Raw genomic sequence first — 115,343 nt, 5'->3', positions numbered from 1 at the left:
ACGCGGTAGCGCCGTGGCGCGGTGCGGACACCCCGGCCGCCGAACTGGCCGCGTACGTGCTGTGGTCAGCCACCGTCGCCCCGGCAGGCTTCATCACCCGGCCAGCCGTCCTCATGTCCAAGCACTGGATGGACAAGGTGTGGAGCTGGGACCACTGCTTCAACGCGATCGCCCTGGCTGCCGGCGAGCCGGAGCTGGCCTGGCATCAGTTCCAACTGCCCTTCGACCACCAGGACGAGGCCGGTGCCCTACCCGACTCGGTCGCGCACTCCGAGGTCCTGCACAACTACGTCAAGCCCCCCATTCACGGGTGGGCCCTCCGGCACCTGCGCCGACGCCTTCCCCAGCCGCCGGACCGGACGGCGCTGGCGCAGACGTACGACCGGCTGGCCCGCTGGACCCGTTTCTGGCTCGACGCGCGCCGAGCGCCCGGCCACGATCTGCCTCATTACCAGCACGGCAACGACAGCGGCTGGGACAACGCGACCACCTTCGACGACGACCGGGTCCTCCAGACGGCCGACCTCGCCGCGTTCCTGGTCTCGCAGCTTCGCTGCCTGGCCGACCTCGCCAGCGAGCTGGGCGAGCCCGCCGACCAGTGGTCCCGGGAGGCCGACCGGATCTGCGGAGCCATGCTCCGGGACCTGTGGGACGGCGAACGCTTCACCGCTCGCAGCCCCCACACCGGGCAGCGGCGGGCAAGCCGAAGCCTGCTCGACCTGATGCCCGTCGCGCTCGGTGCCGACCTGCCCGCCCCGGTCGCCGCCGCACTGGCTCAAGGCGTCGCAACCCACCTGACCACGCACGGGCTGGCCACTGAGCCGACAGACTCGGCCCACTACGTGGCCGACGGCTACTGGCGTGGCCCGATCTGGGCACCCTCGACCGTCCTGGTCGAGGACGGCCTGCGGCGGGCCGGGCAGACCAGGATCGCCGACGACATCAGCCGCCGATTCCTCGCGCTGTGCGAGAAGTCCGGGTTCGCGGAGAACTTCGATGCCGAAACCGGCGCCGGGCTCAGGGACCGCGCGTACACCTGGACTGCCAGCAGCTACCTCATCCTCGCCGCCGCTCAGGAGGAACGGCGAGTCACGGGTGGGTAGACCGGCCTGGACGGCCGGGCCCGGGTCTCGTTCCGGGCCCTCGCCCGGGTCAGCGGGACCAGACCGGACCGGTGCTGGAGCGCAACGAGATGGGCGGGTTGTACAGCCGGTGGCGGGGCACGGCCCCGGGCTCGGCGATGACCTCCAGCAGCAATGACACCGCCTCGGCGCCCATGTCGACCATCGGAACATCCGCCGCGGTCAACGGCGGGCGGAAATCCTCCGCCCAGTGCTGGGCGGCGACGCCGGTGACGGAGAAGTCGCGTGGCACGGACAGCCCGGCGCCGGTCAGGGCACGCTGCATTCCGGGCAGCGCGGCCTCGTTGATGGTGGCCACCGCCGTGACGTCCGGATGTGTCGCGAGCAACTGTTCCACGCACGCCTCGCCGGAGGCCGTGTCGTCGCCGCAGCAGACCTCCACGCCCGTCAGGCCGCGCTCGGCCGCCGCCGCCCGGAAACCAGCCAGCGCTCGGTGGCTGGGGCCGTAGCCCGCGGCCACCAACTCTGCGGAACGGTTCACGAGAGCCACGTGCCGGTGCCCCAGATCGGCCAGGTGGTGGACGCACCGGGCGATCAGCCCGGCGTAGTCGATGTCGATCCAGCTCATGCCGTGCGGTTCGGCGGTCCGCCCGATGGTGACGAACGGCAGGCCGGCCTTGGTCAGCCGAGTCACCCGGTCGTCCTCCAACCGGATCTCCATCAGGACCACACCGTCCACCCGGCGCCCGGTGACGATCCGCTCGAACGATCGGTCATGGTCGCCACCGGATGGCGACAGCAGCACGTCGAGGTCATGGCGAGCGGCCGCCTCAACGACGCTGGCGACGAAGCCCAACTGCATGTCGGTCAACCGCTGGCTCGCCGGAGGAATCACCAGCCCGAGGGTGCGCGTGCGTCCCTCCTTGAGAGCACGGGCGCTGGCATTCGGTCGGTAGTCCAGCTCGTCGATGACCGCCTGGATCCGCTGCCGGGTCGCCTCCGACACGGTCCGCTTACCGCTCAGCACGTAGGACACGGTGCTGCGGGACACCCCCGCCCGGCGGGCGATCTCCCCGATGTTCATGCACCGCCCCCAAATCGATTCTTGCCCCGACAGGGGGACGCGCCATGCTCGTTCACGAGCATAACCGGCCGGAATCCCGTCTCTGGGTCAGCGACGACCCCGCGGCCGTCACTTCCGATCAGGAATCGAGAAGCGCTCCGAGTCTCGCCGGGCCTAGCCTTTCCCCAGGTAGCCGGCAGCACGCCGGGCCTTTGAACGGCGAAAAGGAGCCCCAGAATGTCCGCGAAGACCTCCACGACCGTGTCCGACGGCTTCAGTGCCGAGGAACGCGCCGCGATGAAGGAGCGCACCGCCGAACTGCGAGCCGAGGGCAAGAAGGGCGCCAAGAAGGCCGACGGGCTGCAGGCGCTCCTCGACCGGATCGCGCAGATGGAGCCGGACGATCGCGCGCTCGCCGAGCGCGTGCACGTGACGGTCACCGCCGCTGCCCCAGAGCTGCTGCCGAAGACCTGGTACGGGATGCCCGCCTACACGAACGCCGACGGCAAGATCGTCGTCTTCTTCCAGGACTCCGGCAAGTTCAACTACCGGTACTCGACCCTGGGCTTCCAGGACACGGCCAACCTCGACGACGGCGACCTGTGGCCCGTGGCGTACGCGCTGCAGAAGTGGAGCCCCGCCGTGGAGAAGAAGGTCGTCGAGTTGGTGAAGGCCGCGATTTCCTGACTGTTGCGTGGACCGACGCGGAATGGCTCTGGTGATTCACGCGTACCAGGGTCATGATCGACTTGTGTCGTTCTGGGAAGCCGTCTCGCGCTTCGGCGTACCGTCGCTCGTTTTCGTCGGCGCCGCGGTCGCCGCGTCCGTCGCCTTCTTCGGCTCGCCCGCCGACTTCTCCCGTCCGCACGGCTGGCAGTGGGCGTGGGTGGGGTTGTGGCTGATGATGAGCGCCGAGGCGGCATTCGGCACCGAGAGATCGTGGTTCGAGCGCGCCTGGAAGGGTGCCACCGCTCTGCTCGTGGCCGTGGCCTGCGCGGTTGCCGCCTGGCGCCACTACCGGTGGCGCAGGCTGGAACGGACGCGGCTGACGCCCGGATCGGCGGGGTGACGCCGGGCCCGGATCACGAGACGGCGCCGCCCTGCCGATCCGACACCCCAAAGCCTGTCGCCCGCAACGGCACTCGGCAGGGCAGCACGGATCGACCCTGAGGGCTACCGTGTGCCGCACCGTGACAGAGGGGTGGGCCGCGGTGGGTCTCCGGTTGCGGCGCGTCGCGATGATGCTGCTCGCCCAGCCCGATCGTGCGGCTCTGCAAGCTCCTGCCCCCGCCCTCATCGTCATGCTCCGCGGACCGTCAGGCGCTGCGGAAAGCACGGCGGTAGGCCTGAGGGCTGGTGCCCGTGACGAGTTTGAAGCGGTCCCGGAAGGCGGTGGTGGAGCCGAACCCGACCTGGGCCGCGACGCGGTCGATGGGATGAGCCGTGGCTTCCAGGAGGCGCTGCGCCTGGTGGACGCGCACGCGGTGCAGCCACTGCAGAGGGGTGGAGCCGATCTGGTCACGAAAGCGGCGGTTCAGGGTGCGGATGCTCATGCCGGCGTGACGAGCGATGTCGGTGAGGGTCAGCTCGCGGTGGGCGTTGTCACGCATCCACGCCACGAGGGGCTCCAGCGTGGTCCCGTCGGGGGTGGGCGGCTCGTGCGCGATGAACTGCGCCTGCCCGCCAGCGCGTTCCAACGGCATGACCGACAGTCGGGCCGCGTCCGCTGCCACCGTGGCGCCGTAGTCGCGTCGGATCATGTGCAGACACAGGTCGAGCCCGGCGGCGGCGCCGGCGGAGGTCAGAAGCTGGCCGTTGTCGACGTAGAGGACGTTCGGGTCGACCTGAATCTGTGGGTACTGGGCGGCGAGCTGATCGGTGGCGACCCAGTGCGTGGTGGCGCGCAGTCCGTCGAGGAGGCCGGCGGCGGCGAGGGTGAACGCGCCGACGCAGATCGAGGCGATGCGGGTGCCGTTGGCCGCGGCGGTCCGCAACGCGTCAAGAACCTCGGCGGGGGCCGCCGCGTCGGGGTCGGCGACACCCGGCACGATGATCGTGTCGGCGTCGTGGAGGATGTCCAGGCCCCACGGCACTGCGATGCTGAACGCGCCGGTGGTGACGGTTGGCGTCGCCGCACAGATCTGAACCCGGTAGCCGGCACGGCCGTCGAGCAGACGGGTGCGCTGGAACACCTCCATCGGCGTGGCGAGATCGAACGGGACGACGCTGTCGAGGGCGAGCACGGCCACGGTGTGCATCGCTGAAATCTAGCCAGCTATGCCTCTACGGTGACGGATGGCGTGGGTCTGTCCGCATCGGCCGTACGGCGGCGGGTGAGCCGGCGGTACACGTCGCTGATCGGCAGCCCGCCCGCGAAGCACCACAGGGCGATGACGGGATCGCAGATGGCGCAGCCAAACGACGAGTCGTGCACCGACGGAATGAGCGGGGTGCCGCGGCGGTGGTGCAGGACGTCCCAGGCGGTGTGCAGCAGCCATCCGATGCCGATGAAGGTGTAGGAGCTGAGCCCGGCGTAACCGACCACCACCAGCACGGCACAGAAGGCCAGCTCCCACAGACCAAATCCGCCGCCGCTGATGTAGGCGGCGCCAGCGCCCGTGACGATGAGCGCGTTCAGACGACGACGGTGCGGCTCGGGAACAAAGGAATTGAGCCCGACGTAGACCAGCCCAATGACGACTGGCATGACATAACGAAGCACGGTTTCAGCCCTGTCACCTCTGCGGAAGTGCGGTATCGAAAGGCAGCCTAGGCAGGCGTAACCTCGGGAGCGAGAGGCGAAAGTGCCGCACCCCAACGGATTCCGGCCACGGCAGGCGGAGTCAGGCGGTGGGCCGCAGGCGCTGCGCCCATTCCTCGAAGGTCGTGAGCGGGATACCGAGGGCCCGCGCGTACTCCGGGCGGGCGGGTTGCCCGGCGACGTGCATGAATTCATGGGAGGTGCCCGCCCACACCGGCATACCGGCGGCGACGGCCTCCTCCTCGGTCATGTCAGGCGCGGTGAGCTTGGTGCCCAGGGCACGCGAGAGGACTGCGGCGATGTCCGTCATCGTCAGGTAGTCGCTGGCCAGTTCCAGTTCGACTCCGTGGAACCGCCCCGGTGCGGCGATGGCCGCGGCGGCAGCGGTGCCGATGTCGTCGACCGCGACGAGGGAGATCCGGGTCTCGGGCTTCAGCACAGTGGCCAGGCCACCCTCGACGCCACGGGGAAACAGGTAGGCCATGGAGGGCAGGAAGTTCTCCATGAAGGTGCCCGGCTTGATGATCGTCCAGTTCGTGAAGCCGGCCTCGCGTACCCGGTTCTGGATGCCGGCCTTGGCAGTGTAGTAGGGCTCCAAGGACATCCAGCGACCTTCGGACCAGCCGGGAGTCTCGCTGTGCTGGCCCGCGCCGGAGACGGACGTGTGCACGTACTGGGGCACACCGGCGGCCAGCGCGGCTTCGATCAGGTTGACGGCGTGGGTCAACTCGCCGTCGAAGTCGATTGCATCGTCACTCATCGCGGGCATCTGCACCGAGAAGACGGCTCGGGCTCCTTCCGCTGCTCTACTCAGGGAGTCACGATCGTTCAGGTCGCCGGTGACCAGTTCGGCGCCGAGCGCCTCGACCGCCTTCGCCCGGTCGCTGCTGGGGTGGCGGACCAACGCCCGGACGGGGACGCCGGTCGCGAGCAGGGCCCGAGCGGTCGCACCGCCCTGCTTCCCGGTGGCGCCGGTGACCAGGACGGGTGCGGAATCGGTCGACATGAGCAGTCTCCTGTGGTGTGCGAGCACTAAACGGCGGGGTCCGCCGTTTTCCTTCAGCTAAGATACGGCGGACCCCGCCACTTAGCAAACTCCGAGGTGACGCCATGCCGGCCCTGCGTGCTGACGCCCAACGCAACTACGCTCGTCTGCTCACGGTCGCCGTGGCGGAGATCGCCGCGCACGGTGCGGACGCATCCCTGGAGCAGATCGCCCGCGCTGCGGGAGTGGGATCGGCAACCGCGCGCCGGCACTTTCCCAGCCGCCGCGCGTTGCTGGAGGCGGTCTTCCGGGAACGAGTCGAGACCCTGTGCGCTCTCGCCCGCGAGCTGACCGGCAGGGCCGACACCCGGGCCGCGCTTCTGGAGTGGCTGAGCGCCGTCACCACGTCCGCGTCGACGATCCGAGGACTGGCCGTCGCGCTGAACCGCGACCTGGCGGCCGACGCCGACGCCGCGCAGGGAAGCTGCGCCTCGGCGCAGCTCACCGAGGCAGGCGACCCCCTGGTGCGCCGCGCCGTGCAGGATGGCGCAGTGGCACCGGGCGTGGCCATCACCGACCTGCTCACGCTGGTCACCGGCATTGCCCTGGCAACGGAGCACCACCCGAACCCCGCTGCCGAAGCAGATCGACTGCTAGGCCTGACCGTGGCGGGGGTCAGTCCTCGACACGGTTGAGACAGCAGAACGCGCAGGCGGTTCGCATATATAGAATCCGTCTCACCTTCGGGCCGCCCCGGTCCGACTTCTCAGGAGGGTGCGCTGTGTCCGTACCCACCGTCACCGGCCCCCCGACGCTCTCCCCCGCCCGCGACGGCGAGCGGCTCGGCAGGCGGGCCTGGACCTCGCTGGTGCTGCTCGGCTTCGTCGGCCAACTGGCCTGGACGGTCGAGAACATGTACCTCAACGTGTTCGTCTACGACACCATCACCGACGACCCCACCGCCATCGCCACCATGGTCGCGGCGAGCGCGCTGGCCGCCACCGTGGCCACGCTGCTGATCGGTGCGGTCTCCGACCGGTCCGGTCGGCGCCGGGCCTTCATCGCCGTGGGCTACTTCGCGTGGGGTGTCACCACGGCGGCGTTCGGCCTTCTCACCGTGGATGGCGTGGCCGCACTGGCACCGGCGGCCGACGCGGTGTTGCTGGCCGTGGTCGCCGTGATCGCACTGGACTGCCTGATGTCGTTTCTCGGCTCCGGCGCCAACGACGCCGGGTTCCAGGCCTGGGTGACGGACGTGACCAGGCCGGCGAACCGGGGCCGGGTGGAGTCGGTGCTGGCCGTGATGCCGCTGCTGGCCATGCTCGCCGTCTTCGGCGGCTTCGACGGTCTCACCCGCGCCGGGCAGTGGCGGACGTTCTTCCTGATCATCGGTGTGATCATCGCCGCGGTCGGGGTGCTGGCCTGGTTCCTGGTACGCGACGAGCCCGTGCCCGTCCGTCGGGACGAGCGCCTGCTCCAATCGGTGCTGCACGGGCTGCGCCCAGCGGCCGTACGCACCAACCCTGGGCTGTACCTGGCGCTGTCCGCGTGGTCGATCTGGGGTGTGTCGACCCAGGTGTTCCTGCCGTATCTGATCATCTACGTGCAGCGCTACCTCGACATCGACGGCTATGCCCTCGTGCTCGGCGTCGTGCTGCTCGGCGCATCCCTGGTGAGCATCATCGTGGGCCGGTTCATCGACCGGGTGGGCCGGGTCAGCTTCCTCCTGCCCGCCGTCGGCGTGTACGCGGCCGGCCTGCTCGCGATGTACCTGGCCCGGGGCACGGGCCAGGCGATCGCCGCGGGGCTGCTCATGATGTCCGGGTTCATGCTGGTGCTGGCCCCGATCGGTGCGCTGGTACGGGACTTCTCACCGCCGGAGCGCGCCGGCCACGTGCAGGGCCTGCGCATGATCTTCGCGATCCTGGTGCCGATGGTCGTCGGGCCCTACCTCGGTGCGGCGGTCATCACCGGCGCCGGTGAGACCTACGCCGACCTGGGCGTCGTCAAACAGGTGCCGACGCCGAACATCTTCCTGGCCGCGCTGGCGGTGCTCGTCCTGATCCTCGTACCGGTGCTCGCGCTGCGCCGCCGGCGGTACGGCTCGGCGGCGCGGACATGACCCGGCCGCTGCTGACCCCGTGGGGCGAGGCGCTCGACCCCGACCGGCCGTTGCCGGAGTATCCACGCCCGCAGATGGTCCGCGACAGCTACCTCAACCTCAACGGCCGCTGGCAGTACGCGATCACCGACAGCGGCCGGCAACCGGACGGGTACGACGGCGAGATCATCGTGCCGTTCTCGCCGGAGACGCCGCTGTCGGGCGTCGGCCGGCAACTCCAACCAGGCCAGACCCTGTGGTACCAGCGGATGTTGCGGCTGCCCGACGGGTTCCGGCCCGACCCGTCGGCGCGGGTGCTGCTGCACTTCGGCGCCGTCGACCAGACCTGCGAGGTCTTCGTCAACGGCACGCTGGTGGGCGGGCACACCGGCGGCTACCTGCCGTTCCACTGCGACATCACCGAGGCGCTGCACGACGGCGACAACACCCTGGTCGTCGCCGTACGGGACGACACCGACACCGACCACCACTCGCGCGGCAAGCAGCGTCTCCGTCGGGGCGGGATCTGGTACAGCCCGCAGTCCGGGATCTGGCAGACCGTGTGGGTCGAGTGCGTGCCCGCCCTGCACGTACGGCGACTCACCCTGACCCCACTGCTCGACGAGGGTTGCGTCGACGTGACGGTCCACGCTGGGTCGAACGCGCCCGACGCGACGGTGACGATCCTGGCCGGCGACGACGTCGTGGGCGTGGCGCAGGCACCTGCCGGACGGCCGGTACGCGTTCCGATCCCCGAAGCGCGGCGGTGGAGCCCCGAGGACCCGTACCTCTACGGTGTGACCGTGGACCTGGGCGGCGACCGGGTCCGCAGCTACGTCGGTATGCGCTCGTTCGGCGTCGGCCCCGGCCCGGACGGCACACCACGGCTGCTGCTCAACGGCGCGCCGTACTTCCACGCCGGCATCCTCGACCAGGGTTACTGGTCCGACGGCTGGTACACGGCTCCCTCCGACGAGGCGATGGTCCACGACATCGCGACCATGAAGCGGCTCGGCTTCACCATGCTCCGCAAGCACATCAAGATCGAACCAGCGCGCTGGTACCACCACTGCGATCGCCTCGGCATGCTGGTCTGGCAGGACATGGTGAACGGCGGTGGTCGTTACCGGCCAGCGGTCGTCACCGCACCCGCGGTCAGCCCGCTCCGGCTCAACGACCGCCACCGGCGGTTGTTCGCCCGCGACGACGACGCCGGGCGTGAACAGTTCCGCGCCGAGTTGCACGACACCGTCGAGCACCTACGCAACGTCGTCAGCATCGCGGTGTGGGTGCCGTTCAACGAGGGCTGGGGCCAGTTCGACGCCGTCGCGATCGCCGCCGAACTCACCGCGCTGGATCCGACCCGCAGCGTCGACCACGCCAGCGGCTGGCACGACCAGGGCGGTGGCGACCTTCGCAGCCTGCACGTCTACTTCCGCCGCTTCCGCGTACCGCGGCGCCGCCGTGACCACCGCGTGCTGGTGTTGTCCGAGTACGGCGGCTACAGCCTCGCCGTCGGCGGGCACACCGCGACCGAACGCGAGTTCGGCTACCGCCGTTTCCGCGACGCGGCGTCGCTCGGCGCGGCTTTCCGCCGGCTGCACGCCGAGCAGATCGCCCCGGCGATCGCCAAGGGCTTGAGCGCCACCGTCTACACCCAACTGTCCGACGTCGAGGACGAGGTCAACGGTCTGCTCACCTACGACCGCCGGGTGCTCAAACTGCCGGCCGAACTGGTGGTCGAGGTGAACCGCCAGCTCCGTCTCTGACCGTGGCTACCAGCGGTTGCGCGCCTCCTCGGCCCAGCCGACGAGCCCGTCGAGACTCACCTTCGTCCCGTCGTCCGTCTTCGCCCACCCGGAGAAGTGCCCGAAACACTGGTGCGTCTCGTTCGCGACGACACCGAGGTTGTTGCGGGCCACCTTCTCGTGGAACGGCTGGAACTCGGCCTCGACCCGTTCCCCGCTGATCCGCCACGGGCGAAGCCAGTCCGACCGGTCGTAGGTCCAGCGCAACTCCTCGCCGATCTTGTGCAGCCGGCCGTCGACGAACAGGCCGTTCTCGGTGACCCCGGTGCCGTCGGTCCACTGACCGCCGAGCTGGATCGCTCGTCCCGGTGCCGCGCCGGCGGCCCAGTTCCACGTGATCGAGTACGGCCACCTGCCGCGACCGTGGTCCAGCACGGCGAACGCGTCCGGCCCACCGATCTCGTACGTCTGGCCGTGCAGCTCCAGCAAGCCGTGAACAGGGCGGCCGACGTCCTTGACCGTGTACTGGAATCGTGTGCGGCTCCAGGGCACGACCACGCCGAGCGACTCGTGCCCGGCCGGCAACGGCACCTCCACCTCCAGTCGTACTCCGGGGGCGGTCGCCGAGATGGCGGTGCCGTCGGGACGCTGAGCGATCCGGATCGCCAGGTCACGGCCCCGCGCCCGCGCCTCACCCACACCGCTGTGCGGCGACAGCACCGTCCCGCGCGCCAGCGGCACCACCACGTCGGTCTTCGTCTCGGCGCCGCTGTCCCGATCGAGTACGTAGACGCCGTGCACACCGGCGTAGTCGATCGACGAGGCGACCAGCCCGACGATGTGCTGTGGCGTGACGATGCCCCAGTACTCCCACCGTTTGGTCCGGCCCCAGCCGCGCAGGTTCGCGGTGTGCAGGGGGCGGCGGGTCCAGCCGACCGCCTCCGGGTTGAGTCGACCGTCCGGTTGGCACAGATCGACAGGTGAGGTCAATTCACGTTCGTGCGTCACGAGGTGCAGGATAGCGCCCGGCTGCGGGTGCGGCCCGCTGCGCACTCGCCAGAGTTCCACCACAGTTGACCGCGATCCCACAGCCGGCCGGCTGGCAGGTCCGCGACCTGGCCGGGTCCCAGACCTGTTCGCCAGTTGGCGTCCGGCTCGGCCTGCCGGCGCACCTTTCGGCTCATCTCGTTCTAAGTGAGCCGTAATCGAGGCTATCTGCGCCAAGTTGCTTGGTCAACGGCAAGTATTAGAACCGTTCTCGTCTCAATAACGGTACGCTGATCCCATGCGGCCACCTGATGCCCCCGTCCTGCCGAGCTACGGCACCACCGGCAACGAGCGGCTGGTCCTCGCCGCTCTGCGGGGCGGAGCCGTTCTCAGCCGCGCCGAGCTGAGCGCCACGACCGGCCTGCCGAAGACGACGGTGACCGGCATTGCCAATCGCCTCCTGCAACGGGGCATGGTGGTCGAACACACCGCCGACAGCGGACGGCAGCACCGGGGTCGCGGACGGCCCGCGAGTGGCCTCACGCTGGCGGACACCGGCGGCCTCGTCGCGGCCCTCTGCTTCAGCCACACCACGATCCGGGCCGCAGCGGTCGGCTGGGACGGCACGTTTGCCGCCTCCCGGACAAGCGACATCGGCAAAGATCGCGACCAGCAACGCGTGCTCGACCGAGGGCTCCGCCTGCTCGCAGAGGCGTTCGCCGAGACGGGGTCGACGCCAGAGCAGGCCGACCTTGCCGTCGTCGGCGTTCCGGCAGCCTTCGAGCAGGGGGTGGGGGCGGTGTTCGACCAGCTGCCCGACGCAGCCCGCACGGCCGTGCCCGAGCTGGCGAAGCTGTTCGGGTGGTTTCGGTCGGACCCGGTACCGATCGTCACCGAACGACTCGGCATCCCGACGACGGCGGAGAACTACGCCAACCTCGCAGCGCTGGGCGAGGCGACCGCTGGGGCGGGGCGCGGCATGGACGACATCATCTACATCAAGCTGGTCGAGGGGGTCGGCGCCGGGCTGATCCTCGGTGGTCGGCTGCACCGGGGTGCGCGCGGCCTGGCCGGGGAACTGGCACACGTGCAGGTGCTCCCCGACGGACGATCGTGCCTGTGCGGGAGTCGCGGTTGCCTCGCGGCCACCTATGGCGGCTTCGTGGAATCGATCGGCCGCTCGGCCTACCCGGAACCGTTGACCTTCGCCGACATGCGCGAGCTCGCCACGGCGGGCGACGTGGGCACCCGGCGCATCATGGCCGACCTCGGCCGGGGCTTCGGGCGCGCGCTCGCCGACGTCTGCGTCATGCTCAGCCCGGAAGCGATCATCGTGGACGGAATGCTCGGGGCCGCCGCGGAGCCGTTCCTCGCCGGCATGCGCGACGCGATCGACCGCCGCATGCCGAATGTCTTGGCCCAGAGCCTTCAGCTACTTCCCGGCGTGCTCGGTGAGCGGGCCGACATGCTCGGCGCGGTCGCGATTGCCCGGACGGGGCAGCTGCCCGCCGCAACCTCCACAAGGTAACGGCGAGGTTACGGCCGCAGCGTGTCCGCAACACTCACGTTCCCTCGTGTTGCGAAGTCCCCTGGTAGCGGATATGTTCTGCCCCACAACAAAGTCTTCCTCCGTCCTCGGCCGGTCGGGGGAAGCGCCAGCGTCGCGACCGTTCCACTCCGGCTCCTTGCCCGGTACTCGCCTGAACCGTCGCCTGGCCTCCTTCGCGGGCCGGTGCATTCGTTGATCCGAATGCACCTCCCGATCACCGTGGACTCCCCCCGTCCACGACCAACTGCGGCACCGGACCGGTGCGAGCCGGGGACCTCCCCTGCCGCAAAGATGGAGGTACGACCACCGATGAAAATCCGACCAACCGCTCGATGGGTCGCGGGAATGTCAGCGGCAACGGCTGTTGCTCTGGCCGTCACCGCAGGTCCACCCGCGATGGCCAACTTCGCCAGCGCCTCGCGCGGTGCCAGCAGCTACCCCGGCCAGTCCCCCGTCGTCCAGACCGACAAGGGTGCGGTCCGGGGCGAGGCCAAGAGCATGGTGACCTCTTTCAAGGGCATCCCCTTCGCCGCGCCGCCGACCGGCGACCTCCGCTGGAAGGCGCCGCAGCCGGCCGCCACGTGGAAGGGCACGAAGGACGCGACACAGTTCGGCGCCTCCTGCGTGCAGGGCACCGGATGGGACCCCGGATATGACAAGCCCACGCTGACGGAAGACTGCCTCTACCTCAACGTGTACCGACCCAGCACCGTCTCCAAGAAGAACCTTCCAGTCTTCTTCTGGATCCACGGCGGCGGCAACTTCGCCGGCGCCGGGCGCGACACCAACCCGGACAAGTTCGTGACGCGAGAGGACGCCGTCTACGTCACGATCAACTACCGGCTCGGCGCCATGGGCTACCTCGTGAATCCGGCCCTTGAGGCGGACAACCGCGACGGTTCGGCCGGCAACTTCGCGATCCTGGACCAGCAGGCCGCACTGCGCTGGGTCCAGAAGAACATCAAGGCCTTCGGCGGCAACCCCAACAACGTCACCGTCGCAGGGCAGTCCGCCGGCGCCGGCAACACGGCCGTGCAGCTCGCTTCGCCCTCGGCGCGAGGTCTCTTCGACCGCGCCATCCTCCAGAGCGGAGGCGGCAGCCCTCTGCGGATGTTGCCGGCGGCTCGCCAGAGCGGCGAGCAGTTCAGCGCCGAGCTCGGCTGCCCGACGGGCGCGGGCCAGGTCGACTGCCTTCGCTCGAAGAACCCCACCGAGATCCTCGCGGCACAGGCCAAGGTCCGTCAGTCGGGCGCTGTCGCCGGCACTCGCGTCGTGCCGACCGACCCGATCGACCTGATGAAGACCGGCAAGCTGACCGATCTGCCGGTCCTGGTCGGTGGCACGTCCGACGAGTCGCAGCAGAGTGTCTTCGCCGCCTACGACTATCTCGGCAAGCCGCTCACCACCGAGCAGCTCAACACCCTGATCTCCACCACGTACCCGGACGGTGTCGACCGGATCCGCGCCACCTACCCGGTGGCGAACTACAAGTCGCCCACCGTGACCTGGGGTGCGATCCAGAGCGACCAGCGTGCGTGCCGGGACCAGACGCTGCGCGAGCGGCTGGCGAAGGACACCAGGACCTACGCCTACGAGTTCGCCGAGAAGAACGGCCCGGCCTTCGTCTCGATCTGGCGCCTCAACACCGACTACCCCTTCGGTGCGACCCACGTCAACGACCTCGGCTACCTCTGGGACTACCTCGGCACCGCCCTGCCCTTCAGCAGCGAGCAGGTCGACCTGTCCAACCAGATGATCAGCTACTGGGGCAGCTTCGCCCGTGACGGCAAGCCGAACGCGCAGTTCGCGCCGACCTGGCCCCGGTACGTCCCGCAGGGTGACCTCCTGCAGTTCGCGGCCCCCAGCGCCCAGCGGGTCGCCGACGCCACGATCGGCAACTCGCACAACTGCTCCGTGTGGGACGCGGTCAGTCCCGCTGTCTGACGAATTCAACGAGGTCCGCGATGTGGTGTCTCGGCACCACATCGCGGATCCCGGAAGCGAGCGCAGCGGGCAAGTCGTAGCTGCGCAGACCCCTCGTAACGACCGAAAGGGAATGTTAGGTGAGAAGTTTCTCCAAGGGTCGCCTCGCCACGTGGGTTGCGGCCGTGGTTGCTCCCGTGCTGCTGCTCGGCGCAGGTGCCAGTGCCGTCGCCCAGGCCAACGGAAAGGGCGACCCACGCGGCGGTGACCCCGTCGTGCAGAGCCAGAGCGGGCTCGTCCGCGGCGTCGCGGCGGGCCAGTTCGACCAGTTCCTCGGGCTGCCGTACGCGGCGCCTCCCGTACGCGAGCTGCGGTTCGCCCCTCCGGCCGCGCCGGAGTCGTGGCGGGGAACCAGGGCGGCCGATCAGCAGGCCCCGGCATGCATCCAGTTCGAGCCGACCGGCATCCGCGAGGAGCAGGCCGTCAGCGAGGACTGCCTCTACCTGGACGTCTACCGGCCGAGCAAGGTCGCGAAGAAGGCCAAGCTGCCGGTCATGCTCTGGTTCCACGGCGGTGGCCACACCCAGGGCACCGGCGTCATCTACGGCGGCGGAACGATGGCCGCCAAGACTGACACGATCATCGTCTCGATCAACTATCGCCTCGGAGCCCTCGGCTTCCTCGCCCACCCCGCGCTCAGCGAGGTCACCGAAGGTGGGTCCGGCAACTACGGCCGGATGGACCAGCTCGCGTCGATGAAGTGGGTTCGGGACAACATCGCCAACTTCGGCGGTGACCGCAACAACGTGACGATCTACGGCCAGTCCGCCGGCGGCCAGGGCGTCTGCGACATGCTGGCCATGCCCGCGGCCAAGGGCCTGTTCCACAAGGCGATCGTGCAGAGCCAGCAGTGCCTGGCCACCCGCAACACGCTCGCGGTCGGCGAGCAGCGGGGTGTCGGATTCGCCGAGTCGGTGGGTTGCACCGATGCCGCCACCGTCGTGAACTGCCTGCGTGCGGCGTGGCCCGGGAAGCTCGTCGCCAACCAGGCGAACTACCTTGGCAACTCGAAGGTGGGCGGCTCGCTGCTGCCCAAGTCGTTCGCCGACGCGTTCGCCGACGGCACCTGGAACAAGGTGCCGGTGATGAGCGGCACCACGCGCTCCGAGAACCGGCTCACCGAGACCGCCCTCGCCGGGATCACCGCGCAGGGCTACGTCGACACGATCAAGCGCGAGTACGGCGTCAAGGCGGACCGCGTCCTGGAGCTGTACCCGCTGAGCAAGTTCAAGAGCCCGTGGGACGCCATCACGCAGGTGCACACCGACGCCGGTCGCGCGTGCCAGACCGAGCAGGCCGCTCGGGTGATCTCGACCAAGACCTCGCTCTACCGCTACGAGTTCAACGACCCGACCTCGCCGACCCTCTACGGGTTCCGCGTCCCGGGTGAGGACGTCTCCAACGGACACAGCGGCGAGCTGGCCTACCTGTTCGACTTCACCCTCGGCGAGCGGCCCCTCACCGCACAGCAGAAGAAGCTGTCGGACCAGATGATGCGGTACTGGGGCGCCTTCGCCCACAACGGCAACCCGAACTACCGGGGTGCCCCGTCGTGGCCGACCTACGGCGGCGACGAGAACGTGATGCAGTTGCGCACCGGCGGAGCGAGCCGAGTGATCAACACCTTCGCGGCGGAGCACAACTGCGGCCTCTGGCTCAGCTGACCTCGCACGGCACGTATCGATAACGGAACAGTGCGGGCCCGCCCCGAAAGGGCGGGCCCGTCCGCGTCCGAGCCCCGCCGGAACCTGCGGTGACTCGTACAGAAGGCTGAGGGTGGGTGTCGGGCTGCTCGTGGCGGAGGACCGGCCACGGCGTCGCTCAGTCGACGCCGAACTCCATCGCGGCGCGGTCGAGTGCCGCGTCGTCGGCGGAGGAGACGCCCCGGGACGCGATGGCTTCCGCGCCGCCCTCCGGCATCGCACCGATGAGCCCGGTCGAGGCCGCCTGGGCCGCGCCGACCATCCGTTGCGGGGTCGCGCCGCCGACCATGCCGAGGGTGGCGTACTGCTCCAGCTTGGCCCGCGAGTCCGCGATGTCCAGGTTGCGCATGGTGAGCTGGCCGATCCGGTCCGACGGCCCGAACGCCGAGTCCTCGGTACGCTCCATCGACAGCTTGTCCGGGTGATAGCTGAACGCCGGGCCGGTGGTGTCCAGGATCGAGTAGTCCTCGCCCCGGCGCAGCCGCACCGTCACCTCGCCGGTGACCGCGGTGCCGACCCAGCGCTGCAGTGACTCGCGCAGCATCAGCGCCTGCGGGTCCAGCCAGCGCCCCTCGTACATCAGCCGACCGAGCCGGCGGCCCTCGCTGTGGTAGTTCGCCAGGGTGTCCTCGTTGTGGATGGCGTTGACCAGCCGCTCGTACGCGGCGTGCAGCAGCGCCATGCCGGGTGCCTCGTAGATGCCCCGACTCTTGGCCTCGATGATCCGGTTCTCGATCTGATCCGACATGCCCAGGCCGTGCCGGCCGCCGATGGCGTTGGCCTCCAGCACCAGGTCGACGGGGCTGCCGAACTCCTTACCGTTGATCGTCACCGGGCGACCCTGGTCGAAGCCGATGGTGACGTCCTCGGTCGGAATCTCCACCGACGGGTCCCAGAACCGGACTCCCATGATCGGGTTGACCGTCTCGATGCCGGTGTCGAGGTGCTCAAGGGTCTTCGCCTCGTGCGTGGCGCCCCAGATATTGGCGTCGGTGGAGTACGCCTTCTCGGTGCTGTCCCGGTATGGCAGGCCGCGTTCGAGCAGCCACTCCGACATCTCCTTACGCCCACCCAGTTCGGTGACGAAGTCGGTGTCGAGCCACGGCTTGTAGATGCGCAGTTGCGGGTTGGCCAGCAGGCCGTACCGGTAGAACCGCTCGATGTCGTTGCCCTTGAAGGTCGAGCCGTCGCCCCAGATCTGGACGTCGTCGGAGATCATCGCCCGCACCAGCAGGGTTCCGGTCACGGCCCGACCCAGCGGGGTGGTGTTGAAGTACGCCCGCCCGCCCGAGCGGATGTGGAAGGCCCCGCAGGTCAACGCCGCCAGGCCCTCCTCGACCAGGGCGGCGCGGCAGTCGACCAGTCGGGCGACCTCGGCGCCGTAGCTGAGCGCGCGACCGGGCACCGAGGCGATGTCGGGCTCGTCGTACTGGCCGATGTCGGCGGTGTAGGCGCAGGGAACGGCGCCCTTGTCGCGCATCCACGCGACCGCGACCGAGGTGTCGAGGCCGCCGGAGAAGGCGATGCCGACACGTTCACCGATGGGCAGGGAGGTGAGAACCTTGGACACGAGGAAGAGTATGCACAATCCCGCATGGTCATGCATAGAGAAGTGGGCGACACCACGAGGATTTTTCCTCGGAACGTCACGGCTCGCCGTCGGCGGGCACCCCCGATCCGATCCCGCCGGCCGTAGGCTCACCGACATGACGACAGCGCAGGCCCACACCCTCGCCGTGACCGGCGTCGATCTGGTCTACGACGTCCGCGGTCCACTACCCCCGTCCGGCGGGCACCCCGCGCTGCTCATGATCGGCCAGCCGATGACGGCGGAGGGCTTCGAAGCGCTCGCCCCGCATTTCACGGACCGCACGGTCGTCACCTACGACCCTCGCGGCCTGGGCCGCAGCATCCGGACGGACGGCCGGGCCGACCACACGCCGCAGCGTCAGGCTGCCGACCTGCACCTGCTGATCGAGGCGCTCGGCGCCGGCCCGGTTGACGTGTTCGCCAGCAGCGGCGGTGCGGTGACCGCGCTCGAACTGGTCGCGACCCACCCCGACGACGTCGTCACACTGGTGGCACACGAGCCGCCGATCAACGCCGTGCTCCCCGACGCCACGGCCGCCGAGCGCGCCCAGGCCGCCTTCTATGAGGCTTACCAGGCGAAGGGCACCGGGGCAGGCATGGCCGCCTTCATCGCGATGACGTCCTGGCAGGGCGAGTTCACCGATGCCTACTTCGCCCAGCCCGCGCCCGACCCGGCGATGTTCGGTCTGTCGACCGACGACGACGGCAATCGCGACGATCCGCTGCTGTCGAAGAGCTCGTGGGCGATCACCGACTACCGCCCCGACGCGAGCGCGCTCACCGCGGCAACGACGCGGATCGTGATCGCGGTCGGCGAGGAGTCGGCGGGAACGTACACCGCGCGTACGACCCTGGGCACTGCTGCGTTGCTCGGCCAGGAGGCCGTGGTCTTCCCAAGCCACCACGGAGGCTTCCTCGGTGGTCAGTTCGGTTACGCGGGCAAGCCCGAGGAGTTCGCGGCAAGGCTGCGCGACGTGCTGGACGCCGGCTGACCGTCGCGGGCCCGCGCAGCGGACGGGGCTCGGCGCCACCGGCACCCTCTCGAGCACCCTGCCGCTCGCCGCTGGCGGCGGCGCCGCCCTGTTGGCGGCCGGCGCGGGAATCCTCGTGCTGAGGCGTCGCCGCAAGCGCGCCTGACCGACCCACCCGGCCCCGGACGCCCGCCCGCACGGCGGGCGACCGGGGCCGGCCGCACTGTGTTCACCAGGCTGTCCGGCGAACCGCCGGCCCTGCAGGTGCCGTGCGCCTAGGGTGGGAGCCGGGCGACCACCGTGGCTGAATCGCGCTACGGACGGCGCTGTACAAGGCTCTTTCCGTGCTAGCCGGAAGGCGTGCGATGTCCGGGGTCAATTCGCCTTGCCGCGTACGAATGGGCGGCGCCACGCTCGTTCGACCGGTGCCGACCCGGCCACCTTCACGCTCTGACGCGAGAGCGTCTTCGGCACCGACACAGGCGGCGGCAGCGGCGGCAGCGGACGACGCCGACTCTCGCTGAGATGGACTGGGCTGGATGGGCACTGTTCGGGTTGGTCGCCACTGTGTCACTCACCGCGGCGATGATCACCGCTCAGATGGCCGGGCTCACCCGTCTCGATCTTCCCTTGGTGCTCGGGACCATCGTCACCGAGGATCCCGACCGGGCGCGGGCCGTCGGGTTCTTCATCCACCTCACTGCCGGTCAGGGCTTCGCTCTCGGGTATGCGGCCGTGTTCGCCATGCTGCATCGCGCCAACTGGTGGATCGGGGGGTTGCTCGGTGCGCTCCACGTCGCGATAGCGCTGACCGTGCTCCTGCCCCTGCTGCCTGGTGTCCATCCGCGCATGGCGTCACATCGGGCCGGCCCGGCCAGCACCGCCGTGCTGGAGCCGCCCGGCCTGTTCGCCCTCAACTATGGCGTTCAGACACCGGCGGTCATGGCTGTCGTCCATGTCATCTACGGGGTGGTCCTCGGGCTGCTCCTACAGGCTCGGTGACCTGCACCGGCCGCGGTGAGCGTTCTTCGCTGGCGCGCGGCCGCAGCCGGCGCCGGCTGCCGCTCGTCGCTGGAGGTTCTCCATGACCGACGTCCCCATGGCTCATCAGCGGCCTGCGGCGCCGATCGGCGACTACGGGCTGCTGAGCGACACCCGCACCGCTGCCCTCGTCGCCAGTGACGGCGGGATTGACTGGCTCTGCGTACCCCGCTTCGACGGTGACCCCATGTTCGGCCGGCTGGTCGGTGGCCCGGCGGCGGGGACGTTCCGCGTCGGGCCGGCCCGGCCTGCGACAGTCGTCGAGCGGCGTTACCGGCAGCACACCGCCACGCTGGAGACGACCTGGACGGTGGACGGCTGTCGGCTCACCCTCACCGAGTCCATGGTGGCCGAGCTCGCCGGACGTCTGCTGCCCACGACGTTGCTCGTACGGCGTCTGTCGGCTGAGGGAGGCCCTGTCGACGCCGTGGTGGAGTTCGATCCCCGGCTCGGCGCCCAGCACCGCCGACCCCGGGTCCACCACCGCGACAGGGATCTCGTGTGCGAGTGGGGGGCCCTCGCGGTGTCGCTGGGCTGCGCACCTGGATTCACCGTCGAACCGGGTGCGCCCACCGCGATCACCGTCCAGCCGGGTGTTTCGGTGACGCTCGTGCTGGCCATCGCCCATCGCGAGCCATTGATCCATGTCGAGCCGGCAGCGGCCTGGGACCTTCTCGTCGCCGACGAAAACCGTTGGCGGGCCTGGGCCGCAGAGATCGACGCCGCACTGCCGTTCCGGGAGAGCGTCGTACGCAGTCTGCTGACCCTGCGGTTGTTGACCTACTCTCCCTCGCAGGCACCGGTGGCCGCACCGACGACCTCGTTGCCCGAGGATCCCGGCGGGGTGCGCAACTGGGATTACCGCTATGTCTGGCCACGAGACGCCAGCATCAATGTCAACGCGTTCCTCGGCGTAGGCAAACTGGAGGAGTCCAACGGATTCCTCGCGTGGTTGCTGCATGCCAGCCGGCTGCAGCGACCACGCCTGCCAGCGCTGCTCACCTTGGACGGCCGCCACGTACCGCGAGAGCGGGAGCTGCCCGGCTGGAGCGGCTACCTCGACAGCAGGCCGGTACGGGTTGGCAACGGCGCCGCCGAGCAGCACCAGCTCGACGGCTACGGCTGGGTGGTCGATGCCGCATGGGTGCTCGTACAGGCCGGGCACCGCTTGAACTCGGAGACGTGGCGGGCCGTGCGCGGCTTCGCCGATCTGGTCGCCCGGCGCTGGCCGGAGCCCGATGCCGGCATCTGGGAGGTGCGCGAGCCCGTCCAGCATGTGCATTCCAAACTCATGGGCTGGCTCGCCGTCGACCGCGCCCTGCGCATCGCCGCAACCCACCGGGTCTCCGAGCGGCAACGCCGCCGGTGGCAGGAGGTCCGGGAAGCCATCGCCACCGACGTGCGGGCCCGGGCCTTCGACCCGTCGCAGGCAAGCTACGTCCGCAGCTACGGCGCACCGGAACTGGACGCGGCTCTGCTCGTCCTGCCGTTGCTGGGCATGGACGACAGTGGGTCGGATCGCGTACGCGGCACCATCGATGCCATTCGCGACCGGCTTTCTGCCGGCGGCCCGCTTCTCTACCGCTACCCGCCAGGACGCGACGGCCTCCCCGGCTCCGAAGGCGCGTTCCTGCCCTGCTCATTCTGGCTCGTGCAGGCCCTCGCGCACACCGGACGACGCGCCGAGGCGGTCGAACTGTTCCGGGAACTGCTCGGACGCGCCAGCCCACTCGGCCTCTACGGCGAAGAGGTGGACCCCACAACCGGCGCTTTCCTCGGCAACTACCCGCAGACGCTGACCCACGCCGCGCTCATCCAGGCCGCACTCGCGATCCGAGACGCCGCGCCTGCTGATCAGGAGAGCGGACGATGACGACGCCGCCGACCCGCGGCGGAGATCCCGGACGAGTAGGTACTTCTGGACCATCGGCACCCGACCTCTGAGACGGATCTCCCAAGGGAGTACGCGGCTGGTCTCTAGGACGCTTGGCGGATGGGCATGTCAGCCAGCCAGACGGTGGCCAGGTCGCTGAGGGGGACGTCGAGGGCCTGGCTGAGGCAGACCACGGTGCCGAACGCCGGTGCGGGAAGGCGGCCCGCCTCGATCTTGCGCAGCGTCTCGGGAGAGATGCCGGCTGACAGGGCCACCTCGACGAGGCTACGGCCGGCCCGTGCGGCCCGGAGGGCGGTTCCAAGGCGCTGGCCCGCTGCGATCTGTTCGGTGGTGAGTGGTTGGCGAACCATGGCAGCAGGATAGCCCTCCGGAGCATCCCCGACCTGGCGTGGTATAAAAATAACGGTATAAAAATACCGCATCCGGAGAGGGAGACTGTCGTGATCGAGCTCAAGTCCGCCGAGGAGATCGGCCGGATGGCGGTGACCGGCCAGTTCGTCGGCGAACTACTCGCCGAGCTGAGCGGTGTGGCGGCAGTCGGCGTCAACCTGATGGATCTCGAACACCACGCCCGCCGCCGGATCAAGGAACGCGGTGCCGAATCCTGCTACTGGGACTACGCCCCTTCGTTCGGCCGCGGCCCGTTCCGCAACGTGCTGTGCCTGTCGGTCAACGACGCGGTGCTGCACGGCCTGCCGCACGACTATGTTCTGCGGGACGGTGACCTGCTCAGCATCGACATGGCGGCCGGCATCGACGGCTGGGTCGCCGACTCCGCGCTCTCCGTCATCGTCGGCACCCCCGACCCGGCCGACCTGAAGCTGATCGAGGCCACCGAGGTCGCACTGGAGGCCGGCATCACCGCCGCCAGGCCCGGCGGCCGGCTCGGCGACATCTCCGCCGCGATCGGCGAGGTCGCCCACTCCTACGGCTACGGCGTCAACGCCGAGTTCGGCGGCCACGGCATCGGCCGCACCATGCACGAGGCCCCGCACGTCTCCAACAACGGGCGCGCCCGCCGCGGCATGAAACTCGACCCCGGCCTCACCATCGCCATCGAGCCCTGGTTCTGCCGCTCTACCGACAAGATCAAGTTCGACAAGGACGGCTGGACGATCCGCTCGGCCGACGGCTCCCGCACCGCCCACTCCGAGCACACCATCGCCGTCACCGCATCCGGCCCCCAGGTTCTGACCCGCCGCCCCACTCACGGCGCCACCTCGGCCGATCCCACCAAAAAGCCCGCCACCGCACCCTGACCCGCTCCTATGCCGCGCGGGCCCGTGGCCGCGCGGCCCGGCCACAGCGGGGCTGTCGCAGCAGCTGACCGAGTGCGTCCTAACCGGCGCAACCTTGAAACGGCTCATGGAGCCGTCGCACGTCTGGTGCCTCGTCATGCTGGCTTGCACGGGTAATTAGGTGCTCCCTGGGGGCGGTGGTGGTGGCCGAGGTGGTTCGTGGTCGAGGGGTCGTACGACGCTTTCGAGCTGAATCGTTTGTGACATCGGGTGGCGTCTCAGCCGCGGTGGCGCCAGCCGACCACTGATCCGTTTACGACATCAGCTCGAAAGCGTCCCGCGGGCGGACCCTCCGCCGGTACCCGAGCGGATCCTGAGGTGACTCGTCAGAACGCGATGAGCACCTTGAGGGCCTCGCGGTCGTCCATGGCCCGGTAGCCCTCGGGCACGTCCTCGAGCGAGACGGTCCGGTCGAAGACCTTGCCGGGGTCGACGGTGCCGTCGAGGATGCCGGGCAGCAGCTCGCCGATGTAGGCGCGCACGGGGGCCGGGCCGCCGTTGAGGGTGATGTTGCGGCCGAACAGGCTGGCGAAGCCGACCGGCGCCTCCTCGTACTGAGGTACGCCGACGCGGCTGATGACACCTCCCGAGCGGACGATGCCGACGGCTTGGTCGTAGGCAGGCCGGTGCCCGACCGCTTCCAGGACCTTGGGCGCCCCACCGCCGGTCAGGTCGCGGACCTTCGCGATGCCTTCCTCACCGCGCTCGGCGACCACGTCGGTGGCACCGAACTCGCGGCCCAGATCCGTACGGACCTTGTGGCGTCCCATCAGGATGATGCGCTGGGCACCCAGCTGCTTGGCGGACAGCACGGCGAGCAGCCCGACCGCACCGTCACCGATGACCGCGACGGTGTCACCCTCGGCGACGTTCGCGCGCTTGGCGGCGTGGTAGCCGGTGCCATACACGTCGGCCAGGGTCAACAGCGAGGGCAGCAGTGCGGAGTCGGTGTCCACGGGCAGGGCCACGAGGGTGCCGTCGGCGAGCGGGACGCGGATCAGTTCCGCCTGGGCGGCGCTGAAGAATCCGACGTGTACGCAGGCGGTCTGGAGGCCGGCACGGCAGAACTCGCAGGTGTTGTCCTGGTAGGAGAAGGAGGCGACGACCAGGTCGCCGCGCTTGACGGTAGCGACGTCGGCCCCGATCTGTTCGACGACGCCGATGAACTCGTGCCCCATCTGCATCCCTTGCTCCCGCACGGGCAGGTCGTGGTACGGGTGCAGGTCACTGCCGCAGACACAGGCGCGCACGATGCGAACGATCGCATCTGTGGGTTGCTGGATGGTCGGGTCGGGCATGGACTCGACGCGGACGTCGCCGGCGCCGTACATCAGGGTGGCACGCATGTGTTGTTTCCTTCGGGTTGAAGCAAGGGGTTGATGTGCGGTTGTTGTTGAGGATGTCGCGGGCGGGGGTCAGTGCTGGTTCGCCGTCTGGTACTGCTCGTCGGTGACGGCTTCGAGCCACGTGGTGGGGTCCTCGCCGCCGGGCAGGGCCTCGAGCAGGGCCAGGTGGCTCATGAACGTGTCCGCTGCGGCGCCGTGCCAGTGCTCCTCGCCGGGCGGGCAGATGACCGTCTCGCCGGCGTGGATGCGCACCACGGATCCGTCGCGAATGCCGACCAAGCCGACACCCTCAGTGACGTGCAATGTCTGGCCCACGGCGTGGGAGTGCCAGTTCGAACGGGCGCCCGGAGTGAAACGGACCAGCGCCACGGTCATCCGCGACGGCTCCGTCCCGTTGTAGATCGGGGTCAGGTAGACGTCCCCGGTGAACCACGAAGCGGGCGTCTTCACGGTGGGGCTGACCGGCTTGAGTTCCATGTCGTGCTCCTCGGTCTCGGACATTGGGCCAGGTTGGGCGCATCATCGCTCGACCCAGCGGCAGCAGGCCGAGCAGCGGAAACGCTCGCCGTCGCGGCTCACGTCATCCATGAAACCTGCCCCAGGCCGCCCGTGGGAGGGGTTGTCGAAACAGGTAATGACAGAACCCCTCTGCCGTACGGCGGGGGCCGTAGCGTGGCGGACATGGAGAACCAGGACGACGTCCGCGAATTCCTGGCTTCCCGACGCGCCAGGATCACCCCCGAACAGGCCGGCCTGCCGTCCTTCGGCGGCACCCGCCGCGTCGCCGGGCTGCGCCGAGCCGAGGTCGCCATGCTCGCCGGAGTCAGCCCCGACTACTACACCCGGCTGGAGCGCGGCAACCTCTCGGGCGCCTCCGACAGCGTCCTGGACGCCATCGCCCGTGCCTTGCGGCTCGACGAAGCCGAACGCTCCCACCTGTACGACCTTGCCCGCACCGCCAACACCCCGCGCATTCGACGCCGGTCGGTCAAGCAGCAGATCCGGCCCGGCGTGCAGGGCCTGCTCGACGCCATGACGGAGGCCCCGGCCTTCGTCCGAAACGGCCGCCTCGACATCCTCGCCGCCAACCAGCTCGGCCGGGCCCTGTACGCACCGGCCTTCGACAGCCCGGACCGTCCGGTCAACCTGGCGCGGTTCTGCTTCCTCGACCGCCGCGCCGACGACCTCTACCCACACTGGGACGACGCGGCCAACACCACCGTCGCGCTGCTGCGCACCGAAGCCGGCCGGGACCCGTACGACAAAGCCCTCAGCGACCTGGTCGGCGAGCTCGCCACTCGCAGCGACGACTTCCGCACCCGGTGGGCGGCCCACAACGTGCGTCTGCACCACACCGGCGTCAAACACTTCCAGCACCCGGTTGCCGGCCGGCTCGACCTGGCATTCGAGGCCATGCCTCTCCCGGCCGACCCCGGACTGACCCTCACCGCCTACAGCGCGGCAGCCGGCACACCCTCCGGCGACGCGCTGCGTCTGCTGGCCAGCTGGGCCGCGACCAGCACACCGGTCGACACCTCAGCCGACCAGCGCTGAGCAGCACAGCGGGTCGTCGATCCAGTCCGGAACGACGAGTCAGCAGCCGATCCGACTGGACCCGATCGCGACGTCGTCGTACCAGAGGGTGTCGGCCCCGCCGCCGTAGCTTTCCCAGCCCAGCTTCAGGTCGGTGAGCTGCGGCCGCCAGGTGCGGTTGTACCACTGGCCGTCGATGTCGTGCGTCGGTACGCCGTCCGCGGTCAGCCCGGTGATGGCGGTGCCGTCCAGCCAGGTACGGAGCTGACCGGCCGACCCGTCCACCATGAACTCCACGCAGGCCCACCGATTGGTGGGTAGCGGCACGCTCTGCGCCACCCCGGCCGGGCTCTGCTCGGGCAGGGTCGCGTCGTCGGAGGCGCGGTTCCACTGCATGGTGCCGTTCTGGCCGCCCATCCGCAGGTCCTTGTTGCCGTCTGCGGCGTCGGTCATCGCCATCATCGTGGTGTGATCGGTGGGCTGGGCGGTGGTGTGCCGTACCCAGATCCGGCCGTACCGGACACTGCCCACGCTGCTGAGGTTCTTCGTGGACCTGATGAAGACGTGGTTGCAGTAACCGGCCGCGCCGTTGATCCGGACCGCTCGGCTGCCGCTGTGCGTGACGGCCGTGTCGATGGCGGCTGTGCCGGCGCCGGAACAGTCCGGGTTCACCACGGTCCAGTCGCCGGACGGCGTCGAGCCGGTCTGGTTCTCGAAGCCGTCGCAGAGCACCGCCCCGGCGCACCCGGTCGGCGGGGGCGTGGTGGGCGGCGCACTGGTCGGCGGCGCACTGGTCGGCGGGGGCATGGTGGGCGGGGGCGTGGTGGGCGGCGCACTGGTCGGCGGCGCGCTGGTCGGGGTCGGCCCGGTGCCGTTGCACGGTACGCCGTTCAGGCTGAACCCGGTCGGCGCGCCGCCGCTGGAGCCGAACGTGCCCTGCACGCCGAACTCGGTGGAGCCGCCGGCCGGGATGCTGCCGTTGTACGACATGTTGCGGGCGGTCACCGTCGATCCGGACTGGCTGACCGTGGCGTTCCAGCCGTTCGTGACGCGCTCGTCCGCGGCGTACGTCCAGGTGACGGTCCAACTGGAGACGGCGGTGTCGCCGGGGGCGACCTTGATGTTGGCGGTGAATCCGCCGGGCCACTGGTTGGGCGTGTAGTCGACCCGGCAGCCCTGGGCGGCGGCGGCCGAGCCGGTGAGCAGGACCGTTCCGGTCGCGGTCACGGCGGCGGCCAGCGCGGCGACGACTGCCAGGGTCGGGACGGGGCGGGCGCGGAGAATCGTCATGAGAGGTCCTTCTGCCATCGAGCTGGACGGAGGCGGCGCGGCGGCGCGCGTCCTGGACGGACGCGGCGCGACAACGCGCCCTGGGTGCGGCGCGGCGGCGCGCCACAGCTGGTCGGTGCGGACGACCGAAATGCCCGGCTCGGGGTGGACCTGTCAGTCGCCGACGGCCCGGTCGCCCGGACCCCGGCGGTGCCCAACCTCAATCTATTGACAAATTCCTATCTATTCAAGCGTCAGCGGTCCGGGTGAGATCAAGCCATTGCGAGCCGCCCGACCGGCTGAGCGTTATTTCGGTGGACCGGCCGGCCGCGACCGTGCCAGCCTGACCCGACGATGAACCCGACTTGACCGGGTTCCGCCGGGCTGGCGCCATGACGGGATCGAACCGACCGACGGGAGTACGGCAATGCGAGGACTCGAAACCTTCCCGCCCATCCGGACGCGAGCTTTCGAGGACCCGTCAGCCCATGAAGACCGTCAACCTTGGCATTCTCGCCCACGTCGACGCCGGTAAGACCAGCCTGACCGAACGCCTGCTGCACGCCACCGGCGTCATCGACGGGCTCGGCAGCGTCGACGCGGGCACCACCCAGACCGACACCGGCGAGATCGAGCGCCGCCGGGGCATCACCATCCGCAGCGCCGTCGCCGCGTTCCCGGTACGCGACTGCCAGGTCAACCTGCTCGACACCCCCGGGCACAGCGACTTCGTGGCCGAGGTCGAACGCGCGCTCGGGGTCCTGGACGCGGCAATCCTGGTGCTGTCGGCCGTCGAGGGGGTACAGCCGCACAGTCGGCGGATCATGCGGATCCTCCGGTCGCTCCGGCTACCCACGCTGATCTTCGTAAACAAGATCGACCGGGTGGGCGCCCGCGTCGACGAGCTGGTCGCGGACGTGCGCCGGCTACTCACCCCGGCTGTCGCCCCGCTGGGCACGGTCCGCGCGCCCGGCACCCCCGAGGCCGCCTTCCGGCTCCACGATCCGCGGTACGACCGGAGCGGCGCCTACCGGCTCGCCGAGGCCCTCGCCGAGCACGACGACGAGCTGCTGGCCGCCCTGGTGGACGACCTGCCGCCCGACCCGGACCGGATCGACGAGGCGCTCCGGGTGCAGACCGCGGCCGGACAGGTCCACCCGCTGCTGTTCGGCTCGGCGCTGTCCGGCGCCGGCGTACCGGAACTGCTGGACGCCATCGCAGCCTTGCTCCCGGTGTCGCCGTCGGCGGAGCCCGAGCCGCGGGCCCGGGTCTTCGCCATCGAACGCGACCTCGCCGGCGAGCGGGTGGCGTACCTGCGGTCGTATGGCGGGCAGCTCCGGGCGCGGCAGCGGGTCATCGCGTACCGCCGGGAGCCGGACGGCCGGATCACCGCGACCCGCGCCCGGATCACCCGGCTCGACGTGATCGGCGCGGGCACCGACCACGCCGACCCGACCGGGCGGGACCATGGGCCGGCCGCGCTGACCGCCGGGTACATCGCCCGGGTCGCCGGCCTGACCGGGGTACGCCTCGGCGACCAGCTCGGCAGCCCAGCCGGCCTCGACGGGCGGTCGTACTTTCCGGCGCCGACCCTGGAGGCGGTGGTTCGACCCCGCGACCCGGCCCGGACGCTGGCGCTGCACGCCGCGCTGCTGGACATCGCGGACGCCGACCCGTTCATCCGGACCCGGGTGCCCCCGGACGGCGGCACGAGTGTGCTGCTCTACGGCGAAGTGCAGCGCGAGGTGCTGGCCGCCACGCTGGCCGAGGCGTACGGGATCGAGGCGGAGTTCGGGCCGGGCCGGCTCATGCACGTCGAGCGGCCAACCGACACCGGCAGGGCGGTGGAGATCATCGGGCACGGCTTCTTCGGCACGGTCGGGTTCCGGGTCGAGCCCGGCTCCGGGGTGGACTACCGGCTGGAGGTGGAGCTCGGCTCGCTGCCGCTGTCGTTCCACAAGGCCATCGAGGAGGCCACCCGGGCTGCTCTCGACCAGGGTTGTTACGGCTGGCCGGTCACCGACATCCGGGTCACCCTCACCAACAGCGGCTACTGGTCGCCGATCACCACGGCCGGGCACTTCCGGGACCTGGCGCCGTACGTCCTCATGCAGGCGCTCGCCGAGGCCGGCACCAGGGTCTTCGAGCCGTGTCGCCGGTTCGAGGCGGAGGTACCCGCCGACCGGCTCGGCTCGGTCACGTCGTACCTGGGTCGGCTCGGCGCCCGGATCGACGGCACCGACGAAATCGCGGCCGGCTGGCGGATCAGCGGGGTGCTGCCGGCGCGGCTCGAGCCGGAGGCGCAGCGGCGGCTGCCGGACCTGTCCAGCGGGGAAGGGTTGTGGTCGTCGGTGCCCGGCGGCGACCGCCTGATCTCCGGTGACCCGCCGCGCCGGCCCCGCACCGACGGCAACCCGTTCGACCGGGTGGAGTACCTGCGCTTCCTCGGCCAGCCAAGGAACCGATCCTGAAACTTCGCTGGTGCGGGCACCGGCACCGCACCCGTTTCAACCCCTCTTCACCTGGCGGGAACGTCATCCAGGTGCAGCTGGTACCAGTGCTCGTTGGTGACCAGGTGCAGCACCGGCCCGCGGCCGACAGCCGTCACACGGGTCGGAAGCGGGCCGCCGTCGGGCAGGACGAGCCCGTACTCGTCGGCGACACGCAGCGCATCGCTGTCCAGTTCCCCGACGACGAGCCGGTCCTTGTTCGGCCCGTACCCGCCCAGCAATCCGATCCGGGTGCCGCTGACAGCCAGGGCTCTGGCTCCGTCGATCGAGTTGCGCCAACCGGTGACCTCGCCACCTCGGACCCGCACGATCGGGAAGTCGGTGTAGTAGCAGGTCCAGACCGCGTCGTCGGTGACGTTGAGGGCGTAGCAGTCACTGATCGCGCCCATGGTCCCGTCCACATGGGACGGGAACCGCCACACCGGCCGCAGCTCGGGTGAGAAGCGGATCAGGCCCCTGTCGCCGATCGGCGGCGGGGCGTTCCCGCCACCCCAGCCGTAGTTGCCGTACACGCCCTCATCGAAGTACCCCACCCACACCTCGCCCGAGGTCGTGGTCAAGACATGCTCGATGCCGTCGCCGAGAGTTGCCGAGACCTCGACGTGTCCGTCGCTGTCGTAGATGACCGCGTTGCGGTCCGGGCCGTCCGGACGCCACCGGCACCGCGCTCCGACCACCAGCAACCGTCCCTGCGGCAGGGGCTGCACCGATGGATAGGCCACCGTCATCCCCTGCAACGACGTGACGTGGACGCTGTCGCCGGCCTGCCTGCTTCCCCGCACCGTGACGGTACGGTCGGTGGTCGGGTCAGGGAATGTCGCCCCACCCGCTTGGGTGGTGACCGACCCCATCGCCGCGCCGTCGGCCGCGTTGGCCCAGAGCGCGAAAAGGTCGCCGGCCGGTCCGATCGACACCGACACCAACACGTCGTCGCGATAAGGCCGCACCAACGGCGAACCTGGCGCGAGCGTCCACGTCGGCCGCCCATGGGCAGTCTGTTTCACGCTGGGAACTATAAGGTAGCCGTGGTCTTTCCCAGGATGCTGGCGAGTGCGCCGTAGTCGACGTCCTGCCCTTCTGTGATGTCGACAGTCTTGCGTTCACCGTTGCCCATGGCCCGGAGGAATCCCTTGACCTCGGGGATGTCCGTCGCGTTGAAGACCATGAACGAGACCTTGGACTTGGCTACCGCGATGACTGCCGCGTAGTGGCCGTTCTTCAGGTAATGCGGCTTGCCGTACTGAAGCCGTTCCTCGACACCTGGGATGGTCTGGTCGACCATCGCACGTAGTTTTTCACATACGTCGATCTGCCACGGCTGCGTCTTGTTGATGTACTGGGTGACATCGTCGTTCACGGTCTCCTCCTTCATCGCTGTTCACTGGGAAGCGCGGGTCAGCCCGGTAGAGCCTGCTGCACGGGAGTCGGGACGGGCATCGGCGGCGACCACCCATTCCACCACTCATTGGACTACGCACTACTGATCCAGCGTCGAGCATGATGGGGCGATGGAGGTCACGCATCCCGCCGGAGCGTCGAAGCGAGAGCTCGAGGTACTCGTCATGCTCGGCGCGCGCCTGCCGAACGCCGACATCGCCGGCAGGCTGCACATCTCCGTGCGGACCGTGGAGAATCACGTCTCCTCGCTGCTGCGCAAGTACGGCGTCGCCGACCGGAGGGCGCTCGGCGACCTTGCCGTACAGATGCAGGCGGGGGCACCGGTGCCTGGCCGGCTGGCCGGCCTGCCATCGGCGCTCACCACTTTCGTCGGACGGAGCGCCGAGCGCGAGCACCTGCTGGAGACGCTGCGCGGCGCTCGACTCGTGACCGTGGTGGGGCCAGGCGGGATGGGGAAGACCCGGCTGGCGGCCCGGATCGCCGGGGCGGCGGGGCCCTCCTTTCCCGCCGGCGGCGCGTTCGTCGACCTCGTCCCGGCCCGCGGCGGGTACGTCGCACAGGCGGTGGCCACCGCGCTCGGCGTCAGCGAGCGCCCCCAGCAGTCGCTGGAGGACGCGGTGGTGGAGCGGCTCGGAGAGAGTCGATCGCTGCTGGTGCTGGACAACTGCGAGCATGTGATCGACGTGGTGGCGCCGTTCGCGGAGCGGGTGCTGGCCGCCTGTCCGCGTACCCACATCCTCGCCACCAGCAGGGAACGCCTCGGCGTACGAGGTGAGCGTGTCGTACCGCTGGGTCCGCTGCCGCTGGAGTCCGACGCCGAGCGACTCTTCATCGACCGCGCTACCGCCGCGGACCCCGGGTTCGGGGCGGATCCCGTGGTGGTCGCCAAGCTGTGCGCGCGACTGGACGGTATGCCGCTGGCCATCGAGTTGGCTGCGGCCCGCAGTGCCACCCTGGGCGAGAACGGGTTGTTGGCGGCGCTCGATGACCAGCTACGGCTGGTGGCCGGCGGTAGGGGTGTGGACGAGCGGCACCACTCGCTGCGTGCGGTCATCGACTGGAGCCACGACCTGCTCGATGACGAGGAACAGGCACTGTTCCGGCGGCTCGCCGTCTTCGCCGGGGCGTTCGACCTCACCGCCGTCGCCGGGGTGAGCCCTGCCGGGTGCACCCGCGGTGCGGTTGCGGACGTGCTTGGCAGGTTGGCGGACAAGAGCCTGGTCAGCGTGCACCGCCGGGGCGGAGCGGCCCGGTGGCGACTGCTGCAGACGGTACGCGCGTTCGCCAGCGAACAGCTGGACGTGTCGGGCGAGCGGCCGGAGATCCAGGACCGGCACCTGCGCTGGGCGGCGCACGTCGCCACCGAGTTGGAGACGAGGCTGGACGGCGACGGGTGGTACGAAGAGTTCGACGGCGTCGCCGACGATCTGAGAGCCGCCCTCGCCGTCGCCCCCGAAGGGCCGGGTGAGCTGCCGCACCGGCTGGCCCAGGCACTGGCACACCTCGCCTACGCGCGGCGGTTCCTGATGGAATCGCTCGGCCACTACCGGACCACCGCCGAACGGGCCCCCGCTCCGGGCGAGGCCGCGGCGAACCTCTACGCGGCCTCCGCCGTTTCCCATGCGATCGGCGACGACGGTCAGCGGCCCTTCGACCTGTTGCTGGCCGCCGCGCAGCGGGCCCGTGCGGCCGGGGATCGTGGGGCCACGGCCATCGCGCTGGCGCAGGCGGTCACCACCGCGCGGCGGCACCCGGCAGGGTTCGCCGCCGAGGTTCCGTACGAGCGCCTGCGTGACCTCCTCGACGAGGCGATATCGGCAGCCGACGGGTCGAGCGACGCCGTGGTGGTGGCCCGCCTCGCCGAGGCGGCGGCCTGGGCCGCGACCTCCAACAGGTACGAGGCCGACCCGGCGCTCGCCGAGGCCGCCGTGGCAGCCGCCCGGGCCACCGGCGATCCGGTGCTGATCAGCGCGGCTCTGGACGCGGTGGCCACCGCCGACATCGTGGCAGGGCGGGGCGCGGACGTTCGCCGGATCGTGGATGAACGGTTGACCCTGCTGCCCGCGATGTCCCGGCACGACCCGGGCGCCGCCCCGGAGATCGTCGACACGTACCGGATGGCCCACCTGGCCGCCCTCGGCGTCGGTGACCTGCCGGCCGCCCTGTCGATCGGCCAGCGGACAGTGGACGACGACCTCGCCGGCAGCTCCTACTACTCGGCCGCCCTCCTGATCACGCCGCTGGTGCTCAGCGGACGCTTCGACGAGGCGCTGCGGATGGCGGGCACCGCGTGGGAGGGTTGGCGGCGGGCCGGCCGTCCGCGCACCGGCACGATGTCGCCGCCGATGGCCGCGGTCGCCCTCGTCCACGGGCTGCGCGGCGACGACGAGGAGTGCACGCTGTGGCGTTCCCGCGCAATCGAGGTCATCGGGGAGCTACCCCCGTACTCCACGTTCGTGTCGATGGTCGACGCACGGCTCGCCGTGCACACCGGGCGGATCCAGGACGCCGCCGCGCTTGTCCGCCGGACGTTCGACGGCATCCGCAGTTGGTCTCCGCCCTACTCGCGGGCGGTGGGCGCCGAACTGGCCGTCGTCGCCGAACTCCCCGACGCACCGGACCTGCTATCGGCCGCCGAGCGGAACGAGAGCGCGTGGGCCGCCGCCTGCACCGCCCGCGCCCGAGGCCGCCTGTACGGCGACACCGCCGCCCTCACCGCCTCGGTGGCGGGATGGGAGCGCATCGGCGCCCGGTTCGAACGAGCCTGCACGCTCCTGCTGTTACCCGACCGTGCCGCCGAGGGCCGGCGAGACCTCGCGGCCCTCGGCGTCGGGATCTCGGCTCAGGGGCTTCGAACCCCTAACGACGTGGGGATCAATAGTGGCGTGTTGATGTGACCCGGTGCCCGGGCGTCGGAATGACGCCCGGGCACCGAATGACGTCAGAGTCGAGCCAGGATCTTGTTCACGGTGACGATCTCTGCCTGCTGGTCGTCGATGATCTGTTGGGCGAGGTTCTTGGCGTCGGTGTTGGCGCCGTTGGTGAGTTCGTCCTTGGCCATGGCGATGGCGCCCTGGTGGTGGGCGATCATCATGGTGAGGAACTGTTTGTCGAAGTCCCCGCCGATCGCGACGGTGAGCTTCGCCATGTCCGCCTCGGTCATCATGCCGGGCATACCGTGGCCCATCCCGGGCGTCGGGCTGCCGCTCATGCCGGGCATGCCGTGATCCATTCCTGGCATCCCGGCGGTGGGGGCGGGTGTGCCCCAGCCAGCCAGCCAGCGGGTCATGGTGGCGACCTCGGGGGCTTGCGCGGCCTTGATCTGGGCGGCCAGTTGCCTGACGTCGGTGTCGACGGCGCGGGTGGCGGCGAGGTCGGCCATCTGCACCGCCTGCTGGTGGTGCGGGATCATCATCTGGGCGAACATGACGTCCGCCGCGTTTCCGGCACCGGGGTTGGTCTGGCCTGTGCCGTGGGTGGGGCTGCTGGTGACGGTGTGCTCGGCGTCGGTGTTGTGGTTGCTGGAGGAGCCGCAGGCGCTCAGGGTGAACGCGGTGGTGATGCTGACGCCGGCCACGAAGGCACGGCGCAGGTAGATGCGAGTCATCGCAGGTACTGCCTCTCGGTAATGCTGGAGCTGCGGGACAGGAACGGGCATGCGGCAGGGCGACGACGTGTCGCCCTCTGCCGCGCGGCAGCTCCTATGTGCGCTGCACCGATACCGAGGCGAGGTGAAGTCCGATGAGGCGCGCTGGCGGCCCGCGGGACCAGGCGGCGCGGACTGTTGGCCGCAGGCCGGAACGGACAATCTTGGTCTCGGTCAGCAGAGCGAGGCCGAGCGCGATGGTGAGGGTGAACGCGCCGAGGATGGCCAGGCAGACCGCCCAGGAGGGCATGTGTCCGTCGTGGCTTGCCGGAGCGGTGATCGCCTGGGCGCAGCCGTCGCCCGCGCAGTCGTCGTGCTGGCCGGCTGGCGCGGGCATCGCCGCGGTGTGAGCGCCGGTGCCGGTGGTGGGCGGGGCCGGGTCGTGACCGAGGCTGTGCATCGCGGCCAACCCGACGAGGGTGCAGGCGAGCAGCACGAACCGGACCAGGGGGCCGGTTCGTGCTGCTCGCGCTGTCACAGCCTCCACGCTAGCCTGTCGCTCGGTCGTCGTTCAGATCTCGCCACCAGGACTGTTACTCGGCGGCCGGGCGCAGTCGTACCCGGCGCAGGAGTTGGGCGTTGAGCGCGACGACGATGGTGGACGCGGACATGAGCACCGCTCCGATCGCCGGACTGAGTGTGACGCCGGCCCAGGCGAGGACACCGGCTGCCAGAGGCAGGGCGATCACGTTGTAGCCGGCGGCCCAGGCCAGGTTCTGGATCATCTTGCGGTAGGAGGCCCGGGACAGTCGGATCACCGCGGTGACGGCGCGGGGGTCGGATGAGGCCAGGACCACTCCGGCGGACTCGATGGCGACGTCGGTGCCAGCGCCGATGGCGATACCGACGTCGGCGCGGGCCAGGGCGGGGGCGTCGTTGACGCCGTCGCCGACCATCGCCACCCGCAGGCCCCGCTTCTGAAGGGCGGCCACGGCCTCGTCCTTGTCGGCGGGCAGCACTTCGGCAAACACCTCGTCCTCCCCGGGGCGGAACCCGAGGTCGGCGGCGACGGCCTCGGCGACGGACCGGGCGTCCCCGGTGATCATCGCGATCTTGCGGATACCCTGTTGGCGCAATTCTGTGATGGCCTGCCGGGCCTCGGGACGCACCTGGTCCTCGAGTGCCAGGGCGCCGACGACGCTGGCCCGGTCGCCGTCGTGCAGGCGCAGCAGGTGCAGTACGGCGGCACCGCGCCGCACCCAGTCGTCCTGGTGTTGCCGCAGGGCCTCGGGAACGGTTGCCCGCAGTTCGCGTAGCAGGGCGGGTCCGCCGACGGCAAAGGTGGCGGCGTCGACGTCGGCGCGTACGCCCCGTCCGGTCAGCGATTGGAAGCCGGAGCCGCGGCGGGTAAGGCCGCGGTCGGCGGCCGCGGCGACGATGGCCCGGGCCAGCGGATGTTCGCTGTCGGCTTCCACGGCGGCGGCGATGGCCAGGACGTCGTCGTCGCTGGTGTCGGCGGTGGCGGCTACGCCGGTGAGGACGTGTTGCCCGCGCGTGAGGGTGCCGGTCTTGTCGAACAGCACCGCGTCGACGGTGCGCATCCGCTCCAGCGCGAGGCGGTCCTTGACCAGGATGCCGCCCTTCGCCGCGACCGCGGTGGACAGGGCGATAACCAGCGGGATGGCCAGGCCGAGAGCGTGGGGGCAGGCGATCACCAGGACGGTGACGGTTCGCACGACGGCCTGGTCGAGGTTGCCGATCAGCGTCCAGACCAGCATGGTCAGCACGGCGGTGGCAGTGGCGATGTAGAACAGCCACGCGGCGAACCGGTCGGCCAGAACCTGCGCCCGGCCGCTCGACTGCTGCGCCTGCGCCACGAGTCGCTGGATGCCGGCCAGGGCGGTGTCCGCGCCGACGGCGTCAACACGGACCCGGATCGCCGCGTCCGTGGCGATGGTGCCGGCGACGACCCGCCCACCCGAGGTGCGCGACACCGGCCGGGACTCGCCGGTGATCATGGACTCGTCCATCTCTGCGTCGCCGTCGATGATCGTGCCGTCGGCCGGCACCCGTGCGCCCGGGCGCACGAGGACAACGTCCCCGACCGTCAGGTCGGCCAGGCTCACCCGCTGCGGCTGGCCATGCGGGTCGAGGCGTTCGGCGTCGTCGGGCAGCAGCGCGGCCAGGGCCGACAGGGCGCCCTGTGCCTGCCCGATGGCCTTCATCTCCTGCCAGTGCCCCAGCAGCATGATGGTGACCAGGGCGGCCAGTTCCCACCAGAAGTCCAGGTCGAACGCGCCGGCCGCGGTGGCAAGCGACGCCGCGTACGCCACGGTGATCGCCATCGCGATCAGCAGCATCATCCCCGGCGCCCGGTCGAGGACCTCCCGTACCGCGCCCTGCAGGAACGGCCACCCTCCCCAGGCGAACACCACCGTGCCCAGCACCGGCCCGACCCAACCGATGCCGGGGAAGTCCAGCCGGTAGTCGAACCAGTCCATCACCATGTGACTGGTGGCCACGATCGGCACCGTCAGCACCAGGCTCAGCCAGAACCTGCGCCGGAACATCTCCGGGTCGTGCCCGGCGTGCTTGTCATGCCCACCCTGCCCGCCGTGTCCCTCGTGACCAGGGCTGGCAGGAGGGGCTGCTGTGTCGCGCTCCCCGTGTGGACGGCTGCCCGTCGGCACCATCGGCGTGCTGTCGTGTTCGTGCGACATCGTCATCGCCTCCCTGACCGATGACTATACCCCCCACGGGTATCGTGGTCCCGGCGCATCGCACCCTGGCGTTCACCTTCGTCGCCGGTATCGGGCCGGCCCGGACACTCGTTCGCGCCCGGTCATCAGCGACCGCGCGCGGACCGCCGAGTGATGCAGCCCGGGGCGAGGCCAATTTGCCTCACCCCTCGCCTCAGACCCTGGGCGAACCGGTTGCGCCCGGCGATCAGCGCGTCGGGTGGGACGGTCGAGGGGAACGCGAACCAATGAGTTGCCGGAGTAGTCCCTCAGGAGGATCGGATCCAGGTACCGGACCGGGACGCGATCGTAAAGGGTGATCTTGTGGTTGCGGTCGCAGAAAACGCAGGCGAGCAGGGGAAGGCCCGTGCGCTGAAGAATCCAGGACAGCACGATATGAGGACGCGTAGACATGATCCCTCTTAAGATCTGACGAAAGGCATGGGAATGAGCCGACGGCGACGTCGGCGACCGATGCGCGGCAAGGTGTCAGGTCTAAAGAGCAGGCGGCGTCACGCGGGGTGAAGTCCTCTCGTGAGCGGGTCGGAGAAGAACGATCCAGCTGCAAGGTAGGACGGGGCCGTTGGCGAGGCCACCGATTTTTGTCCTGGTGCGAGGACGGAGGTGCGGATTCGGCCGCTTCTTCCCCGGCTCATGTGCCAGGTCGCCAGCCAGCCACGTATGGCCCTGGTGTCGTTTGACGACAACCTGCTCGACCCCGCAACACCGTTGCAGCACAGTGACCTCGGACGCGTCGTCGGGGATCAACCCGTCTCGCGTAGGACCCAGGAGCTGGTGGGTAGTGTTTCGGTATGGCACAGCGACTCGTCAGCGTATGGCAACCGTTCTTCCTTGGTAGCGCGAGTCAGGGCGCGGCCATCGATGCCGCGACCGAGTTGGAGGAGCTCGGCTATTCACGGCTCTGGTTCTCGGGCGGTTTCGAGGAGAACGTCGCCCCACGCTTCCGGGAGATCCTGGACGGGACCAAGCGCATCGGGGTCGCGTCAGGGATTGTAAGCATCTGGCACTCGTCGCCCCCTGAGGTGGCGGCGTTTGCCCAGGACGCGGAGCAGGCCCATCCCGGCCGGTTCCTGCTCGGTCTGGGCGCCAGCCACGCGGTGCTGGTGGAAGGCGGCGGCACAAGCTACCGCAAGCCGTACTCGAAGATGGTGGAGTACCTCGACGGTCTCGACGCGGCCGGACTCCCTCCCGAGCGGCGGATCCTGGCCGCACTCGGCCCGCGGATGCTTGAGCTCTCCCGCGACCGTTCAGCCGGCGCGCACCCGTACTTCGTCCCTGCGGAGCACACCGCCGAGGCCCGGGCGGCACTCGGGCCTGACCGGCTGCTCGCTCCCGAGGTCGCGGTGGTCCTCGAACCGGACGCCACCATCGCGCGTGCCACCGCACGGCAGTACACGAGCGGATACCTCGCCCTGCCGAACTACACCAACAACCTGCGGCGATTCGGCTGGACCGACGAGGACTTCGCCGGAGGCGGCAGCGACCGCCTCGTCGACGCCCTGATTCCCTGGGGCACCGCCGAAAAGGTCGCGGCCGGGCTGGACAAGCACTACCAGGCCGGGGCGGACGAGGTAGCAATCCAGGTACTCAACGGCGGCGACGCCACGACATTCCCCGCCGACGCGTTCCGCGCTCTCGCCGCAGTTCTGATCTGACTCGGCGGTACCTGATCGAGAGAGCCACAACGCCGGCCGGCGCGAGCTGTCTGGCTGTCCCGGCCTGACGCACCGAAGTCGTCGCGGCGACGCCCCAGCTCACACGGTAGGTAGCCTGCCCGGTCCAACGGGGGTCGTGGCCGATGCGTTGGACCGGATAGGTCGCGGGGTTTCGCCGACTGTCGCTTCCGGGTAGCGGATGGCTCATGAACCGCAATCTCGTGAAGGCTCTGCAGGTTGCATGGGGGCTGCCGGAGTTCCGCAACGGAGTGCGCCACCTCATCGATCTCGACGAGGTGTCGGTTCTGCTGGCCACGCTGTCCGTTGCGGATCATGATCGCGAGGTTGAGATCAGCCTGCTGAGCCTGCTGCGATCCGGCCTGGACACGATCGAGATTCGGGAGGCGGTCTTGCTGATGCTGGAGCAGGACGAGGTGCGCCGGCCGCTCGTCGCAGCGGTGGTGGAGCCGCTTGCGGACCGGCCGGGTCAGGCGGCCGCCATCGCTTCGGCGGCCGAGGATCCTGCGGTGCGGCGGGAGGTACGGGCGGTGCTGGACAGCGCCAAGGTGCGCGAGCTGATCTGGCAGGCTGTTGACAACCAGGTGAGCGACAACCGGTTCGGCTTGATCCGCCGGGTGGCGGTGTTGTTCGTGCGGCACCCGAGCGTCCGGCGCCTCGTGTGGACCGCGCGCCGGCACGGAGTGTTGCGCGAACTACGCCGCAAGGCGTGATCTTCAACGGTCGTGTGACGCTAGTTCCCACTGGCCGGAACCGCACCGCTGATGGAACATGCCCCTGAGCGTCCACTGCTCGACCGACACCTGACGTGCCGCAGCGCATGAACGGCGGCAGGAGAGTGCGCTCTTTGGGGCCAGCCCAGTGGGCGCGGATCGCGTACCTTGCAGGCATGCCAGTGGCATCCGCCGACTCGGGGCAAGTTGCCGTCGCTATCCCACCAAATCGTCGCCTCGCGACGAGTGCATTCGGCCTGGCGCTGGTCGCGGTAGGGCTGGTCGGCGGCTTCGGAGCGGGCAGGCTTGCCGACGATCCGCACACCGCCAAGCCGGAACTGCTCGTTGGGACGGTCACCTGGTCGAACGACCAGACCAGGTCCATCGCATTTGAGGAAGACGAGGCTCTACGGGGCCCTCTCGATGGCGACACGATCTACTCAGTGATCGCCGAAAGCTGGCAGGACGTAAGCGGGACACTGCACCACGATGGCACCTATCCAACCTGCTTGGCCGGCGAGAAGGACGGCCCGGTCTCAGTGGACCGGCACCGGGTCGAGCTTGAGGTCCTACACCGAGACACGGGCGGTCAGCCACAGCACATCGTCGTCCACGTCCACTGCCTCGATTGAGGGCATCAGCCCGGGCACCTGCGCTTCCGGCTTCCCCAGGCCACGAGACCGACCCAGAGTGCTCGTTTGGTGACACGCACACAGTGCTCCTCTACTCGATGCTCACCTCGCTCGACGGCTACGTCGAGGCGGCGGAGGGCGACCTCGGCGCCGGGGCGACCAAGGACCAGGAGGTGCATCCGTCCTGATGCGCTCGACGACGGTCCTGCTGGAGCGCCTGCTGCGGGCCGGGATGCGCGAGGTCGTCACGGTGGAGCCGGTGACGGGTGGCGTCGCGGCGCTCGCGGGCATCGCCACCCGCCGGGACGCACCGTCGGTGTTCGTCAAGGCCTTCGCCGAAGCCCCGGCCGACGACGTCTTCGTCGCGGAGGCCGCAGGGCTGGCCGCCCTACGCGAGCTCGGCGGGGTGGCGACACCCGAGGTGATCCTGGCGGACCGGGAACTGCTCGTGTTGTCGGTGCTCCGGCCGAGGCCGCACAGCGAGATCTTCTGGGAGCAGTTCGCACACGTGCTCGCCGGCATGCACATGAGCACGACCCATCCTCGCTTCGGCTGGCACCACGACAACTGGCTGGGTCGCCGCCGCCAAATCAATACGTGGAATGACGACGGCTTCGCATTCTTCGCAGAGCACCGGCTGCTTCGGTGGCTCGGGCAGCCTCGCGTTGAGGCGGCACTGGATGCCGGAGACCGGGCGGCGCTGGAGCGGTTGTGTCACCGGCTGCCCGATCTGCTGCCGGACCAGCCGGCATGCCTGACGCACGGCGACCTGTGGGTTCAAAACATCTTGGCCACTCCAGACGGGCGGCCCGCGCTGATCGATCCGGCCGTGTCGTACATGTGGGCCGAGGTCGACCTCGCCCATGTGTGGTCCACCTCGCCCCCGCCCGAGGCGCGACGAATGTTCGAGGTCTATGCGGACCTGACCTCTCTCGACGGCGACTGGCGGGCTCGCATGCCGATTGTCCAGCTGCGGCAACACCTCGCCGTGCTGGCCCAGTTCGACGACGACTGGGGCGCAGGTGACCAGATCCGTGCCGTCCTTGCCCCGTTCCGGACGCGATCCTGACCAAGTGTGACCTTGGCGCCGCACTGGCAAGTGGTGCGACGTCAGCCGGCCCCAAGCAGGTCCCACCGGTTGCCGGCGATGTCGAGGAAGACCGCGACCCGGCCATAGGGCTCGGTCTGCGGTTCCCGGACGAAGGTGACACCGGCCTCGACGATCCGCCGGTAAGCCGCGTCGAAGTCGTCGACGTGGAAGAAGAACCCGACTCGGCCAGCTACCGTCATTGGTTAGCGGTGGGGAGTCCTCGACGAGGTGGAAGCCGAGTACGTCGGTGAAGAACGCGATCGTAGGGTCGTACTCGTCGACGATCAGGGCGACCAGGTCGATCCGCACCACGACAGCCTATGCGGGCCAGCAGCAGTGGGACCGCGACCGCCTCGTTCGGCGGCGGCAAGATCCGGGGCAGGGTGTGTTTCCCGACGATCTCGAGGAGGCCGAGCGTCGCCAGGGTGTACGGGTGCGATCCGGCGATGCGGTACTCCTGCGGACCGGCTACGGCCGCGCCCGGCACGAGGCCGGTGAGGCCAGCGTTTTCACGCAGGCCGGCTGGCACGCATCCTGCCTGCCGTGGCTACACGAACGCGGCGTCGCGCTGATCGGCGCGGACACCCCCCAGGACGTTCAGCCGTCGGGGTACGAAGACGTGTTGATGCCGGTTCACGCCGTGAGTCTCGTCGCGATGGGTCTGTGGCTGCTCGACAACTGCGACCTGGAGGCGTGCGCGGCAACGGCTGCCGAGCTCGGCCAGTGGGACCTCCAGCTCGCAGTCGCGCCGGTCCGCTTCGCCGGTACGTCGGGCAGCCCGGTCAACCCGATCGCCACCTTCTGACCGCGGTTCCGTGGTCGCGATCAAAACCTGGGAAGAGACACACCTGGATCGCGTCTTTCAGGCCCGCGCCCAGTTCCACGGACAATCGTGACGCTGCTCGACGAAACCTGCGCGCCCGACGGTCGAGTCACCGCGTCGGCTCGGCCGGGGCTGGGAGCCGATGCCGGCGGATCAGCCGCTGCCCGATGAAGGTCCGCCAGACCCGGTCGGCGACGGTCGGTTCGACGATCCAGAGCCGACGCTGCGCCTCGGCGAGGGTGAGCGGCGCGGTGAAGAGATCCAGGAACAGCCGGCTGCTGCGGTTGAGTGCGAACACCTGACCGTCGACCCGGCGGAACAGGTGCCGGTCCACAGGCAGGTCGCCGGGGACGCCGTCCTGCTCGTCCGACCGGATCCGCCGGTACGCGTCCCAGACCTGCTCGTCGTCGCGGTCCACGAAGGAGCCGTTGGCGAGGAACTCGGTCTGGTCGTCGGTGTCGTGCCGGACCCGGTCGTGGGCGAGTACGCCGCGTACCGCGGTGCCGTAGCGGTCGTGGTAGAAGAACGTGTGCGGGGTGTCGGTGCTGCCCAGCCACGGACGGTGGTAGTGCCCGGGGTTCAGGCCGGCCTTGGCCTGGGCGACCTCGGCCCGCACCGCCTCGGTCACCGGCTCGTCGTACTGGAGCACCCGGACGATGTCCGAGCCTTCCACCGGCCGCACGTTGGTAAGGCCGAACCGCTCGGGCTCCTTGGCGACGATGGCGCCCGGGGTCAGCATGAAGTCGCCGAGCCCGCCGAGGGTCCACAGGTCCGGGTTGTCGCGCAGGAATGTGATGCTGTCCAGCGCCTCCTCACGGGTCTCGGTGGGGAAACCGGTGAAGCCCATCATCTGCACACCGATGTTGGCCTTGGTCATCGCGGTCATGGTGCGCCGTGCCTGCTCCGGCTTGGTGCCCTTGTCGATCAGGTCGAGGATGCGCTGGTTACCGGACTCGAAGCCGACCGAGATGGCCACGCAACCGCTGCGCCGCAACAGCTCGCAACGCTCGTCCGACCAGTACTTCTCCAGCCGGATCTCGGCACCCCAGCGGAAGTCCAGCCCCCGCTCGACGACCTGCTCGGCGAAGCGCAGGATGGTCGCGGGAGCGAGCACGTCGACCGAGAAGTAGATGAACTTGGCGAACTTCGACAGCTCGGTGACGTCCGCGATCATTGTGTCCACCGTGTCCTGCCGCCACGGGCTGGTGGGACCGTCGGTGTTCAGGCCGTAGTCGCAGAATGTGCACTTGTTCCAGTAGCAGCCTCGGGTCGGCGAATAGTAGACGAACCGCTCCGGGCTGAGGTAAAGGTCCCAGGGCAGGCCGGAGAAGTCCGGGACCGGCACCTGCGCCAGGCGCTCGTAGCGCAGCGGCAGCTGACGCTGACGGCCGTACTTCGGGTGCAGCCGGACGTTGGGGTGCCCGGCCGGCAGGGTGCCGGCCTCCACCGCGTCCAGGATCTCCGTGTACGCGCTCTCCCCCTCCCCGACCACGATCGCGTCGAAGTCGGCCAGCACCTGGAAGACGTACTCGGGTTTGCTGGCGCACTTCCAGACGTCGGAGATCTCCGTGCCACCCGCGATGAGGAAGACGTCCGGGCAGGCCCGCCGGACGAGTCGGGCGATCCAGAGCGCGAACGGGAGCTGCCACTGGTAGGTGGCGCTGATCCCGATCACCTGGTGCCCGCCGGCGGCCAGCCGCGGGATCAGCACGTCCTCGTAGTACGGCAGGAAGGGCCGGTTGAGCCGAGCGAGCAGCGCCTCGTCGGTCAGCGCGGCCACCGAGCCGATCGAGATCATCGGCGGCGGGTGGAGCCGGAAGCCGGCGTGGAACTGCCCAGGGAATCCGACCGTGCCGAGCGCGTCCATCCAGGAGATCACGCCCTCGACGGCGTCCTGGTAGTGCCGGTAGTCGTAGAACAGGGTCGGATCCTGCAGCACCCCGATCGACCGGCGCAGTCGCTCCGGATCGGGGTCGGGCAGGCCGAGCTGATTCGCCCGGGCCATCAGCGCGTCCGGACCGCTGAGGTCGTCGATCGAGAGCCGGGACAGTTCCCGCCGCAGCCAGTCGTACGCCGACGGAGTGTACGAGTGATGGAACGCCTCGATGTTGGCGTCGATGATCTCCGCCGGCCGATGCCCCTGCGCCCGGGCGTACGAATCGAGGTAGTTCAGGGAGTGGTATCCCGAGGTGGGATCGGTCAGCGGGGGGTAGATCAGTGCCGCCTTCACCGTGCCGCTCATCGACTCCTCCTCAGCCGACCCGGGCCGCTGAACCGGCCAGGGTGTCCTCCTGCGCGCGCTCGGCCACCGCCGGCAGTCGCGGGGCGCCGAACGCCTTGACGTACGCCACCAACGGTTCGGCGGCGTACCGGAACGCCGCCAGGTCGACGAAGCCCCGGTCCCACGCCGCCGCTTCCAGCCCGTCGGGGGCACAGCCCCACAGCCTCGCGAAGCACTGGTCGACGACCTCGGTGCGGAAGTGCAGGCGCCCACCCGGGCGGCGGTGCCCCGTCGTACGCGGGACGAGCGTCTCGTTCAGCGACGCCGCAGTCGCCGCGACCTGCCGCGCCGCGGCGAGCAACGCGGGGGTACGCAGCGGCGCCGCGACCATCCACAGCGCCAGGCTGCGGTACGGCGTGGTGCCGAACGCCCGCACCAACACCCGCAGCACCGCCTCGCGATCGCCGAGGCCCCGTTCCCGGTCGGTCAGCCAGTCCCACCTGCTCGGCAGCGCACCGGTCAGCCCTCGCAGGCGGGCCACCTCGCGGGCGCGCTCCTCGACCATCGGGTCGGCGATGTCGACCTCGGCCAGCCCGGCCAGCACCCCCCGCCGGTGCCAGGTCGGTGTCTCGGGGTGCAGCAGCATCAGCACCGCGGCGGCCTCCCGGTCGCTGACCCAGTGCCCACCGACCGACTCCCCGGCGAACCGCGACCGCCAACTGTCGAGGAAGCGGGTGTGCAGGTTGTCGATCGGCTGGTCGCCGGCGTGCGCCGGGCACAGTTCGGGCGCGTTGTCCGCTGCCATCGACAGCAGCATCCGCGCGTCGGTGCCCTTGGCGTCCCAGGGGTCTCGCCGGTGCCAGGTCAGGAACCGGTCCACCATGGCCGCCGCCTCGGGTGGCGCGCTGCGCTCCAGCGCGCGGTACGAACGCCGTCGGAAGGGCAGGTCCCGGCCGATGTCCAGCAGCAGCACGGCCTCGGCGTCGCTGAGCACGTCGGCCGCGACGGCGCGGCGCAGCGCGACCCGGATGTTCACCAGCGGGTCGCTCAACGCGCGGTGGCCGTCCTCGGCGGGCCCGTGCACGACCGCCACCTCGTCGTCGCCCGTGACGACGCCGTCGCGGTAGAGCTGGAACACCTCGCCCACGCCACGCATGCCGAACGGCCACAACTCGGCGGCGCGCAGGGCGCCCATGCTGGCGGCGCCGGCCACGGTCACGCCACGGTCGAGCAGGTAGAGGATCTCCCGGTGGCGAACCGGCGGGTGTTGCAGAAAGAACCCGTCGATGACGAGGACCCGGTCGCCGGGGGCGACGTCCAGACGGAGCAGGTCGCCGTGCGCGACGGGCGGCAGCACCACCGCGCCGGGCAGCAGCCGACCGACCTCGTCGGCCGGCAGGCTCGGACCGATGAAGACGACGTCAGTCACGTGGCACTCCCGGTCGGGTACTCAGGGCCCGCTCGTCGAACATTCGCAGGCCGGGGGCGAACACCTTGCTCACCGGGATGCCGATGTCGTCGTGCGTCAGGTCGACGCTGAACGGCTCGACGCCGGTGACCCGCTGCACCCGCGACGCCAGCTCGCGCAGCACCTGGGTCACGTCCCCCACAGGCGGGGTATCCCGGCGGACCGGCCGGACGGGCCGGTCGACGGTGGGCGGCGGCACCGGCGGTGCGCCGACGTCGTGGTACGCGGTGGCGTCGATGTCGTCCCGGGCTCCGGAGACCATGACCAGCCGCGATTGCGCCGCCTCCGCCATGGCCCGACCGACGGCGATCTCCGGGTCCACGTGGCAGCCGAAGCCGCCGAAGGTGACCGGCAGGTCCGGGGACCAGATCGAGGCGGCGTAGCAGGGTACGTCGACTGCGTTGGTGATGTCGCAGACCTCCACCCAGCAGCCGGCCCGCAGCAGCGCCTGGTGCACCGTGCGGGTCATCGCGTTGGTGGCGGTGCCCGGGTCGGTGTAGGTGCGCTCGGCCAACGGGGAGGTGCAGTACGGGGCGATGCAGTCACGTTCGACGACCTCCAGCAGGGCGTGCAGGCTGGCCTCGGCGAAGGTGTTCCCGGTGGCCAGCCCGTTGCTGCTGGGAGTGAACAGGGCGCGGTCCCAGCCACGCCGGACGGTGAAGTCGAGTTCGATGGTGGCGCGGGGCACCAGGCAACGCACACCGGTGACCAGCCCCCGACCGGCCACCCAGTCGAGCTCGACGGCAGGGGTCAGGGGCGACCGTTCCGCCAGGTGCAGCCACCGGACGTCGTACGGCAGGTCGAGCGCCTCGGCCGGGGACCGGACGACGGTCCCCGGCCGGAGGTTCTCGGCATGCCAGGACTCGATGCTCTCCATTACCGCGCTGACCCGGGCCTGCGTCGCCGTGGCGCCGGTGCCGACGCTCACCGCCATGGTGGCTCCGACCGGCCGGTAGGCGACGTGCACCGGTAGGCCGATCTCGTCGAGGCGGGTGATGTCGGCGACCCGGGTGATCCGGAACCGGTCGAGCATGCCACCGATCCGCTCCCAGGTCTGCTCCACGGTGGCCGTCCGGTAGGTGCCGGATCGGAACGCGATGGTCTCGGTCGTGTCAGTCATCGAGGCTCCCGGCGGAGGGGTGGGAAACTCAGAGGATGAGGACGGCGATGATGTTGACGTTGTTGTCGGCCACCGGGGCCACGCCACCGGCGACGGTCTCCAACTCGGCCTCGGTCAGCTCGTTGAGGTCGACCAGCGGCACCTCGGGCACGTGCAGCACGTGCAGGCCGGGCGTGCCGGACCAGTCGGCGACGACCTGATCCTTGGTGTAGAGCGTGGCGGGCTGGGCGCGGTCGACCTCGACCCTGGCGCCGGGGGCGACCGGCAGGCCGGCCGCCGTCGCGTAGCCGGTCGGGTCGGCGAGGAGACGCTGGAGTTCCTCGTCGCTGCGCCACACTGCGGTGACCAGCTCCGAGTACTTGGTCACGAACCTCGCGCCATATTCCTGTTCGTCGTTGCTCATCGTTCGGTCCTTTCCTCGGGATCGCTGCAAGACGGGGGGTTGATCGCTGTGGCGAGAACGCTACGAAGATCGAGGCGCGACAATCAATGATTTCGTCTGACTGTCATCAGAATCTGCCGCGCGGGCCGCTGGGCGGCAGACATCGGTGTCAGGTGCAGCAGCACGGGCAGCAGCAGGCACAGCTGGGGTCCAGGCCGGCGACGACGCTGTCCAGCTCGTCCTCGGCCAGCTCCGACTGGGCCACCGGCAGCAGCGACGGCACGAAGAGCGCGAAGGTGCCCGTGGTCTCCGCCAGCTGCCAGGACTCGATCTGCACCTCGATGTCCGGATCGGTGTCGGCGACGTCCCGGACCACCCGGACCTGCACATTCTCGGACAGTTGAAGCCCGTAGCCGGCGAGGAACCCCCGCGGGTCCCGGTCGAGCGCCTGCTCCTTGACCGGGTCGGCCCAGACGTCGGCGACCAACCGGCTGTACGCGGCCACGAAGACCGCTCGATCGACAGGTGTCACAGCCTGCTCCCTTCGATGGTCGGCCGCCGGCGGCGGCGACAGGCAGCGCGGGAGGTTCCGGCCGCCGGTTTCGCTTCATCGTGGGCCACTGGCGTATCCGGTCCACCCAAAGAGCGGGAATTTCATCGAATGTGGCCGCGAAAAGGTCACGCTGCGGCGAAAGCCGGGTAATTGGGGAATCAGCGACTGGCGGCGGAGAGCGATTCTAATGATTGCCACCACTGTGGACAAGTAGTAATTCCTCGCCTGTCACCCGCCCGGTGCCCGCACATACGCTGCGATCGGCGCACCGCCCACCGTCACCGCGGTTCGACGGGGTGCCGCGTTCCGTCACCGAGTGCTGCCGGAGGCCACCGTGACCATCGACGAGGTGACGACGACGCCCGGCGGCCCGGCCGGGTACAGCGTGGAGGAACTCGCCCGCAAGGTGGGGATGTCGCCGCGCAACATTCGTGCCCACCAGGCCCGGCGGCTCCTGCCCCCGCCGGTGCGGCGCGGCCGGGCCGCGCTCTACGACGACTCCCACGTCCGCCGGCTGGACGCGATCCTCGCCCTGCAGCGGCAGGGCTTCAACCTGGTGTCCATCGAGGCGATGCTCGGGGTCCGGGCCAGTGACGAGGCGCCCGACGGACTGACCGCGATGCTGCAACGCCTGACCGCCGACCGTCCCGCGCTGGCCCACGCGCTGACCCGACACGGCGTGATCGGGCGGACCACCGACGGCACCGTCCGCACCGTCCGGCCACGCCCGCTGCGCGCCGCCCTGGACCTGCATCGGGTACGGGTGGGCACGGTGCCGGCACTGCAGACCCTCAGCGAGGTGCTGGACAGCCTGCGGCCGGTGGCCGACGAGCTGGTCGCCGCCGTCACCGCCCGGCTGCTGGCCCTCGCTCCGGAGCTGGTGCGCAGCGGCACCCGGTCGTCCTGGGCCGACCTCGACCGGGAAACCCTGCTGCTGACCCAGGGCGTGGTCAACGTGCTCACCGAGGCGTTCCGGCTCGCCGTGGAGAACCAGTCGGAGGCGCACGTCGCGGAGTTGCTGGAGAACCACCTCGACACGGACGTGTGCCTGGAAGGCAGCACGGTCATCGACAACGGCTGACCGCACCGTCAGCTTGTCGCGCGCTGTCCGTCCGACTGCCGGCTCTCCACCACGTCATCGGATGGTGCCGGTTCGGCCAGCAGTTGCCGCCGCGCCAACCGGTGGAACAGCCCCTCGGGTTGGTCCATCAGCTCGTCGAAGCTGCCCCGCTGGATGATCCGCCCCGCTTCGAGGACCACGATGGTGTCCGCCGCACGGACCGTGGACAGTCGATGGGCGATGACCACCCGGGTCGCGGCCAGGGCCGCGGTGCTCTGGCTGACCACCTCCTGGGTCCGGTTGTCCAGAGCGCTCGTCGCCTCGTCGAGGTAGATGATCCGAGGTCGGGGAGCCAGCGCGCGGGCGATCAGCACCCTCTGGCGCTGCCCGACGGAGAGCGTCCCGCCGCCGAACGGCACCATCGTGCTCATCCCCATCGGCAGCGTCTCCAGGTCGTCGGCGAGGCCGGCCATCCGCGCCGCCTCCCAGACCTGGTCCAGTGGGAAGCTGCCGGCGCCACAGATGTTGTCCCGTACCGAGCCTGCGAAGAGCTGGCCGTCCTGCAGGACCACCCCGCACTGCCGGCGGACGGCGTGCACGTCGAGTTCGGAGAGGTCCTGGCCGTCGTAGAGCACTGCGCCCTGCTGCTGGCGTTCGAAACCGAGCAGTAACCGGAGCAGTGTGGACTTTCCGCAGCCGCTCGGTCCGACGATGGCGACGAACTCACCCGGGCGGACGTGCAGGTCGATGTCGACGAGCACCGGCGGTTCGTCCGGCTGGTAGGCGAAGGTGAGCCGGTGCAGCGCGACCTCGCCGCGCAACTCGCCCGGGTCCACCCGGTCCGGCCGCGCCTCGGGGTCGGCGCGCAGGATCTCCCGCAGGCTGCCCAGCCGGGGCACTGCCGCGATCACCTCGACCCCGGCCGACACCAGCACCAGCAGCGCGCCGAGCAGCATCGCGAAGCCGACGTTGAGGACGAAGAAGTCGGCCGGAGCGACCCGGCCGGCGAGCGGCCCCATCAGCACGGCGAACAGGACCAGTTGACCGGCGACCGGCAGCACGGTACCGAAGGCGACCAGGCCCGCCTGGCTCTGCCGGACCCGTTGCAGCGCCGCCCGGGCCGCTGCGGCCACCTCCGACCAGCGCGCGTGGGCCCGGGATTCGGCGGCCGCCAACTTAATCTTGACGATGCCGCCGAGCAGCTGGTTGGTCATCGCCGCCGCCCGGTGCTCGGCCGGCAGCGCGGACCGTTGCTGACGGACGATCAGTACGGCGAACGCGCCGAAGGTCAGCATGGTGACGGCGACGATCCCCGCCCCCCACAGCCCGAGCACGGGCTCGACCACCAGGAGCATGCCAAGGGTCACCGCGACGGTCGCGGCCGCCGAGACGAGCTGCGGCAGCAGCGCGCTCAGCGCCTCACCGACGAACGAGATCCCCAACATCGAGTTGGCGATCTCACCGCTGCTGCGACCGGCGAAGAACCGGGCCGGCAGCCGCATGAGCCGATCCCAGATCGCCAGCTGCGCGCCGGACTGCATCCGGCCGTCCAACCGCAGCAGACGCAGGTTCTGCACCACACCGACCAGCCCCGCGACCACGGCGGCGCTGAGCATCAGCGCGAGGAAGCCGAACAGCCCGTTCACCTCGCCCTGCCGGGCGAGCTGGCCGAGAACCTCGCCGGTGGCCAGCGGCACGCCCAGGCCCAGCAGCGCCACGCAGGCGGCGGCGAACAGCAGGCCCCGCACGTCCCGGCCCGCACCGACCAGCCCGGCCCGCAGCAGGTGGCGCATCCGAGCGGTCGGCGGTAGCGGCGCCTGCACTTCGGTCGCCTCCGCGGCGAACGTCGCGGCCACCGTCGCGTCGACCGGACCGTACGCCCGGGTGTCCGGGTCGACGTGGTGGTAGCGGCCTCGGCGGAACACCAGCGGCACCGCGACGGCGCGCTCCGGGTCATCGCCCGCCCGCCACCCCACCAGCGGCCCCAGGTCCCGCCGCCACCATCGGTCCGGCAGCCGCACCTCACGCAGGAACAGGCTGGACGCGCGGGTCACCGCGTGCACCGCCGCCCGGTCGTTCAGCGGCGCGCGGCTGCGGTCGGCCGGCTCGTTGATCGGGCTGCCCATCCCCTCGGTGACCACCCGGACCACCGAGGCCGCCCGCCCGTACCGGTCGAAGCCGGCCTCCCCGTCCGGAATCGGAACCGCGCCGCCCGCGCCGATCACCCCGATCGACCGGCGGGCCGCCGCGGCGAGCACCGCGGCGTCGGCCTGCCGGCGCCGCTCCACGGCGCTCAGCAAGGCCGCGTCGGCCTCCTCGATCCGGGTCTCCACCATCCGCAGCAGCCGGGCCACGTGTTGGTCGACCGCCGACCGGAGCTGACCGCTGACCAGCAGGTCCCAGCTGCCGTGACTCTCCACCGCGCACGGCGACTCGGCCACCACCCAGTCCCGCTCGGCGACCAGTAGCAGCTCCCGCTCCCCCGACATCTCCGCCGGGCCACCGTCGTTGCGTCGCAGCTGTCCGCCGGCGCTGCGCAGCCACCAGGCACCGCCGGTGGAGGTGAGGGCGCTGCCCTGCGCCAGCGAAATGATCTCGCGTCCACGCAGGGTGGACGCCTCCCGGGGCGCCTGCCCGCGGCGCAGCGCGTCGGCGATGGTGACCAGCACCAGGTCCACCGCCGCGACCAACTCCATCGCGGCGGTCCGCGCCCGCAGCGACACCCCCTCGTCGGCCACGCGGCCGAGCCGGACGTGTCGCTCCAGCAGGGACAGGTGACGCCGGGACAGCCCACGCAACTCCGTGCCGGGCAGCGGTACCAGAATCAACTGCCACGCACCGATCGCGGTGGACGTCGGCACCAGGCCACCCGCGGGCAGCCGGGCCACATGGTGACGCCGCGAGGGGCTCATCCCGGCCCGGCGCACCGCGAACAGGTCGGCCTCGCCGCCGGTCACCAACCAGCCGGCCACCGGGCCGTCCAGGCGACAGACCTGGCGTACGCCCTCCGCGCAGAAGCCGATCAGGCCGCCGGCCGGGGAATCCTCCACCGCGCCACTCATCAGCGTCTCCTCGGATCGTCGTGGTCAGTGGTCCCGGACCAGGCGCGCGTACACCCCGTCCCGGGCGACCAGTTGCTCGTGGGTGCCGCGCTCCACCTCTCGACCGCCGTCCAGCACGACGATCAGGTCGCAGTCGCGGACCGTGGACAGGCGGTGAGCCACGATCAGGCAGGTCGCCCCACGCCGGCGCAGGTGCAGGTCGATCCGGCGTTCGGTTTCGGCGTCCAGCGCGCTGGTGGCTTCGTCCAGCACCAGCACCCGGGGGTTGCGGATGAGTGCTCGGGCGATCTCGAGCCGCTGCCGCTGTCCACCGGAAAAGTTGCGGGCGTTCTCCCGTACCGGGCTGCCCAGGCCGCCCGGACGGGCCGCGACCTCGTCGTAGAGGCACGCATCGGTCAGCGCGGTGACGATGTCCTCGTCCGCGACCGTGAGGTCCCACATGGTGACGTTGTCCCGGACCGTCCCCTCGAACAGCCGCTGGTCCTGGTCCACCATGGCGACGGTGGCCGCCCAGAGGCCGTCGTCGGCCGCCGGCCGCTCAAGGCCGTCCACGGTGACCCGGCCGGTCCATGGACGGTAGAGCCCGGCGACCAGTCGGCCCACCGTCGACTTGCCACTGCCCGACCGCCCGACGAGCGCCACCCGGGCACCCGGCGGCAGGTCCAGGCTGAAGTTCTCCAGCAGTGGACGGCCCAGCGGGTTGTAGCCGAAGGTGACCTCCTCGATGCGCAGGTGCCCCTCCATCGGTGTCAACAGGCGGGCGGGTCGGTCGTCGGTCGACGGCAGTGGGTACCGCTCCACGTCGCGCAGCCGGTTGAGGTCGGCGCTCATGTCCTGCAGCCGCGAGCCCAGCGCGGTCAGATTGCCCAACGGCCGGTTCATCGCGACGGCCAGGCTCTGCATGCCGACCAGCACGCCGACGCTCATCGCCTCCGCCATGACCTGCCGGCTGCCCAACCCCAGCAGCACCGCGGTGGTCCCCGAGGCGAGGAACGCCGGCAGGACAGAGAGCACCGCGGTGGGCACCCCCAGCCGCTGCTGACGGGTGGCGACGGTGGCGTGGCGCGCCGCGAACCGGGCCACGGCGCGTTCCTCCTCGCCGCCGGCCTTCACCGTCTCGATCATCTGGACCGTGGTGTAGACGGTTGTCACCAGCTTGCTGCGATCCGCCTGGAGGCCGGCGACGGCGATCGACCGGGTCGAGGCGACGTAGCGGAGCACGCTGACGTTCAGCCCGGCGAGGACCACCGCGCACAGTCCGAGCAGCAGGTCGTACTGGCAGAGCAGTGCCCCGTACGCCAGCACCAGGCCGGTGTCCACCACGGTGGTGGCTGCCCGGCGGGTGAGCACCTCGGCGACCACCTCGTTGCCGCGGACCCGCTGACTGAGGTCGGCGGCCTGCCGCTGGTCGAAGAAGGTCGGCGGCAGCCGCAGCAGATGTCGGAAAAACCGGGCGGCGCTGCTGAGGGCGAGCGCCGTCTCCGCGCGTACGGTCAGGCGTTGCTGGAGCAGGCTGGCCAGGAACGTCAGCACGGTGGCCACCGCCACCGCCACCACCAGGCCGGCGAACGCGGCCCGATCCTCCTGCAGCAGCACGCGGTCGACGAAGACCTGGGCCATCACCGGGATGGTCAGACCGACCACGGCGATCAGCAGGCCGAGCAGCAGCATCTGCGCGATCGCCGAGCCCGGGCCGCGCCACCGCTCGGCCAGCGCCCGGACCAGCCGGTAGCGGGTGCCGCCCGGCCGGAACTCCGGGCCGGGCTCCATGGTGAGCACGATGCCGGTGAAGGCGCCGTCGAACTCCTCCCAGCTGACCGCGCGGGGACCGGTGGCCGGATCGTTGATGAAGACCTTGCGGCCGAGCCCCTCCAGCACCACGAAGTGCTCGAACCGCCAGAACAGCACCGCCGGCAGCGCCACGGCGGACAGGCCGGCCAGGTCCATCTGGAAACCCTTGGCCACCATTCCGTACCGGCGGGCACCCTTGAGCACGGTGGCCGCCGTGGAGCCGTCCCGGCTCACTCCGCACACCCGGCGCAACTCCTCCAGGGGCACGTGTCGACCATGGTGGGCGAGCAGGATCCCAAGCGCGGCGGCACCGCACTCCACCGCCTCCATCTGGATCAGGGTGGGCGTGCGGACTCGCCGTCGCCGGATCCTGGGAAGTTCCGGCGCGCCGCTGGCAGCGGTCGTCGGCGCGCTCATCGCCGCAGCAACCAGTCGATCGGGTGTTCCCGGTCCACCGTGAACCAGGCGGTGACCTCGCTGGCCGAGTTGAGCTGGAACGGCGGCGGGGACTTGGTCCAGCGCAGGCCGCCCGGGGCGGCCGGGTCGGGCTCCAGGGCGACCGTCACGCGGACCACGCTGCCGCGGGCGAGCAGCCGCCGGACGTCCGGCCCGGTGCCCAGGAAGGCACGCAGCGAGGCCTCGGTCTCCGGGAAGGCGCCGACCGTGGTCACCTGGCCCGCCAGGGTGCCGAACACGTTGCGCGGCGCGGCTGCGGCGGCCACCTCGACGGACACGCCGGGTTGCAGCAGCGGCGCGGCGACGGCGGGGGCGTAGACGACGGCCTGCAACGCGTCCCCGGCGGTGTCGAGCCGTTCCAGGTCGGCCAGGTGCGTGCCCGGGGTGACGATCTCGCCCTCCGAGACCAGCCAGGCGACGACGTACGCGTCACCCGGCGCAGTCTCCACCCGCACCTTGCCGTCCGCCGCACGCAGGCTGTAGAGGGGGGTACCCTTCGGCACCCGCTGGTGCGGTGACGCCCACACCTTGGTGACCTGACCGCTCTCGAGCGCGTCGAGGGCGGAGATCCCGTTGGAGTGGATCAGAACCCCGGCCGCCTCGACGGTCCGGGGCACCACCGTGCGCACCGACCAGACACCCGCGGCGACCACGACGATGACCAGCGCGGTGGTGGCCAGCCAGTTCGGCACTGTGGTCAGTCGGACCGCCCGGTCCAGTTGCTCGGGCGCCTCCAACTGGCGCAACGCCTGCCGCCGGAACTTCATGGCCGGCCCTCCGCTCCGGGCGGGCCTGCGGCGCGGCGCGAGCCGAGCAGAAAGTCGGCCACGCTCGGCTCGACCAGCGGGTCGAGCCCGGACAACTCGGCGAAGGCCTGGGAGTCCCCGGCGCCGAGGGCGCACGGTGCCAGCCCCATGGCGGTGGCGACGAGATACATCTGCTGGGTCAGCACACCCGCGTCCTTGAGAATCATGGCGTAGCTCATCCCTTCGTACTTCCACATCAGCCGCTGGACCCGGGCGGTGACCACCAGGACCATCTGCGGCGCCCGGGGCATGGCGCCGGCCGCCCGGGCGTACGCCAGCAGCCGGTCGGCGGCCGGTCCCCAGCCGGCGACCGGCTCCAGCCGGTGCCCGACCGCGTCGTAGTGGTAGAGCCCTGGATCAAGCCCGGCGCAGCGCGCGACCAGTGGATAGATCTCCAGCTCGTAGACGCCGCCGCCGCCCGGGTAGGGCCGGTGGCCGACCTCCTGCCCGCCGGCCTCGCCGACGGCGGTGGTGTGCTGCGACCGGTGCAGGAATTCCGCCAGCCGCTCCAGGGGCAGCGGCGCCGCGTCGTCGTGTTCGCGCACGCTGCGCCGGTCCGTGACGACCTGGCTGAACGCGGGATCCGCCTTGGCGATCGTCGCCAGGTCCGGCAGTGGCAACTCGATCGCCCGGCCCCCGTCGAACGGGCGGCGCAGCGGTTGCGGGGTGAAGCGCTCCCGCATCCGGTAGGTGCCGCCCACCGGCAGCGCGTGTCGGCCGGCCCGGGAGCGGTGGTGCAGCCACAGTTCCTCCGGCGACCAGTAGGCCAGCGGCGCGTCGTCGCACTCCGCCTCGAACTCGGCGTCGGTGACCAGGATCCGGGCGGTGGCCAACTCGTCGAGCACCCGACCGGCGGCCTCCGGCGGCACGCCGAGCGTGCGGGCCACCGTGTCTCCTCCGATGCCCGGCACGGCGGCGGCCAGCACCGCGCCGAGGGCGGTGTCGGCGCAGCCGACGACGAGGGTGCTCAGCGGCGATGCGGCCATCAGCCTGCCCCGCTCGTGCTGAAGGATGGCGAAGCGGGAGAGCCGGTAGCGGATCCCGGGTGTGTGCAGGCGGCTCTCCGGCAGACTGCCCCGACCCAGGCCGGTGGGCACCAGGTCGAGCAGCGCCCGGTCGTCGACCTGGACGCGGCGCTCCAGCCAGGAGTGGGCGAGCAGCCGGCGCAGCAGCAACTGCGCGGGCAGCACGCGGCTCTCCCCCTCCAGGCCGCTGATCAGCCGGCCGACCTCGACGTCGCTGACCCAGTCGGCGGCGAGCCGCAGCAGCAGCGCCCGCCGGCCCATGCCCGGTTGCTCCAGGGTGAGTTGGAAGCGGGTCTGCCGCAGGGTCAGCGAGCCGTCCTCAGCGAGCCGCAGTTCCGCGTCACGGCGCAGCCGGTACGACTCCTGAATCGGCGGACCGCCGACGGAGCCGCTCACGACGACCGCCGGCCGACCGGGTCCACCACGGTGGTCATCCCCACATCCCTCCCACGTTCCCGGTAGTCCCGGGAGCGCCGGCTAGAAGAAGACGTTCAGCGGATTGGCCGACATCTCGTCGACGGCCAGCGGGCCCCGGCCGAGGCGGGCCGGCACGTCCCACAGCCGGCCGGGACCGAGCCGGCGCCAGAAGTGCCGCAGACCCGGCACGACGACTTTCACCACCGCCAGATCGACATCCGGACGGGACTGGTCGACGACGATCACCTCCAGGCCGGCCCGCTCCGCCCGGCGTACGCACCGACGCACGTCATCCCCGACATCGCCGGTGGTCAGCGCCGGGTGGTCCGCTGCGGTGCGCGGCGGCCGGGTGGGGTCCGGGGACAGCCAGGGCTGGTCGGCCACCCGCACGGTGCCGAACCAGCGCGCGGTGTCCGGATCGTCGACGCCGTACCGGTTGCGTGCGGAGGTGGGTCCGGGAACGGCGGGCAGGAACTGGTTCACCTCGGTGAGCGCCCGGGTCAGCGCGACCCGCGCGTCCAGGTGCGCGCCGAAGCCGACCAGGACGTCCTCCGGTCCTCGGTCGACCCGCCGGGACACCGCGGCGAACGTGGGTACGCCGAGGTCGGCGGTCAGGTCGAGGGCCCACAGCTCACGGCCCAGCGTGGTGGCGTGGTGGTCGACGCAGGCGGCGGTCCACGGGTCGGCGAACGAGGCGAGGTTCACCCCGGGCATCCGGGAGCGGTGGTACCACCACAGGGCCACGCTGTCGCGCTCCACGAGTTCGCAGAAGCCCTGCAGGATCGCCTCGGACAGGTTGCCGCCGGCCGCGCAACCGTTCGAGTCGGCCGAGCACACCCCCAGCCCGGTCAGCTCCGGATGCCCGTACCAGCAGTACGCGGCGGGCAGCTCGCGCGGTGTCTGCCGGGTCAGCGACCAACCCGTGGTCCAGTCCAGCTCCACCTCGTCGGGCAGCGGGCGGGGAATACGGTGCAGGTGGCCCAGGTCGGGGTTGATCCGGGACCGGTCGGCGTACTGGCGATCCGAGAACAGCAGCAACTCCCGCAGGTGTACCGCGCGGTCCGGACCGAGCTGCCGGTAGCTCGCCCGGTGCACGGGGCGGTCGCCGCGCCACACCCCGCAGTAACGCTCCACCGCCTCTCCGATCGCGCTCATCCGGGCCTGCAGGTCCGTCCGGCCCTTGCCGCCGCTCTGCCCGCGCAGATTGCGGCGCAACCCGGCGAGCTGGCGGGGTTGGGCGAAGTTGTGCCCGGCCGAGTAGGTGTGGGTGACGCCGTTGTCGGTCGCCTCCAGCGAGGTCAGCCGGCTCACCACGCCCAGATAGCGGCTGACGTGGTGAACGAGCGCGGCGTACGCCTCGGCGGGTTCCCGGGTGCGGGAGTCCCCGGTCCGACTGGGCTGGGCGCCGCTCGGTGGCAGGTCGATCCGTGGTTCGGCCTTGCGGACGAGGTCCGGGTCGCCGCAGGCGGGGCACTGCGGCTGGCGTACCAACTGGTGGCTCTCCGTGCTCAGGTCCCGGGTGTCCAGGGCGACCATCCGGCCGGTGAGGCGGGGCGACGTGCCCCGTACGGCGAGCACGGCGAGTTCGGCGGCGAGCAGCCCGGCGGCCATGGTGGCCAGTCCGGGCAGGACCGCCCGGCCGGGCTGCGGCAGCGGACCGGCCAGGTCCTGCCCGCCGAGAAAGGCGTTCACCTGCTCGTTCTCCTGCCAGCGTTGCCGCAGGCAGACCCAGCAGCCGGTGCTGCCCGGCACGAGGTGCGGGCCGAGGAAGACGACGTTGCCGTGTGGCCGGGCCAGGGTCCACGCGCGACCGGCAGCCAGCTGGCGGTCGTTGATCAAGGCCAGCCGAGGGTCGAGCATCGACGACGGCAGCACCAGCACCTGGGCGGTGCCCGGGTCGGGGTCCGTTGCCTCCGGCCCGACCACGGTGACGGCGAGCCCGAGGGCGCGCAGCGCGTCGGCGGTCTCGGCCACCCGGGGCGCCCCGAGATCCACGATGGTGACCGTCCCCCCGGCCATCCACCGCTGCCCGGCCTCGGGCGGGACACCCCGGGCGTCCCAGCCGGCGGCCTCGGCTGGCGAGGTGTGCGCCGGCCCGGACACCAGCAGGCCGTGGTCGCGCAGCCGGGCGAGGGCGGCGCCGACGGCGGCGACCGGGTGCCGGGTGGCCAGCCGGGCCACCACGTCGGCCAGCGGCGCGGCGCCGTCGAGCTGGTCGGCCAGGTCCGCGGCGACCGGGTCGTCGATGAGCAGGCTGCGGGTCTCCCCCAGCACCACGAGCGGACCGTCGGGCAGCCGCACCGGCACGTAGTCCGATCGGAAGCGCGGACGCCACATGGTTCCTCCTCCCGAGCCTGGTGCCGGACCGTGGCACCGCCGGCCCCGCCCTGATCACGACTGCTGCCATCGTCGCGGTCCGGGGCGTCCGATCCGATTGATGCCACCGGTTTCTGCCGTCGGGGGCGCCGTGGACGGTCGGTGGCCGGGTCAGCTGACGGTGACGGTCAGCGCGGTGTCGTTGAGCCCCAGCACCGAGGTGCCGGCGGTCTGCGCCGGTACGAGCAGCAGGAAGGTTTCCACCCGGGTGACCCGGATCGACTTTCCACTGATCGCCGTGCGATGACCGGTGGCAATCAGGTCCGGGCTCTGCGGCACCATCTGGACGGTGGCCGGACCGCCGGGTGCCGGACGCAGCGTGTCGGTGGCGTGGAGCGTCAGAAAGGTCAGCGTGCCGGTCGGCACCGCGACCGCGCAGTCGGACCACTCCGCCTGGTCCATCGTCCGCTGCACCGCCGCGCCGGCACCGGCGAGCTGCTGCCCGTAGACCTCCCAACCGCCGGCGAACTGGCCATCGAGCAGCGGGCTCGACGCGACGAGGGTCTGGTTGCCCGTCGTGGACCCGATGCTGCGGGCGAACACCTCCGCGGCGAGTGCCCGACGGCTGGTCTCGTCCAGGGCGGTGCCGCCCGCCGTGGCCGGCCGGCCGTCGAGGCTCCGGGCGACCACCAGCGACGGTTGGGTGACCTGAACGTTGTGGCTGAGCTTCCACTGGCCGTCGGCACCGAGCAGGAACTGGCTGACGTCGGTGGGAGCCAGCTCCGAGCCGGTCAGCCTGAGGGTGGCCGTGGCGAGGAAGCAGGCCGGGTCGCCGGGCGGCACCGCGAAGGCCGGGTTGATGTGCTGGAAGGACGGTTGCGCACGCTGGTTGTAGGCGGCCCGGCGTACTGCGGCGATGCTCAGGTCCAGCGAGGGCGAGACCTCCTGGGCCCGCAGCGCCTCGACGTCACCGGCCACCGAGGCGGCCGAGTCGGCCTGGTCGAAGGCGGTGAGCACCAGCGCGGCCCGGTCCCGACCGAAAGTGGCCGAACCCTGGGGCGCCGGGGTGGCCGCGTCCACCGGCTCGCCACCACAGCCGGTCAGCACGAGCAGCGCCACCGCGGCGGCGGCAAACGGCATCGCCGGCACGCCGGCGGCGAGGGTACGCGGGCTCCTGACGGATCTTTCGCCCAGCATCTCGTCCTCCATCCGCCACCGGTCCACGGGAATCGCGCCCGATGCAGTCGAGTATGTGAGCGGTTGTCGTGCCAGGCCGGTGGCGGCGCGGCCTCGTGCTGCCAGGCCTGTCGGCGTTGCACCAAACGACGTCATCCGGCCTGGATCGCGGTCACCGATCGGTGTCATCGAGCCGAGCGACCCAGGCGACCAGACCCGACCGGGAAGCGACGCCTGCCTTGCGGTAGATGCGGGTCAGGTGCGCCTCCACCGTGCGAGGGCTGATGTTCAGCTGCCGCCCGATCAGTCGGCTGGTGGCCCCGGTCGCCGCCAGCCGCGCGATGTGCCATTCCCGGTCGGTCAGGGCGGCGACCTCGCGCGGGCCGACCGGACGGGCCAGTCGCAGGCTGACTCGTTCCGTCCCGCACCAACCGGCCAGTTCCAGCGCACGGCGGCGGGCACGCGCCGCCGGGACGGCCTGGCCCGCGGCTTCGGCCGCCCGGGCCAGGGAGGCCAGCGCAAGGCTGCGCCGTAGGACCATCCCGCCTGCGCGGAACAGGTCAGCCGCGGTCTCCAGGTGCAGCAGCGCCGCCGGGACCTCGCCGCGGGCGAGCAGCACCTCGCCGTACGCCGACTCGGCGAAACCCCGCTGCCCGGGGAGACCGACCTGGTCCGCCTCGGCCATCGCCAGCCGCGCCTGCCGCTCGGCGTCGGCCACCTCCCCGGCAGCGAGCGCGGCAGCGCAGAGCAGCTCGTACCACATGGGTCGGAGGGTGGTCTGGAAGCGGCTCAGCTGGCTGTCGCCGCCGGCTGAGCGCACCATTTCGGCACAGGTCGTCGGATCACCGGACAGCAGCGCCGCAGTCGCCAGCGCCGTCGCGGCGGTACGGCCGCACCAGGTGGCGAGGTCGGGGGCGATTCCGACGGCGCTGCGGGCCAGCGCCACCGCCCGGTCGTCGTCCCGAAGGCCACCACGCCACGCCGTCGCCTCCGCCTCGAAAGCCAGGGCGAAGCTCAGCAGGTGGCGACTGCCGATGCGCCGGGCGACGATGCCCGCCTCGGTAGCCAATCCGATGGCGGTGGTCAGCTGACCGCCGTAGTAGGCCACCTGACTGCGACCGAGCAGCAGCTCGCACAATCCGTCGTCGCGGTGCGAGGCGCGGACGAGCGTGAGCCCTCGGTCGAGGTGCCGCACCGCGTCGGCCTGCCGTTCGAGGTACAACTCACTCAGGCCGAGCGCGGTGAGGCAGTCGGGGTGGTCCCGCACGTCCCGGTCCGGCAGTGAGTCGACGATCCGGACGCCGGCATCGAGCAGGCCCCGGGCGTCGTCGAGTGCGCCATCGTGCGCGGCGGCCAGACTGCGGACGGCCAGCAGGCCGGCTTGGTCTGCGCCGGAGCCGCCGAGATCTCCGGTGAGCCCGTCGGGCACGGGGCGGCCGGCCAGGATGCCGGCGACGCCGATCTCGGTGGCGAGTCGGTAGCCACCGGTGGGTCCGGCACCGGCTGGCAGGGCGGCCAACTCGCGCCGGCTGATAGCCGCCGCCTCCGCGTAGTTACCGAGCAGGCGTTCCACCCGCGCCCAGAGAGCTACTGCTTCGGCCCGTCGTCCCGCCGGGTCGGCGGGGAACAGCGGCACGATCTCCTGGAGCAGGGCCCTACTCTCGGCCAGGTCGCCCGCCTCCCCGGTGATCTGGGCCAGCGCGAGTGACACGTCTTGGCGATGCTGCGTCGAACCGGCCGCCGGCCGCAGCGCACGCAGCGCCAGCCGCAGCCAGCGGATGGCCAGGTCCGGTGTCTCGCGCCGGATCTCCTGCGCAGCTCGGCAGAGCACGTCGACGCAGCGGTCGGCCCAGCGGCCGTTCGGCAGGGCGAGCAGGCGCTCCGCGTAGCGGGCGCGGTCCGCGGGTGGCGCGCCCAGATCGACCAGCGCGTTAAGCGCCCGCGCACACGCCTCCACCTGCCACTCCGGGTCGGTGTCCTGAACGACCGCCATCCGCAGCACCGGGTGCCGGAAGGCGAACCGTCCAGTGCCGGGAACACGGCGGATCAGGTCAAGCCGGGCCAACCGCCAGGCGGCCTCGACTGCCAGCGACGTCGGGACCTGCGCGACCTCGGCGAGCAGGTCCGCGGCGAAGGGCGCATCGAGGATCGCCCCGGCCCGTAGGCAGGCCAACTCGACGGACGGCAGGTCCGTCCACTCACGGCGCAGGACGGTCACCGCCGCATCGGACAGCCGGGCGCCCTGTGGTTCACGGGTAGGGTCGGCGCTGTGCGAGGTGGGGTCGCTCGGCAACGCCGCCAGGTAACCAGGGTTGCCGCCGGTCAGGTCGTACCGTGCGCGCAGCTCCACCTGGTCGACGTGGGGGTGCAGAAGCGCGACCTCAGTGAGGCTGAGAGGGCGGAGTTCGATCCGATCGGGTGACGTCGGTTCCGCGTCGGCGGGTTCGTCGGGATCTGGTGGACCGAACGGCATCGGGGTCGCCATCTGCCGGGGGCGGTAGACGAGCACGAGCAGCAGCGGGGCGGGCACCGGATACCGCAGCAGGTGGGCGATCAGACCGGTGGAGGAGGCATCCGCCCAGTGCAGGTCGTCGAGGATCAGCACCAGACCATCCCGGGCCGCCAGACCGATCAGCCGGCGGGCCAACTGGTAGGTCCGGAACCGCCGGGCGTCCGACGCCCGCGCCGGCGCCGGTGGCACTGCGGCGGCGGACTCCGCCCAGGTCTCTCCGGTGGACCGCCCGGCACGCAGCCCGCGTCGGAGTGGCTGACCCCCCGTGAAGGCGTGCCGAAACACGTGGAAGGGGACTCCTCGCTCATCCGGCGCGCAGGTCCCGACGGCCCAGGGGACGGTGGGGACGCACAACTCCAGGGCCTCGCGGACGAACCGGGTCTTGCCAATGCCCGGCTCCCCGACCACCTCGCAAACCATCTGCCGGCCGCGGCTCAGCGCGGCGGCCTGGGCTCTCCCGACACGCGCCAACTGTGGTCGCCGCCCGACGAATCGCGGGCTCGTTGACGCACTTTCCAGCCCAGGTGTCATCACGCAGACCGACGCCTTCCGACACACTTCAAAGGGATTGGTCGCACTATACCGGAGCACCGTCCGATGTCGAATGTGTCGATGTGGCCAGCTCATATTTCACCGGGCAGCACCGGGCGTGGGTTCTTTTACCACATCGCACCACAAGCGCAGAAAGGGACCGGTCACCAGAAGGGCGGAACGATGTCCCTGAAACCCAATAAATCACCCATGGCCTACCGCGTCAGGCGGGGCGCCGATGAGGTCGATGCCCGGCGGGCTCCAGCCTGGACACCTGGACAATCATTTTGGAGGCCGCGCCCACCCTGATATCACCACGATCATGACCGCCTATACCGAACCACCCGAAGCAGTCATATTTCTACCTTACCTTCGACTTTGACGCTCAGAGCACGTACGACGAGCCGCCCGCGAGGGTGTCGACAGGCGACAAATGACCAGGGGTCGGTCTGGCGACACAGCCCGTCTCACCGGCACGCTTGGCACCGGTGAGGAAGTGCTTCGACGACAACTGCTGCAACGCACTCAATTCGGCAAAACCCGCATGTCGTTTAAGGTCGCCCGACACGACGACCTTCGCGAGAATAGGACGGGCAGGGCATGGACCAAGGCACCCGCGACGAGGTGCTCGGCCGCCTGGCTGAGGCAGTCGGGTCCGTCACAGTCGCACACCCGACGCGGGTTGCCATCGACGGACCACCCGCCGCCGGCAAGACCACCCTCGCCGACGAGCTGGCCGACGTCTTGCGCACACAGGGCCGCAACGTCATCCGCGCGACGATCGACAATTTCCTCTTCCCCCGGGCACAGCGCTATCCGCGCGGCGAGTACTCGGCAGAAGGCTGCTACTTCGACACCCACGACTACGACGCGCTGAACCGGGTTCTGCTCGATCCGCTCGGTCCGGGCGGAGATCGACGCTTCCAACCCGCGGTCTACGACCGCACCGCGGATACTGCGCTGTCCCCGCCGGTCAGGACTGCCCCCGCCGACGCCGTGCTGGTCTTCGACGGCGTCTTCCTCATGCGCCCGGAACTGATCGAGCGGTGGGACCTGCGCATCTTCGTGTCGACAGCGCTCGAAAAGACCGTCGATCGTGCCGTGATCCGAGAGCGCCAGGTGTTATGTCGGGCCGACGTAGAACGGCGCTGGCGCGAGCGTTACATCCCCTCCCAACAGTTCTACTTCGCTACGGTCCGCCCGACCGATCACGTCGACATCATCGTGCACAACGACGAGCCCCAGCAGCCGGTCTGGGAGACCCGAACACGCTGATCCGGATGTCGTGCGGCGGTGGAAGATGGATGCATGATCGGTGACAGGTGGGGCGTGACGGACGGCGAGACATCCCGCTCCTATCCGTGCGATGACTTGGTCGTGTCACCCGCTCTCGAGGCTTGGCGGGGGGTGCGCGTTGAGGCGCCCGCCGCAGCGGTGTGGCCATGGGTTGCCCAAGTGAGAATCGCACCGTACGCGTACGACTGGATCGACAACCTCGGCCGCCGCTCACCTCCACAGCTGCTGGAGCTGCCCCCGCCTCAAGTCGGAGAAGCATTCACTACTGCGGGCGGGCGGAAGTTGGGCAGGATCGTCTCGGTCGACCTCGGAAAACAGCTCACGGGCAGCATCATGGGTGCCTTCATGTCCTACGTGCTTGTGCCCCAGGAACACAACACCACGCGCTTGCTGCTCAAGGTCGTCATGCGGACCAGCCGCTGGACCGCCCTCGGGCTGTCGGTCGGCGACCTGGTCATGGCTCGACGACAGTTACTGAACCTGAAGCAACTCGCCGAGCGCCACCACCGGGGCACGGCTACCGGATGACGACCAGACACACCCTCATCGAGTGCGAGCGCCTCGTCGGTCTCGGCGCCACCCACTCGCGCCGCGACGAGCCGGCGCCTCCGACCAGCGCGGGCTACATCGTGATGGCCGATCCGGAGGGCAACGCGTTCTGCCTGGGCTGAACGACGGGGAACTTCACCCCGGTGAGGTCTTCGGAGACGGCCCACAGCCGCTGCTGGACGGCTACCTCGTACGACTTTGGGCTGGAGGTGACCAGCCGGGGGTGGCCCATGACCTCGTTGCGTCCGCCGGGACCGTAGTACTGGCCGCCGAGCGCGGCGGGGTCGGTGGCGGCGCGCAGGGTCGGCAGCGCGCCCATCGCCGGCGTCTGGGTGATCAGCGGCGCGAGCCAGGTGAGCGGAAGCCGGAGGGCCGCGGGGGTGTTGCGGGCGAGCTCGGTGCTGGACATGCCGGGGTGCGCGGCCACCGCGACGGTGGTGCCGTGCGTGGCGAGCCGGCGCTGCAGCTCGTACGTGAACATCAGGTTGGCCAGCTTGGACTGACCATAGGCGGCGGCCCGGCTGTACGACCGCTCCCACTGCAGGTCGTCGAAGTGGATCGCGGCCCGGATGCGGTGGCCGGTGCTGCTGACCGTCACCACGCGCGAGCCGGGCACCGGCAACATCAGGTCCAGCAGCAGCCCGGTGAGCGCGAAGTGGCCGAGGTGGTTGGTGCCGAACTGCATCTCGAAGCCGTCCCGGGTGATTTGCTTCGGGGTGTACATCACGCCGGCGTTGTTGATCAGCAGGTCGAGCCGGTCGAGCCGGGACCGCAGCGCCGCCGCCGCGGTCCGGACGGAGTCGAGCGAGGTCAGGTCCAGCGCCTGCACTGTCACGTCGCCGGTCATGCGGGCCGCGGCCTGCTCGCCCTTCTCGACGTTGCGCACGGCGAGCACCACGGACGCCCCGCGCTCGGCGAGCGCCTTGGCGGTCTCGTACCCCAGTCCGGTATTGGCCCCGGTCACCACGGCCACCCGCCCGCGCTGGTCCGGAATTTTCGCCGTCGTCCACTTCTCGCTCATGTCTGGCTCCCAACTAGCTAACGTACCGAAGGTATCTTGTGTTCGATGACGTTAAAGTACTTTCGGTACGTTGTCAACGTACCGCAGGTACCTAAGTTAGGCTGGGGATCGTGACTTTCCAGCGGGCGCGAACCGAAGAGCAGCGGGAGATCCGCCGACGGGCGATCCTCGACGTGGCGTCGGCGATGCTCGACGAGATGCCCGTGGCCGCGGTCACCCTGAACGAGCTCAGCCGCCGGGTAGGCCTGGCGAAGCCGAACGTGCTGCGCTACTTCGAGTCTCGCGAGGCGGTGCTGCTGGAACTGCTGGACCACTTCCTGCAGGAGTGGCTGACGGAACTGGCAGTCGAGTTGGCCGCCGGCATCGACGAAAACCTACCCATGGCCGAGCGAGCGGCAGCGGTGGCCGAGATCCTCAGCCGTTCACTCTCCGACCGAGTGGTGATGTGCGACCTCTTCGGCGCACAGGGCAGCGTCCTGGAACACAACGTCTCCGTCGAGGTCGTAGCACGCTACAAGCGCGCCTCCCTGGACCGCCTGACAACCATGACCGCCCTGATCCAGAAGTACCTGCCGGAGCTGGGCGAGAACGCAGTGCTGTTCAGCCTGCAAACCATGGTCATGGCCGGCGCGCTGTCGGCGTACAGCACACCCCCACCCAGCCTGCAGGCGGCCTACGAGGCCGAGCCCGACCTGGCCCGCTTCCACTTGGAGCTGAAGGACTACTTGAAGCAGGCCCTGACCGCGACCCTCCTGGGCGTGCTACCCCGCCGCTGACCTGCGGCCTGGTCCGGCCGGACTCGTAACAGGACACCTGCACCACCAGCGTGCGCATCTGCCGGGCGGCGCCCCGGACCGCCGTCGGCGCGCGACTGGGTGGCTGAGCGTGAATCCCACCTAACTCGACAATTCTTCCCCTAGGTTCGATGCGCAGGAGGCAGCCGAAACCGGGGAGAGACGTGGACAGCTATCCGCCGATCGAGGATCACGGACTCATCGGCGACCTGCAGACTGCCGCGCTGGTGACGTGCGACGGGACGGTCGACTGGTTCTGTGCGCCCCGCTTCGACTCGCCGAGCATCTTCGCCGCGCTGCTCGACAAGGAGAAGGGTGGCTATTTCCGTATCGCGCCGCACGACGTGCGGTACGTCACCAAACAGCTCTACCTCCCCGGCACACCCATCCTGATCACCCGGTTCATCAGCGCGGACGGCGTGGCCGAGGTGATGGACTTCATGCCGGTCACCGGCGAGCGGGTCACCGACGCGCACCGCCTGGTCCGCCTCGTCACCATGGTCCGGGGCAGCATGCGCTTCAAAGTGGAGTGCCGGCCCCGGTTCGACTACGCCCGCGAAGAGCATCAGCTGGAGCGCCACCGCAACGGCTACATCTTCCGCAGCCGGTCGGCGACGATGACGTTCAACCCGGTCGACCCGATGCGGCAGTTGATCTCCGAGCGCGGCGACGTCCGGCTTGAGGACGGCGACCTGGTCGCGTACGGCACCTTCAACGAGGGCGACATCGGCGGGGTGATCCTGGAGACGGCCGGCACGGAGCCACGGATCATCTCGCAGGAAGAGGTCCAGGGAATGTTCGAGTGGACCCGGGACTACTGGCGGCGCTGGCTTGAACGCTCCCGCTACACGGGCCGCTGGCGGGAGATGGTCGAGCGCTCCGCCATCACGCTGAAACTCATGACGTACGCGCCGACCGGTGCGATGATCGCCGCGCCCACTGCCGCGCTCCCCGAGCTGGTCGGCGGCACCCGCAACTGGGATTACCGCTACACCTGGGTACGGGACACGTCGTTCTCGGTGCACGCGCTGCTCGGCCTCGGCTTCACCGAGGAGGTCAGCCGGTACATGAACTGGCTGGACGAGCGGATCCGCGAGGCCGGCGACCTCCAGGATCCGCTGAAGATCATGTACCGGGTGGACGGCTCCTCCGACCTGCACGAAGAGATTCTCGACCACCTGGAGGGCTACCGCGGCTCGCGGCCGGTGCGGATCGGCAACGGCGCCGCCGACCAGGTCCAGCTCGACATCCACGGCGAGGCGCTCTACGCCATGCATCTCGCTGACGAGCAGGGCATCCGCGTCTCGCACCAGGTGTGGAAGAGCACCGTCCGGCTTGTCGACTGGCTCTGCGGCCACTGGGACCAGGCCGACGCCGGCATCTGGGAGAGCCGCCACCACCCCCGTAACTACACCTTCGGCCGGGTGATGTCCTGGGTCGCGCTGGATCGGGCCGTCCGTCTCGCTCTTCGGACCGGCCGGCCCGGGGACATCCCCCGCTGGACCGAGCAACGCAACCTCATCTACAACCAGGTCATGGCCCGTGGATATGACCGGGGTCGCGGCACCTTCGTGCAGGCGTACGACGAGAGCGTGCTGGACGCAGCGTTGCTCTCCATGCCGTCAGTCGGTTTCGTCACGCCGAGCGACCCACTGTGGCAGTCCACCCTGCACGCGATCGAGCGTGAACTGGTCTCCGACAGCCTCGTCCACCGGTACGACCCGGTCCACTCCCCCGACGGTCTCCCCGGTCATGAGGGCACGTTCAACATGTGCACCTTCTGGTACGTCGAGGCTCTGGCACGGTCCGGCCGCCTCGACGACGCCCGGCTCACGTTCGAGAAGATGTTCACCTTCAGCAACCACCTCGGCCTCTATGCCGAGGAGATCGCCGCGACCGGGGAGCAGATCGGCAACTACCCCCAGGCGTTCAGCCACCTCTCGCTGATCAACTCAGCGCTGGCGCTCAACGATCTGCTCGACGCCGAGGCCGACGCGCGGCGCCGCCGCTAGCTCCACCTCGTCGATCTAGGGCATATCGCTGCTAGTGGATCTCGAATCACGACGATATGCCCTAGATCGACGGTGCTGGCGCGGGCACTCCGGTTCGTCACCGATCAGGTTGACCCACAGCGCGAGGGTTATCGCAGATCGACTCGGGCACCAGAGACTCTGGCGGCGGGACGGATTCGTCGCCAGCCGCCGCCTCGGCGATGCACCTCGGCAACTCGCCCCGCACGCCCGTCGTGCCACGAAGCTGGGACCTCGGGACGTGGACCTGTCCACCGATCGCGAATACGGCCTGGGCTCACTGGCAATACGTCCACGACGACGTCCGGGTACGCGCGTTCGGACGGGGGGGCCAACCGTCTGACGGTGGGCCCCGCGTGCGAGCAGTGCGGGGTCAGCCTTGGCGCCACTTCTGGTTGGCGGTGCCGGCGCAGTCCCAGATGATCAGCCGTGCACCGTCGTTGCCGTTCCAGCCGTCGATGTCGACGCACTTGTTGGCCTGCGGGTTCACCAGGTCGCCGGCCGCCGACAGGACGAACTGCTGAGCGCCCGTGCCGTTGCAGGACCAGAGCTGAACGACCGTCCCGTTGGCGGTGGACCCGCCGGCGACGTCCATGCACTTGTTGTTCTGGGACCGCAGCGCTCCGCCACTGAACGTCCACGCCTGGGCGGCGGTGCCATTGCATCCCCAGGTCTGCAGCGGTACACCGTCGGAGAAGTTGGCCGACGGTACGTCGATGCACTTGTTGTTCCAGTTACTGATCAAGCGGGTGCTCCCGCCGCCACCGGTGGTGATCAGACTGAGTCCGTAGGTGCTGAGGATCTCGTTGACCGGCTGGAACCACATCGTTCCGCCGGAACTGCAGTTGCCGGACCCGCCCGAGGTCACACCCTGCGCCTGGTTCCCCGAGATCCACGAGCCACCGGAGTCCCCGGGCTCGGCGCAGGCATTGCTGCGGCTCAGGCCGGAGACGGCACCCTGGGCGTAATTGATCGTCTCGTTGCGGCCCAGAATCGTGCCGCAACGCCAGCCGGTCGTACGGCCTGACCGGCACACCGAGCTGCCGATCGCGGCGTCCTGCGAACCCGCCACTGCCACGTTGCCACCGGAGTAGTTGTTGACCCACGGCTGGGGTGTCCAGGAACTGTTGGTACGAATCCACGAGTAGTCGTTGCCGGGGAATGACGAGCCGGCAAAGCTGCCCTGTGCGACGTTGTTGTAGCCGAGGGTGGGGCTGCCGACGCCGCCACAGTGTCCGGCGCTGACGAAGCCGCCGACGACCGCGAAGCCGACCGAGCAGAGTGTGTTGCCGTTGATCACGTACTGGTCGCCACCGCGGATGTCGTACAGGGGCCGGGGTGCTTCAGGGGTCTCGACGACGGCGATGGCGTCGACGGCGACGCCGCTCTCCCGGGCGAACGACCTGGCGGCCGACTCGCCGCCGGGCTGCGCCCGCACGACGACGCGGTTGGTCAGGACGTCGACGTACCAGCCGTGGACGCTCCTGCCGGCCTTGGCGCTGTGCCGATCGAGCGCCGCCAGCGTGGCGTTGAGCTGCTTTTCGCTGCGGGAGACCACCGTGGCGTCCGCGCCCTGCGCGCGTACCACGGTGATGGCGGAGGTGTCGGTGACCGCGACGGTCAGGCGGTCGCCGCCCTCCGGGATCCAAGCGCCGGCGAACGACGGGCCGAGCCGCTCGCGCAGCCGCCGCTCGACGGCGGGCGCAACGGCCTCGACCCGCACCCGCTTGACGATCTGGGCGTCGGTGAGGTGCAGATCCCGCCGCATGGCGGCGACCATCGCGGGGTCCATGTCCTGGTTGGGCGAAGCGGTCGGCGCGGCCTTAGCCGGACCCGGGCCGGCAAAGCCGACGGTCGGCGGGAGGCCAAGCGTGGCGAGCACCACGGCGGCGATGCCGAGCATCCTTTTTGAACTGTTCATTGGGATTCCTTCCAGCTCCCGGCCGCACGTCGACCGCGGACCGGCGGTGGCGGAGGAGGTACCGTGACGGGTTCGGAGAGCGCTCTCTCACCCGAAGAGTCTGCCCTCGGCATAAATGTCTGTCAATCTCTGATGGCTTCGGCAGGGTTCGGGTGCCGTAGACCTCCACCTCGAAGACGCTGGAGGCCTGATCGGTGGTCTGCGGACCGGCGGTGTGGACACCTGCGGCAGGCCGCTTGCCGCAGTATCGAAGGCGGCGCGAGGTCTGCTGCTGACATCCGTGTCGGAGACGGTCGTACGGGAAATCGTGTCAGCCGGAGCGGCTGCCTCCGGATGCGGCCAACGTAGGGGAATGTCATCCGAGTCGTACCGGTCCGGGCGCCGCAGCCTCTCCGGCCCAGTGCGGGCCAGGGATAGCGTCAGAAGCTGCTGACCAGCTTCACGAACGCCTCGTCGATCTTCGCGGGATCGGTGGCGTCAAAGGCCTTGCCCGACGATGCCTTGGCGATCAGGTCCAGGGTGGCGAAGTCCGACTCCCGGTCGAAGGCGATGCAGAACACCTTCACCGGACGCTGCGGGTCCAGGGCGACCTCGGCGAGCAACCGGGCCAGGTCGTTGTCCCGGCTGTACTCGTTCTTGCCGTCGGTCAGCACGACGAGCGCGTTGATCCGCTGCGGGTCGTACCGGTCGAGCAGCTTTCGGTGTGCGGCCCGGACCGTCGCGTAGAGCGCGGTGCCGCCCTCGACATGCAGGCCGGCGATCTTGCTGTTGATCCGCTTCTGGTCGAACTCGCCGAGAGGGACCTCCTCCCGGTACGGGCCCTTCGGCAGCTTCGGGGTCTCCGAGGAGAACGACCAGAGCCCCACCCGGTCTTCGGTGTTGAGCAGCGCGAGGCCCTTGCCCGCCGCCGCCGAGGCGACCTCGAAACGGGTACGGGTGCCGACCTTCGCCTGCATCGACCCCGAGGTGTCCATGGCGATCAGGATGTTGGCCTTCTTGCGGAGCGTGCGCCAGCCGTCCAGCATCGCGCCGACCACCTCCGGGTCCGGGGGCTCGAAGTAGGTCAGCCCGCCGGTGGGCTCGGCGCCGACACTGGCGAGCAGCTCCGCCGAGGCTCGGCGCTTGTGGTCCCGGAAGCCGAGGCGGGCGAAGCTCTCCTGCTGGGCGTCCTCGGTCAGGAACGCCTGGAGGTCGGCCGCTGCCGCGCGCTGCCGCTCATCGGCGGAGGGCAACACCACGAACGGGTGGTCCAAATTGAACGTGCCCTCCTTGGGGTGGACGGCGACCAGCGGAACGTTCGGTCGGCGGCCCCGCTCCTGCCCCTCCTGCCGAGGGCTCAGTGCACCCGTGTTGTAGAGGTCCACCAGCTCCTCCTGCAGGACGATGGCACTCATGTCGTCCGTACTACCCGCCCCGCCGGCCAGGTCCGCCTCGGCGAGGCTGCGCAGCAGTTCCACCGAGTCGTCGCTGTAGTGCGACACGTTGGCCTCGATCCGGCGGACGAACTGGGTGACCGCAGGGTCGGCCAGGTCGGACCGGGTCAGGTCGCTGGCCCGTTGCACCGCCGCGTAATAGGTGGCGATGGTCGCCGCCAGCCCGGAGGTGGACAGGTTCGGGTTGTCCTTGCCGAAGGTAAAGCGGCCCCACTCCGGCTTGCCGAGGCCCTCCCACCCGTCCCGCCCGGAGAGGCCCAGGATCTCCCCCCAGCCCAGCGACCCGCGCTGACGTACCAGCTCGGCCTTGGGCTGCGGCATCGCGATCACCAGCGGGCTGTTGGCGATCGACGGGTAGCGGTCCGGCGTCTGCGGCGCCCGCCCGGCGGCCTGGTCGAGCAGCCGGAGCTGGCCAGTCCACAGGCTCGACGTCGGCAGCCAGACCTGTGGCTGCGGCAGGCCGGTGTGGGTCCAGCCAGTGGCCAGCGCCTCGGCGGCCTCGCCCGAGTTCAACACGCTGACGTGCACCTGGGCGCAGCCACCGCCATCGATCGACCGGTCGCTGCGGTTGTAGCGCTCGGCCAGGTCGACCAGCAGAGCCGCCTTCTCCGTAGAGGAGTTGACCTGGAGGGTGGTGGCGCAGTCGGTGCGGGCATCATCGTTGCCCGCTTCGCGCTGCCGGACGAACACGAACGCCCCGGCGATGACCACCAGCCCGGCGGTGACGGCGGCGGTGTACGGCAACCACTGCCGCGTACGCGTAGCGGATGGGGCCATCGGGACGTCCTCCTCGGCGGGCGGCTGGTGGCAGTCAACCTATCGATCCGGCGCCAGCCGGCGACCCCGACCCCACCGCACCGATCACCCGCGGTCGGACCGTCCCCCGACCGCCGTCGCGACCAGCAGCCGAACCAGGTAGACCACGACGAAGGCGACCGCCCCGGCCGCGGCGGCCGGGCCGACCGCGCTGGACGCGACGTAGCCGGCTGCGGCGCCAGCCGAACCGAGGAAGAGCGCGGTCGAGACGCCCCAGGCGTCAAGGGCCTCACCACGCAGCCGCCGCAACGCGCCGTCACCTCCAGCACCGACGCCGGGCGCCGTCACCGGGAGGTGCGCCGGCTGGGTCGGCCGGGCCTGGGTCGGCACCGTCGGCCGGGTCGGTATCTGCGGCTGCGTCGGGTGCGGTTGCGGTGCCGTCGGCGTGACCTGGGGCAGCGGGTGGTTCGGCGTCGGCGCGCCCGCGGTCTCGTTGCCGGCCTGGAGCAGGTTCTCCCGACGTAGCGGATCGGCGACCCTGCCGTCCTGCCGGAGCAGCCGCACCAGCACGCGCTCGGCATCAGGCCGGTCCGCCGGATCCTTGGCCAGGCACTCCCGGATCAGCTCGTCCAGAACGGGAGGCAACGCAGGCAGCTCAGGCGGATCGTGCAGCACCCGGTGCATCACAGCGAAGAGCGAGTCATTGCCGAAAGGCGGCCGACCACCGGCGGCGAAGGCGATCGTGGCCGCCCAGGCGAAGACGTCGCAGGGCGGACCGACCGCGTCGTTGCGGAACCGCTCGGGCGCCATGTACGCGGTGGTCCCCATGACCCGGCTGGACGCCGTCTCGGTGACGCCCAACGCGCGGGCGATGCCAAAGTCGATCACCCGAGGACCGTCCTCGCCCAGCACCACGTTGTCCGGCTTCAGATCGCAGTGCACCACCCCGGCACTGTGGATCGCGGCGAGCGCGGTGACGGTGCCGACCGCGAGCCGGTGCAGGGCGTTACCGGTCACCGGGCCACGCTCGCGGACGTGCCGGTGCAGGGTCAGGCCCTCGATGAACTCACTGACCACGTAGGGCCGCTCGCCGCCCACCTCGGCGAAGAGCACCTGCGCGGTGCAGAACGGAGCGACCCGGCGTGCGGCGGCGATCTCCTTCACGAACTGCGACCGCGCCCGTGGATCACTCAGATCGACGTTGACCATCTTGACCGCGACCCGGTCACCGACGTCGTCCTCACCGAGATAGACGACCCCCTGCCCACCCGCGCCCAGCCGGCCGACCAGCCGATACGGGCCGGCGGTGACCGGATCGTGCGTCCACAGTTTCGCCAACCCTGGCACCGGCGTGCCGGCCAGTTCTGACATCCCGACTCCATCAGTGTCGTGCCCGGCCACCGGCGGCGCAGGACACGGCCATCGTGCCATGTCCGCCGCCGGTGACCGAGGGCGTTCGACCATGGGTCGAGGTCGAAGAACACACATTCCCAGGGGACGTGACTCGGCGCCGGGTCTGGCATGGCCACTCCCCCGCACAGCCGCCGCACGTCCAGGCCGGCTTGATCGGGCGGTGAGTGGTCACTGCGGGCCGTCCTGGCCGTACAGACAACCGCCAACCCTGGCACTACGACAGGGCCAGGTTTGTGGAGGACCGTCGTCGGAGGTCAGCGCGGGTACGCCTGATCTGGCGACCTCGCCGTTGATCGGTAGCCAGTAGAACGGAATGAGCGCGGCGACTGCGATCAGGCAGGGAGTCCTCGCGGTGGCTCCAACGGCCTCCGGCGCCCTGATCACCCGTGGCGGCACCGGTTGCCAGCGGATCTCTGCGGCGCTAGGTTGAAATTTCATCGATCAACGTCTACCTCGCAAGGTACCGGGGGCCCGCATGTCCACGTCTGTCACTCGCCGCACCGTCCTGGCCGGTGGCGCCGGTGCCGCCATCGGCCTGGCGATGCCCGGCCCCGCCGCCCACGCCGGTGGCCACCACCCCACCAGCGTGAGCTTCACCCTCGACGCGAGAACGCTCGACGGCGGTGAGCAGGTCACCTCGGTCACTCTCGACACCGGCCGGCTCGGGCCGATCGACACCGCCGGGCTCACCCCCGGCACGTTCACCGTGCATGCCAAGGCCACCAGCCCGATCCCGATCGCTCCCGGCGATCTGATCTTCAGCGAGTACGACCTGGACCGCACGGTGACCGCGGCCCGGCTCGACCGCCACGGAAACATCGTGCTGGAGCTGAGCTACGCCGAAGGCCAACTCGGCGGTGGCACCCTCGGCTACATCGTGAGCAGGGGCCGCAACGTCCGGCTGGACCTCGTCTACACCATCAGGCAGAACACCCCGCTCGTCCGGCGCCACGGCCCGCCGGTCACCATCACTCGCTTCGTGCAGGGGCGGCTGTCGAACCCCGAGGTGGACGCCTTCAGCCACCACGTCTCGGGCTCGGGCCTGAAGTACCGGTTGTACTCCCCGGAGCGTTCGCCCCGCCTCGGTCGGCTGCCGCTGATCCTCTGGCTGCACGGCGGCGGCGAGGGTGCCGCACTGCCCGACGACTACTACGACAACGAGACCACGCTGCGCGCCAACCGCGGCGCGTTGGGCTTCGCCACCCCGGAGGCTCAACGGATCTTCTCCGGCGCGTACGTCGTCGCTCCGCAGAGCACCTCCTACTGGATGGAGGACGGCCCCCGGTTCGCCCCGCTGATCCGCGAGATCGTCGAGGACCTCGTGCGCCGCAAGCGTGTCGACCCCGACCGGATCTACGTGGCCGGTTGCAGCAACGGCGGCTACATGTCCCTGGAGATGACCGTCGCCTATCCCGACCTGTTCGCCGCGTCGGTGCCGATCTGCGGCGTCGTCGAGCCGCTCGACGGGGAGGGCCCGCCGCTGATCACCGACGCGGAGCTGGCGAGGATCCACACCCCGACCTGGCTGGTCACCTCGCGCGACGACGACACCGTGCCACCCGAGACCAACACGATCCACGCCCATGACCTCATCCCGGGATCACTGATCACCCTGTACGACCACGTTGTCTGGAACGGCTACCAGTTCCCCGGTCACTGGTCCTGGATCTACGTGGCCCGCAACGACCCGAGCCGCAACGGCACCCACATCTGGCAGTGGATGGCCCGCCGTCGTCGGTGATCCGCCGCTCAGGGTCATCGTCCGGGCCACTATGGTGCTCGGTGGCACAAACGTTGCGAGGTGCCCCGCGCGAGTGGGGAGAATCGGGAAGCCGGTGTGAGTCCGGCACGGGCCCGCCGCGGTGACCGGGGAGTTGCCACCTACGCGTACCAGACGCAGCCACTGGCCCTGAGGGGCTGGGAAGGCGGGTGACCAGCGTAGATCCGGGAGTCCGAAGACCGGCCTCGCGTCATCGGCCCCGCCAGGGGCACGAGCGCAGCGGGAGCCTGCCTTGAACACCGGACTCTACGAGACCATCCACCGCCGCCGGGACGTACGTGCCCAGTTCACCGGGGCGCCGATCCCCGACGACACGTTGCACCGGATCCTCACGGCGGCGCACGCCGCGCCGAGCGTCGGTCTCTCCCAACCCTGGGACTTCATCCTGGTCCGCGATCCTGAGCTGCGGCAGGAATTCCACCGGCACGTGGAGCGGGAACGGGACACCTTCGCGGCCACACTTGACTGCGCGGCGGCGGAACGCTTCGCCCGGATCAAAATCGATGGCGTACGCGAGTCGACGTTGTCGGTCGTGGTTACGTACGACCCGGAGCGGGGTGGACCGGCCGTGCTCGGTCGTCACGCGATCGCCGACGCCGGCCTCTACTCGGTCTGTCTGGCGATCCAGAACCTGTGGCTGGCCGCGACCGCCGAGCAGCTCGGAGTCGGTTGGGTCTCGTTCTACCGGGAGCCGTTCCTGCGCGACCTGCTCGGCATTCCGGCCACCGTTCGCCCAGTGGCGTGGCTCTGCCTCGGCCCGGTCACCCAACTGGAGCAGACGCCGGACCTGGAGCGGCACGGCTGGCGCCAGCGACGCCCGGTGTCGTCGGTGATCCACCACGATCGTTGGACGACCGGGTGACCGGCGCGAAGGCGCCAAACGGCATCGTCGCGAGCACGCGTGCCCGGACTATCGGACGTCTACGGCTACCGACCTCCGCACTCCCCCAACTTCCCGGGATCTGTAAACAACCCTTGATATTAAACTTCACGGACGTCAATATGTGTGGAGGTCGCGGGTCGCCGAAGCCTGGGGAGTGAGCCATGAGAAGCCGTCGATTTTTCGCAGTGCTGGCCGGGGCGGCGATGACCGTCACGGCCGCCGTCGCCTTCGTCCCCAGCAGCATGGCGGCCGTGTCCTCGGCCAACGCCATCCCGATGGTCGCCTGCACCGCCCCGGCCTGGGCCGAGGGCCCCACCTACCAGGCGGGCGCCCAGGTCACCTACGGCGGCCGGCTCTACCAGGCTCTCGTCACCCACACCGCGCACCCCGGCGCCGGCTGGAACCCCGCCGCGACCCCGTCGCTGTGGCGCGACCTGGGCGCATGCTCGGGAAGCACTCCGCCGCCCACCACGCCACCACCGACGACCCCGCCGCCCACCACGCCACCACCGACCACACCTCCCCCCACCACGCCGCCGCCAACCGGTGGGACCTGCGCGGTGAAGTCGCGGCCCGCCGGCAAGGTGTTGCAGGGCTACTGGGAGAACTGGGACGGCGCCTCCAACGGCGTACACCCCGGCCTCGGCTGGATCCCGATCACCGACAGCCGGCTCAACCAGCACGGCTACAACGTGATCAACGCAGCGTTCCCGGTGATCCGCTCGGACGGCACGGTCCTCTGGGAGAACGGCATGGACGCTGGCGTCAAGGTGGCCACCCCGGCCGAGATGTGCCAGGCCAAAGCGGCCGGCGCCACCATCCTGATGTCGATCGGTGGGGCCGCAGCGGGCATCGACCTGAGCTCCAGCGCGGTCGCCGACCGGTTCATCGCGACGATCGTGCCGATCCTGACGGCCTACCACTTCGACGGCATCGACATCGACATCGAGACTGGCCTGACCGGCAGCGGCAACATCAACACCCTGTCGACGTCGCAGGCAAACCTGATCCGGATCATCGACGGAGTGCTGGCCCGGATGCCGTCGAACTTCGGCTTGACCATGGCACCGGAGACGGCCTACGTCACCGGCGGCAGTGTGGTCTACGGCTCGATCTGGGGTTCGTACCTGCCGATCATCAAGAAGTACGTGGACAACGGCCGGCTCTGGTGGCTGAACATGCAGTACTACAACGGCAGCATGTACGGCTGCGCCGGCGACTCGTACCCGGCGGGCACCGTGCAGGGCTTCACGGTGCAGACGCAGTGCCTGAACAACGGCCTCACCATCCAGGGCACCACCATCCGCGTGCCGTACGACAAGCAGGTCCCGGGCCTGCCCGCGCAGAACGGGGCGGGCGGTGGCTACATGTCGACGTCGTTGGTCACGCAGGCGTGGAACTCCGTGCCCGGTATCAAGGGCCTGATGACCTGGTCGGCGAACTGGGACGGGTCGAAGGGGTGGACCTTCGGCGACAACGTGAAGCGCCTCCAGGGCCGCTGACAGGCAATGGCGCCGGGGCGTACCGTCAGCCGGCCTCCCGGCGGGCGCGGCCCCGGCGCGGCGCGGACTACCAACCGGCATCGATGCCAGGCGGACCTTGTCACGGTGATGACCGGCAACCCCTGACCCTGAAATCACCAGCCATGCTGCGAGCAGCGCGACCCAAACAACTTGGTGCTCGGCCATAGGCAGCCGATCACGCATCCTGCGCCGGCTCGCAGAAAGCCTGCGGGCAGGCCTACCGTCTCGTTCGGCAGCCGCCGGACGTCGGTCACGGCCGTCTGGCATTCCCGATATCCGCCGCCTGCCACCGGATCGGATGACACCCTGAACGCGGGGAGTGCGGTCGCGAGCCCGGGAGGGGCGGCATCGGGATCACGGTGAACAGCTTCTGATGCGTACCGCGTTGATCGTGTTGGCCGCGCTGGCGGCGGCCGTGGTCGTGGACCTGGTCTCCGGCGTGCTGGTGAACCGGGTTGCCCATGGCCGCTACAAGTGGCTGCTGGAGCCGCTGCGGCGCACCTGCCGCCGCCCGGCGGCCGCGGTCCTGCTGGTCGGGGGGCTGTTCTACGCGCTGCCGCCCGGACCGGCCGGGTGGCAGCGTTATCTGCGGCACGCCATCCTGCTGGTCCTGGTCGCCGTCGGTGCGTGGCTGGTGATCAAGGCATTGAACGTTGCCGAAGCGGTCGTGTTCAGCCGGCTGCCGAGCGATCCGGTCACGAGCCGGCGGGTCCGGCGGGCCCGGACCCAGATCCGCCCGGTGCGGCGGCTCACCGTCGCCGTGGTCACGATCGTCGCGGTCGGTCTGATCCTGATCACCTTCCGGCCGGTACGCCTCTTCGGCGTCTCCATTCTGACCTCGGCCGGGGTGGTCGGCGCGGTGATCGGCCTTTCCGCCCGAACCGCGCTCGCCAACGCGTTCTCCGGCATCCAGGTCGCCTTCGCCGACGGGCTGCACGTCGGCGACGTGCTGGTGGTGGACGGCGAATGGGGCCGGGTCGAGGAGGTGAAGCTGACCAACGTGGTGATCCGGCTCTGGGACGAACGGATGCTCATCCTGCCGACCACGTACTTCACGGAGCGGCCGTTCCAGAACTGGACCCGGAACGAGTCGCGGGTGATCGGCAAGATCCAGCTACATGTCGACCACACCGCCGACCTGGACGACCTGCGCCGGGAGGCACGCCGACTGGTCGAGTCCTCACCGCTGTGGGATCGAGACCAGTGGGTGCTCCAGATGGTCGACGTCACCCCGCAGACCGTGGTCATCCAGGTGCAGGCCTCGGCTGCTGACGGCGCCAGCGGCTGGGACCTGCGCTGCGACCTACGCGAGGGACTGATCCGCTACCTGCGCGACCAGCACCCCCAGTGGCTGCCCCGCACCCGCAGCCAGTACCAGCCCTGACCGGCGGGTCGCGTCCAGAGGTGTGCCGTTGGGTTGGCGGGCACTCGTGTATCGCTGTGGCCTGGAGAGATCGCTGCGGCAGGTAGGACGGCATCCGGGCCAGCTCGCCAGCAGGACGCGGGCCGGTCGGACACGACTGATCTACTGGACGGGTGAGCGACCTGAGAAATCTCATCATCCGCTGGCAGCGCGGCTGGGGCGTGGCCCGCGCGCTGCCCGCCGCCGAAGACGTCGGCGGCGGGTTGCGGGTGCGGTGCATGCAGCCCAGTCGCGATGTCGAGTATGTCGCGCTCGATGCAGGCGCGGACCTGGCGTCGCTCACCAGGCTGGCCGAGCTGGTCGCGGGCGAGGAGACCGCCACATGGCTGACCGTGCCCACCACCGACCCGACGGAGGCGGTCTCGGCTCTGGAGGCCGCCGGCCTGATCCTGCTCAAGCGCTCGGAACTGCTGATGACGGCCGATCTTCGCGGCCATAAGCAGAACATGCCCGCTGCACCGTACCGGCTCTTGACTCAGTTCGACTCGCATCAGGGCGACCCCGTGGTCACGGCCACGGTACGGCACGAGTCGGGAGAGGTCGGTGCACGCGGGATGATGGGATTGACTGGTACGGATGCCATCGTAGACCGGATCGAGACCATGCCCGCTCATCGTCGCAAGGGCCTGGCCAGCGCGATCATGGGTGCACTAGCCCGTTCCGCAATCGAAGAAGGCGCCGAGCACGGCATTCTCATCGCCAGCGAGGACGGTCAACGTCTGTACACGACGCTCGGCTGGCAGCCGGTCGCCCAGGTACTGATCGCAACGACGCCCGGCAACGCGTACCCGTCCTGAACCGGCAGTTACGACCAGGGCCGACCCACGCTCCTCGTCGTTGCCCGGCGAGTACGAACGCCACCATCCGACGACAAGCAGCGCACTGATCTCGGCACGTGCGGACATCGCCAGCTTGGGTGCCAGCTCGGCGGCCCGGAAGGCCAGGTGCGCGCAACCCCGTGCGCCGCAATCGTCGTCGCACGTCTCGGCGGCGACGAGGCCTAGGAGCAACCCCACCGCGTCGTCGGCAGAGTCGTCCGCGATGCCGCTGGTGGTGTAGCCACTCATTTGACGCCGTCGTCGTCAGCCTCGCCGCCAGCGACATCGACGCCGAGGTGGTCATCGGCAACGACGGGCCCGCTATCGCCGCCGCCGACCGAGAACGTGTCTTCGACCGGTTCGTGCGCCTCGACGACAGCCGGTCCCGTCAGGGTGGCGGTGCTGGGCTGGGCTGCCGATCGCCCGCGACATCGTCGTCGCGCACGGCGGGACCGTGACCGTGGACGCGCTGACCGACGGCGCCGCGCTACAGGTCCGGCTGCCGATCCTCAACCCTTGAACCTACGGCGTGTAGGTTTAACAGCACGCCGTCGAGGAGAAAGTCGCGCAGATGCTGGCCGCACCGAACACCCTTGCCCTTGGCCCGTCGTTCCTGGACCCGCAGTGGCTCATCTCCACCTTCGGCCTGATCGGCATCCTGGCCATCGTCTTCGCCGAGTCCGGCCTCCTGATCGGCTTCTTCCTGCCCGGCGACTCGTTGCTGTTCACCGCCGGCCTGCTCGTGGCCGATGGCACCTACCTGCACCAGCCGCTGTGGCTGATGTGCCTGCTGGTGTCGATCGCGGCGGTCTCGGGTGACCAGTTCGGCTACCTCTTCGGCCGACGCCTCGGCCCGGCGCTGTTCCGGCGACCCGACTCCCGCCTGTTCAAGCAGGAAAACTTGACCAGGGCCCAGGACTTCTTCCGCACGTACGGCGCCCGCTCGATCGTGCTGGCCCGGTTCGTGCCGATCGTGCGGACGTTCACCCCGATCGTGGCCGGAGCGAGCCACATGCACTACCGCACGTTCCTGGTCTACAACGTCCTCGGCGGCACCCTGTGGGGATGCGGGGTCACCATCCTCGGCTACTTTCTGGGTCAGGTGGCGTTCGTCAAGAACAACATCGAGTTCATCCTGGTCGGCATCGTGGTCGTCTCGGTGGTCCCGATCGGCGTCGAGCTGCTGCGCGCACGCCGCCGTGGTCGTCGCTCCCAGGCGGGGTCGCGCTGACGCGCGATGGGCGCGAGCCGTTCGGCACGAGACTGAGATGTCCCTGGATCCCCACCTGACCGCGGTGCCCGACCCACTCAGGTCAGAGCCAGACGCGGGCCAGGGCCACGAACTCGACAGTCGCCGCGGTGACGGCGGTCAGGAAGCCAGCGCCGAGCAGGGCCGGGCCGATCAGTCGCCGTCGTCGCGGCGCGGGAACGGGCTCGGTGAGTGCGCGCACCCGTTGCAGCGCGGCGCCGCCGTTAATTCCGAGTACGGAGGCCGGCCCGGACCCGACGGTGGCGAGAGCGGCCCGGGCTACGGCTTGGGCGGTCAGGTCGCGGTCGTCGACGGCGACGGCAGCGTCCTCGTCGGCCCACCGCTCGACCAGATACGCGACGGTGTCACGAACCGGCACGAGCAGCGGATTCAATGCGGCCGCGGCCGCTGCGGCGGCCACGAGGCGATGGTGACGGTGCACCAGGTGGGCCTGCTCGTGGGCGAAAACCACCCGGCGCTCGTCGGCGTCGAGCAGCCGCAACATGCCGGCGGTGACCAGCAGGTGACCGTCGCGTCCGCGACGGCCAGGCACGGCGACGGCCAGCGGCGCAGACCAGTCGGCGACGACCAAGCCGTACTCCGCCGTGCCGGCCGCCCGCAACCGCCGGTGAGTAGACAGCCGACGGCGCAGATCGATCAGCAGCCGTACGCCGCCGAGGAGCAGCGCGAGTCCTGCGACGAGCGCGACCGGCCCCGGCACGGGCTCGGGCAGCTCCAGGGTCGGGTGCTCGTCCAGGGTGGCCAACGGCGGCAGGTCATCCAACATGGTCAGCGCCAGCATCGTCAGCGACCAGGTGGACGAGGCGGCTGCGGCGACCGCGATCACAGTCAGCCCGCGAGCGGCGGGACCTGGCCCACCGCGTTCGGCGATCCGGGGAGCCCACCAGGCGAGCACCAGAGCCAGCAGGAGGGGCAGGTAGACCGTGACCGTCATGAGCGTCGCCTGCGCCGGGCCGCGTCCAGAAGATCTCGCAGGGCCAGGGCGTCGGCATCCTCCAGCGAGGCCGCGAACTGCTGGAGCACGGCCTGACGGTCGGGGCGGCCGGCCAGCGCCGCGCGCATCTGCGAGGCGGCTGCCGTGGCGGCGTCCTCGACCGGCCAGTACAGGTGCCCGCGGCCCGCTCGGCGTCGCGCGACCAGGCCCTTGTCGTGCAGCCGGATCATGATCGTCTGAACGGTGTTGTACGCGAGATCACCACCGATCGCGGCCTGCACCTCGGTCGCCGTCATCGGCTCGGCGTGCGCCCACAACACCCCCATCACCTCGGCTTCGAGGGTGCCCGGCGGCCGCCGCCCGCCCTTCATCGTCACAGTCCACGACCTCCGCCGCCAGGATAGCCCGGCACCTTCCCGGCGACCGCCAGCACGAACCGCTGGCTGACCACGGCGGCAAGCCGACTGACCGGCTCGGCCAGGCCGTTGATTGCATCGGAGAGCTCCCGCACCTGCGCCGGGGTCAACCGCTGGTAGCCCAGGTACAGACCGGCGGGGTCATGCATTCCTCAGATTGGTAAGCCCTACCCATATCCGCCAACCTCCTACAGGATGTGGGAGTTGTCCAGTCGGCCTGCTTGAATGCGGGGATGGATCACGGTGCGGTCTCGGTCAGTCCGGTATTCGCGGTCGTGCTGGCCGCTCTCGTACTCGTCGCGGTGGTAACGGCACTGATCGGCCGGCTGGGCAACGGTCGCAGCGTCGCGACCGCGTCGGCCCGCGCCGTGCTGCAGCTGGGCGTCGTCGCGTTGGTGATCGCCGCCGTCCTGCGTTCCTGGTGGGCGAGCGCCGGGTTCATTACCCTGATGATGCTGGTCGCGGCGGCCACCTCCGCCCGCCGGGTCAGCTCGCTCCGCCTGGGCTGGCCGGTACTCGCACCCATCGCGGTCGGGGCGCTCCCGGTCTGCCTGCTCGTCGTGGCGGCGGGCACGGTTCCACTGACCGAGGTCGCGGTGGTGCCGATCGCTAGGATCCTCATCGGCGGGGCGATGACCGCCACGTCGCTGGCGGGCCGCCGCGCGCTGGACGAATTACGCGACCGGCGCGGCGAGTACGAGGCGGCCCTGGCCTTGGGCCTCCCGCCTCGCAACGCCGCTCTCGAGATCTGCCGGCCCCGCGCGGGGCAGGCGCTGGTACCCGCGCTGGACCAGACCCGCACGGTCGGTCTGGTCACGCTTCCCGGCGCTTTCGTCGGCGTGCTGCTGGGCGGCGGCTCACCCGTTCAAGCCGGCGCCACTCAACTGCTGGTCCTGGTGGCGCTGCTGGCCGTCGAGGCGATCGCCGTCACCGTGACCATCGAACTGGTCTCCAACGGGCTGCTACGCCGCCCGACCCCGCACGGATGACCCCGTTTTCAGCGAATTCTTATCACCGGCCCGACAGGATGAACACGTGAACTATCGATTGTTCGAGCTAATCAACGGTCCGGCCGGGCGGATCGACCGCGTCGATGACGTGATGGAGTTCGCCGCGACCTGGCTGGTGTACCTGATCTTCGCGGCCTCCGTGGTTCCGGTTGCGATGGCGCTGTACCGCCGACGGATACGTCCGGTCCTCGAACTCGGCGTCGCCCTGATCCTCGCGTTCACCGCAGCTACAGTCCTGGCGCACCTGAACGGCCAGCTGCGCCCGTTTCAGAGCCATCACGTCCACCAACTGATCCCCCATGATCCGGGGGTATCACTGCCCAGCGACCACGCCACCGCGGCGTTCACCCTGGCCTTCGGCGTCTACGCTTTCCTGAACCGGCGGTGGGGCGTCATCCTGGCAGTCGCGGCGGCGGCCGTCGGCATCGCACGGGTATGGGTTGGCGTGCACTATCCCGGCGACATCCTCGCCGCGGCAGCCATCGCCGGCCTCGCCGTCGTCGCAGTCGGCGTCGGGCTCCACCACCAACGCAACCTCACCCGCCTCCGCTCGGCGCGGCCGCGCTGACGCAACATCGACGCTGTCGGCTGGTCACTCACACCCGAACAGACAGCCCGTCCCGACAATGCCAGCAACCGCACCGCGCCCTACCCGTACTTTCCTTACCAGCGGCAGGAAGGCTTCGCCAGGCTCAACCCTTCGCCGCTCGCGAACACCGTCTGAGCAACGATCACCACGTCCACTGCCGCAGCAATCAGTGACCTCGGTCCCGGCGGAGGAAGCACGACAGCAGTTGCCTGAACTCGTGCGGGTGCTCGATCGCCGGCACGTGCCCGCATCGGCCGAGCACGTGCAGACGGACATCGGCCAGGTGTTCGAGCAAGGGCTGGGCTGCCGTCCCGAGCGGGGTGACTCGGTCCTCGGCGCCGTGAACGAGCAGCACGGGCGCGCGGACCGCTGCCAGCGTTTGCGCCGAGAGTGTGAGCTCGTCGACCCATCGTGCCCTGGGTGGAGGGAACAACGACGCGAATGCCGCCGCCCCCACTCGCATCGCAGCCGCACGGGCATCGACCGCCGAATCGGTCACGAGCGCTTGGTCGAGGACGAGGCGACTCAGCATGTCTCGTGCCCCGAGCGGGCCGGCGGGGGCGGCCCAGACCGCGTCGAGCTCAGCGGACAGCGGCGCCCCAGGGGCGCCCATCGTCGAGACCGCCACGACACGGGTGACCTGTCGGGGGCGCGCGGCCGCCAACGCCAGCGCCACGGCACCGCCCATGGAGTGACCCACCACGGCGTAGTACTCGATACCGAGAGCATCCATCAGGCCCGCGGCCTGCTCCGTCCACAGCCGGAGCCCACCCCTGGAGCCCGCCGGGACAGGTGTACGGCCGAACCCCGCCTGGTCAGGAGCCACCAAATGCCAGGACGTGCCCAGCGCCTGCGCCGTCGTTGCCCAGGCTCCGGACCCGGTCGTGCCGGGTCCGGAGCCGTGCAGCATCAGCACCGCGGGCCCGGTGCCGCTTTCCAGGACGTGGACGGGGGAGCCGTCGACTGTGACGGTCCGAAGTGCCGTCACCGGGGCAGGCCGGGTGTGCTCATGCCGAAGCGGAGTTGACGGACTTCGAAAAGAGCTCCATCATCGCCCGGCCGAATTGCGGCATGTCGGGCCACCCCCGGCAGGAGACGAGATTGCCGTCCACGACGTCGGGAGCGTCGACGACCGTCGCGCCGGCATTCTCCATGTCACCGGTGATGGGGGGAAAGCACGCCGTCTTCCGGCCCTTCAGCAGCCCGTACACCGCTGGTACCTGCGCGCCGTGGCACACCAGCGCGATGGGCAGGTTGCGCGCGAAGAAGTGCTCGGTGATGCGCCTGACGTCGGCGTCGACCCGGATCCACTCGGGGGCACGTCCCCCGGGGATGATGAGGGCGTCGTAGCGCTCGACGTCGACCTCCGCCCAGGGCACGTCGACCGGCAGCTTCCGGCCGTTCTTCTCCACGTAGGCGTCGGAGTTGGGGTCGAACTCGTGGATGACCAGTTGCACGTCACGCATCGTCCGTGACGAGACGTCGACGTCCCAGCCGCCCTCCTGCACGCGATAGTAGGGATACATGGTGTCGAGCTCCTCGGCGGCGTCGCCGGTCAGGAGCAGGGCTCTGGGCACCTGCTTCTCCTCGCATCTGGGGGCGGGTGAGGTGGATCCAATCCGATCTGATCCGATCGATTTAGCATTCCTCGGCCCAGCCCACCCGTCAAGCCTCTACCGCCATTCCGTCCGCGTCCTTGGCCTCGTCGAACAATCGTCGGAAACGCTCGCCGGAACGCAGGATGTGCCGACGCATCGCGTAGGCGGCGGCGTCGGGGTCACGCGCGGCGATCGCGACCACAATTTCCTCGTGCTCGGCCATGGCCAAGTGAGTGACCTGGGCGTCGTGGTGAAGCCGGAAGAGGTGCACGTGGCTGTGCAGGCGAGCGAGCGCTTCACGGATGACGTGGTTCTCCGCGCTCAGGGCGACGAGATCGTGGAAAGCGGCGTCGCTTAGCCCGAAGGCGCCATAGGCCATGGGCCCGTTGCCCCCCTCCAACTCCGCCATCTCCTCCAGCATTCGTCGCAGGCCGGCCACCTGCTCCGAGGATGCGCGTTCGGCGGATCTGCGCGCCGCTGCCGGCTCGAGGAGTAGACGGACCTCAAGCATGTCCTCGAATCGGTGCCGAGTGATTTGGGGGGGAATGCGGTAGCCAGCATGGGGCACACGCACGACCAGGCCCTCGGCCTCCATGCGGTTCAGAGCGTCTCGGATCGGCGTCTGCGAGACCCCCAGCTCTCGCGCCAGGACGTCGATCGTGACGCGGGAGCCAGGCTCGATCCGTAGCGACATCAGCTGTCCGAGCAGCGTGTCGTACACCTCGTCGGCAAGCCGGCCGCCAGATCTTCCCGGCGGCGTTCCGCCCGTCACGGCCCTACGGCCCCGCGCGATCATCGCTTCGTCGTCCATCGTGACGTGAGGTCCTCTCTTGCGTCTTTGCGAACCTATTGACATCAGTCACAACGCTGCGGCATGCTGACGCCCCCATCGGATCGTATAGGAAAAGTGGCGGATGCTCGCCATCCTGCACCACCGCGGAACCGCCCGCCATCGCTCTACTTCGATCATCTGGAGCTCCCATGGGCATGCTCGACGTCCTGAAGACCCAGTACATCGCGGCGTACTCGTGACGCCGGTCCGCGGGTCGGCCCCCGCGACAGCCCGGCAACACGCCTGAACAACCCAGCAACTGCTCGGCGAAGCACATAGCGAGGCACTAGAAGTCCCTACCCAGAAAGCAGGCGAGAAGATGCGGCATCCACAGCGAACAGGACGAGTGTCCGCTCCCGGTCGGAAGGTACAGCTGGCGACGGCGGCCATGCTGCTGGTGGCCACGACGGTGGCGGCTTGCGGCGATGGCAAGGACGACGGCGGGAAGGCGAGCGCCCCCAAGGCACCGGCGACCATCCCGGAGCTCACCAAGGACCCGCTGACCCTCAGCTTCATCTGGTTCGACTGGCCCCCCGCCCAAGCACTGGAAGCCTTCGCGAACGCGGAGTACAAGAAAGAGCGACCAAACGCGACCATCAAGGTCAACACCGTGCCGAACGCGAACTGGCACGACGCGATGTTCACCCAGTTCGCCGCGCACAAGACCGACTTCGACATCGCGATCCTGGACTCGCAACACATCGGCGAGGCCGTGACGAACGGCAACATCCTCGACCTCACCGACTTCGTCAAAGAGAACATCGACGTCAAGGCCTACAACCCGTACCTCCTGGCGGCGTACGGCCAGTTCCCCCAGGCGGAGACCGGCAAGCGCGACGAGAACGCCAGCCTGTACGGACTGCCGCTGCTCGGCGACACCTGGACGATGATCTACCGCAAGGACCTGATCGGCGACAAGCCACCGCAGACCTGGGACCAGATGATCTCAGCCGCCGAGAAGTGCCAGGCGGACAACCCCGGCGTCAGCGGACTGGCTTTCCACCAGGCCAACGGCTCCGACGCCGCGGCCGTAACCTACAACACGGTCAACGGCGTCTACGGCGGCAACCTCTGGGACCCCAAGGCGCGCAAGATCGAGGGCGTCCTCAACGACGCTGCGGGCCAGGAGGCGATGGACGTCCTGGTCAACAAGATGAAGCCGCTGACCGCCAAGGGCTCCGGTAACTGGTTCATCGACGAGGTGAACGCGGCGGTCGCCCAGGGCAAGGCATGCATCGCGTTCAACTGGATCGCCGCGAGCGGCGGCCTGCTTGATCCGAAGCAGTCGACGCTCGGCACCACGCGGAAGCAGATTCTCGACAAGCTGGGTTTTGCCACCCTGCCGAGCCAGAAGACGAACCTGGTCCCTCTCGGCGGTATGGGGATGCACGTGTCGGCCTACTCCTCCAAGGCAAACCAGGCGGAGGCCCTGAACTTCATGAAGTGGTTCGAGCAGGCTGATGTCCAGAAGAAGTGGGCCGCGGCCGGCGGCGTGCCATCGCGTACGGACGCCCTGGAGTCGCCCGAGTTCCTCAATGCCGGGCCGTTCAACCAGGTGTACACCGACTCGGTTCCGCGGATGCGGGACATGTGGAACGTGCCCGAGTACGCGCGCCTCGTCGACATTGAGAACACCAACGTGAACGCGGCTCTCAACGGCGCGAAGAAGCCGAAGGATGCGCTCGACGACATCGCCAAGGAGCAGCAGGGCGTGCTCGACTCGAGCAGCCGCAAGGGCGGCGGCGGACTGTGAGTGACGCCGTCCCTCTGACGACCGACCACCCCGGGCAGGTGGCGTCTGCGACGCCACCTGCACCGGGTCGGTCCCGCCGGCTGAGCGACCGCGGGCTCACCGTGGCCTTCATCTCCCCCGCGCTGCTGCTGTTGCTCGCCATGTCGGTGTTCCCGTTGCTGTGGGCGTTGTACCTGTCTTTCACCGACTACTCGGCCACCCGCGGGGGGCCCGCCCATTTCATCTGGTTCGGGAACTACACCGCCATCCTGACGTCGGCGCAGGTCCACCAGAGGGCCTTGACGACGTTGATCTACGTGATCGGCGCGGTCGGCCTGCAGACCGTGCTCGGCTTCGCCATCGCCTACCTGATCTCACGGCGCACGCACGGGCGAGGACTGTTGACCACTCTGTTCCTGGTTCCGATGATGCTGTCGCCGGTCGTGGTCGGGCTGTTCTGGCGATTCATGCTCGACGCACAATTCGGCGTGATCAACAGCATGCTCGGCTCGCTCGGCCTGGGGCAGGTGGAGTGGCTCACCCGGCAGCGAACGGCATTGATCTCCCTGATCGTGGTCGACACCTGGCAGTGGACGCCGTTCATCATGCTCATCGCACTTGCGGGCCTTTCCGCGGTTCCCAAGTACTTGTACGAGGCCGCCTCGATCGACCGGGCGTCCGAGTGGTTCCGGTTTCGCACCATCACTCTTCCGCTGGTGTGGCCGCTGCTCCTCATTGCTGTGATGTTCAGGGCCATCGAGGCCTTCCGGCTGTTCGACCTCGTCTACATCCTCACCAACGGAGGCCCGGGCGTCTCCACCGAGACGTTGTCGTTCCACGTCTACAAGGTCGCGTTCCTGGGCTTCAACACCGGAACCGCCTCGGCGTACGGGATCCTCATGGTCCTCGTCGTCATCGTCCTCACGCAGTTCTACCTGCGCTACCTGAACAAGCTCAAGGAGGACTGATGGCCGTCTCCGTCGACGAGGCCGTGTCCACAGGTCCTGCCCGGGATCACACGCCCCGCGCGCGCCGCCTCGGCGGCCAGGGCCGTTCCGTGCTGGAGGTCGCGCTGCTGACCGTGCTGGCCGTCGTGATGCTCTTTCCGGTGCTGTGGATGATCGAGACGTCCATCAAGGAGAACCGGGACGTCTACGCCATCCCGGCCGAGTTCTTCGGCTTCAAGGTCACCATGGACCATTACAAGGACGTGTTCGTCGCCCCCGGCGGCGGTCGCTCGGCCTTGTCCGTGTCGTTCCTCAACTCTGTCGTGGTCGCCGGGGTCTCCACGGTGCTGGCCACCGTGCTGGGGGTCCCGGCGGCCTGGGCCTACTCACGCTTCACCTTGAAGGCCAAGAAGGACCAACTGTTCTTCATCCTGTCCACCCGCTTCATGCCGCCCGTGGTGGTCGTGATCCCGATCTTCCTCATGTACCGCCAAGTCGGACTCATCGACAGCAAGCTCGGCCTGATCCTCATCTACGCCGCGTTCAACGTCCCGTTCACGATCTGGATGATGAAGGGGTTCGTCGACGAGGTGCCCGCGGAGTACGAGGATGCCGCCATGCTCGACGGCTACACCCGATTGCAAGCGTTCCGGCGATTTACCCTTCCCCTGCTCGTGCCCGGCATCGCCGCGACGGCCGTCTTCGCACTCATCTTCTCGTGGAACGAGTTCGTGTTCGCCATCTTCCTTACCTCCAGCGACAGCGTGCGGACGGCCCCACCCGCCATCGCCGGCCTCATCGGTGGCACCACTACGGACTGGGGTCTCGTGGCCGCCGCCTCCGTGGTGTTCGCCCTACCGGTGCTCGTCTTCGCGTACCTGGTGCGCAAGCACCTCGTCGCCGGTGTGACGCTCGGGGCGGTGCGACGCTGATGGCGGGCATCGAGGTGACCGCCCTGCACAAGCGCTACCCGGACGGGACGGTCGCAGTTGATCACGTGGACCTGTCGATCGGCGACGGCGAGCTGTTCGTGATGCTCGGCCCTTCGGGTTGCGGCAAGACCACCACGCTGCGGGCCATAGCCGGCCTGGAGAGGCAGACGACGGGCGACATCCGCATCGGCGACACGCTGGTCAACGACCTGCCGCCCGCTGAGCGCGACATCGCCATGGTGTTCCAGTTCTACGCTCTCTACCCGCATCTGAGGACCCGCGACAACCTGGCGTTCCCACTGCGGGCCGAGGGGCTGCCCAAGCCGGAGGTGCAGGAGCGGGTCGACGAGGCCGCCCGGCTGATGCGGCTCGGTCCGCTCCTGGACCGGCGACCGCGCCAGCTGTCCGGCGGGGAGCAGCAGCGCGTCGCGCTTGCTCGCGCCCTGGTGCGACGACCGCGCGCATTCCTCATGGACGAACCTCTCACCAATCTGGACGCGGAGCTGAGGGCGGACATGCGCACGGAGATCAAGCACCTGCAGGGGGAGCTGGGGGCGACGATGGTCTACGTCACCCACGACCAAGTCGAGGCGATGTCGCTCGGTCACCGAATCGCCATCCTCAACAAGGGCCGCGTCGAGCAGATCGGCACGCCGCTGGAAATCTACGACCGTCCGGCGAGCCTTTTCTGCGCCGCATTCATCGGCTCCCCGCCGATGAATCTGATTGAGGTGGAGGTGGCCGACGGGAAGCTGCGCAGTCAGGGCGGACTGCTCCTCACGCCACCGCCAGGGCTGCCGCGCGACCGTTGCCTGGTCGCAGGCGTCCGGCCGGAGGCGCTGGAAGTCACGGAACCAGGGGCGGAACGTTCGGTCCCGGCCCGTGTGGTCTCGGCGGAGTGGCTGGGCGACGAAATCATCTACGTGGTTGACCACAGCGGCCAGCGCGACGTACGGGTTCGGATGCCACCGACTGTCCGTTTCGCCGCTGACGCACCGGTCGGGCTGCGGCACACCGGCGGGACCCCGGCGGTCTACGACGTGAGCACGGAAGAGCTGGTGGCCTGATGGGAACCGTGGCAGTGCACGGGCTGTGCAAGTCCTTCGGCAAGGTCCAGGCCCTGGACGAGGTGACGCTGGACGTGCCGGACGGCTCGTTCTTCGTCGTGCTCGGGCCCTCCGGGGCAGGCAAGACGACGACCCTGCGAGCGATCGCCGGCCTTGAGAAGCTTGACGCCGGGTCGGTGCATCTGGACGGGAGGGACGCGACCGGTGACGCCCCGGCCGCACGCGACCTGGCCATGGTCTTCCAGAGCTACGCCCTCTACCCGCGACACACGGTGTACGAGAACATCGCTTCGCCGCTGCGGGCACGCCGCTGTTCTTCGAGCGAGATCGCCGCTGCCGTCGAGCAGATGTCGCGCCTGCTGCACATCGAACGTCTGCTGCAACGTCGTCCCGCGCAGTTGTCGGGCGGTGAGATGCAGCGTGTCGCCCTGGCCCGGGCGCTGGTCCGTCGCCCGCGCGCGTTTCTCATGGACGAGCCGCTGACGAACCTCGACCTCAAGCTCCGCGTCGAGATGCGCACCGAGCTCACCCGCATCCACCGGAGCCTCGGAGCAACCTTCGTCTACGTGACCAACGACCAGGTCGAGGCCCTGTCCATGGCCGACCAGGTCGCGGTCCTCAAGGAGGGGAAGGTGCAACAGGTCGGAACGCCGACCGAGGTGTACGAGCGTCCAGCCAACCAGTGGGTCGCACGATTCGTCGGGAGCCCGCCGATCAGCCTGCTCGCCTGCCACGCCGAGGGAGATCGTCTGGTCGGTGCGGAAGGCTGGACGCTGCCGCGGCCCCGCTGGACCACGGCTGAGGACGGTCGTCCGATGCTGCTGGGCCTGCGCGCGGAGGACCTGTCCGTCGAGCAGCGTGGGAACGCGTCGTTGTCCGGGGAGGTCTACGGGCTTGAGCCGCTCGGTGACCGAACGGTGGTCGACGTCCGAGTGGGGACGAAGATCCTCAAGGTCAAGGCACGACCCACCGTCACCGGTACGCCGGGCGAGCGGCTGCTCGTCACGGTCGACCTGGACCGTGCGCACCTGTTCGATGCGGACACCGGGCTGTCGCTGTCCGAGGCTGGGCGGTAGCCGCGCCGGGCGACGACGGCACCATGCGCCCGCACGTGGCAATCGAGCCTCGGCGGACCGTCACCAGTGAGCACGGCCTGACGACGCTGAGACGGCCGTGGCCCGAGAAGGCGATCGGTGGCGCGGGGCGTCGCCCTGCAGACAGGGCCAGGGCCACATTCGACCCGCTCGGCAACCTCGCCCGCGACGAGGGCGTGCGACCCGTCCGTCTACGCGCGCATATGCGATCGCTGAGGCACGCCGGACATCACCAAGATCACAGGAGGCGACGCAATGAGTGACCCGATGAACGTCCTGGCCCCCGAGCACCGGCGGCTCCGGATCGGCGACGCCTGGCGCGACGCCGCAAGCGGAGCCACCTTTGCCGTCGAGGACCCGGCCACCGGCAAGACCATCGCCGAGGTGGCGGACGCGGACGTCGTTGACGGGCTCGCCGCTCTGGACGTGGCGAGCAAGGCAATGGCGGAGTGGGCGGCGACCCCGCCGCGGAAACGGTCAGAGTTGTTGACCGCGACGTACCGGGCACTGACCGAGCGATCCGAGGAGGTCGCCCGGCTGATAACGCTCGAGATGGGCAAGCCGCTCGCCGAGGCTCGGGGAGAGGTGGCCTACGGCGCCGAGTTCTTCCGTTGGTTCGCCGAGGAGGCGGTGCGCGTCGAGGGGCGCTACAGCACCGCTCCCGCAGGTGGATATCGCATCCTCACCGTGCCGAAGCCGGTCGGACCGTGCGTCTTCGTGACGCCCTGGAACTTTCCGTTGGCCATGGGTGCCCGCAAGATCGCCCCTGCGCTGGCTGCGGGCTGCACGACGATCACCAAGCCAGCAGCCCAGACGCCACTCACCATGCTGTTCCTGGCCCGCATCATGGAGGAGGTCGGCGTTCCCCCGGGCGTCGTCAACGTGGTGACCACCAAGCGTGCCGGCAAGGTGGTCTCCGCACTGCTGGCCGACGGTCGGACCCGCAAGCTTTCGTTCACCGGGTCGACCGAGGTCGGGCGTGTGCTGCTACGACAGGCTGCGGACAACGTGCTGCGCACTTCCATGGAACTGGGCGGCAACGCAGCCTTGATCGTGTGTGCCGATGCTGACCTGGACGTCGCGCTCGACGGTGCCATGGTGGCCAAGATGCGCAACATCGGGGAGTCCTGCATCGCGGCCAACCGGATCTACGTCGAGGAGCCGGTGCGCGAGGAGTTCACGGCGCGCTTCGCCGAGCGGATGGGCGCGCTTTCGGTGGGCCATGGTCTCGACGACGGCGTGGACGTCGGGGCGTTGATAGACGAGGCCTCGGTCACCAAGATCCACGAGCTCGTCACCGACGCGGTCGATCGCGGCGCCCGGGTCTTGGTGGGCGGCGAGCGTCCGGATGGGCCGGGCCACTTCTACCCGCCTACCGTCCTCGTCGACGTGCCCGACGATGCGCGGATGCTGGAGGCGGAGATCTTCGGCCCGGTGGCGCCGATCATCTCGTTCACGTCCGACGACGAGGTGCTGGCGAAGGCCAACGACACCGAGCACGGCCTGGTCGGATACATCTTCACCCGTGACCTCCAGCGGGCGCTCCGGTTCATCGAGGGGCTGGACACGGGGATGGTCGGCATCAACCGTGGTCTGATCTCGGACCCGTCAGCTCCGTTCGGAGGCGTGAAGCAGTCCGGGATCGGCAAGGAGGGGTCGCACGAGGGCATCCTCGAGTACCTCGACCTCACCTACGCGGCGATCGACCTACCGTGACCGGCCTGCTGCTCCGGGCGCCCGTCCGCGGGACCCTCGACCCGACCCAGCCGTCCACCAAGGGCGACGTCTTCATCGCGATGGAGCCGAGGGCGACCGGGCACGATCGCGTCCGGGCGCCCGGCGCGCGCGCCTGCGCCACCCGGGCGGCCAACCTTGCCGACGCCGTCCCGGTCTCGCAGGTGACCTGGACGTCCGCCCGGCAAGTCGCCGCCGACGTTCTGGAGAGGCACTGACATGCTTGAGACCGTCCGCGGACCACGCCAGCTGATAGTGGGCGAAGGGGTCGCGCAGAACATCCCACGAGTGGTGGCCGAGATTGGGTCGCGAGTCCTCATCGTGACCGACCAGGTTCTTCTGGGGCAGCCGGGCGTGGCCGAGATCGTGGCCGCCGTGCGGGAGAAGGTCGAGGTCGTCGAGGTGTTTTCCGACGCGACTCCAGACGTGCCACTCGCCGATGTCGCCCTGGCCGTCGCGGTCGCCGCAGAGATGGACGCCGACGTGATCCTCGCCATCGGGGGTGGCACGGTGATCGACCTCGCCAAAATCGTCGGCGTCATTCGGCGCCACGGTGGGACGCCGCGCGACTTCTACGGCGAGTCGAAGGTGCCGGGGCCGACGATTCCTCTCGTCGCGGTCCCGACGACGTCAGGCACCGGCTCCGAGCTCACACCCGTCTCGGTGTTGACCGACCCGGACCGCGAGCTGAAGGTGGGGGTTTCCAGCGTCCACATCGTGCCCGACTTCGCCATCGTCGACCCCGAACTCACCTACACCTGCCCTGCGACCGTCACCGCCCACTCCGGCATCGACGCGTTTTGTCACGCGGTGGAGAGCTACACCGCGCGACCCCGGGCCCACGGACCGCGCGACCCGGTGGAGCAGGTCTTCCTCGGCCGCAACCCGATCACCGACCACTACGCGCTCCTGGCCGCGGAGCGGATCGCCCGTAGCTTGCGTCGTGCTGTCAGGGACGGAGGCGACACGGACGCGCGAGCGGACATGTCCTATGGGTCCATGCTCGCCGGGCTCGCATTTTCCCACGCGGGCAACGCGGCCCCGCACGCTCTCCAGTACCCCATCGGCGCAGCCACGCACACGCCGCACGGCCTGGGCGTCGGGCTGCTACTGCCCTACGCGCTGGACGCGGCCAGGGATGCCATCGGCGACCGGTTGGCCATCCTCGCCGGGGTGTGCGGGCTCGACGTGACCGACGCCTCGGAAGCCGAGGCCGCAGATACGTTCCTCACCTGGCTCGACGGGCTCCTTGCCGACATCGGCATCCCACCCACCTTGGCGGACATCGGCGTGGCACGCGCCGACCTCCCGCGCTTCGCGGAGATGGCCAGTGGCGTCACCCGCTTGATCCAGAACCATCCAGGCCCGACCGACACCGCCAGCCTGACCGCGATCCTCGAAGCGGCCTGGACCGGGGACCGGACCCGACACGTCCTGACTCCGAGCAGAGATAGTGACCGGCCTTTCACATGACGCCGAGTTCCCTGCGCCACCCTGGGTGTCGGAATGCTCGGCTACGCCATCGGGCCCGACGTCGCAGCCCTCCTCGGGTCACTCACCCCGACCAGGCAGTAATGCTGATCCGCCCCGGATGATCGTTCGTCGGATCATGCCGTGCTCTGTCGGCTCACGTCGGTGGCGGATACAAGGCACACCTCGTGAGCCGTTCAGTTCGATGCTCCGACTTCAAAGGGTGTGCTGTCGGGAGCCGACGCCGAGGCAGGCGCAGGCCAGGATCAGACAGCTTGCCACGACTAGCTGTCGCAGGAACTGCGTCCGCTGCCGTACCGGTTCGGTCACCAGCCCGATCAGCTCGCTCGTGCTCGGCGGGGCGTCGCCGAATGGCGAGGCCGCCCATCCCCACACCTCCACGACGCCCGCGAGGGTGAGCAGGAGCAGGCCGCCCTGCAGCAGCAGACGTGTCGACCGTGGCACGGCGGGACCGGTCACCGCGGGGTTGACGGCGAGGACGCTCAGCACGACGACGCCGCCGGCGCCGGTCGCCCAGGGGGATCCGTAGCTGGTCGAACGCACTGACCGCGGGCAGTGAGCGGATATGCGCCGGACCCGCGGCGCGGCACGCACCGGCGGGAATAGGGTTGTACCGTCTCTGCCTACGGCGCAGGTTCCAGTACGACGACTGGGATCTGGCGGGTGGTCTTCTGCTCGTAGTCGGCGAAGCCTGGATACGCGGCCTTCTGCGCGCTCCAGATCCGTTCCCGCTCGTTCCCGGCGGCAACTCTGGCGACCAACTCGACCTTGTCCGTACCGATCTCCGCTTGGGCCTGCGGGTGAGCGAGCAGGTTGTAGTACCAGTCGGGATTGGTGGGCGCACCGCCCTTGGACGCGAACACGGCGTAGCCGCCGTCCACCTTCTGGTACATCACCGGGTTCACGCGAGGCTCGCCGCTCTTGGCGCCGACCGTGTGCAACAGCAGCAGTGGCGCGCCAGCGAACTGACCGCCGACCTGCCCACCGTTAGCGCGAAACTCGACGATGATCTTGTCGTTCCAGTCGCTCATGCCTTCTCCTCGCCTCCGCGCACCGTCTCCTTGAACACGATTCTGACAGTCCCAACCGGGGCATGACACTGCGACCACGCATCAACGAGCCCGGCGGCGACAATGCGTAGCGCTCGGTTCGCGGCGGATACGGATGCAGGCGCAGGTTCATTTCGGCCTGGTGCTGGCATGGGTGCGGAGTTTCGGTGGCGCAGTCGAGTCCCGATCGGTGACGATCAAGCTGTGTCCGCTCCCGCCCGTCAGATCCGCGCCCGCTGCTCGGCCGACATGATCACCGTGTAGACCGCGACGACCAGCGAGTCTCAGCGCCTGTACGCCCGCTACGGATACATCTCCCGACCGGCGATCACATTGCCCGACGGCCCGGTGATCTGCCCAATGCGCCGCAACCCCAGCCACACCGCTGACGCACGCCCGGTCACCAACGCCCACCCAGCGCTGTCCCACGCACGCGACCACAACGTTTAACCCTCGGCCGGAGGGCGGTCAACCCGATCGCGCCAGCAGTAACCCGAGCAGGACCGCCATCGCTGCTCTCAATGTAAGCCGCACATACGGCAAAGCCCGTTACCGATGACTCCGGTAACGGGCTTCTGACCTGCACTAACTGAGAGTGGGCGATGCTGGTATCGAACCAGCGACCTCTTCGGTGTGAACGAAGCGCTCTCCCACTGAGCTAATCGCCCTCAGCGCCGCCAACTCTACCCGATCGTGGACGCGGACCGGAAATCCGGGTCAGTGCGTCGCGAAGTAGTGCATCGCCTTGGCCACCACGTCGACGCCGAGGCTGTACTTGAGCGACAGCCAGACCACCGTGGCCACGAAGACCAGGCCGACGGAGCCGAGCACTATTCGCACCAGCAGTGATTGTCGCGTCACCCACTGTGTCCAGCCCTGGACGTGCCGGCGGGTGAAGCCGAGCAGCCGTTGCGCCCAGTGGTATTCGACGGCCCAGATGCCCAGCCCGGCGATCACGAGCAGCCAGCCTGGCCCGGGTAGCGGGATGAGGGCGATGCCGATGGTCACCACGAGCGCCCCGGCGATCGCGATGAAGATCTTGAGGGCTATCCGGCCGGTGGGGTTGGCTCGGATGAGGTCGAGGGTTATCGAGATCCGCTCCCGCCAGCGAGGGCGGCGCGGCGGGTCCTGCACGACGATGACGCCACTGCCACGAACAGGGCCAACGAGCGACGGCTCGGCGCCACCGCCACGGCCTGCGCCGCCGTGAGACCGGTCGGCGTCGTCACCGCCGGGGCGATCGGCTCCGGACCTCGGCCGACCGGCCTGCTCGGGCTTCTCCATCCGCACTCCGTACCCCCGCTTTTCGGCTGCTCGGACCGCGACGTTCGGCGGGCCGGGTGCCTCCGCCGGATCCATTGAGGATCGCTTCGTCACCATTTCACCCCCCAGTGTCGCTCGGGCCCGTCACTGCAACGGCCGACTGGACGTTACCGGAGTAAGTCGACGACTGAACCACCCGATGCCGGGCGGGATCACGCACTGGGCAGAACCGGAAATCCTACATGAATGCTCACATTCACGCGGCCTTTCCGTCCCCCTTCCCACCACTGGGTGAAGTCAGCGTATGGCGGAGCGTAGCCAGGAGTAGCACCTGAGTATGGGAAAAGCGGGACACGCGCGTTCCGCAGCGGTGCCGGGGGGAGAACGTCCATGAGTGTCATCCGACCGACGACCGTAGAGGTCGAGACGTCGCTAAGGCTCGTCGCGCCTGACGCCACCGCATTGCCGGTGCGTGCCAGTCTGCGTTACGACCCTGCTGACCCGTATGCGGTCCATGTCCTGTTCCATGCCGAATCTGCCGGCGGCGAGGCGGTGAGCTGGTCCTTTGCTCGCGAGCTGCTGGTCACCGGCCTGGACGAGCCAGCCGGCATCGGGGATGTACGGGTCTGGCCCTGGGCCACACCGCGCGGCGATTTCGTCGCGCTGGCCCTCTCGTCACCGGACGGCAACGCCCTCTTCGAGGTGCCGCGCAGCGTCCTGGTGCGTTTCCTTCGACGGACCTACGTCGTCGTCCCGCGCGGCCGCGAGGCCGAGCACCTGGACGTCGACACGGCGGTGAACCGGCTGCTCGCCGGTCGCTGACCACCGCCCGAACGGGCAACACCGGCCATCACGGGGCCGCGCGGATCTGCCGACCGCGCGGCTCCGGCACACCCGGGGGGTACGCGGGCCCGCCCGCCCCGGGTCGGTCGGTGCTCAGCCGTGCGTGGTGATGCCGCCGTCGACGGGAATGACCGCCCCGGTGAGGTACGCGCCGGCCCGCGACGAGAGGTAGATGGCCGTCCCGGCCATGTCCTCCGGGCGCCCGATGCGGCCCAGCGGCACCTGCTGCTCGATGCTGGCCCGGCTCGCCGGGTCGTTCAGCGCGAACGCCATCATCTTGCTCTCGAACGGGCCGGGCGCGATCGCGTTGACGGTGATCTGCTCGCCGGCCAGTTGGTGGGCCAGGCTGCGGGTGAGCATGTGCACGGCCGCCTTGGTGGCGGAGTACGCGTACACCTCCATCCACGGCACCCGGATGCCGTCGATCGACCCGATGTTGATCACTCGGGCCGGGTCGTCGGCGCTGGCGGCGGCGCGCAGCGCCGGCAGCAGCGCGGTGGTCAGCCGGAAGACGGCCTTGACGTTGACGGCCCAGAGCTTGTCGAACGCGGCCTCCGGGTAGCTCTCCAGCGGCGCACCCCAGGTCGCGCCGGCGTTGTTGACCAGCACGTCGAGGCGGGGGAAGCGCTCCCGCACGGCGGCGGCCAGCGCCTCGGCACCGGCGTCGTCGCCGAGGTCGGCCGGGATGGCCTCGCAGCGGCCCTCGGCGGAGAGTTCCTTGGCGACCGCCTCGCAGACGTCCGCTTTGCGGGACGAGATGATCACGTGTGCGCCGGCCCGGACGAAGCCCTGGGCGATCATCAGACCGATCCCCCGCGAACCGCCGGTGACCAGGACCGTCTTGCCTTCTACCGAGAACAGCTGCGTCATGCCCATCCCATCGCGAGTCGGCGGGGACCGCCGGCCGGTTGGGCGGCTGGCGGGGCGCCGGGCGGACCGCGGCCCGGACGGCACTACCGCCGGGTAACGTAGCCCGGCCGCCTGGATCACGACAAGCGGGTCGCCGCGCCGCATCGGATCCGAGCCGACGGGCACGGCAGCCGGGATGCGGTGACCTGCCGTTCGGGCTACCGTCGGAGGCGATGGTCTCTACCGATCCCTCCCCCGCGCCGCCGATCGGAACGGCGTCACCCGTACCCGACGAGATTTCCACGTTCGCGCTGGCCGACCTCGCCGGCGACCCGGGCTGGCGCCGGCCGGTGCTCGTCGAGCGGGAGTTGCTGATCCTCACCACCCGGGGGCACGGTGACGCCGAGCTGGATTTCCACCTGTTGCCCTGCCGGCCCGGCACGTTGCTGCGGGTCCGTGCCGGTCAGGTGCTGCGGTGCGTCGGCCCGCAGTTCGACGCGACGGTGGTCGGGTGGACGTCCGAGGCGCTGCGCGGTCTCGACGTCGACCTGGACGCGCCGGTGACCTGGCGACAGTTGGCCGGTGAGGACGAGGACGCGGTGATAACCGAGGTGAGCCAGCTGGCGGTGGACTGTCAGCGGCACGGCGATGGCCCCGCCGCCGCCCGTGCGCTGCTGCGTCACCAGCTCGCCGTGCTGCTGCTGCGGCTGGCCCTGCCCGGCGTGGACCGGTCTCCCCCGCGACCCGAGGTGGTGACGTTCCACCGGTTCAGCCGGGAGGTGGAGCACGCCTACCAGGGGACCCGGCGGGTCGAGGACTACGCGGCGGCGCTCGGGTGCTCGGTGCGGACCCTGACCCGAGCCTGCCTGGCCGTCACCGGGCGCAGCGCCAAGCAGGTCATCGACGAGCGGGTCGCGTTGCAGGCCGGCCGGCTGCTCGCCGCGACCGACGAGCCGATCGCGCAGATCGGCCGGCAGCTCGGGTTCTCCGAGCCCACCAACTTCGGCCGGTTCTTCACCCGGGAGACCGGAATCAGCCCGGGCGCGTTCCGGGCCGCCCGCGACCAGAGGGCAGCCGGCCGGGTCGTCCGACCCCGACCGTCGGCCGAGACGGTGGGCACCAACGGCGGGCGGTTCCGCTCCGGCACGCTCGGCGAACCGGCCAACGGCGGTCACCCCGCGCGATCCGGGTCGCCCACCGGGCCGGCGGCCGGCGCCGGCCGGGCATGATGACAGCGTGCAGATCTCCGCGCGCGGCGACTACGCGGTACGGGCAGCACTGAGCCTCGCCACCGCGTACCCCTCGCTGTTGTCCACCCAGGCCATCGCCGCCGAGCAGGACATGCCCCGCAAGTTCCTGGAGGCGGTCCTGGCCGACCTGCGCCGGGCCGGTGTCGTTCGGGCGCAGCGCGGCGCCGAGGGTGGCTACACCCTCGCCCGGCCGCCGCGAGAGGTGACCGTCGGCGCGGTGCTGCGCGCGGTGGAGGGCCCGCTCGCCGGGGTACGCGGCCTGCGCCCGGAGGAGACCCGGTACGAGGGTGCGGCGGAGAACCTGCCCGGCCTCTGGGTGGCCGTGCGGGCGGCGGTGCGGCGGGTCGTCGACGAGGTCAGCCTCGCGGAGATCATCAGCGGCCGACTCCCGGCTCACGTGCGGAAACTGACCGCCCTGCCAGACGCCTGGGAGCCGCGCTGACGCCAGAGAGGCGCTGTCCTCAGCGGCCGAAGAGCTTGTGCAGCCAGGCGAGCTGTTCACGCTGGTGAGTCGCCTCGCCACCTTCGTGGTCGTTGAACTCGTACACGCGCACCTCCTTGTCACCGCCGTAGCGGTGGTAGGCGGCGAAGCAGGTCGAGGGCGGGCAGATCTGGTCCATCATCGCGATGGAGAACAGCGCGGGCGCGGTCGCGCCGGGCGCGAGCACGGCGGCGTCGACGTACGACAACGTACGGAACACCTGGCTGCTGCGGTCGCGGTACAGCGCGAGGTACTCGGCGACCTCGCCGTACGGGCCCTGACCGGCGACCTGGACACCACGCCGGAAGTCACACAGGAAGGGCACGTCGGGCATGACCGCCGCCACGCCCGGGAACAGCGCGGCCACCGCGAGCGAGAGGCCGCCTCCCTGGCTGATGCCGGTGACCACGACCCGGTCGGGGTCGACGGCGGGATGCTTCTGGGCAGCCTGGGCGAACCGAACCGCGTCGGTGATCAGCCTGCGGTAGTAGAGGTCCTCCGGGTTGGTGACACCGCGGGTGAGGAGGCCGGGGACCGTGCCCGCCGGATACGGGTGCGGGTCGGCCGTGACGCCGGGCGCGGCGCTCCAGCCCTGGCCCCGGGTGTCCATGATCAGGTGAGCGAAGCCCGCCGCGGCCCAGAACAGTTTCTCGTGGGGCAGGCCACGGCCACGGCCGTACCCGAGGTACTCGACCACGCAGGGCAACGGCCCGGTGTCATTCGCCGGCAGGTGCAGCCAGCCGTGCACGGGCTCGCCGCCGTAACCCGCGACGGTGACCGAGTAGGTGCGGATCTGGGTGAGACCCGTGTCGACCGGCTCGTACGTCGCCGCCGCTGCGGGTTCGTCGGCACTCAGCGTCCGCTCCCAGAAGGCGTCCAGGTCCTCCGGAACAGCCAACTCGGGTCGGTACGCCCAGCACTCGGCGAGGGTGAGATCGCTCAAAGCCACAGCATGGCCTCCGTGACAGCAGGATTGTCAGTTGTGGGTACGGCGACGCCTGTCCGAGCAGGACGGCCGTCCCGTGGGGTGTGCCTCAGCCGCTACCGGGCGTCCGCCATCGCCTTCGCGAACCACCCGGTGATGGTGGTGGGGTGGGTGATCGCCGTGCCCACCACCACCGCCCACGCCCCGGCCCGCAGCGCCTGCGCCGCCTGCTCCGGGGTGTGGATCCGGCCCTCCGCGACCACCGGCACGTCGATCGCGGTGGCGAGCTGTGCGACCAGGTCCAGGTCCGGGCCCGGTTGCTTGGTGGTGTACGCGGTGTAGCCGGCCAGGGTGGTGCCGACCAGGTCGGCGCCCGCCGCGGCGGCGGCGATTCCCTCGTCGAGGGTGGAGCAGTCCGCCATCACCAGGGCCCCGGTCTGCTCGTGGACGGCGGCGATGGTCTCGTCGAGGGTTCGGCCGTCCGGCCGGGGCCGCGAGGTGCCGTCGAGCGCGACGACGTGCGCGCCGGCACGGGCCACGGCAAGCGCGTGGTCGAGCGTGGGGGTGATGAAGACGTCGTCGTCCCCGTCCTTCCACAGCCCGATCAGCGGGAGGTCGACCGCGTCCCGGATCGCCGCGATGTCCGCCAGACCCTGGGCGCGGATGCCGGCGGCTCCGCCCTGCACGGCGGCGAGAGCGACCCTGCGCATCGTGTCCGGGTCACGCATCGGCTCACCGGGATACGCCTGGCAGGAGACGACGAGTTGGTGACGGAGCCGCTCGATCAGCGCGTTCATACGGTGCCCTCCCAGGCGAGTGAGGCGGCGCCGAGAAGTGGGGCGTCCGACCCGAGGGCCGAGGCCAGGACGGGCACGTCGTCCAGGCTGGGCAATGTCTCCCGCCGCACGGCGTCGCGAAGTGCCTGCCACCAGGGTTCGCCGAGGCCGGCGACCCCGCCGCCGACCACGACGGCACCGGGGTCGAGCATGTTGACCAGCCCACCGACAGCCGAACCGACGGCGGCCCCGCCCAGCAGGACCACCTCCCGGGCCGTCGCGTCGCCGTCCGCGGCGCGCGCGGCCACCACTCGCAGGTCGTCGACCGGCTGGCCGGTACGCCGCACGTACTCCTCGGTGAGACCCGGCCCGGAGGCGATCGCCTCCAGGTGTCCCTGCCCGCCGCAGGTGCACGCCAGCCGCCCGGCGTACGGCGAGGGCTGGTGGCCGGCGTGGCCGGCTGTGAAGTGGGCGCCTGCGAGCACGGTGCCGTCGATGACGAACGAGGCACCGATGCCGGTGCCGACCGCGATGAAGAGCGTCGTCTCGTAGCCGGCCGCCACCCCGTACCGCGCCTCACCGAGGGCGTGCGCGTGCACGTCGTTGATGACGGCGACGGGCAGACCCAACTGCTCGCCCAATCGCCCTCTCAGGTCCGTGCCCGCCCAACCGGCCAGGGCATCGGTGGCCGAGAGCACCTGGCCCGTTCGGTGGTCGATCACCCCGGCGCTGCCGACCCCGAGGGCACGGATGCGTGTCCCCGTCGCCCTCGCCCGCAGGCGATCGACGAGATCGGCCGCCGTGTCGAGGATGGCGGTCGCGCCGGCCCTGCCGGGGGTGGTGGCGGTGACCCGGTCGACGACCTCGCCGTGGCGCGTCAGGATGGCGGCGGCCGTCTTGGTGCCCCCGATGTCGAGCGCGGCGACCGCCTCGTCGACGACCGGGGGCCTGCGTACCTTGGACATGACTAGAGGAGCCCCGCCAGTTCCAGCTGGGTACGCACCCGGCTGGTCTCGTCGGCGTCGAGCGGCCGCAGGGGCAGCGACACCGCGTTGCAGTCGATGACACCGAGCAGGGCCAGGGCGGTCTTGAACGCGCCCACACCCCGGGTCGCCCCTCCCGCCGTCGCCGGGTCCGCCGCGTCGACGATCCGGAACAGGCGGGTCAGGCGGTCCTGCTCCGCGCGGGCGGCATCCCAGTCGCCGCTGACGCAGGCCCGGTGGAGTCGCACGTAACCCGCCGGGTCCACGTTGCCCAACCCGGGGACGGAGCCGGAGGCGCCGGCGAGCATCATCGCGTCGACGACCACCTCGTGCCCGGTCAACAGGCTGAAGCCGGCGTTCGGCGCGTGTTCCGCGACCGCCAGCACCAGCTGGCGGAAGGAGACGTCGTCACCGCTGGAGTCCTTGACGCCGGCGAGGACGCCCTCGACCGCGAGCCGCGTCAGCAGGCCCGGGGAGAGCTTGGTGTGCACGCAGACGGGAATGTCGTACGCCAGCAGGGGAAGCTCGACCGACGACGCGAGGGACCGGAAGTGCCGCTCGATCTCGTGGGGCCCGACGATGGCGTAGAAGGGCGCGGTCGCCACCAGGCCGTCGACACCCAGCCGCGTCGACGCGGCGGCCCGGTCGAGGACCCGGCGCGTGGTCGGCTCGATGCAGCCGGCGATGACGGGTACAGCGCCTCCGACGGTCTTCACGACGGTTTCGAGAGCCTGGTCCCGCTGGCTGTCGGTGAGGAACACCGTCTCGCCGGAGCTGCCGAGGGCGAAGATGCCGTCGACGCCGGCGGCGAGCATCCGCTCGACGAGCCGCTCGAGGGAGGCCACGTCGACCGCGCCCTCCTCGGTCAGGGGCGTGACGACCGGCGGCACGACTCCGGCGAACCGCGGGGCTGGGGTGGTCACGCTGACTCCTCGACATGTAGGGGGGTGGTGCGGCCGGTCGCTGCTCTGGCGAGTTCGACCAGCTCTGTGTTGCTGGATCCAGCGGGAACGGGGTGGTAGCACCGGAACTCGTGGGAGCCGCCTGCGTCGCCGCCCGGTTGGGTCGGCGGCATCTCGGTGGCGCACACGTCGGTGGCCTTCCAGCACCGCGTACGGAACGGGCATCCGCTGGGCGGCCGGGCGGCGAGCGGAACGGGGCCGACGAGCGGGATCGGGTCGAGCGGCGAGAGCAGCCCCGGCGTGGCGGAGAAGAGCGCCCGGGTGTACGGGTGCTGGGCGCTCTCGGGGAGCCCGGCGGCGGGTGTCTGCTCCACGATCCGGCCGAGGTACATCGTGACCACGCGGTCACTGATCCGCTTGACCGTCTGGATGTCGTGGGACACGAAGACCATGGCCAGGCCGAGACGCTCCTTGAGGTCCAGGAGCAGATTGAGGATCTGCGCCCGTACCGACACGTCGAGCGCGCTGGTGGGCTCGTCGGCGATGACCAGGCCCGGCTCAAGAGCCAGGGCTCGTGCGATGGACACCCGCTGGCGTTGACCACCGGAGAGCTGACTCGGCAGGACATCGGCGACCGACCTGGGCAGCCCCACCAGGGCCATCAGCTCGTTGACACGCTCCTCGCGCTGCTTGCGGGTGCCGCGACGGTGCACGTCGAGCGGGTCGCGCAGGATGTCGCGGACCGGCATGCGCCGGTTCAGCGACGTGGCGGGGTCCTGGAAGATCATGCCGACGCCGGCCCCAATGTGTTGGCGTCGTTCCGCCGCGTTCATCGACCACACGTCCTTGCCGGCGAAGGCGACCGAGCCGCTCGTCGGCCGCTGGAGGCCCACCAGCACCTTGGCCATCGTGGACTTGCCGCAGCCGGACTCACCGACGACACCGATGGTCTCGCCGGCCCGAACGGTCAGGTCCGCGCCGGTGAGGGCGTACACCCGCCCGCGGCTGAACATGCCGCCCCCACGGGTGCGGTGAACCACGTGCACGTCGCGCAGCTCGACGATCGACTCGCGCGGGACTGACGCACTCATCGGGCCAGCTCCTCTTCCGTGACGGTGACGGCCGGGTGGTGGCAGGCGTACCGGTGGCCCTCGATGCCCTCGAGACGGGGCACCGTCTCCCGGCAGACCTCGGTCACCATGGGGCAGCGATCAGCGAATCGGCATCCCGGTGGGAAGTCGGCCGGCGACGGCACGACGCCGCGGATCTGGGTGAGCCGCTCCGCGCCGACCTCAAGGGAGAGCACGGAGCCGAGGAGGCCACGGGCATAGTGGTGCGCGGGCGCCCCGACCACGTCGGCGGTGACGCCGCTCTCGACGATCTGTCCGCCGTACATCACCACGACGCGGTCCGCGACGTCGCTGACCAGCGCAAGGTCGTGGCTGACCAGGATCAACGCGAAGCCCAGCTGGCCGCGCAGCCGCAGCAGCAGCTCCATGACCTGCGCCTGGACCGTGACGTCGAGCGCGGTGGTCGGCTCGTCGGCGATGATGAGGCGCGGGTCCCGGGACAGGGCCATCGCGATCACCACGCGCTGCCGCTGCCCGCCGGAGAGCTCATGCGGGTACGCGGACAGGGTGCGCTGCGCGTCCAGGCCCACCAGGTCCATGAGCTCCTCGGCCGACCGGGTGCCGCCACGGCTGATCATCTGAGCGAGCTGAGGGCCGATGCGCAGTGAGGGGTTCAGGGCCGAGAGTGCGTCCTGGTAGACCATTGCGATCTCGCGCCCCATCAGGGCACGACGCCGTTTCGCACTCACCGTCAGCAGGTCGGTGCCCTGGAAGCGGACCTCGCCGCGGACCCGGGCACCCTGCGGCAGCAGGCCCATCACGGCGAGGGAGGTCAGGGACTTGCCGGAGCCGGACTCCCCCACCAGGCCCAGGACCTCGCCGGGGCGGACGTCGAAGGTCAGGTCGTCGACGATGTCGACGCCCCGGTGGCGTCCCTCGAACCCGATCGACAGGTTCCGGACCTCAAGGACGGGCTCACCCTGCGGGAGCGGACGAGCGCGCTCGCGCAGCCGCTGCGCCGCCTCGGCCAGACCGGGCAGCTGCACCACCTCGCCGGAGCCGGGCTGCGCCTCCTCCTGCGCGTCGCCGGCCTTCGTTGCGGTGGCACGCCGCGCCGCCGGGGCGGCCCAGGCGTCGGACATCCCTTCGGAGAGCACGTTCAGGGCGAGCACGGTCAGCAGGATCAGCAGGCCGGGGAAGAACGTCGCCCACCAGCCACCGATCTGGACCATCTCCTTGCCAAAGGCGATGACCGAGCCCCACGAGGAGGCCGCCTCCTGGGGCGCCAGCCCGCCGCCGATGAAGGAGAGGGACGCCTCGAAGACGATGGCGTCCGCCACCATGACGGTGACGAAGACGAGGATCGGGGCGGCGCAGTTACGTAGGACGTGCCGCCAGAGGATGTGCGGTCGCCGGGCGCCGATGATCCGTTCGGCCGCGACGTAGTCCTCCCGGTACTGCGAGAGCACGTTCGCGCGCACGATACGCGCGATCGAGGGGATGAAGACGAAGCCGATCGCGACCACGAGGACCAGAAGGCTGTTCTTGCCGAAGGAGATGATCAGCAGGGCGGAGAGCACGATGGCGGGGAAGGCCATGACGACGTCGAGGCACCGCATCACGACCTCGTCGACCGCCGGCCGGCTGGTTCCCGCCAGCGCGCCCAGGATCGCGCCGACCACCAGGGCGATGCCGGCGCTGCCGAAGCCCACGATCAGGGAGCGTCGGGTGCCGGCGACCAGCCTCGAGAACACGTCGCGTCCGAGCTTGTCCAGGCCGAACCAGTAGTCGCCGTTGGGGCCGGTCAGCGCGGGACCGAGCCCGGCCTGCGCGGGGTCGTGCCGCAGGATCAGCGGCGCGAAGATGCCCACCACGACGATGAGCAGGACGAAGCTCAGTGCGATCCGGGCGGTGACGCTGAGGCGTTTGAAGGCGATGCCGGGAGCCGACAGCCGGGCGGTGAGTGTTCGGCGCATCAGTGGGCTCCGCGCAGTCGGGGGTTGGCGAAGAGGTAGAGGATGTCGACCACCAGGTTCACAAAGACGAAGCCGATGGCGATCGTCAGCACGGTCCCCTGCGCGAGGGCGGTGTCGTTCTGCTGCACCGCGCTCATGATCTGGGTGCCCATGCCAGGCAGCGAGAAGATGGCCTCGATGACGACCGTGCCGCCCAGCAGATAGCCGATCCGCAGGCCCAGCACGGTGAGCGGGTTGACGAGCGCATTGCGCAGCACGTTGCGTCCGACCACCACGCGGGGCGGCAGCCCGGCGCCGATGGCCGTACGCACGTAGTCCTTGTCGAGTTCCTCGACCATCGACGTCCGCACGATTCTGGCCAGCGAGCAGCCGACCGGCACGGCGAGAGCCAGCGCGGGCATGGCGAGAGACTGCAACCAGAGGGAGAACGAGTCGCCGGGGTTGACGTACCCGCCGGTCGGGAAGACCGGGCGGCGGACCGAGAACTCCTGGATGAGCAGAAGGGCCAGCCAGAACGACGGCATGGCGATCCCGGCCATCGAGATGAACCGGATGACCTGGTCGGGCCAGCGGTCCCGGTACAGCGCCGCGGGGATGCCCAGGGCCAACGCGATGACCAGCGCGCCGACGATCCCGAGGGCCGTCAACTGGATCGTCAGCGGCAGCGCGGTGGCGATCTTGTCGGCGACCGGGACGGACGGCGGGAAGGTCATGCCCAGATCGCCCCGGACCAGGTCACCCAGGAAGTGCAGGTACCGCAGGGGCAGCGGGTCGTCGAGGCCGTTCGCGGCCTTGAACGCCGCAACCTGCGCGGGGTTCGCCTGGTCGCCGAGGACGGACAGCGCGGGATCGATCGGGGAGAACTGCATGATCACGAAGACGAACATCGTGATGCCCAGCACCAGGGGTATCAGGGTCAGGAGTCGTCGCGCGACCAGGCTCAGAACACTCAGCATGGTGTCTTTCTCTCGTCGAGGGCCGCCGGGACGTCCCGCCCAGCCCGAGGGTGTCAGGGGCTGGGCGGGACGTGGAGGGGCCGGGGTTCGGGCCCCCGAGACGGGCTCAGCTCTTTCGGCTGGCGTCCAGGAAGTACAGGCCGGTCGTCGAGGCACCCGAGAAGCCACTGAGCTTGCCGGGGTCGTACGCGGTGACGACCTTGGTGTGCAGGATCGGGTACAACGGGGCCTCGTCGGCCACCTTGTCCAGGGCCTGCTTCCACAGGGCCTTGCGTGCCGCCTCGTCGGAGGTCTGCGCCGCCTTGTCGAGCAGGTCGGCCATGGCCTTGCGGTCCGCGGCGTTCCAGCGGTAACGCTGGCCCGGCCAGGTCTCGCCGTAGTAGAACCAGCGCATCAGCAGGTCGGTGTCGACGCCGAACACACTGGGGTCACCGGTCGCCATCAGCACCCGGAAGGTGTCCTTCGGAACGATGTCGCCGTAGATGGCCGACGAGGGCACCGTGTTGAGGCTGGCGTTGACGCCGATCTTCTTCCACTGCTCGATGACCAACGGGGCGACATCCTTCACGACCGAGTTGTCGGTGGTGTCGAGCTGGAACGACAGGTTCGTGACACCGGCCTCCTTGAGCAGGGCCTTGGCCTTGTCAAGGTTGTAGTCGTAGACCGTGGCGGCCTGCTGGTAGTCCTTGTTGCCCTCGTCCAGGTAGCTCGTCGCCGCGGTGCCGTAGCCGTTGAGCGCAGTCTTGATGACCGCGTCCTTGTCGATGGCGTAGTGCAGGGCCTGGCGAACCCGCTTGTCACTGAACGGCGCCGCCGACGAGTTGAACATGAGGAAGACCTGGTTGAAGGCCTGCTTCGCGTCGACGGTGTACTTGCCCTTGAGCGAGTCGACGTTCAGGTACGGCACCGACTCGATGGCCTGGACCCGGCCGCCCTGAAGGTCCGACACCCGCGCCGAGGCCTCCGACGTGGTGTTCCACGTCATCGTGTCGACCTTGGCGGGACGGGGTCCGCCGTAGTTCTCGTTCTTGCTGAGCTTGATGCCCGACTCCTTGGACGCGCTGTCCATCTTGAACGGGCCGGAGCCGATCGGTGCGGTGTCGAAGGCCTTCGAGGCGGCCGCGTCCGCGGTCTTCGCCTTCGGAAGGATCTTGATCACGGCGATCCGCTCGGCGAACAGCGCGAACGGATACTTCAGCTTGAACTCGGCCGTCGTCGCGTCCTTGGCGGTGACCGAGTCGATGAACGACACGAACCCCTGCATCAGCGGCGGGGCCTTGGGGTCGGCCGGCTTCAGCACACGCTCGAAGGACCAGGCGACGTCCTCGGCGGTGACGGGGGTGCCGTCGGAGAACTTCGCGCCGTCACGCAGGGCCACGGTGTAGGTGAGCCCGTCCGCGCTGGGCATCGGGTCTGCCTTGGCCAGGGCCCGGTAAGGTTCGCGGGTGACCGGGTCGAGATCAACGAGACCCTCGAAAATGTGCTGGTTGACGGCCGTCGCCACCGCCGACGAGGCGTTCGCTGGGTCGAACCCGCTAGAGAGGGTGAACGCCAGAGTGGTCTCGATCGAGGATTTCCCCCCGTTTCCGCCCTCGACGGCGTTGGTCGAGGCCGGGCCGCCGCTGCACGCAACGAGACCGAGAGCGAGGGTTGCCGCGGTGGACGCGACTGCCAGCGAGCGGAACCGGCGCGGGGGGACGCGCCGACTCCCCGATGGCTTAACGGTGGTGCTCACGTAGCTGCCTCCATAGGCTCTTCATGCGCTCGCGTGACCGCTCGCGCTGAGGGATTCGAAGATAATGGGGTCTGACGTCTGACATCTGATGCCGATAGGGTGAGCGTGTCAGATTCGTTAGGGAAGGGCAAGTGGCAGATGACGACCATTGACGCGACTCCGCTACGCGGTTCGGAGCGCCCAGGTCCCCGCCGGCAGGAAGTCGCAACCAAGATCAAGGAGTACATCCTGCGCAACCGCCTCAAGCCGGGGAACATCCTTCCCACCGAGGCGGAACTGTGCGAGGCGGTGGGAGCCAGCCGGTCCAGCGTGCGCGAGGCCGTCAAGATCCTCTCCGCCCTCGACATCGTCGAGGTGCGGCACGGTCACGGAACCTTCGTCGGCCGCATGTCCCTCGCCGCGCTCGTGGAAAGCCTGACCTTCCGCGGTCTTCTGAGCGGCGAGGAGGACCACCATGTGCTGGGGCAGGTCGTCGATGTCCGCCAGACCCTCGAGCAGGGGCTGGCGGCCCAGGTCATCGCCGTCCTCGACGGTGAGCAGCAGGCGGCCCTCTCCGCGCTCGTCGACGAGATGGAGAGCCTGGCCGCCCAGGGGAAGGACTTCCTCGATGTCGACCGGGCCTTCCACGTGAAGTTGCTGGAGCCCCTCGGCAACGACCTGATTCTCCAGCTGACCGAGGCGTTCTGGCAGGTCCAGGCCATCGTCGCCCCCACGCTGCGTACCGAGCCGGAGGACCGGGTGATCACCGCCCAGCGGCACCGGGCAATCGTGGACGCGGCCGCGGCCGGCGACGTGGCGGACCTACGCGCCGCCATCGCCGATCACTACGCGCCCATCCGGGCGAGCATCGCCCGCGTCGTGCAGCCCTGAATCAACACCACCATCGCCGTCCGATCCGAGATCGGACTGCTGAATCGGGGCGAGATCCCGAGTAGACGGAAGGTCCACGGCCCGAGCCACGTCGTCACGTGGCCGGGGCCGCCAGGACGGTACGGGTGCTCCACGGCCACGGCCAGCAGCGCGGCTCCGGGCCAGCCTGGCGCTCTACGCCGGTCGAGTCGTCGAGACGTCGGAGGAGCAACAGTGAGCGTGACGACCGAGGCGTTACTGGAGGCGGAGGCTGTCGTACCTCTCGCGAGGCTGTCACCCGTCGGCTGACGCTCGCCGGGATCGCCGCGGTTCTGAGTGGCTCGGTCAGAGCGCCCGGCGGAGCCACTCCTCGACACCGGCGACGTGCACGGTGGCCCAGGAACGCGCGAGATCGGCCTGCCCGAGCGTGATCGCATCGACGATCGCCTGGTGCTGCTCCCGGGTCCGGGTGACGGCGCCCTCCTGGGTGACACCGCGCCAGATGCGGGCCCGGGTGGTGGGCCCGGAGAGCCCGTCGAGCAGCGAGCACAGCACCGTGTTTCCGGAGCCGACGGCGATCAGGCGGTGGAATTCCAGGTCGTTGGCGACCAGTGCCTCGACGTCGCGGGTGTCGCCGAGGCCGTCGAGCACCGCCTGGAGGCCAGCGATGTCCTCGGCATCCATCCGCTGCGCGGCCAACGCCGTGGCGGCCGGCTCAAGGATGCGCCGGACCTCAAGGAATTCCAGCACGGTGTCGTCACGGTGGAAGTCCACGACGAAGCCGAGCGTATCGAGCAGCAACTGTGGGGCAAGGCTGGTGACATAGGTGCCGTCGCCCTGGCGAACATCCAGGATGCGGATGATGGACAGCGCCTTCACCGCTTCGCGCAGGGAGTTGCGGGACAGACCGAGCCGCCGGGCCAGGTCCGCCTCCTTGGGCAGTCGATCGCCGGGACCGAGCTCGCCCGACGTGATCATCGTCTTGATCTTGCCGATCGCCTCGTCGGTGAGAGCCATCGCTGCCTCCGCAAAATGTTCAGGGTAGGGCCCGTTGCCATGATCGCGGGGGTTACACCCCCAGTTGGTAGACCCGGGCCGCGGTGCCTCCGAAGATCGCCCTGGAGTCTGCCTCGGACAGCGGCGGCAACACCTGGTGCAGCGCGGCCCGGACCCGGCCGTAGCTGCCGGCGAGCAGGCACACCGGCCAGTCGGAACCGAACATCAAGCGGTCCGACCCGAACCGGTCGAGCGCCTCGCGGACGAACGGTCGCAGGTCGGCGGCGCGCCACGAGGTCCAGTCCGCCTCCGTCACCAGCCCGGACACCTTTGCCGTGACGTTGGGCTGCTCGGCGAGCGCCGCCAACGGCCCGCGCCACCGGGCCAAGCCGGGCGGGCCTGCCCGGATCTCCGGCTTGCCCAGATGATCGAGGACGAAGCGGACGTGCGGCAGCGCCGCCGCGGCCCGGGCCGCGGCAGGCAACTGGTCCACCCGGACAACCAGGTCGAAGGCCAGCCCGGCCGACGCAACGACACGCAGGCCATGGCGCACGTCCGTGCGGTCCAGGTAATCCGGGTCCGGCTCGGCCTGGATCTGGGCGCGGACACCGACCACCCGTTCGCCGCCGGGGCGCCGGAGGTGCCGGGCGATGCGGGGCTCGAACCCTGGGTCGGTCAGGTCCGCCCACAGCACCACACCGGCGATCTGCGGTGCCTCGGCCGCCCACCGGAGCAGGTCATCCGACTCCGCCTCGTCGCATCGCCCGCCCTCCACGAGAACGGAGCGATCGACCTGGGCGGCGCGCAGTTGCGCCTGCCACTGGGCCACCGTGAACGGGCGACGGATCGACCGCATCCGGTCGTCGTCGAGCCAGGCGTAGGCGGCCGGATTTGCCCAGAGGTGATGGTGCGCGTCGACGGTCAGCACGCGGGCCTGAGCATGGCCGCGCGTCCCTCGCCGGGATGCCCTACTCGTAGAAGCTTCACTCCACCGTCCCGCAAACATCGGGTGTTTCCGAAGGTATGAGCTCGGACATCGGATGTCTAGCAGGTGTCGGTCGATCAGAGCAATAGGCCGAGATGAGCTGGCGGTTCGCCATCAAGGTCGCGATCTTCCTCGCAGGTGACCACATCAGACTTAGGCGTTCGAGCCATTGACAAAAATATACATCCCACGTTAACTCCCATGGCATAGAGGAGGTCCTATGCCTGTGACCGGCAATATTCGGACAGTCCTGCGGGCCGCAGCCGCGGCCCTTCTCGTGGCCGCGTGCCTGACCTCCGTGTCCGTCGGCTTCGCTCCAGCCGAGGCGGAGGCCGAAGCCGCCGCCGACCCCGGGTTGGCGCTCTGGTACGACGAGCCCGCCGCCAACTGGGAGAGCAACGCGCTGCCGCTGGGCAACGGCGCGCTCGGTGCCATGGTCTTCGGTGGCATCCAGACCGAGCGCCTGCAGCTCAACGAGAAGACACTGTGGACGGGCGGGCCCGGCGCCACCGGATACAACCACGGCAACTGGACGTCACCACGGCCCGGAGCCCTGGCCGGCGTGCAGGCCCAGATCGACCGGGACGGACGGATGGCACCCGGCGCGGTCGCCACCGCGCTCGGCCAGCCGGCGACCGGATTCGGCTCGTACCAGAACCTCGCCGACATGTACCTCGACATGACCGGCACCCCGGCCACGGTGAGCAGCTACCGACGCGAGCTGGACCTCGCCGAAGGCACCGCCCGCGTCGGATACACCCACAGCGGGGTGACCTACCAGCGCGAGTACTTCGCCAGCTACCCCCGCAACGTGATCGTCGCCCGGCTGTCGGCCAGCCAGGCCGGGAAGGTCTCCTTCGTCCTGCGCGCCGCCTCGGCCCAGCCCGGCAGCACCGTCACGGTGGCGAACGGCCGGATCACCGCCCGGGGTGCGCTGCCCGGCAACGGGCTGATCCACGAAACCCAGTACCGGGTGGTGACCACCGGCGGCACCCGGACCGACGGCACCGACCGGATCACCGTCGCCGGCGCCGACTCGGCGTTCATCGTGCTGTCCGCCGCGACGTCGTACGCCGACACCTACCCCGCCTACCGAGGCGCCGACCCCCACGCCCAGGTCACCCAGGCGGTCGATGGTGCGGCGGCCTCGACGTTCGCGGCACTGCGCACCGCCCATCTCGCCGA

Annotated in this window: 102 protein-coding genes, 1 tRNA gene, 1 pseudogene and 1 riboswitch (2 of these 105 running past the window's edge); of the genes and pseudogenes, 50 read left to right on the top strand and 54 right to left on the bottom strand. The window is 70.1% G+C overall.

The genetic code is table 11. The features are described from left to right. A protein-coding gene (locus ABZS37_RS10065; RefSeq protein WP_355167432.1) for a trehalase family glycosidase crosses the window boundary here: on the top strand, positions 1-1,103 show its 3' portion. Its footprint begins 610 nt before the window's first position; only the last 1,103 of its 1,713 coding nucleotides appear in the window; its start codon lies beyond the left edge, outside the window; it ends in the stop codon at positions 1,101-1,103. A 49-nt stretch (positions 1,104-1,152) separates the two neighbouring features. Here ABZS37_RS10065 and ABZS37_RS10060 read toward each other — a convergent pair whose 3' ends face one another. Next, positions 1,153-2,166, bottom strand: coding sequence for a LacI family DNA-binding transcriptional regulator (locus ABZS37_RS10060; RefSeq protein ID WP_355167430.1), 1,014 nt, complete (start codon positions 2,164-2,166; stop codon positions 1,153-1,155). A 216-nt stretch (positions 2,167-2,382) separates the two neighbouring features. Between ABZS37_RS10060 and ABZS37_RS10055 the strand changes: the two genes are divergently transcribed. Together ABZS37_RS10055 and ABZS37_RS10050 are read left to right on the top strand one after the other, a co-directional pair. Beyond that, positions 2,383-2,832: a hypothetical protein gene (locus tag ABZS37_RS10055; protein ID WP_355167428.1), complete on the top strand. Its 450-nt coding sequence runs from the start codon at positions 2,383-2,385 to the stop codon at positions 2,830-2,832. Positions 2,833-2,896: 64 nt separating this feature from the next. Further along, a complete protein-coding gene (locus ABZS37_RS10050) occupies positions 2,897-3,214 on the top strand; it encodes a hypothetical protein (RefSeq protein ID WP_355167426.1) in 318 nt (105 codons plus the stop codon). Between the two features lie 247 nt (positions 3,215-3,461). Here the strand turns inward: ABZS37_RS10050 and ABZS37_RS10045 are convergent, their stop codons facing one another. The 3 genes from ABZS37_RS10045 to ABZS37_RS10035 all read right to left on the bottom strand — a co-directional run bounded on the left by ABZS37_RS10045 (position 3,462) and on the right by ABZS37_RS10035 (position 5,912). Further along, complete coding sequence (locus ABZS37_RS10045; RefSeq protein ID WP_355167424.1) at positions 3,462-4,403, bottom strand: helix-turn-helix domain-containing protein; 942 nt, start codon at positions 4,401-4,403, stop codon at positions 3,462-3,464. Positions 4,404-4,420: 17 nt separating this feature from the next. Continuing rightward, on the bottom strand, positions 4,421-4,852 hold the full coding sequence (locus ABZS37_RS10040) for a DUF6010 family protein (RefSeq protein WP_355167422.1): 432 nt from the start codon (positions 4,850-4,852) through the stop codon (positions 4,421-4,423). 136 nt (positions 4,853-4,988) lie between these two features. Further along, positions 4,989-5,912 carry an NmrA/HSCARG family protein gene (locus ABZS37_RS10035; RefSeq protein WP_355167420.1) on the bottom strand — a complete coding sequence of 308 codons (924 nt, stop codon included), beginning with the start codon at positions 5,910-5,912 and terminating at the stop codon, positions 4,989-4,991. Between the two features lie 104 nt (positions 5,913-6,016). On the opposite strand from ABZS37_RS10035, the gene ABZS37_RS10030 reads away from it, so the two are divergent. The 3 genes from ABZS37_RS10030 (at position 6,017) to ABZS37_RS10020 (ending at position 9,761) form a co-directional block, all read left to right on the top strand. Then, entirely contained in the window at positions 6,017-6,586 is a 570-nt protein-coding gene (locus ABZS37_RS10030) for a TetR/AcrR family transcriptional regulator (RefSeq protein ID WP_355167418.1), read from the top strand. 86 nt (positions 6,587-6,672) lie between these two features. Then, a complete protein-coding gene (locus ABZS37_RS10025) occupies positions 6,673-8,013 on the top strand; it encodes an MFS transporter (protein WP_355167416.1) in 1,341 nt (446 codons plus the stop codon). After that, positions 8,010-9,761, top strand: coding sequence for a sugar-binding domain-containing protein (locus tag ABZS37_RS10020; protein WP_355167414.1), 1,752 nt, complete (start codon positions 8,010-8,012; stop codon positions 9,759-9,761). Before ABZS37_RS10025 ends, ABZS37_RS10020 begins: the two co-directional genes overlap by 4 nt. 6 nt (positions 9,762-9,767) lie before the next feature. Here the strand turns inward: ABZS37_RS10020 and ABZS37_RS10015 are convergent, their stop codons facing one another. Continuing rightward, positions 9,768-10,748 carry a DUF2804 domain-containing protein gene (locus tag ABZS37_RS10015; RefSeq protein ID WP_355167412.1) on the bottom strand — a complete coding sequence of 327 codons (981 nt, stop codon included), beginning with the start codon at positions 10,746-10,748 and terminating at the stop codon, positions 9,768-9,770. A gap of 277 nt (positions 10,749-11,025) precedes the next feature. On the opposite strand from ABZS37_RS10015, the gene ABZS37_RS10010 reads away from it, so the two are divergent. The 3 genes from ABZS37_RS10010 to ABZS37_RS10000 all read left to right on the top strand — a co-directional run bounded on the left by ABZS37_RS10010 (position 11,026) and on the right by ABZS37_RS10000 (position 15,923). Beyond that, on the top strand, positions 11,026-12,255 hold the full coding sequence (locus ABZS37_RS10010; protein WP_355167410.1) for an ROK family transcriptional regulator: 1,230 nt from the start codon (positions 11,026-11,028) through the stop codon (positions 12,253-12,255). A gap of 366 nt (positions 12,256-12,621) precedes the next feature. Continuing rightward, positions 12,622-14,220, top strand: coding sequence for a carboxylesterase family protein (locus tag ABZS37_RS10005; RefSeq protein WP_355167408.1), 1,599 nt, complete (start codon positions 12,622-12,624; stop codon positions 14,218-14,220). Between the two features lie 119 nt (positions 14,221-14,339). After that, on the top strand, positions 14,340-15,923 hold the full coding sequence (locus ABZS37_RS10000; RefSeq protein WP_355167406.1) for a carboxylesterase family protein: 1,584 nt from the start codon (positions 14,340-14,342) through the stop codon (positions 15,921-15,923). Positions 15,924-16,080: 157 nt separating this feature from the next. On the opposite strand, the gene argG is transcribed toward ABZS37_RS10000, so the two are convergent. Beyond that, positions 16,081-17,532, bottom strand: a complete 1,452-nt coding sequence (gene argG / locus ABZS37_RS09995; protein ID WP_354993559.1) for an argininosuccinate synthase — start codon at positions 17,530-17,532, stop codon at positions 16,081-16,083. Positions 17,533-17,668: 136 nt separating this feature from the next. Between argG and ABZS37_RS09990 the strand changes: the two genes are divergently transcribed. From ABZS37_RS09990 to ABZS37_RS09975, 4 genes are all read left to right on the top strand, one after another. Then, a complete protein-coding gene (locus tag ABZS37_RS09990; protein WP_355167404.1) occupies positions 17,669-18,544 on the top strand; it encodes an alpha/beta hydrolase in 876 nt (291 codons plus the stop codon). Further along, positions 18,471-18,689, top strand: coding sequence for an LPXTG cell wall anchor domain-containing protein (locus ABZS37_RS09985; protein ID WP_355167402.1), 219 nt, complete (start codon positions 18,471-18,473; stop codon positions 18,687-18,689). Before ABZS37_RS09990 ends, ABZS37_RS09985 begins: the two co-directional genes overlap by 74 nt. 359 nt (positions 18,690-19,048) lie before the next feature. Continuing rightward, positions 19,049-19,525 carry a hypothetical protein gene (locus tag ABZS37_RS09980; protein ID WP_355167400.1) on the top strand — a complete coding sequence of 159 codons (477 nt, stop codon included), beginning with the start codon at positions 19,049-19,051 and terminating at the stop codon, positions 19,523-19,525. 82 nt (positions 19,526-19,607) lie between these two features. Then, the gene (locus ABZS37_RS09975) at positions 19,608-21,437 is read left to right on the top strand and encodes a glycoside hydrolase family 15 protein (protein ID WP_355167398.1); all 1,830 of its coding nucleotides are present in this window, start codon (positions 19,608-19,610) and stop codon (positions 21,435-21,437) included. 104 nt (positions 21,438-21,541) lie between these two features. Here the strand turns inward: ABZS37_RS09975 and ABZS37_RS09970 are convergent, their stop codons facing one another. Then, positions 21,542-21,808, bottom strand: coding sequence for a helix-turn-helix transcriptional regulator (locus tag ABZS37_RS09970; RefSeq protein WP_355167396.1), 267 nt, complete (start codon positions 21,806-21,808; stop codon positions 21,542-21,544). A 90-nt stretch (positions 21,809-21,898) separates the two neighbouring features. On the opposite strand from ABZS37_RS09970, the gene map reads away from it, so the two are divergent. Continuing rightward, a complete protein-coding gene (map, locus tag ABZS37_RS09965) occupies positions 21,899-22,717 on the top strand; it encodes a type I methionyl aminopeptidase (RefSeq protein WP_355167394.1) in 819 nt (272 codons plus the stop codon). Between the two features lie 365 nt (positions 22,718-23,082). Here map and ABZS37_RS09960 read toward each other — a convergent pair whose 3' ends face one another. Continuing rightward, entirely contained in the window at positions 23,083-24,102 is a 1,020-nt protein-coding gene (locus ABZS37_RS09960; protein ID WP_355167392.1) for an alcohol dehydrogenase catalytic domain-containing protein, read from the bottom strand. Positions 24,103-24,171: 69 nt separating this feature from the next. After that, positions 24,172-24,603 (bottom strand): cupin domain-containing protein, encoded by a 432-nt coding sequence (locus ABZS37_RS09955; protein WP_355167390.1) that lies wholly within the window; start codon positions 24,601-24,603, stop codon positions 24,172-24,174. 180 nt (positions 24,604-24,783) lie between these two features. Here ABZS37_RS09955 and ABZS37_RS09950 point away from each other — a divergent pair, with 180 nt between their 5' ends. Then, positions 24,784-25,656, top strand: a complete 873-nt coding sequence (locus ABZS37_RS09950) for a helix-turn-helix transcriptional regulator (RefSeq protein WP_355167388.1) — start codon at positions 24,784-24,786, stop codon at positions 25,654-25,656. 39 nt (positions 25,657-25,695) lie between these two features. Here the strand turns inward: ABZS37_RS09950 and ABZS37_RS09945 are convergent, their stop codons facing one another. Beyond that, entirely contained in the window at positions 25,696-26,925 is a 1,230-nt protein-coding gene (locus ABZS37_RS09945; RefSeq protein ID WP_355167386.1) for a cellulose-binding domain-containing protein, read from the bottom strand. 467 nt (positions 26,926-27,392) lie between these two features. Between ABZS37_RS09945 and ABZS37_RS09940 the strand changes: the two genes are divergently transcribed. Further along, a complete protein-coding gene (locus ABZS37_RS09940) occupies positions 27,393-29,375 on the top strand; it encodes a GTP-binding protein (RefSeq protein ID WP_355167384.1) in 1,983 nt (660 codons plus the stop codon). A 47-nt stretch (positions 29,376-29,422) separates the two neighbouring features. Here ABZS37_RS09940 and ABZS37_RS09935 read toward each other — a convergent pair whose 3' ends face one another. Both ABZS37_RS09935 and ABZS37_RS09930 read right to left on the bottom strand, forming a co-directional pair. Further along, positions 29,423-30,361, bottom strand: a complete 939-nt coding sequence (locus ABZS37_RS09935) for a hypothetical protein (RefSeq protein ID WP_355167382.1) — start codon at positions 30,359-30,361, stop codon at positions 29,423-29,425. A 65-nt stretch (positions 30,362-30,426) separates the two neighbouring features. Beyond that, the gene (locus ABZS37_RS09930; protein ID WP_354993545.1) at positions 30,427-30,771 is read right to left on the bottom strand and encodes a DUF1801 domain-containing protein; all 345 of its coding nucleotides are present in this window, start codon (positions 30,769-30,771) and stop codon (positions 30,427-30,429) included. Between the two features lie 151 nt (positions 30,772-30,922). On the opposite strand from ABZS37_RS09930, the gene ABZS37_RS09925 reads away from it, so the two are divergent. Continuing rightward, positions 30,923-33,709 (top strand): LuxR C-terminal-related transcriptional regulator, encoded by a 2,787-nt coding sequence (locus ABZS37_RS09925; RefSeq protein ID WP_355167380.1) that lies wholly within the window; start codon positions 30,923-30,925, stop codon positions 33,707-33,709. 44 nt (positions 33,710-33,753) lie between these two features. On the opposite strand, the gene ABZS37_RS09920 is transcribed toward ABZS37_RS09925, so the two are convergent. From ABZS37_RS09920 to ABZS37_RS09910, 3 genes are all read right to left on the bottom strand, one after another. Beyond that, positions 33,754-34,419 (bottom strand): DUF305 domain-containing protein, encoded by a 666-nt coding sequence (locus ABZS37_RS09920; RefSeq protein ID WP_355167378.1) that lies wholly within the window; start codon positions 34,417-34,419, stop codon positions 33,754-33,756. 94 nt (positions 34,420-34,513) lie between these two features. Beyond that, positions 34,514-34,936 carry a hypothetical protein gene (locus ABZS37_RS09915; protein WP_355167376.1) on the bottom strand — a complete coding sequence of 141 codons (423 nt, stop codon included), beginning with the start codon at positions 34,934-34,936 and terminating at the stop codon, positions 34,514-34,516. Positions 34,937-34,991: 55 nt separating this feature from the next. Beyond that, positions 34,992-36,968, bottom strand: a complete 1,977-nt coding sequence (locus tag ABZS37_RS09910) for a heavy metal translocating P-type ATPase (protein ID WP_355167470.1) — start codon at positions 36,966-36,968, stop codon at positions 34,992-34,994. Between the two features lie 980 nt (positions 36,969-37,948). Between ABZS37_RS09910 and ABZS37_RS09905 the strand changes: the two genes are divergently transcribed. The 4 genes from ABZS37_RS09905 (at position 37,949) to ABZS37_RS09890 (ending at position 41,244) form a co-directional block, all read left to right on the top strand. Further along, entirely contained in the window at positions 37,949-38,812 is an 864-nt protein-coding gene (locus ABZS37_RS09905; RefSeq protein WP_355167374.1) for an LLM class F420-dependent oxidoreductase, read from the top strand. 206 nt (positions 38,813-39,018) lie between these two features. Continuing rightward, positions 39,019-39,543, top strand: coding sequence for a hypothetical protein (locus tag ABZS37_RS09900; RefSeq protein WP_355167372.1), 525 nt, complete (start codon positions 39,019-39,021; stop codon positions 39,541-39,543). A gap of 176 nt (positions 39,544-39,719) precedes the next feature. Continuing rightward, positions 39,720-40,175, top strand: coding sequence for a hypothetical protein (locus ABZS37_RS09895; protein ID WP_355167370.1), 456 nt, complete (start codon positions 39,720-39,722; stop codon positions 40,173-40,175). Positions 40,176-40,362: 187 nt separating this feature from the next. Continuing rightward, entirely contained in the window at positions 40,363-41,244 is an 882-nt protein-coding gene (locus tag ABZS37_RS09890; protein ID WP_355167368.1) for a fructosamine kinase family protein, read from the top strand. A 41-nt stretch (positions 41,245-41,285) separates the two neighbouring features. Here the strand turns inward: ABZS37_RS09890 and ABZS37_RS09885 are convergent. After that, a pseudogene (locus ABZS37_RS09885) lies at positions 41,286-41,574 on the bottom strand (VOC family protein). Between ABZS37_RS09885 and ABZS37_RS09880 the strand changes: the two are divergent. After that, entirely contained in the window at positions 41,513-42,070 is a 558-nt protein-coding gene (locus tag ABZS37_RS09880; protein ID WP_355167366.1) for a cyclase family protein, read from the top strand. The pseudogene ABZS37_RS09885 and the gene ABZS37_RS09880 sit on opposite strands and share 62 nt — an antisense overlap. A 127-nt stretch (positions 42,071-42,197) precedes the next feature. Here ABZS37_RS09880 and ABZS37_RS09875 read toward each other — a convergent pair whose 3' ends face one another. From ABZS37_RS09875 to ABZS37_RS09855, 5 genes are all read right to left on the bottom strand, one after another. Continuing rightward, positions 42,198-44,330, bottom strand: coding sequence for a radical SAM protein (locus ABZS37_RS09875; RefSeq protein ID WP_355167364.1), 2,133 nt, complete (start codon positions 44,328-44,330; stop codon positions 42,198-42,200). Positions 44,331-44,340: 10 nt separating this feature from the next. Further along, the gene (locus ABZS37_RS09870) at positions 44,341-45,738 is read right to left on the bottom strand and encodes a TfuA-like protein (RefSeq protein ID WP_355167362.1); all 1,398 of its coding nucleotides are present in this window, start codon (positions 45,736-45,738) and stop codon (positions 44,341-44,343) included. Then, positions 45,731-46,897 carry a YcaO-like family protein gene (locus ABZS37_RS09865; protein WP_355167360.1) on the bottom strand — a complete coding sequence of 389 codons (1,167 nt, stop codon included), beginning with the start codon at positions 46,895-46,897 and terminating at the stop codon, positions 45,731-45,733. Before ABZS37_RS09865 ends, ABZS37_RS09870 begins: the two co-directional genes overlap by 8 nt. Before the next feature lie 28 nt (positions 46,898-46,925). After that, a complete protein-coding gene (locus ABZS37_RS09860; protein ID WP_354993535.1) occupies positions 46,926-47,300 on the bottom strand; it encodes a hypothetical protein in 375 nt (124 codons plus the stop codon). 148 nt (positions 47,301-47,448) lie between these two features. After that, a complete protein-coding gene (locus tag ABZS37_RS09855; protein ID WP_354993534.1) occupies positions 47,449-47,811 on the bottom strand; it encodes a hypothetical protein in 363 nt (120 codons plus the stop codon). 355 nt (positions 47,812-48,166) lie between these two features. Between ABZS37_RS09855 and ABZS37_RS09850 the strand changes: the two genes are divergently transcribed. Continuing rightward, complete coding sequence (locus ABZS37_RS09850; RefSeq protein ID WP_355167358.1) at positions 48,167-48,913, top strand: MerR family transcriptional regulator; 747 nt, start codon at positions 48,167-48,169, stop codon at positions 48,911-48,913. An 8-nt stretch (positions 48,914-48,921) separates the two neighbouring features. Here ABZS37_RS09850 and ABZS37_RS09845 read toward each other — a convergent pair whose 3' ends face one another. The 8 genes from ABZS37_RS09845 to ABZS37_RS09810 all read right to left on the bottom strand — a co-directional run bounded on the left by ABZS37_RS09845 (position 48,922) and on the right by ABZS37_RS09810 (position 63,552). Continuing rightward, the gene (locus tag ABZS37_RS09845) at positions 48,922-51,954 is read right to left on the bottom strand and encodes an ATP-binding cassette domain-containing protein (RefSeq protein ID WP_355167356.1); all 3,033 of its coding nucleotides are present in this window, start codon (positions 51,952-51,954) and stop codon (positions 48,922-48,924) included. 24 nt (positions 51,955-51,978) lie between these two features. Continuing rightward, entirely contained in the window at positions 51,979-54,162 is a 2,184-nt protein-coding gene (locus tag ABZS37_RS09840) for an NHLP family bacteriocin export ABC transporter peptidase/permease/ATPase subunit (RefSeq protein ID WP_355167354.1), read from the bottom strand. Next, entirely contained in the window at positions 54,159-54,968 is an 810-nt protein-coding gene (locus ABZS37_RS09835; RefSeq protein ID WP_355167352.1) for a hypothetical protein, read from the bottom strand. Before ABZS37_RS09835 ends, ABZS37_RS09840 begins: the two co-directional genes overlap by 4 nt. Next, positions 54,965-56,428, bottom strand: coding sequence for a SagB family peptide dehydrogenase (locus tag ABZS37_RS09830; protein WP_355167350.1), 1,464 nt, complete (start codon positions 56,426-56,428; stop codon positions 54,965-54,967). Before ABZS37_RS09830 ends, ABZS37_RS09835 begins: the two co-directional genes overlap by 4 nt. Positions 56,429-56,509: 81 nt before the next feature. Further along, positions 56,510-58,786, bottom strand: coding sequence for a TOMM precursor leader peptide-binding protein (locus ABZS37_RS09825; protein WP_355167348.1), 2,277 nt, complete (start codon positions 58,784-58,786; stop codon positions 56,510-56,512). 150 nt (positions 58,787-58,936) lie between these two features. Beyond that, positions 58,937-59,962 (bottom strand): hypothetical protein, encoded by a 1,026-nt coding sequence (locus tag ABZS37_RS09820; RefSeq protein WP_355167346.1) that lies wholly within the window; start codon positions 59,960-59,962, stop codon positions 58,937-58,939. A 151-nt stretch (positions 59,963-60,113) separates the two neighbouring features. Further along, complete coding sequence (locus ABZS37_RS09815; protein ID WP_355167468.1) at positions 60,114-62,984, bottom strand: AAA family ATPase; 2,871 nt, start codon at positions 62,982-62,984, stop codon at positions 60,114-60,116. A 385-nt stretch (positions 62,985-63,369) separates the two neighbouring features. Continuing rightward, positions 63,370-63,552: a hypothetical protein gene (locus tag ABZS37_RS09810; protein ID WP_355167344.1), complete on the bottom strand. Its 183-nt coding sequence runs from the start codon at positions 63,550-63,552 to the stop codon at positions 63,370-63,372. Positions 63,553-63,584: 32 nt separating this feature from the next. Here ABZS37_RS09810 and ABZS37_RS09805 point away from each other — a divergent pair, with 32 nt between their 5' ends. The 3 genes from ABZS37_RS09805 (at position 63,585) to ABZS37_RS09795 (ending at position 64,951) form a co-directional block, all read left to right on the top strand. Further along, positions 63,585-64,259 carry a uridylate kinase gene (locus tag ABZS37_RS09805; protein ID WP_355167342.1) on the top strand — a complete coding sequence of 225 codons (675 nt, stop codon included), beginning with the start codon at positions 63,585-63,587 and terminating at the stop codon, positions 64,257-64,259. Between the two features lie 180 nt (positions 64,260-64,439). Further along, positions 64,440-64,808 carry a hypothetical protein gene (locus tag ABZS37_RS09800; RefSeq protein ID WP_355167340.1) on the top strand — a complete coding sequence of 123 codons (369 nt, stop codon included), beginning with the start codon at positions 64,440-64,442 and terminating at the stop codon, positions 64,806-64,808. Beyond that, positions 64,805-64,951: a VOC family protein gene (locus ABZS37_RS09795; protein ID WP_355167338.1), complete on the top strand. Its 147-nt coding sequence runs from the start codon at positions 64,805-64,807 to the stop codon at positions 64,949-64,951. Before ABZS37_RS09800 ends, ABZS37_RS09795 begins: the two co-directional genes overlap by 4 nt. Here the strand turns inward: ABZS37_RS09795 and ABZS37_RS09790 are convergent. Then, on the bottom strand, positions 64,903-65,850 hold the full coding sequence (locus ABZS37_RS09790; protein ID WP_355167337.1) for an SDR family NAD(P)-dependent oxidoreductase: 948 nt from the start codon (positions 65,848-65,850) through the stop codon (positions 64,903-64,905). The genes ABZS37_RS09795 and ABZS37_RS09790 overlap by 49 nt on opposite strands. Before the next feature lie 110 nt (positions 65,851-65,960). Between ABZS37_RS09790 and ABZS37_RS09785 the strand changes: the two genes are divergently transcribed. After that, positions 65,961-66,626: a TetR/AcrR family transcriptional regulator gene (locus tag ABZS37_RS09785; protein WP_355167335.1), complete on the top strand. Its 666-nt coding sequence runs from the start codon at positions 65,961-65,963 to the stop codon at positions 66,624-66,626. Positions 66,627-66,808: 182 nt separating this feature from the next. Then, entirely contained in the window at positions 66,809-68,656 is a 1,848-nt protein-coding gene (locus ABZS37_RS09780; protein WP_355167333.1) for a glycoside hydrolase family 15 protein, read from the top strand. A 391-nt stretch (positions 68,657-69,047) separates the two neighbouring features. Here the strand turns inward: ABZS37_RS09780 and ABZS37_RS09775 are convergent, their stop codons facing one another. The 3 genes from ABZS37_RS09775 to ABZS37_RS09765 form a co-directional block, all read right to left on the bottom strand. Then, entirely contained in the window at positions 69,048-70,595 is a 1,548-nt protein-coding gene (locus tag ABZS37_RS09775; RefSeq protein WP_355167331.1) for an RICIN domain-containing protein, read from the bottom strand. A gap of 419 nt (positions 70,596-71,014) precedes the next feature. Beyond that, positions 71,015-72,805 carry an extracellular solute-binding protein gene (locus tag ABZS37_RS09770; RefSeq protein ID WP_355167329.1) on the bottom strand — a complete coding sequence of 597 codons (1,791 nt, stop codon included), beginning with the start codon at positions 72,803-72,805 and terminating at the stop codon, positions 71,015-71,017. Positions 72,806-72,889: 84 nt separating this feature from the next. Further along, a complete protein-coding gene (locus tag ABZS37_RS09765) occupies positions 72,890-74,155 on the bottom strand; it encodes a protein kinase (RefSeq protein WP_355167327.1) in 1,266 nt (421 codons plus the stop codon). Positions 74,156-74,672: 517 nt separating this feature from the next. Between ABZS37_RS09765 and ABZS37_RS09760 the strand changes: the two genes are divergently transcribed. The 7 genes from ABZS37_RS09760 to ABZS37_RS09730 all read left to right on the top strand — a co-directional run bounded on the left by ABZS37_RS09760 (position 74,673) and on the right by ABZS37_RS09730 (position 81,855). Continuing rightward, positions 74,673-75,938, top strand: a complete 1,266-nt coding sequence (locus ABZS37_RS09760) for a PHB depolymerase family esterase (protein ID WP_355167325.1) — start codon at positions 74,673-74,675, stop codon at positions 75,936-75,938. Positions 75,939-75,979: 41 nt separating this feature from the next. After that, positions 75,980-76,180: riboswitch (cobalamin riboswitch) on the top strand. A 29-nt stretch (positions 76,181-76,209) separates the two neighbouring features. Further along, positions 76,210-76,839, top strand: coding sequence for a 5,6-dimethylbenzimidazole synthase (bluB, locus tag ABZS37_RS09755; protein ID WP_355167323.1), 630 nt, complete (start codon positions 76,210-76,212; stop codon positions 76,837-76,839). A 182-nt stretch (positions 76,840-77,021) separates the two neighbouring features. Further along, complete coding sequence (locus tag ABZS37_RS09750) at positions 77,022-78,362, top strand: glycosyl hydrolase family 18 protein (protein ID WP_355167321.1); 1,341 nt, start codon at positions 77,022-77,024, stop codon at positions 78,360-78,362. Between the two features lie 394 nt (positions 78,363-78,756). Then, entirely contained in the window at positions 78,757-79,767 is a 1,011-nt protein-coding gene (locus ABZS37_RS09745; RefSeq protein WP_355167319.1) for a mechanosensitive ion channel domain-containing protein, read from the top strand. 152 nt (positions 79,768-79,919) lie between these two features. Further along, positions 79,920-80,603, top strand: coding sequence for a GNAT family N-acetyltransferase (locus ABZS37_RS09740; RefSeq protein ID WP_355167317.1), 684 nt, complete (start codon positions 79,920-79,922; stop codon positions 80,601-80,603). Between the two features lie 98 nt (positions 80,604-80,701). Continuing rightward, entirely contained in the window at positions 80,702-81,082 is a 381-nt protein-coding gene (locus ABZS37_RS09735; RefSeq protein WP_355167315.1) for an ATP-binding protein, read from the top strand. Between the two features lie 113 nt (positions 81,083-81,195). Beyond that, positions 81,196-81,855: a VTT domain-containing protein gene (locus tag ABZS37_RS09730; RefSeq protein WP_355167313.1), complete on the top strand. Its 660-nt coding sequence runs from the start codon at positions 81,196-81,198 to the stop codon at positions 81,853-81,855. 82 nt (positions 81,856-81,937) lie between these two features. Here ABZS37_RS09730 and ABZS37_RS09725 read toward each other — a convergent pair whose 3' ends face one another. From ABZS37_RS09725 to ABZS37_RS09715, 3 genes are read right to left on the bottom strand one after another with little or no spacing between them, the layout of a single operon-like run. Further along, positions 81,938-82,828 carry a M56 family metallopeptidase gene (locus ABZS37_RS09725; RefSeq protein WP_355167311.1) on the bottom strand — a complete coding sequence of 297 codons (891 nt, stop codon included), beginning with the start codon at positions 82,826-82,828 and terminating at the stop codon, positions 81,938-81,940. Continuing rightward, positions 82,825-83,199 carry a BlaI/MecI/CopY family transcriptional regulator gene (locus ABZS37_RS09720; RefSeq protein ID WP_355167466.1) on the bottom strand — a complete coding sequence of 125 codons (375 nt, stop codon included), beginning with the start codon at positions 83,197-83,199 and terminating at the stop codon, positions 82,825-82,827. The genes ABZS37_RS09725 and ABZS37_RS09720 overlap by 4 nt, the downstream gene beginning before the upstream one ends. Positions 83,200-83,201: 2 nt before the next feature. Further along, positions 83,202-83,393 carry a hypothetical protein gene (locus ABZS37_RS09715; protein ID WP_355167309.1) on the bottom strand — a complete coding sequence of 64 codons (192 nt, stop codon included), beginning with the start codon at positions 83,391-83,393 and terminating at the stop codon, positions 83,202-83,204. An 84-nt stretch (positions 83,394-83,477) separates the two neighbouring features. Between ABZS37_RS09715 and ABZS37_RS09710 the strand changes: the two genes are divergently transcribed. Continuing rightward, on the top strand, positions 83,478-84,233 hold the full coding sequence (locus tag ABZS37_RS09710) for an ABC transporter permease (RefSeq protein WP_355167307.1): 756 nt from the start codon (positions 83,478-83,480) through the stop codon (positions 84,231-84,233). Positions 84,234-84,345: 112 nt separating this feature from the next. Continuing rightward, a complete protein-coding gene (locus ABZS37_RS09705) occupies positions 84,346-84,822 on the top strand; it encodes a phosphatase PAP2 family protein (RefSeq protein ID WP_355167464.1) in 477 nt (158 codons plus the stop codon). Between the two features lie 187 nt (positions 84,823-85,009). Here ABZS37_RS09705 and ABZS37_RS09700 read toward each other — a convergent pair whose 3' ends face one another. The 3 genes from ABZS37_RS09700 to ABZS37_RS09690 form a co-directional block, all read right to left on the bottom strand. Then, entirely contained in the window at positions 85,010-85,753 is a 744-nt protein-coding gene (locus ABZS37_RS09700; protein WP_355167462.1) for an alpha/beta hydrolase, read from the bottom strand. Positions 85,754-85,850: 97 nt separating this feature from the next. After that, positions 85,851-86,420, bottom strand: coding sequence for a DJ-1/PfpI family protein (locus ABZS37_RS09695; RefSeq protein WP_355167305.1), 570 nt, complete (start codon positions 86,418-86,420; stop codon positions 85,851-85,853). Between the two features lie 88 nt (positions 86,421-86,508). Beyond that, positions 86,509-87,252 carry a GntR family transcriptional regulator gene (locus ABZS37_RS09690; protein WP_355167303.1) on the bottom strand — a complete coding sequence of 248 codons (744 nt, stop codon included), beginning with the start codon at positions 87,250-87,252 and terminating at the stop codon, positions 86,509-86,511. 409 nt (positions 87,253-87,661) lie between these two features. Here ABZS37_RS09690 and ABZS37_RS09685 point away from each other — a divergent pair, with 409 nt between their 5' ends. From ABZS37_RS09685 to ABZS37_RS09650, 8 genes are all read left to right on the top strand, one after another. Beyond that, the gene (locus ABZS37_RS09685; RefSeq protein ID WP_355167301.1) at positions 87,662-89,026 is read left to right on the top strand and encodes an extracellular solute-binding protein; all 1,365 of its coding nucleotides are present in this window, start codon (positions 87,662-87,664) and stop codon (positions 89,024-89,026) included. A gap of 101 nt (positions 89,027-89,127) precedes the next feature. Next, complete coding sequence (locus ABZS37_RS09680) at positions 89,128-89,973, top strand: sugar ABC transporter permease (protein WP_355167299.1); 846 nt, start codon at positions 89,128-89,130, stop codon at positions 89,971-89,973. Next, positions 89,973-90,884 (top strand): carbohydrate ABC transporter permease, encoded by a 912-nt coding sequence (locus ABZS37_RS09675; protein ID WP_355167297.1) that lies wholly within the window; start codon positions 89,973-89,975, stop codon positions 90,882-90,884. The genes ABZS37_RS09680 and ABZS37_RS09675 overlap by 1 nt, the downstream gene beginning before the upstream one ends. Continuing rightward, complete coding sequence (locus tag ABZS37_RS09670) at positions 90,884-91,951, top strand: ATP-binding cassette domain-containing protein (RefSeq protein WP_355167295.1); 1,068 nt, start codon at positions 90,884-90,886, stop codon at positions 91,949-91,951. The genes ABZS37_RS09675 and ABZS37_RS09670 overlap by 1 nt, the downstream gene beginning before the upstream one ends. Continuing rightward, positions 91,951-93,027: an ABC transporter ATP-binding protein gene (locus ABZS37_RS09665; protein WP_355167293.1), complete on the top strand. Its 1,077-nt coding sequence runs from the start codon at positions 91,951-91,953 to the stop codon at positions 93,025-93,027. The genes ABZS37_RS09670 and ABZS37_RS09665 overlap by 1 nt, the downstream gene beginning before the upstream one ends. A gap of 273 nt (positions 93,028-93,300) precedes the next feature. Beyond that, complete coding sequence (locus ABZS37_RS09660) at positions 93,301-94,761, top strand: NAD-dependent succinate-semialdehyde dehydrogenase (RefSeq protein WP_355167291.1); 1,461 nt, start codon at positions 93,301-93,303, stop codon at positions 94,759-94,761. Further along, entirely contained in the window at positions 94,758-94,997 is a 240-nt protein-coding gene (locus ABZS37_RS09655) for a hypothetical protein (protein WP_355167289.1), read from the top strand. The genes ABZS37_RS09660 and ABZS37_RS09655 overlap by 4 nt, the downstream gene beginning before the upstream one ends. Position 94,998: 1 nt before the next feature. Next, the gene (locus tag ABZS37_RS09650) at positions 94,999-96,252 is read left to right on the top strand and encodes an iron-containing alcohol dehydrogenase (protein WP_355167287.1); all 1,254 of its coding nucleotides are present in this window, start codon (positions 94,999-95,001) and stop codon (positions 96,250-96,252) included. Positions 96,253-96,465: 213 nt separating this feature from the next. Here the strand turns inward: ABZS37_RS09650 and ABZS37_RS09645 are convergent, their stop codons facing one another. The 4 genes from ABZS37_RS09645 to ABZS37_RS09630 all read right to left on the bottom strand — a co-directional run bounded on the left by ABZS37_RS09645 (position 96,466) and on the right by ABZS37_RS09630 (position 98,678). Further along, positions 96,466-96,813, bottom strand: coding sequence for a hypothetical protein (locus ABZS37_RS09645; protein WP_355167285.1), 348 nt, complete (start codon positions 96,811-96,813; stop codon positions 96,466-96,468). Positions 96,814-96,893: 80 nt separating this feature from the next. Continuing rightward, positions 96,894-97,301: a nitroreductase family deazaflavin-dependent oxidoreductase gene (locus tag ABZS37_RS09640; RefSeq protein WP_355167283.1), complete on the bottom strand. Its 408-nt coding sequence runs from the start codon at positions 97,299-97,301 to the stop codon at positions 96,894-96,896. Positions 97,302-97,915: 614 nt separating this feature from the next. After that, positions 97,916-97,987: transfer RNA gene (locus ABZS37_RS09635), tRNA-Val, on the bottom strand. A 49-nt stretch (positions 97,988-98,036) separates the two neighbouring features. Then, a complete protein-coding gene (locus ABZS37_RS09630; RefSeq protein WP_354993498.1) occupies positions 98,037-98,678 on the bottom strand; it encodes a TIGR02611 family protein in 642 nt (213 codons plus the stop codon). 294 nt (positions 98,679-98,972) lie between these two features. Here ABZS37_RS09630 and ABZS37_RS09625 point away from each other — a divergent pair, with 294 nt between their 5' ends. Next, a complete protein-coding gene (locus ABZS37_RS09625; RefSeq protein ID WP_007457244.1) occupies positions 98,973-99,404 on the top strand; it encodes an SsgA family sporulation/cell division regulator in 432 nt (143 codons plus the stop codon). 114 nt (positions 99,405-99,518) lie between these two features. Here ABZS37_RS09625 and ABZS37_RS09620 read toward each other — a convergent pair whose 3' ends face one another. Next, positions 99,519-100,295 (bottom strand): glucose 1-dehydrogenase, encoded by a 777-nt coding sequence (locus ABZS37_RS09620; RefSeq protein WP_355167281.1) that lies wholly within the window; start codon positions 100,293-100,295, stop codon positions 99,519-99,521. 212 nt (positions 100,296-100,507) lie between these two features. Here ABZS37_RS09620 and ABZS37_RS09615 point away from each other — a divergent pair, with 212 nt between their 5' ends. After that, positions 100,508-101,503 carry an AraC family transcriptional regulator gene (locus tag ABZS37_RS09615; protein WP_355167279.1) on the top strand — a complete coding sequence of 332 codons (996 nt, stop codon included), beginning with the start codon at positions 100,508-100,510 and terminating at the stop codon, positions 101,501-101,503. Between the two features lie 7 nt (positions 101,504-101,510). After that, positions 101,511-101,966 (top strand): Rrf2 family transcriptional regulator, encoded by a 456-nt coding sequence (locus ABZS37_RS09610; RefSeq protein WP_110562950.1) that lies wholly within the window; start codon positions 101,511-101,513, stop codon positions 101,964-101,966. A gap of 19 nt (positions 101,967-101,985) precedes the next feature. Here ABZS37_RS09610 and ABZS37_RS09605 read toward each other — a convergent pair whose 3' ends face one another. The 8 genes from ABZS37_RS09605 to ABZS37_RS09570 all read right to left on the bottom strand — a co-directional run bounded on the left by ABZS37_RS09605 (position 101,986) and on the right by ABZS37_RS09570 (position 111,328). Continuing rightward, positions 101,986-102,954 carry an acetylxylan esterase gene (locus tag ABZS37_RS09605; protein WP_355167277.1) on the bottom strand — a complete coding sequence of 323 codons (969 nt, stop codon included), beginning with the start codon at positions 102,952-102,954 and terminating at the stop codon, positions 101,986-101,988. A gap of 92 nt (positions 102,955-103,046) precedes the next feature. Continuing rightward, positions 103,047-103,727 (bottom strand): N-acetylmannosamine-6-phosphate 2-epimerase, encoded by a 681-nt coding sequence (locus ABZS37_RS09600; protein ID WP_355167275.1) that lies wholly within the window; start codon positions 103,725-103,727, stop codon positions 103,047-103,049. Next, positions 103,724-104,671, bottom strand: coding sequence for an ROK family protein (locus ABZS37_RS09595; protein ID WP_355167273.1), 948 nt, complete (start codon positions 104,669-104,671; stop codon positions 103,724-103,726). Before ABZS37_RS09595 ends, ABZS37_RS09600 begins: the two co-directional genes overlap by 4 nt. A 2-nt stretch (positions 104,672-104,673) precedes the next feature. Continuing rightward, entirely contained in the window at positions 104,674-105,612 is a 939-nt protein-coding gene (locus tag ABZS37_RS09590) for a dihydrodipicolinate synthase family protein (RefSeq protein ID WP_355167271.1), read from the bottom strand. After that, positions 105,609-106,682 carry an ABC transporter ATP-binding protein gene (locus ABZS37_RS09585; RefSeq protein ID WP_355167269.1) on the bottom strand — a complete coding sequence of 358 codons (1,074 nt, stop codon included), beginning with the start codon at positions 106,680-106,682 and terminating at the stop codon, positions 105,609-105,611. The genes ABZS37_RS09590 and ABZS37_RS09585 overlap by 4 nt, the downstream gene beginning before the upstream one ends. Beyond that, a complete protein-coding gene (locus tag ABZS37_RS09580) occupies positions 106,679-108,637 on the bottom strand; it encodes a dipeptide/oligopeptide/nickel ABC transporter permease/ATP-binding protein (RefSeq protein WP_355167267.1) in 1,959 nt (652 codons plus the stop codon). The genes ABZS37_RS09585 and ABZS37_RS09580 overlap by 4 nt, the downstream gene beginning before the upstream one ends. Further along, positions 108,637-109,593 (bottom strand): ABC transporter permease, encoded by a 957-nt coding sequence (locus tag ABZS37_RS09575; protein ID WP_354993488.1) that lies wholly within the window; start codon positions 109,591-109,593, stop codon positions 108,637-108,639. The genes ABZS37_RS09580 and ABZS37_RS09575 overlap by 1 nt, the downstream gene beginning before the upstream one ends. Before the next feature lie 106 nt (positions 109,594-109,699). Beyond that, entirely contained in the window at positions 109,700-111,328 is a 1,629-nt protein-coding gene (locus tag ABZS37_RS09570; protein ID WP_355167265.1) for an ABC transporter substrate-binding protein, read from the bottom strand. Between the two features lie 138 nt (positions 111,329-111,466). On the opposite strand from ABZS37_RS09570, the gene ABZS37_RS09565 reads away from it, so the two are divergent. Continuing rightward, positions 111,467-112,198 carry an FCD domain-containing protein gene (locus ABZS37_RS09565; RefSeq protein WP_355167263.1) on the top strand — a complete coding sequence of 244 codons (732 nt, stop codon included), beginning with the start codon at positions 111,467-111,469 and terminating at the stop codon, positions 112,196-112,198. Between the two features lie 324 nt (positions 112,199-112,522). On the opposite strand, the gene ABZS37_RS09560 is transcribed toward ABZS37_RS09565, so the two are convergent. Both ABZS37_RS09560 and ABZS37_RS09555 read right to left on the bottom strand, forming a co-directional pair. Next, positions 112,523-113,194, bottom strand: coding sequence for a FadR/GntR family transcriptional regulator (locus ABZS37_RS09560; protein ID WP_355167261.1), 672 nt, complete (start codon positions 113,192-113,194; stop codon positions 112,523-112,525). Between the two features lie 52 nt (positions 113,195-113,246). Next, positions 113,247-114,101, bottom strand: coding sequence for an amidohydrolase family protein (locus ABZS37_RS09555; RefSeq protein ID WP_355167259.1), 855 nt, complete (start codon positions 114,099-114,101; stop codon positions 113,247-113,249). Positions 114,102-114,378: 277 nt separating this feature from the next. On the opposite strand from ABZS37_RS09555, the gene ABZS37_RS09550 reads away from it, so the two are divergent. After that, positions 114,379-115,343: the 5' portion of a glycoside hydrolase N-terminal domain-containing protein gene (locus tag ABZS37_RS09550; RefSeq protein WP_355167257.1), read on the top strand. The gene runs 1,837 nt beyond the window's last position; 965 of the gene's 2,802 nt are visible here — the first part of the coding sequence; its start codon is at positions 114,379-114,381; its stop codon lies off the right edge, out of view.

This window comes from Micromonospora sp. NPDC005413 (genome assembly GCF_040606435.1).
Lineage (GTDB): Bacteria > Actinomycetota > Actinomycetes > Mycobacteriales > Micromonosporaceae > Micromonospora.
This window is presented reverse-complemented; position numbering and strand designations above follow the sequence as displayed.

Coding starts and splice junctions, on each gene's coding strand:
- ABZS37_RS09945 (WP_355167386.1), bottom strand. CDS start 26,925: ATGACGATTCTCCGCGCCCGCCCCGTCCCGACCCTGGCAGTCGTCGCC.
- ABZS37_RS09700 (WP_355167462.1), bottom strand. CDS start 85,753: ATGCTGCACGGCTCCGGACCCGGCACGACCGGGTCCGGAGCCTGGGCA.
- ABZS37_RS09685 (WP_355167301.1), top strand. CDS start 87,662: ATGCTGCTGGTGGCCACGACGGTGGCGGCTTGCGGCGATGGCAAGGAC.
- ABZS37_RS09990 (WP_355167404.1), top strand. CDS start 17,669: ATGACGACAGCGCAGGCCCACACCCTCGCCGTGACCGGCGTCGATCTG.
- ABZS37_RS09565 (WP_355167263.1), top strand. CDS start 111,467: ATGACGACCATTGACGCGACTCCGCTACGCGGTTCGGAGCGCCCAGGT.
- ABZS37_RS09970 (WP_355167396.1), bottom strand. CDS start 21,808: ATGGTTCGCCAACCACTCACCACCGAACAGATCGCAGCGGGCCAGCGC.
- ABZS37_RS09860 (WP_354993535.1), bottom strand. CDS start 47,300: ATGAGCAACGACGAACAGGAATATGGCGCGAGGTTCGTGACCAAGTAC.
- ABZS37_RS09745 (WP_355167319.1), top strand. CDS start 78,757: ATGCGTACCGCGTTGATCGTGTTGGCCGCGCTGGCGGCGGCCGTGGTC.
- ABZS37_RS09640 (WP_355167283.1), bottom strand. CDS start 97,301: ATGAGCGACTGGAACGACAAGATCATCGTCGAGTTTCGCGCTAACGGT.
- ABZS37_RS09845 (WP_355167356.1), bottom strand. CDS start 51,954: ATGAGTGGCGCGGTGGAGGATTCCCCGGCCGGCGGCCTGATCGGCTTC.
- ABZS37_RS09840 (WP_355167354.1), bottom strand. CDS start 54,162: ATGAGCGCGCCGACGACCGCTGCCAGCGGCGCGCCGGAACTTCCCAGG.
- ABZS37_RS09580 (WP_355167267.1), bottom strand. CDS start 108,637: ATGCGCCGAACACTCACCGCCCGGCTGTCGGCTCCCGGCATCGCCTTC.
- ABZS37_RS09900 (WP_355167372.1), top strand. CDS start 39,019: ATGAACCGCAATCTCGTGAAGGCTCTGCAGGTTGCATGGGGGCTGCCG.
- ABZS37_RS09725 (WP_355167311.1), bottom strand. CDS start 82,828: ATGACGGTCACGGTCTACCTGCCCCTCCTGCTGGCTCTGGTGCTCGCC.
- ABZS37_RS09650 (WP_355167287.1), top strand. CDS start 94,999: ATGCTTGAGACCGTCCGCGGACCACGCCAGCTGATAGTGGGCGAAGGG.
- ABZS37_RS10060 (WP_355167430.1), bottom strand. CDS start 2,166: ATGAACATCGGGGAGATCGCCCGCCGGGCGGGGGTGTCCCGCAGCACC.
- ABZS37_RS10040 (WP_355167422.1), bottom strand. CDS start 4,852: ATGCCAGTCGTCATTGGGCTGGTCTACGTCGGGCTCAATTCCTTTGTT.
- ABZS37_RS09690 (WP_355167303.1), bottom strand. CDS start 87,252: ATGGACGACGAAGCGATGATCGCGCGGGGCCGTAGGGCCGTGACGGGC.
- ABZS37_RS10035 (WP_355167420.1), bottom strand. CDS start 5,912: ATGTCGACCGATTCCGCACCCGTCCTGGTCACCGGCGCCACCGGGAAG.
- ABZS37_RS09890 (WP_355167368.1), top strand. CDS start 40,363: ATGCGCTCGACGACGGTCCTGCTGGAGCGCCTGCTGCGGGCCGGGATG.
- ABZS37_RS09875 (WP_355167364.1), bottom strand. CDS start 44,330: ATGAGCGGCACGGTGAAGGCGGCACTGATCTACCCCCCGCTGACCGAT.
- ABZS37_RS09560 (WP_355167261.1), bottom strand. CDS start 113,194: ATGGCTCTCACCGACGAGGCGATCGGCAAGATCAAGACGATGATCACG.
- ABZS37_RS10055 (WP_355167428.1), top strand. CDS start 2,383: ATGTCCGCGAAGACCTCCACGACCGTGTCCGACGGCTTCAGTGCCGAG.
- ABZS37_RS09865 (WP_355167360.1), bottom strand. CDS start 46,897: ATGACTGACACGACCGAGACCATCGCGTTCCGATCCGGCACCTACCGG.
- ABZS37_RS09595 (WP_355167273.1), bottom strand. CDS start 104,671: ATGTCCAAGGTACGCAGGCCCCCGGTCGTCGACGAGGCGGTCGCCGCG.
- ABZS37_RS09895 (WP_355167370.1), top strand. CDS start 39,720: ATGCCAGTGGCATCCGCCGACTCGGGGCAAGTTGCCGTCGCTATCCCA.
- ABZS37_RS09660 (WP_355167291.1), top strand. CDS start 93,301: ATGAGTGACCCGATGAACGTCCTGGCCCCCGAGCACCGGCGGCTCCGG.
- ABZS37_RS09670 (WP_355167295.1), top strand. CDS start 90,884: ATGGCGGGCATCGAGGTGACCGCCCTGCACAAGCGCTACCCGGACGGG.
- ABZS37_RS09705 (WP_355167464.1), top strand. CDS start 84,346: ATGGAGTTCGCCGCGACCTGGCTGGTGTACCTGATCTTCGCGGCCTCC.
- ABZS37_RS09625 (WP_007457244.1), top strand. CDS start 98,973: ATGAGTGTCATCCGACCGACGACCGTAGAGGTCGAGACGTCGCTAAGG.
- ABZS37_RS09665 (WP_355167293.1), top strand. CDS start 91,951: ATGGGAACCGTGGCAGTGCACGGGCTGTGCAAGTCCTTCGGCAAGGTC.
- ABZS37_RS09905 (WP_355167374.1), top strand. CDS start 37,949: ATGGCACAGCGACTCGTCAGCGTATGGCAACCGTTCTTCCTTGGTAGC.
- ABZS37_RS09950 (WP_355167388.1), top strand. CDS start 24,784: ATGGAGAACCAGGACGACGTCCGCGAATTCCTGGCTTCCCGACGCGCC.
- ABZS37_RS10020 (WP_355167414.1), top strand. CDS start 8,010: ATGACCCGGCCGCTGCTGACCCCGTGGGGCGAGGCGCTCGACCCCGAC.
- ABZS37_RS10030 (WP_355167418.1), top strand. CDS start 6,017: ATGCCGGCCCTGCGTGCTGACGCCCAACGCAACTACGCTCGTCTGCTC.
- ABZS37_RS09750 (WP_355167321.1), top strand. CDS start 77,022: ATGAGAAGCCGTCGATTTTTCGCAGTGCTGGCCGGGGCGGCGATGACC.
- ABZS37_RS09925 (WP_355167380.1), top strand. CDS start 30,923: ATGGAGGTCACGCATCCCGCCGGAGCGTCGAAGCGAGAGCTCGAGGTA.
- ABZS37_RS09575 (WP_354993488.1), bottom strand. CDS start 109,593: ATGCTGAGTGTTCTGAGCCTGGTCGCGCGACGACTCCTGACCCTGATA.
- ABZS37_RS09955 (WP_355167390.1), bottom strand. CDS start 24,603: ATGTCCGAGACCGAGGAGCACGACATGGAACTCAAGCCGGTCAGCCCC.
- ABZS37_RS09795 (WP_355167338.1), top strand. CDS start 64,805: ATGACGACCAGACACACCCTCATCGAGTGCGAGCGCCTCGTCGGTCTC.
- ABZS37_RS09720 (WP_355167466.1), bottom strand. CDS start 83,199: ATGAAGGGCGGGCGGCGGCCGCCGGGCACCCTCGAAGCCGAGGTGATG.
- ABZS37_RS09730 (WP_355167313.1), top strand. CDS start 81,196: ATGCTGGCCGCACCGAACACCCTTGCCCTTGGCCCGTCGTTCCTGGAC.
- ABZS37_RS09600 (WP_355167275.1), bottom strand. CDS start 103,727: ATGAACGCGCTGATCGAGCGGCTCCGTCACCAACTCGTCGTCTCCTGC.
- ABZS37_RS09770 (WP_355167329.1), bottom strand. CDS start 72,805: ATGGCCCCATCCGCTACGCGTACGCGGCAGTGGTTGCCGTACACCGCC.
- ABZS37_RS10010 (WP_355167410.1), top strand. CDS start 11,026: ATGCGGCCACCTGATGCCCCCGTCCTGCCGAGCTACGGCACCACCGGC.
- ABZS37_RS09710 (WP_355167307.1), top strand. CDS start 83,478: ATGGATCACGGTGCGGTCTCGGTCAGTCCGGTATTCGCGGTCGTGCTG.
- ABZS37_RS09765 (WP_355167327.1), bottom strand. CDS start 74,155: ATGTCAGAACTGGCCGGCACGCCGGTGCCAGGGTTGGCGAAACTGTGG.
- ABZS37_RS09910 (WP_355167470.1), bottom strand. CDS start 36,968: ATGTTCCGGCGCAGGTTCTGGCTGAGCCTGGTGCTGACGGTGCCGATC.
- ABZS37_RS09980 (WP_355167400.1), top strand. CDS start 19,049: ATGGACTGGGCTGGATGGGCACTGTTCGGGTTGGTCGCCACTGTGTCA.
- ABZS37_RS09835 (WP_355167352.1), bottom strand. CDS start 54,968: ATGAAGTTCCGGCGGCAGGCGTTGCGCCAGTTGGAGGCGCCCGAGCAA.
- ABZS37_RS09805 (WP_355167342.1), top strand. CDS start 63,585: ATGGACCAAGGCACCCGCGACGAGGTGCTCGGCCGCCTGGCTGAGGCA.
- ABZS37_RS09615 (WP_355167279.1), top strand. CDS start 100,508: ATGGTCTCTACCGATCCCTCCCCCGCGCCGCCGATCGGAACGGCGTCA.
- ABZS37_RS10005 (WP_355167408.1), top strand. CDS start 12,622: ATGTCAGCGGCAACGGCTGTTGCTCTGGCCGTCACCGCAGGTCCACCC.
- ABZS37_RS09760 (WP_355167325.1), top strand. CDS start 74,673: ATGTCCACGTCTGTCACTCGCCGCACCGTCCTGGCCGGTGGCGCCGGT.
- ABZS37_RS09715 (WP_355167309.1), bottom strand. CDS start 83,393: ATGCATGACCCCGCCGGTCTGTACCTGGGCTACCAGCGGTTGACCCCG.
- ABZS37_RS09585 (WP_355167269.1), bottom strand. CDS start 106,682: ATGAGTGCGTCAGTCCCGCGCGAGTCGATCGTCGAGCTGCGCGACGTG.
- ABZS37_RS09775 (WP_355167331.1), bottom strand. CDS start 70,595: ATGAACAGTTCAAAAAGGATGCTCGGCATCGCCGCCGTGGTGCTCGCC.
- ABZS37_RS09975 (WP_355167398.1), top strand. CDS start 19,608: ATGACCGACGTCCCCATGGCTCATCAGCGGCCTGCGGCGCCGATCGGC.
- ABZS37_RS09815 (WP_355167468.1), bottom strand. CDS start 62,984: ATGACACCTGGGCTGGAAAGTGCGTCAACGAGCCCGCGATTCGTCGGG.
- ABZS37_RS10045 (WP_355167424.1), bottom strand. CDS start 4,403: ATGCACACCGTGGCCGTGCTCGCCCTCGACAGCGTCGTCCCGTTCGAT.
- ABZS37_RS09820 (WP_355167346.1), bottom strand. CDS start 59,962: ATGCTGGGCGAAAGATCCGTCAGGAGCCCGCGTACCCTCGCCGCCGGC.
- ABZS37_RS09620 (WP_355167281.1), bottom strand. CDS start 100,295: ATGACGCAGCTGTTCTCGGTAGAAGGCAAGACGGTCCTGGTCACCGGC.
- ABZS37_RS09675 (WP_355167297.1), top strand. CDS start 89,973: ATGGCCGTCTCCGTCGACGAGGCCGTGTCCACAGGTCCTGCCCGGGAT.
- ABZS37_RS09920 (WP_355167378.1), bottom strand. CDS start 34,419: ATGACTCGCATCTACCTGCGCCGTGCCTTCGTGGCCGGCGTCAGCATC.
- ABZS37_RS09790 (WP_355167337.1), bottom strand. CDS start 65,850: ATGAGCGAGAAGTGGACGACGGCGAAAATTCCGGACCAGCGCGGGCGG.
- ABZS37_RS09630 (WP_354993498.1), bottom strand. CDS start 98,678: ATGGATCCGGCGGAGGCACCCGGCCCGCCGAACGTCGCGGTCCGAGCA.
- ABZS37_RS09960 (WP_355167392.1), bottom strand. CDS start 24,102: ATGCGTGCCACCCTGATGTACGGCGCCGGCGACGTCCGCGTCGAGTCC.
- ABZS37_RS09940 (WP_355167384.1), top strand. CDS start 27,393: ATGAAGACCGTCAACCTTGGCATTCTCGCCCACGTCGACGCCGGTAAG.
- ABZS37_RS09825 (WP_355167348.1), bottom strand. CDS start 58,786: ATGTGGCGTCCGCGCTTCCGATCGGACTACGTGCCGGTGCGGCTGCCC.